Here is a 112,019-nt window from a genome sequence, read left to right as displayed (position 1 = left end):
TTTTAAAAAATCATCAGCTGCGCCGCAATGAAAGCAGAATGATATCCACTGAGGGGGACACGTTAACTATAGGAAAAAACAGTGATAGCGAAAAACTCTTCGTTGAACGAAGAGAAACAGAGGTATAACATTAAGGTGAGGCTTTTGGGGGTGTAAAGATGAAACATTTTATCATCCTTTTCCTTCTGCTGTTCGTTACAGCAGGATGCGAGGGAAGGGGATACGAAGACGTTGTAGCATTTGGTGACAGCAATACGCGTGGCTCTAATTGGGATTATCGCGATTATCCAAAAGCACAGCAGTGGGTCAATATATTAAAAACAGCTGAGCGCGGTAACCTTGATATACTCAATGCGGGAATCGGCGGACAGACGACAGAGGATGCCCGTCTCCGATTTCAGACAGATGTGCTGGATCAAAAACCGAAGTATTTGTTTATTATGTTCGGCACCAATGACGCTGCCATACTGACTGAGGGGAAACCGAGAGTGTCGAAGCAGCGTTTTAGAGAAAATCTGGTTTATTTTATTGAAGAAAGCAGAAAACACGGGATCAAGCCAATCTTAATGACGTGTATCCCAATTATAGAAGGTAATGGGAAGCATCATCTGTTTTACTATTCCAGATATCAAGCAGCTGCTTTTGAACCAAAAGGCGGAGCAAGGAAATGGCACAACTCATATAACGATATTACAAGAGATGTGTCGAAGCGCCTGGATGTCCCTCTTGTAGATAACTGGAAGCATTTTATAGAAGCAGACGGCGGAAAAGCAACTGATGAAGCGCTTATCCAATCTGGTTTAATAGATCCTTCTGGAAATCATATGACACCTAAAGGGGCAAGGATCGTATATGAAGGAATACAAGATGGGCAGATCCTGCAGCGTTGAGCCGGACAACCGCCTAGTCCGATTTATTTCTCCTACATAGGCTGTTATAAAACCTTATTAAGGAGGCGCTTCACATGTATTGGGCAGGCAGAGCATACGGATACGCTTTTATTGTTGTTTTAGTTGTTGTTCTCCTGGTTGTGGGCGGCATATACTGGTTAGCATAATAACCGGCCCTTTAAAACACCTCTTTTTAGGGGTGTTTTTTGCTGAAAATAGTAGTAAAGCGCGCAGCCAAAGTGATATAATATCAGTCATCTGAGTAAAAAAAGGAAATACGCCCGGAAAAAATAGACAAATTCTTATTAAGAAGATACGGAAATAATATGTCCGAGCGATCTTCTTTTTATTTCGTTTTCAATTAACTCGATAAAGTCACGGTTTAAATTCATTTCGGTGGCTTTGAAATAAGATTCTATTAGTAATTCATCAGACAGTTTTCTCATGCTAGGAACCCAATTAATGGGAGAGGCACCTCCTTAAAAGTTGGAATCATTCATGATTTTAACGCATACAATGATAAGTTGCGTTCATCTGAGGTTGAAGTTATCTTTAATCTACCATGAAATGCATATAAGAACAATCGTTCTGTTATCCACACCAAAAAGTGGATAACTTGTGAGTATCGTGTTTATAATTTGTCTAAAGAGTGATGTAATAAGAGTGGATAGTGTGTGTAAATTTATCCACACCTGGTGAAGAAACCCAATTTTTGTCGAAATTTTTTTGCTCAGTTTTTCTTTAGGCGCAAGTTCGATTTTTTTCGACAATCATTTTGAAAGTAAGAAAAAGGGAAGGGTGCGGGTTTTGTTAAAAAAGTTTTTTTTACCTGACGAGTTTGTAAAAAATATTTTTCATATTACACCTGAGAAATTAAAGGAACGAAATGTAAAAGGGATTATTACTGACCTGGATAATACGCTTGTTGAATGGGACAGGCCGAACGCGACGCCGCGATTGATCGAGTGGTTTGAAGAAATGAAGGAACACGGCATTAAAGTGACAATTGTCTCTAATAATAACGAAAGAAGAGTGAAACTTTTCTCAGAACCGCTTGGAATCCCATTCATCTATAAAGCAAGAAAACCGATGGGTAAAGCCTTTAATAGAGCGGTGCGTAATATGGAGCTAAAAAAAGAGGACTGCGTTGTCATTGGAGACCAGCTGCTGACCGATGTACTCGGGGGAAACCGAAACGGCTACCATACGATTTTGGTCGTGCCAGTCGCTTCCTCTGACGGATTCATTACGCGCTTTAACCGCCAGGTCGAACGCAGAATACTGAGTGCTCTCAAACGAAAAGGGCACATTCAGTGGGAGGAGTAAGAAATGGAAAAGGTTGTTTGTATCGGGTGCGGAGTTACGATCCAAACCGAGGACAAAACAGGTTTGGGGTACGCGCCGCCTGCATCGCTTACAAAAGAAAATGTGATTTGCCAGCGTTGCTTCAGACTGAAAAACTATAATGAAATACAAGATGTCTCCTTAACTGATGATGATTTTTTGAACATTCTTCACGGTATTGGCGAAACGGACTCTCTTGTCGTAAAAATTGTTGATATTTTTGATTTTAACGGCAGCTGGATTAATGGGCTGCAGCGCTTGGTGGGGGGAAACCCTATCTTATTAGTTGGCAATAAAGCGGATATTTTGCCTAAGTCACTGAAAAGAGAGCGTCTGATCCAATGGATGAAGCGTGAAGCGAAAGAGCTTGGCTTAAAACCGGTTGACGTATTTTTGGTCAGTGCGGGACGCGGCCAGGGAATAAGAGAAGTAATTGACGCGATTGAGCATTACCGCAACGGAAAAGACGTCTATGTTGTCGGATGTACAAATGTAGGAAAGTCAACCTTTATTAACCGGATTATTAAAGAAGTGTCAGGTGAAGAAGATATTATTACAACATCCCAATTTCCTGGCACAACCCTTGATGCGATTGAAATCCCGCTGGATGACGGTTCATCGCTTTATGATACACCGGGAATTATCAACAACCATCAAATGGCGCATTATGTCAATAAAAAGGATCTGAAAATATTATCTCCTAAAAAGGAGCTGAAGCCTCGCACATTCCAGCTTAATGATCAGCAAACACTGTATTTTGGCGGACTTGCAAGGTTTGATTATGTGTCTGGGGAAAGATCTCCTTTTATTTGCTATATGCCGAATGAGCTGATGATTCATAGAACAAAACTTGAAAATGCAGACGCGCTTTATGAAAAGCATGCAGGGGAATTGCTCACACCTCCGGGTAAAGATGAAATGGATGAGTTTCCGGAATTGGTCGCCCATACGTTTACGATAAAAGACAAAAAGACAGATATCGTTTTCTCTGGGTTAGGCTGGGTTACTGTCCATGACGCCGATAAAAAGGTAACTGCATACGCGCCAAAAGGCGTTCATGTATTTGTTCGGCGTTCATTAATTTAAGAAAAGGGGAGAGGAGTATGAAAAAGCTGTACGGGGTTATCGGAAATCCGATTGGCCATTCTATGTCACCTGATATTCATAACGCATCATTGAAAGACCTCGGGCTTGACGGACATTATCATGCCTTCAAGGTAGAAGAGAATGATCTGGAGGATGCGGTAAAAGGAATAAGAGCTCTAGGCGTACAAGGAATCAATGTGACTGTTCCGCACAAGGTTTCCATTATGGATTATCTGGATCATATTGATGAGAGTGCAAAAGTGATCGGTGCCGTAAACACGGTCAGAAGAGAGGGAGATAAGCTTGTCGGATACAATACCGATGGGGAAGGCTTCGTGAAGTCATTAATGAAGGTATTAGACAAGCCTATCTCTGAACTGTCATTCTTAATGATCGGCGCTGGCGGAGCGGCGAGAGCCATTTTTACAACAATTGTCCGAAATACCCCGAAAAAATTTGACATTTGCAACCGGACGTTAGAAAAAGCAAAGCGGCTTACAGAAGCTACTCCCTCGTTTCACAATAAAGAAGTATTAAGCATAAAAGAAGCAGAAGAATGTCTTGAGCAGTATGATGTTATCATCCATACAACGTCTGTGGGCATGTATCCGAACGTGGACGATGTGCCGCTTTCATTACAGCGTGCCGCGAGCAGTGCCGTCGTATGTGATATCGTGTATAATCCAATACAGACGGCCCTTTTAAAAGAAGCAAGCCAAAAAGGCTTGAAAACACTCGATGGTGTGGGCATGTTTGTTGAACAGGCAGCATTGTCTTTCCAATTGTGGACTGGACAAGAGCCTGATATTGAAAAAATGAGATCTATTGTAATAGGAAAATTAGGAGGAACAGAATGTTAACAGGTAAACAAAAACGTTTTTTGCGTTCAAAAGCGCATCATTTAACGCCGATTTTTCAAGTAGGTAAAGGCGGAGTAAACGACAACATGATTAAACAAATTGCTGAGGCGCTTGAAGCGAGAGAGCTTATTAAAGTCAGCGTGCTTCAGAATTGCGAAGAGGATAAAAACGATGTAGCGGAAGCTCTTGTAAAAGGAAGCCGCTCTCAATTGGTGCAGACAATCGGCAATACGATTGTGTTATATAAGGAATCAAAGGAAAATAAACAAATCGAGCTTCCTTAAAGGTGGTTGAAATGAAGAAAATCGGAATTTTCGGAGGCACGTTTGACCCTCCGCATAATGGTCACCTCTTAATGGCGAATGAGGTGCTGTACCAGGCGGGGCTTGATGAAATTTGGTTTATGCCTAATCAAATTCCGCCGCATAAACAGAACGAAGACTATACCGACAGCTTTCATCGCGTGGAAATGCTAAAGCTTGCAATTCAATCTAATCCGTCCTTTAAGCTGGAGCTTGTTGAAATGGAAAGAGAAGGGCCATCATATACCTTTGATACCGTTTCTTTACTGAAGCAGCGTTATCCAAATGATCAGCTGTTCTTTATTATCGGCGCTGATATGGTTGAATATTTGCCGAAATGGTATAAGCTGGACGAGCTGCTGAACCTCATTCAATTTATTGGAGTAAAGCGCCCCGGTTTTCATGTTGAAACCCCTTATCCGCTTCTCTTTGCAGACGTTCCGGAATTTGAGGTATCATCAACTATGATAAGGGAACGGTTTAAAAGCAAGAAGCCCACTGACTACTTAATCCCTGATAAAGTGAAGAAGTATGTAGAGGAGAATGGTTTATATGAATCGTGAGGAGGCACTTGCATGCGTGAAGCAGCAATTGACCGAACACCGATATATCCATACGGTTGGCGTGATGAACACGGCGATCGAACTTGCGGAGCGTTTTGGAGCCGATTCTAAAAAAGCGGAAACAGCGGCAATCTTTCATGATTACGCCAAATTCCGCCCGAAAGAAGAAATGAAACAAATTATTGCACGTGAAAAAATGCCTGCGCATTTATTGGATCATAATCCGGAGCTCTGGCACGCTCCGGTCGGCGCTTATTTGGTCCAAAGAGAGGCAGGGGTTCAAGATGAAGACATTCTTGACGCCATTAGGTATCATACCTCAGGCCGCCCCGGCATGACACTTTTAGAAAAAGTCATTTACGTTGCCGATTACATTGAGCCAAACCGGGCATTTCCCGGTGTCGATGAGGTGCGTAAGCTTGCTGAGACAGATTTGAATCAAGCGCTGATTCAGTCCATTAAAAATACAATGGTTTTTCTTATGAAAAAAAATCAACCGGTTTTTCCAGACACATTTTTAACGTATAACTGGCTTGTGTCTGGCAGCTGAACAGGAGGAATTTGTGAATGAACCATAAGTCCATTTTAAAGATCGCAGCTGCGGCTTGCGACGATAAACGGGCAGAGGATATTTTAGCACTGGATATGGAAGGTATTTCTCTGGTTGCTGATTATTTTCTGATCTGCCACGGAAATTCAGATAAACAGGTACAGGCGATTGCCCGTGAAATCAAAGATCAAGCTGATGAAAACGGCATTCAAGTCAAAAAGATGGAAGGCTTTGATGAAGCAAGATGGGTTCTCGTTGATCTAGGCGATGTGATTGTCCATGTCTTCCACAAGGACGAAAGAAGCTACTACAACCTTGAAAAGCTGTGGGGAGACGCTCCGCTCGCAGATCTTGACCTTGGAATGAATCAATGATTTATCAAGGCTTTGCAAGCGTGTATGACGAGTTAATGTCACACGCGCCTTACGATCAATGGACAAAATGGATTGAAGCATCTCTCCCGGAAAAAGTCCGTATTCTCGATCTGGCATGCGGCACGGGGGAAATCTCCATCCGGCTTGCCGAAAAAGGCTTCGAGGTTACAGGCATCGATCTCAGCGAAGAGATGCTTTCTTTCGCCCAGCAAAAGGTATCGAGTAGCCAGCCTATTTTATTTCTTCAGCAGGATATGAGAGAGATTACCGGCTTTGACGGTCAGTTTGACGCTGTTGTGATATGCTGTGACTCATTAAATTATTTAAAAACAAAAAATGATGTGATCGAAACCTTTAAAAGTGTATTTCGGGTATTAAAGCCTGAAGGCATTTTGTTGTTTGATGTTCATTCATCTTATAAAATTGCGGAAGTCTTTCCAGATAGCACATTTGCTGACCAGGACGAAGATATCAGCTATATTTGGCAGAGCTTTGCCGGAAGTGGCGAGCTTTCTGTCATTCATGATATGTCGTTTTTTGTGTGGAACGGAGAAGCGTATGATCGTTTTGATGAGACACACGAGCAAAGAACGTTCCCGGTGGAAGAGTACGAAGAAATGCTTAAGAACTGCGGCTTTCAGCTCCATCGCGTGACAGCTGATTTTACGGATACCGAGCCATCAGCACAATCAGAACGCCTATTTTTCAAGGCGCAGAAATCAAAAACCATCGTTTCCTAAAACGATGGTTTTTTAAAATGCTTTTTTATGCCTTTGCAGTACAGACGAACGTATGACATACTCGTCTACACATGAAACTGCTTTTTCACTGCGGAAATATCCTCCTCGTACTTCATATGAGTATTTTGAAATACCCGGTGAAACATATCCTGCACACCGCTTTCCAGCGCTTTAATGCCTTCTCCCGTTACACCGCCTTTAACGCAAACCTTTTCCTGTAATGCAGGCAGGGTATACAATTCGGTTTCTAACAGTTTTCCCATTCCGACAAGCATTTCCTTACACATCAAAATCGCGTCCTGTTTAGACACTGATGTTTCCGAAACAGCTGCATCTATAAACCGCTGAATCAGATAGCTCATAAAAGCGGGGCCGCAGCTTACGATGTCTGATGCAACCCTGGTGATGTCACTTTCAATTTGCAGCGGATGAGAGATATGCTGCATCAGCTCATTGATTTTCGTTTTTGCAGATTCGCCGCAGCTTGTGCCGAAAGTGACGAGAGAAACACCTGCCAGCGCTCTGTTCGTAATACTTGGGATCACTCGAGCCACTTGACACGGCACATATTGTTCGAGCTGTTCGGTTTGAACGGGGCTTGTAATTGAGATGAGAATATGATCTTTTCTTAAATAAGGTAACGCTCTTGCCAGTAAAGGATATATATCAAGCGGCTTAACACAAATAAAAATCATCTCGTTTTCAGAAACGAGCTTTTCGAGACTTTCGGTAACGTTTATGCTGTTGTAGCGGTTTTTTATGTGCAACGCTTTTTCAATTGTGCGGTTTGTGATTGTCATGTTTGAGGGATCGGCTGCTTTTGATTCAATAAATGATTCGATAAGGATCGTGCCCATATTTCCTGTGCCGATAAAGCCTATCTTCAATGGTTTCCCCTCCTTTGAGCTATTATCCTCTAAACCATATGTGTTATGAAAATAAAATATGACGAAAGCGGGGAACATGCACGATGAATTGGTTGAATCAGCATAAGAAAGCAATTATTTTAGCGGCTTCTGCGGCTGTTTTCACAGCGATTATGATCTTTCTGGCCACAGGGAAAAATAAAGAGCCGGTGAAGCAAGCTGTACCAACAGAGGCAGAAAATACAGTGGTAAAGCAGGAAGCAAACAACGACGAGTCAAATGAAACAATTGTGATAGACATCAAAGGTGCTGTTCAGCATCCTGGCGTTTATGAAATGCGAACAGGGGACAGAGTATCTCAGGCAATTGAGAAAGCGGGCGGGACCAGTGAACAAGCAGACGAAGCGCAAGTAAATTTGGCGGAGATTCTGCAGGACGGGACAGTGGTGTACATCCCGAAAAAGGGGGAGGAAACAGCAGTGCAGCAAGGTGGCGGAGGGTCTGTCCAAAGCGATGGAGGGAAGGGAGCGCTGGTGAATATCAATACAGCAACCTTAGAGGAGTTACAAGGCATCTCAGGGGTGGGGCCATCCAAAGCTGAAGCTATTATTGCATACCGGGAAGAAAACGGGCGTTTCCAAACAATTGAAGATATCACTAAGGTTTCAGGAATAGGTGAAAAGTCATTTGAGAAAATAAAGTCTTCCATTACAGTAAAGTGATTTGACGGTCATGCATTATGATAGGTAAACTAAAGGTCAGGCAACACAACATTTGGAGGGAACAACGTGGAACGAATTTCATGGAATCAATACTTTATGGCTCAAAGCCATTTATTGGCGCTGCGCAGCACATGTCCGAGATTATCTGTCGGCGCTACTATAGTCAGAGACAAACGCATGATAGCAGGAGGCTACAATGGGTCAATCGCGGGCGGCGTACATTGTGCAGATGAAGGATGCTTAATGATAGATGATCATTGCGCAAGAACCATTCACGCTGAAATGAATGCGATTCTTCAATGCTCTAAGTTTGGGGTGCCGACTGATGGAGCCGAGATTTATGTGACGCATTATCCGTGCATTCAATGCTGCAAATCTATTATTCAAGCGGGTATCAAAACGGTTTATTATGCTGAGGATTACAAAACACATCCGTATGCGCAGGAATTATTTGAACAGGCGGGTGTAACAGTTGAACAGGTTGAACTCGATGAAATGATCGTTGATCTGAAAAACAGGGAAAAGCTTTCATTTGTAGCGGGTCTTATAGGGAAATTGGCTGATGCCGGTTTAGCGGAGGAAGAATTGAAAAAGATACATGAACAGGCGAATACACTTTTCACGAGCTACGTGTGATGAATGCGTAATTCGCGCTTATTATTGCCTATGGCGGCAGCTTCGGCAACGGCTGGAATTACTGCCGCCGCTTATTTCCCCGCTATTTTTCTTTTCATCCTCTTTCTCCTCATCATTTTAATCAAAACGAGGCACGCTTTTCTAATTATTGTTTGTTTCTTCTCTTTTATATTGTTTTTTGTACTGTATGCAGTCACAGATTCTCAGAATGTCTCTTCCTATCGGCAGGGAACTTATCAATTCAAGGCAGTGATTGACACTATTCCCAAAATTGACGGCGACCGTATGTCTATGATGGTTGAGACACCTGATAAGGAAAAATGGGCTGCTGCGTATCGCATTCAGTCTGCTGGTGAAAAAGAACAGCTGTTATACATAGAACCAGGAGTGTCATGTGAGTTAACTGGTACATTGGAAGAACCGAATCACGCAACTGTGCCGGGTGCATTTGATTATAACGAGTATCTTTATCGGCAGCATATTCATTGGAACTACTCTGTCACGTCTATTCAAAACTGCAGCGAACCTGAAAATTTTAAGTACAAGGTGCTCAGCTTGAGAAAACATATCATATCATTCACAAACAGCCTTTTGCCTCCTGATTCGGCAGGGATTGTACAGGCACTTACAGTTGGTGACAGATTTTATGTGGAGGATGAAGTGCTTACCGCGTATCAAAAGCTTGGTGTTGTCCATCTCTTGGCAATATCAGGACTCCACGTGGGGATTTTGACAGCAGGTTTGTTTTATATCATGATTCGCCTTGGTATAACTAGAGAAAAGGCGTCAATTCTGTTGCTGTTATTTCTGCCGCTCTATGTGATGTTGACCGGCGCTGCTCCTTCAGTGCTACGCGCCGCTCTCATGTCGGGTGTTTACTTAGCTGGAAGCCTTGTCAAATGGCGTGTCCACTCTGCAACTGCAATTTGTCTTTCATACATCGTCCTTCTGCTCTTCAATCCTTATCATCTCTTTGAAGCCGGTTTTCAGCTATCGTTCGCCGTCAGTTTTTCTTTAATTCTATCCTCTTCTATTTTTCATCAGGTTAAAACCTCCTTGGGGCAGCTGACAATTGTATCACTCATCGCTCAGCTGGGCTCGCTTCCGATTCTCCTGTATCATTTTCATCAGTTTTCTATCATCAGCGTACCGATGAATATGTTGATGGTACCATTTTATACCTTCTGTATTTTGCCGGGAGCTGTAGCAGGTGTTCTTCTATTAAGTCTTTCCGCTTCGTTTGGGAGATTGTTTTTCCGCTGGTTTGATTTATTGATAAGCTGGACCAATAGGCTAATCACAAACATTGCAGATGTTGATGTGTTCACGATTATGATCGCACATCCTGCACCTGTTTTGCTTTTTTTATTCACGGTTGCGATCATCCTATTGCTTATGGCGATTGAAAAACGCTCCTTGTCGCAGTTGATGGTAACCGGAGGCATTTGCTGCACGGTGCTGTTTCTGCTCTTTATATATCCGTGTCTTAGTTCCGAAGGAGAAGTGGATATGATAGATATTGGACAGGGTGACAGCATGTTTGTAGGTGCTCCGCATCAGCGGGGTCGTGTCTTAATTGATACCGGCGGCACTTTGTCTTACTCGTCAGAGCCTTGGCGCGAAAAACAGCATTCGTTTTCACTGGGGGAAAAGGTGCTGATTCCGTTTTTAACTGCTAAGGGAATCAAACAGCTTGACGCTTTAATTCTGACGCACGCTGACCAAGATCATATCGGAGAGGCGGAGACTCTGCTGAAGCATCATAAAGTAAAGCGCCTCGTGATTCCGAAAGGGTTCGTTTCTGAACCTAAAGATGAGAAAGTGCTGCAGACAGCCAGAAAAGAGGGAGTGACAATTGAAGAGGTGAAGCGAGGCGATGTATTGCAAATAAAGGATTTGCAGTTCCATGTACTGTCACCTGAAACACCTGATCCGGCAAGCAAAAATAATTCCTCTCTCGTTCTGTGGATGGAGACGGGCGTTCTGAGCTGGATTTTGACGGGTGATCTGGAGAAAGAAGGGGAACAGGAGGTGATGGACGTGTTTCCAAATATTAAAGCAGATGTCTTAAAGGTGGGGCACCATGGGAGCAAAGGCTCTACCGGTGAAGAATTCATCCAACAGCTTCAGCCGAAAACGGCCATTATCTCAGCCGGGAAAAACAATCGGTACCATCATCCTCATCAAAAAGTTCTGCAACTATTACAGAGACATTCTATCCGCGTGCTGCGAACAGATCAAAACGGAACGATCCAATATAGATACAAAAACAGAGTTGGAACCTTTTCTGTCTATCCTCCATATGATACATCAGATATAACAGAGACGAACTAAAAAAGACTGCCGAGAAATCAGCAGCCCGGGCAGTCGCTGTTATGAACCAACCAGGTGAATAACCGTTGCCATGACAAACAAGAAGGCGAAAAATCCGAAGGACACAACAAAACCAACAGCTGAGTCTACAGCATCATTTCGTTTGCTTTGAACGTTTTTTTCAAAATCATTCAACTTTATCCCTCCTGACTGATTTAAGTATAATCGAATCGTTTTGAAAAATCTAGAAGCTTAGGTAACGTTTTCTGTTCTGGTGATTATCGCCTTTTTACAAGCTGTCCCGGGGGCTTGCGAACAGGCGTTTAATATAAATGGGGAAGCAGCAGTCAGGCTTCCTCTTTACTATTTTGCAAACTCAATTTAGGATAGAGGGGGATGATGAAAGAGAGGAAGTCGTACAACAATGGTATTTGATGTGTGGAAAAGCCTGAAAAAAGGAGAGGTCCATCCGGTTTATTGTTTATACGGAAAAGAGACATATCTGCTGCAAGAAACCGTCAGCAGGATCAGACAGACGGTCGTTGATCAGGAGACAAAGGATTTCAATCTATCCGTTTTTGATCTGGAAGAGGACCCGCTGGATCAAGCAATTGCAGATGCTGAAACGTTTCCGTTTATGGGGGAGCGGCGTCTTGTCATTGTGAAAAATCCATATTTTTTAACAGGTGAAAAGAAAAAAGAAAAAATTGAGCACAACGTCAGTGCGCTTGAATCATATATACAATCACCTACTCCTTACACAGTCTTTGTCCTGCTTGCTCCGTATGAAAAGCTTGATGAGCGGAAAAAGCTGACGAAAGCGTTAAAGAAGCACGCGTTTATGATGGAGGCGAAGGAATTAAACGCAAAGGAAACGACAGACTTTACTGTCAACCTTGCAAAAACAGAGCAGAAAACAATCGGCACGGAAGCGGCGGAGCATTTGGTTCTGCTTGTGAACGGGCATCTGTCATCGATTTTTCAGGAGATTCAAAAGCTCTGCACGTTTATTGGAGATCGTGAAGAAATTACGCTGGATGATGTGAAAATGCTTGTTGCTAGAAGCCTTGAACAAAATATTTTTGAGCTGATCAATAAAATCGTCAACCGAAAACGAACTGAGAGTCTGCAAATTTTTTATGATTTGCTTAAACAAAATGAAGAACCGATCAAAATTATGGCGCTTATTTCGAACCAGTTCCGGCTGATTCTTCAGACAAAATACTTCGCGGAACAGGGATACGGACAAAAACAAATAGCTTCTAATCTAAAAGTTCACCCATTTCGGGTAAAGCTGGCGATGGATCAAGCAAGGCTTTTTTCAGAGGAGGAGCTCCGTTCAATTATTGAACAGCTTGCTGTCATGGACTATGAGATGAAAACCGGGAAAAAGGACAAGCAGCTCCTGCTCGAACTGTTCCTTTTACAGCTGTTAAAAAGAAATGAAAAAAACGATCCCCATTATTGAGGATCGTTTTTATATTATGCAGAAAGTCCGTTCACTTTTTTCGCTAGTCTTGATTTGTATCGAGCTGCGGTATTTTTGTGTACAAGACCTGTTTTCACTGCTTTATCAATACGTTTAGCTGCTTCAGTAAGAGCAGTTTTCGCTTTGTCAGCTTCGTTGTTGGCAACAGAAGCTTCAACTTGTTTGATTGCAGTACGCATAGCAGATTTGATTGTCGCGTTATGAACGCGGCGTTCGTTGTTTGTTTTTGTACGTTTAATCGCTGATTTAATGTTTGGCATGTGTTTCACCTCCTAAGATACAACCTGTAGCACAGTGTCTTAAGGTTAAATCTTCTTCACAATAGAACAAATTGTATTCTATCAAACACACCTTTAGATTGCAATATAAATGTAAAGTATTTTTCATTGAAGGTTCTCTTTTTAGCATGATTCATTCAGCAAATGGCAACAATATAGGTACTTAATGTGAAGGAGGCCCCTGTATGAAAAAGAGTGAGCTGGATGTGAATCAGTATTTGATACGTACCGATTTGGCAGTGGAAACGAAGGAAGCAATGGCCAATCAGCAGGCTGTGCCGACAAAAGAAATTAAAGGCTTTATTGAAAAAGAGCGTGATCACGGCGGCATTAAAATCCGCACAGTTGATGTTACAAAGGAAGGCGCAGAGCTTTCGGGAAAAAAAGAAGGGCGCTATTTAACGCTTGAAGCACAGGGAATCAGGGAGAATGATTCGGAAATGCAGGAGAAGGTCTCTGCTGTCTTTGCGGAGGAATTCTCAGCTTTTCTTGAAAACCTTAATATCTCAAAAGATGCGAGCTGTTTGATCGTTGGGCTCGGCAACTGGAACGTGACACCTGATGCGCTTGGGCCGATGGCAGTAGAAAATCTGTTGGTAACAAGGCACTTGTTTAAGCTTCAGCCGGAAAACGTACAGGAGGGGTACAGGCCTGTCAGTGCTTTTGCACCGGGTGTAATGGGGATAACAGGAATCGAAACAAGTGACATTATTAAAGGTGTGATTGAGCAATCGAAGCCTGATTTTGTCATCGCCATTGATGCGTTGGCGGCGCGGGCGGTGGAAAGGGTCAACACAACCATTCAAATATCGGATACAGGCATTCACCCGGGATCTGGAGTGGGGAATAAACGAAAAGATTTAAGCAAAGACACGCTTGGTGTTCCGGTGATTGCTATCGGTGTTCCGACAGTAGTTGATGCCGTGACAATTGCCAGCGACACGGTGGACTACATATTAAAACATTTTGGCAGAGAAATGAAGGATAACAGGCCATCAAGATCGCTTGTTCCGGCAGGCATGACGTTTGGGAAAAAGAAAGTGCTCACTGAAGAAGATCTTCCCGATCAAAAGCAGCGCCAATCGTTCCTAGGTATTGTCGGAACCCTTCAAGAAGATGAAAAACGGCAGCTCATTCACGAGGTGCTTTCGCCTTTAGGGCACAACTTAATGGTTACACCGAAGGAAGTCGATTCATTTATCGACGATATGGCAAATGTTTTAGCGAACGGATTAAACACAGCGCTTCATGAAAAAGTGTCACAAGAAAACAAAGGCTCCTACAATCACTAAACAGTTCTACTTCCTCTAGCTTGTTCATAGAGTAATTACTAGACAAGCGCTGGAGGGATTCAATGAGAAATAAACGCAGAAACAGACAGATTGTTGTTGCGGTAAATGGAGGGAAAGCGGTAAAAGCCATCTTTCTATTTATGGTAAGCCTTATCGTGATTTTTGTTCTATCCGGTGTGCTGACGTCTCTCCGGCCGGAACTTAGGCCGTCGTCTGACTCTTTTTATGGGATTGCTGAAGAATTGCCGGGTGACGTATTTGCACATTTGCTGCGGATGGAAAACCATTATTTCGCTTCTGACCTCTCTCAAACAGACAGCTCATTTCATCTTTCTCGTCTTTCTTTAAAGCTGGCGACGAGCATTAACCTCGAAGATCCGCGGAGCTTTCTCGGTCGGGAGCTTCCAGGATTTGCACAATTTGATACCGAGATTTTGTTAGCTGGACAAGGAACGGATTATACGAATATGCCTGCGGAATCGCCGCCGCCGTCTAAGGTGATGGAGGAAGAAAGAGAAGCGAATTTGGCAGAGATTGAAAAACAGCAAACGCAATCAGATAATGCGCAAAAAGATCCGCCGAAACAAACAACAGGTGATAAAAAGGTCGTGTTTATCTATCACACGCACAATACGGAATCATATCTCCCTCTATTAAAAGGCGAGTCCGATCCTGACATGGCGCGCCATTCTAAAGCCAACGTCACGCTTGTAGGAGATATGTTCGGACAAGCGCTTGAATCCCAGGGAATCGGAGCCACAGTGAATAAAACCGATATACAGTCAAAATTAAATAAAAAAGGCTTAAACTATGCCAGGTCCTATGATGAATCAAGGCCGGTCGTGAAAGACGCCCTCGCTTCAAACAAAAATCTGCAATATATCATTGACATCCACAGAGACTCTCGGCGCAAAAAAGACACAACCGCAACGATTAAAGGGAAAAGCTATGCCAGGGTAGCCTTTGTCGTCGGGAAAAAAAGCAAAAACTTCGAAGAAAACTATAAAATTGCGAGTGAGCTTCATAAACTGATGGAGAAAAAATACCCCGGACTTAGCACAGGTGTCTTTTCCAAAGGCTCGCCAGGCGATAATGGTGTTTACAATCAGGATTTAACCGATAGAGCGCTTTTGCTCGAGTTTGGCGGAGTGGATAATAATCTCGAAGAGCTGCAGCGTGCGGCTAACGCGGCCGCGGACGTATTCAGCGAAATGTACTGGGATGCTGAAAAGGTCAACGCAGCGAGCGGGGAGACGAAAAAACAATAAGAAATAGGTGGTTGATTTGATTGCATACTTTGGAAAGTGCTTACTGCTTGTCACGATCATGTTTTTAGGCGTTCTGTTCGGCATGCAGCAGGCAAACAACGGGATGCTGAGTATGAAAGGCTATCATGACTCTTCACTGAAGGGGGCGTTTACGCTCACCGACGGAAAAGATAATGAAAAAGAAGCCTCAATCCTAGGAGAAACAGTCACGGCAAAAGATTTAGAAGAAAAACAAAAAGAGCTGGAAAAGGTGGAGACATTCAATATGTTTTCAAAAGCCGGAAAAGCGCTTTCGGACACCGTAACCAATACTGCCCAGTCAATGTATGAATGGATACGGGATATGAATCAATAAGTACGTGAAAGAGAAAAGCAGCCCAGATATGATAGGGAACTTTTCTCTTTCTTGTTTTACATTGAATCTTTACAATCCTATTGATATAATCTAAGCTAGTGTATTTTGCGTTTAATAGTAGGAGTGATAGATTGTGACAGATAAAGAAAAGCGTTTAGAGAGGCAATCGAGAATACGGAATTTCTCTATCATTGCCCATATTGACCACGGAAAATCGACCTTAGCGGATCGTATTTTAGAAAAAACGTCGGCAATCACTCAACGAGAAATGAAAGAACAATTGCTCGATTCTATGGATCTTGAACGTGAGCGGGGCATAACCATTAAATTAAACTCTGTTCAGCTTAAATATAAAGCAAAAGACGGAGAAGAATATATCTTTCATCTAATCGATACGCCGGGACACGTCGACTTCACGTATGAAGTATCCCGAAGCCTTGCTGCCTGCGAGGGAGCGATTCTTGTCGTGGATGCAGCCCAGGGGATTGAAGCGCAGACGCTCGCCAATGTCTACTTAGCGCTTGACAACGATCTTGAAATCCTTCCGGTCATCAATAAAATCGACCTTCCGAGCGCCGAGCCCGAACGTGTGCGCCAAGAGGTAGAAGACGTTATCGGCCTTGACGCATCAGAAGCCGTGCTTGCTTCAGCAAAAGCCGGTATCGGGATTGAGGAGATTTTAGAACAAATCGTAGAAAAGGTGCCAGCTCCGACCGGAGATCCGGAGGCGCCGCTCAAAGCGCTGATCTTCGACTCGCTTTATGACGCCTACCGCGGTGTCGTGGCTTATATCAGAGTCGTTGAAGGAACGGTAAAGCCGGGACAAAAAATCAAAATGATGGCAACCGGGAAAGAATTCGAAGTAACAGAGGTGGGCGTGTTCACGCCGAAAGCAACTCCGACAAATGAACTGACGGTCGGTGATGTAGGCTTCCTGACTGCCTCAATCAAAAATGTCGGTGACACACGTGTCGGTGATACAATAACGAGCGCTGCCAATCCTGCAGAAGAAGCGCTGCCGGGATACCGCAAGCTAAACCCGATGGTGTACTGTGGTTTGTATCCGATTGATACAGCGAAGTATAATGATTTAAGGGAAGCTCTTGAAAAGCTTGAGCTGAATGATTCCTCCCTTCAATATGAAGCGGAAACTTCGCAAGCGCTTGGATTCGGGTTCCGCTGCGGATTTTTAGGCATGCTTCACATGGAGATCATTCAGGAGCGAATTGAGCGTGAGTTCAACATCGACCTGATTACGACAGCGCCAAGCGTTATCTATGACGTGTATATGACAGACGGCGAAAAGGTCGTTGTCGATAACCCGTCCAACATGCCGGATCCTCAAAAGATCGAAAGGGTTGAGGAGCCATACGTAAAAGCGACGATGATGGTGCCGAATGACTATGTCGGCGCTGTAATGGAGCTTTGCCAAGGAAAACGCGGCAATTTCATTGACATGCAGTATTTAGACGCAAACCGTGTCAGCATCATTTATGATATGCCATTAGCGGAAATCGTATATGAGTTTTTTGACCAGCTGAAATCAAGCACTAAAGGCTATGCGTCCTTTGATTATGAACTGATCGGCTACAAACCGTCCAAGCTTGTGAAAATGGACATTATGCTGAATGGTGAAAAAATCGATGCCCTTTCCTTTATCGTGCATCGTGATTACGCATATGAACGCGGAAAAGTGATCGTTGAAAAACTGAAAGAACTCATTCCGCGCCAGCAGTTTGAAGTTCCGGTACAAGCCGCAATCGGCCAGAAAATCGTGGCCCGCTCCACCATAAAAGCAATGCGTAAAAACGTATTGGCTAAATGTTACGGAGGGGACATCTCGCGTAAACGGAAACTTCTTGAAAAACAAAAAGAAGGAAAACGCCGGATGAAGCAGGTCGGCTCAGTTGAAGTGCCGCAAGAAGCATTTATGGCAGTTCTGAAAATGGACGACAGTCCGAAAAAACAATAGAAGCCGCCGCAGTCTTGTACTGCGGCTTCTTTCTGTAAAGAAGGTGAATCCGTTGAAATCAGCTTATATCCATATCCCATTTTGTGAGCATATTTGCCACTACTGCGATTTCAATAAATATTTTATTCAAAGTCAGCCAGTCGACGAGTATTTAAACGCACTCGAACAGGAAATGATAAATACAATAGCAAAAACCGGGCAGCCTGATCTCAAAACAATCTTTATCGGAGGAGGCACGCCGACCTCCCTGTCTGAGGAACAGCTTAAAAAGCTGATGGACATGATCAACCGCGTGCTGAAGCCCTCAAGCGAATTATCGGAATTTGCGGTTGAAGCGAATCCGGACGACTTGTCCGCAGAGAAATTAAAAATATTAAAAGAAGCAGGCGTAAATCGCCTTAGCTTTGGTGTGCAAACGTTCGAAGACGATCTGTTAGAAAAAATCGGCCGAGTGCACAAGCAAAAAGATGTATTCACCTCTTTTGAAAGAGCGCGGGAAATCGGTTTTGAGAATATCAGTCTTGATCTCATGTTCGGGCTTCCGGGGCAAACCCTCAAGCATCTGGAACATTCCATAAACACTGCTTTATCATTGGACGCCGAGCATTATTCCGTTTACTCCCTTATTGTAGAACCGAAAACGGTATTTTATAATTTGATGCAAAAAGGGCGGCTTCATCTTCCGCCGCAGGAGCAGGAAGCTGAAATGTATGAAATGGTGATGAGCCAGATGGAAGCTCACGGCATTCATCAATATGAAATCAGCAACTTTGCTAAGGCAGGCATGGAATCTAAGCACAATCTAACGTATTGGAGCAACGAACAATATTTCGGTTTCGGAGCTGGCGCTCACGGATATATTGGCGGCACACGAACAGTGAACGTTGGACCTGTTAAGCATTACATTGACCTGATAGCTGAAAAGGGTTTTCCGTACAGAGATACACATGAAGTGACAACAGAAGAACAGATTGAGGAAGAAATGTTTTTAGGTTTGAGAAAAACAGCCGGTGTCAGCAAAAAACGATTCGCAGAAAAATACGGCCGCTCCCTGGATGGACTTTTCCCAAGCGTGTTAAAAGACCTCGCTGAAAAAGGGCTGATTCACAATTCGGAGTCTGCCGTTTATTTGACTCATCAAGGGAAATTATTAGGCAATGAAGTTTTTGGCGCTTTTTTGGGTGAGTTATAATTGACATTTTTCTTGTGGTTTGATACTTTTGTTATAGAATTAGCACTCGCTTATTGAGAGTGCTAACAGAGGTGATGATGATGTTAACAAATCGTCAGCTGCTGATCCTACAGGTTATAATCAACGATTTTATTAAATCGGCACAGCCGGTGGGATCAAGAACTCTTTCGAAAAAAGATGAAATCACATTTAGCTCTGCAACAATAAGAAACGAGATGGCTGACTTGGAGGAATTGGGCTTTATTGAAAAAACCCATTCATCCTCAGGACGTGTTCCGTCAGAAAAAGGGTATCGGTACTATGTTGACCATTTGCTGTCACCCGTCAAACTGACGAAAAGCGACCTGGACCAAATCCACTCGATCTTCAAAGAGAAAATTTTCGAGCTGGAGAAGACAGTTCAAAAATCAGCGCAAATTTTGTCCGATCTGACGAATTACACATCCATCGTACTCGGGCCGAAGCTGAGTGAGAATTACCTTAAACAGATTCAAATCATTCCGATTCAGCCTGATATGGCGGTAGCGATTCTCGTTACCAATACGGGGCATGTGGAAAACAAAACGATTAACTTTCCGACCAAAATGGATCTGTCTGATATTGAAAAACTGGTCAATATACTGAACGACCGATTAAGCGGCGTTCCAATGGATGAACTGAATGAGCGCATATTTAAGGAAGTTGTCATGTACCTAAGACAGCACATTAAGAACTATGACAATATACTCGACGCGCTTCGTTCAACCTTTCATTCCACAAATCACGTTGAAAAGTTGTTTTTTGGCGGGAAAATCAATATGCTGAACCAGCCTGAGTTCCATGATATCACCCGAGTTCGGTCGCTGCTTTCATTAATTGAGAAAGAACAGGATGTTTTAAAGCTGGTTCAATCCCCGCACACGGGAATTTCGATTAAAATCGGAAAAGAAAACGACTATGAAGAGATGGAAAATTGCAGTCTGATTACGGCTTCTTATTCCGTAGACCAGAAGCAGATCGGCTCAATTGCGATTATCGGCCCGACCCGCATGAATTATTCCAGGGTTGTCAGCCTGCTTCAGCATGTGACTTCGGACTTGTCAAAAGCATTAACAAGTCTGTATGATGAATAAGGGAATTTTGGCAAATTTTATCGAAGGGCAGCACCTGTCCTTCTCCTTACACTTTGAGGGAGGTGAACACAATGTCAGAAGAAAAACAAACCGTTGAACAAAACGAAACAGAAGAGCAAGAAATCATTGAAGAACAAGCTGCCGCTGATGAACAGCAGGAAGAAACAAATGAAAGCGAACTTCTTCAAAACCAAATTAACGAATTGCAAGGTTTGCTTGAGGAAAAAGAAAACAAACTTTTGCGTGTTCAAGCAGACTTTGAAAACTATAAACGACGCAGCCGTTTAGAGATGGAAGCGTCCCAAAAATACCGTTCTCAAAATATCGTGACTGATTTACTGCCGGCTCTTGACAGCTTTGAACGAGCGCTTCAGGTTGAAGCCGACAATGAACAGACGAAAAGTTTGCTCCAGGGAATGGAAATGGTCCACCGTCAGCTCGTAGAAGCCTTGAAAAAAGAAGGCGTCGAAGCCATCGAAGCTGTAGGGCAGGAATTTGATCCTAATCTGCACCAAGCTGTTATGCAGGCTGAAGACGAAAACTACGGCTCCAACATTGTTGTTGAGGAAATGCAAAAAGGCTATAAGCTGAAGGATCGCGTCATTCGCCCTTCCATGGTCAAAGTGAATCAATAATTACATAGCAGGAGGTTATTCAAGTGAGTAAAGTTATCGGAATCGACTTAGGAACAACAAACTCATGTGTGGCAGTGCTTGAAGGCGGCGAGCCTAAAGTTATTGCTAACGCTGAAGGAAACCGCACAACGCCATCAGTTGTTGCATTTAAAAACGGCGAACGTCAAGTAGGGGAAGTGGCTAAACGCCAATCTATTACAAACCCTAACACAATTATGTCTATCAAACGTCATATGGGTACTGATTATAAAGTTGAAATTGAAGGAAAGGATTACACTCCACAAGAAGTGTCTGCTATCATCCTTCAACACCTTAAATCATACGCTGAAAGCTATCTTGGCGAAACAGTATCAAAAGCAGTTATCACAGTTCCTGCATACTTTAACGATGCTGAGCGTCAAGCAACAAAAGACGCTGGTAAAATTGCAGGTCTTGAAGTAGAACGTATCATCAACGAGCCGACTGCAGCAGCGCTTGCATACGGACTTGATAAAACAGATGAAGATCAAACGATCCTAGTATACGACCTTGGCGGCGGTACATTCGACGTTTCCATCCTTGAGCTTGGCGACGGTGTATTCGAAGTTCGTTCAACTGCCGGCGACAACCGTCTGGGTGGGGACGATTTTGACCAAGTTATCATCGATCATCTTGTGTCTGAATTCAAAAAAGAAAACGGCATTGATTTGTCAAAAGACAAAATGGCGCTTCAGCGTTTGAAAGACGCAGCTGAAAAAGCGAAAAAAGATCTTTCCGGCGTATCTTCTACGCAAATTTCTTTACCGTTTATCACAGCTGGAGAAGCAGGACCGCTTCACCTTGAACTTACATTAACTCGCGCTAAATTCGAAGAGCTTTCTTCTCATTTAGTAGAGCGCACAATGGGTCCTGTCCGTCAAGCGCTTCAAGATGCAGGACTTTCTGCAAGCGAAATCGACAAAGTCATCCTTGTCGGCGGATCAACTCGTATCCCTGCCGTACAAGAAGCAATCAAAAAAGAAACTGGAAAAGAAGCGCATAAAGGCGTAAACCCGGATGAAGTTGTAGCGCTTGGTGCTGCGATTCAGGGCGGCGTTATCACAGGTGACGTAAAAGATGTTGTTCTTCTTGACGTTACACCGCTTTCTCTCGGTATCGAAACAATGGGCGGCGTGTTTACAAAACTGATCGACCGCAACACGACGATCCCAACAAGCAAATCTCAAGTGTTCTCAACTGCTGCTGATAACCAAACAGCTGTTGATATCCATGTTCTTCAAGGTGAGCGCCCAATGTCTGCCGACAACAAAACACTCGGCCGCTTCCAGCTTACTGATATCCCGCCAGCACCGCGCGGCGTGCCTCAAATCGAAGTTTCTTTCGATATTGACAAAAACGGTATCGTAAACGTAAGAGCAAAAGACTTAGGCACAGGAAAAGAACAAAACATTACAATTAAATCTTCTTCAGGTCTTTCTGATGAAGAGATCGAACGCATGGTAAAAGAAGCGGAAGAAAATGCTGACGCTGATGCGAAGAAAAAAGAAGAAATCGAAGTCCGCAACGAAGCAGATCAGCTTGTTTTCCAAACTGAGAAAACATTAAAAGATCTTGAAGGCAAAGTAGACGAAGAACAAGTGAAAAAAGCCAACGATGCCAAAGATGCTTTAAAAGCAGCGATTGAGAAAAACGAATTTGAAGAGATCAAAGCGAAAAAAGATGAGCTTCAAACAATCGTTCAAGAGCTTTCTATGAAGCTTTATGAAGAAGCTGCTAAAGCACAGCAAGCTCAAGGCGGAGCAAACGCTGAAGGCAAAGCGGATGACAACGTTGTCGACGCTGAATACGAAGAAGTAAACGACGACCAAAACAAAAAATAAGTTCTTTTTAGTGTCAGCCCCGCTTCCGGAGCTGACCGAAAAGAACACATTTCATAATCTGATTCAATGATTAGAAAGTCAAAGTCAGGCATCTCTTGGCTTTGACTTTTTTTCTTGCCCGGGATAAAAGGAATTGAAAAATCATAATTCAAAATGATACAATCTAATTTATGTGAGAAATTCGGGAGAGTGAAGCGAGATGAGTAAGCGTGATTACTATGAAGTGCTGGGAGTAAGTAAGAGCGCTTCAAAGGATGAAATTAAAAAAGCTTATCGGAAGCTGTCAAAAAAATATCATCCTGATATTAACAAAGAAGCCGGATCAGATGAAAAATTTAAAGAGGTAAAAGAAGCGTACGAAACGCTGTCAGATGACCAAAAACGTGCGCATTACGATCAATTTGGTCACACTGACCCTAACCAAGGCTTCGGCGGCGGAGGTTTTGGCGGCGGCGATTTCGGCGGTTTTGGTTTCGATGATATTTTCTCAAGTATTTTCGGCGGAGGCACAAGACGGAGAGATCCAAACGCTCCGCGCCAGGGTGCTGATTTACAGTATACGATGACCCTGTCGTTTGAGGATGCGGCTTTCGGTAAAGAAACAACTATCGAAATTCCCCGCGAGGAAACGTGCGAGACATGTAAAGGCTCAGGTGCGAAACCTGGCACAAATCCAGAAACATGCTCCCACTGCGGAGGCTCCGGCCAGTTAAACGTGGAGCAAAATACACCGTTTGGAAAAGTCGTTAACAGACGGGTCTGCCACCACTGTGAAGGAACAGGCAAAATCATTAAAAACAAATGTGCGGACTGCGGCGGCAAAGGAAAAATCAAAAAACGCAAGAAAATCAACGTGACAATTCCAGCCGGTGTAGATGACGGGCAGCAGCTTCGTCTCTCGGGACAGGGTGAACCAGGAATAAACGGCGGCCCTGCCGGGGATTTATTTGTCGTGTTCCATGTACGCGCACACGAGTTCTTCGAGCGTGACGGCGATGATATTTACTGTGAAATGCCGTTAACGTTTGCTCAGGCTGCTCTTGGAGATGAGGTAGAAGTGCCGACGCTGCATGGAAAAGTGAAATTGAAAATTCCGGCCGGTACACAAACAGGAACGAAATTCAGATTAAGAGGCAAAGGCGTTCAAAATGTCAGAGGCTATGGACAGGGTGACCAGCATATCGTCGTCCGCGTCGTTACGCCGACAAATCTGACAGATAAACAAAAAGACATTATCCGCGAATTTGCCGAAGTCAGCGGAAACCTGCCTGATGAACAGGAAATGAGTTTCTTTGACAAGGTAAAACGCGCGTTTAAAGGCGATTAATTATTGGATGAGGAGTTGGTAGTTTTGAAATGGTCCGAATTAAGCATTCACACAACACATGAAGCGGTCGAACCTATCTCAAATATATTGCATGAAGCTGGTGCAAGTGGGGTTGTGATAGAGGACCCGCTTGATTTAATTAAAGAACGTGAGAATGTGTACGGGGAAATCTACCAGCTCGACCCCAATGATTACCCAGATGAGGGTGTCATTGTCAAAGCATATCTGCCGGTTAACAGTTTTCTGGGCGAAACTGTAGACGGCATCAAAGAAACGATTAATAATCTCCTTCTTTACAATATTGATTTGGGCAGAAACCACATCACTATTTCTGAAGTAAATGAAGAAGAGTGGGCGACTGCCTGGAAAAAGTATTATCATCCTGTGAAAATTTCTGAAAAGTTTACAATTGTGCCGACGTGGGAGGAATATACGCCGGTCCATACTGATGAACTGATTATTGAAATGGACCCGGGAATGGCTTTCGGCACAGGGACACATCCGACAACCGTACTCTGCATTCAGGCGCTTGAACGCTTTGTGCAAAAGGGTGATAAGGTGATTGATGTCGGCACTGGTTCGGGAATTTTAAGTATTGCGGCTGCAATGCTTGAGGCTGAATCGGTTCATGCCTACGATCTTGATCCCGTGGCTGTAGAAAGTGCACGCCTCAATCTCAAGCTGAACAAAGTCAGCGATATTGCTCAAGTGAAGCAAAACAATTTGTTAGACGGGATTGAAGGGGAACATGATGTAATTGTGGCCAACATTTTGGCTGAAGTCATTCTTCGCTTTACTTCACAAGCGTACAGCCTGTTAAAAGAAGGCGGACACTTTATTACGTCAGGAATCATCGGTCATAAAAAACAAGAAGTAAAAGAAGCACTGGAACAAGCTGGCTTTACCATTGTAGAAATCCTTTCAATGGAAGATTGGGTCAGCATTATTGCGAAAAAATAACAGTTAGTAGGTGTCACAGCGTATGCAACGATATTTTATCGAGCTCACGAAGCAGCAAATAGAGGAAGCGCCGGCTTTTTCGATTACCGGCGAAGAAGTTCATCATATTGTGAACGTGATGAGAATGAATGAGGGAGATCAGATTATCTGCTGCTCTCAAGACGGCTTCGAGGCAAAATGTGAACTTCAATCTGTTTCCAAAGATAAAGTGTCCTGCCTTGTGATAGAATGGACGAATGAAAACAGAGAGCTTCCGATAAAGGTCTATATTGCGAGCGGCCTTCCGAAAGGAGATAAGCTTGAATGGGTTATCCAAAAGGGGACTGAGCTCGGAGCTCATGCCTTTATTCCTTTCCAAGCCGCGCGTTCTGTTGTCAAGCTGGATGACAAAAAGGCAAAGAAAAAGCGGGAAAGATGGACGAAAATTGCAAAGGAAGCGGCTGAGCAATCATACCGTAACGAAGTGCCGCGAGTGATGGATGTCCATTCTTTTCAGCAGCTTCTTCAAAGGATGCAGGATTTCGATAAATGTGTCGTTGCATACGAGGAGTCATCGAAGCAAGGGGAAATAAGCGCATTCAGCGCGATTGTAAGCAGCCTTCCGAAAGGATCATCTCTATTGATCGTATTTGGTCCCGAAGGCGGTTTAACAGAAGCGGAGGTTGAACGGCTCACAGAGCAAGACGGTGTGCCGTGCGGCCTTGGACCGAGAATTTTAAGGACAGAAACCGCTCCGCTATACGCGTTGAGCGCGATTTCTTATCAAACAGAGTTATTAAGAGGTGATCAGTAATGGCAACTGTTGCTTTCCATACGCTTGGCTGTAAAGTCAACCATTATGAAACAGAAGCAATCTGGCAGCTTTTCAAAGAAGCGGGCTATGAAAGAAGAGACTTTGAACAAACAGCTGATGTATATGTCATTAATACATGTACGGTTACAAATACGGGAGATAAAAAAAGCCGCCAAGTGATCAGACGCGCCATTCGTCAAAATCCTGACGGTGTCATCTGTGTCACAGGCTGCTACGCGCAAACCTCACCTGCTGAGATTATGGCGATCCCCGGTGTCGACATTGTAGTTGGAACACAGGACCGTGAAAAAATGCTTGGCTACATTGACCAATACCGAGAAGAACGCCAGCCGATTAATGGCGTCAGCAACATCATGAAAGCAAGAGTATATGAAGAGCTTGATGTGCCTGCTTTCACGGACCGCACAAGAGCGTCATTGAAAATACAGGAGGGTTGCAATAATTTCTGCACATTCTGTATCATTCCGTGGGCGCGCGGCCTGCTCCGCTCCCGCGACCCTGAAGAAGTCATTAAACAAGCGCAGCAGCTTGTTGATGCCGGATATAAGGAAATTGTTCTTACGGGTATTCATACAGGCGGCTACGGCGAAGATATGAAAGATTACAACTTCGCGAAGCTTTTGAGCGAATTAGACACCCGTGTGGAAGGCGTGAAACGGATCAGAATTTCTTCAATCGAAGCCAGCCAAATCACTGACGAAGTGATCGAGGTCTTAGACCGCTCAGATAAGATAGTGAATCATTTGCATATTCCGATCCAATCCGGATCAAACACAGTGCTTAAACGGATGAGACGCAAATATACAATGGAATTCTTTGCAGACCGTTTAAATAAATTGAAAAAAGCACTGCCAGGCTTAGCTGTTACTTCTGATGTCATCGTCGGATTCCCTGGAGAAACAGAAGAAGAATTTATGGAAACCTATAACTTTATTAAAGAACATAAATTCTCTGAACTGCATGTTTTCCCTTACAGTAAACGTACAGGAACACCAGCTGCGCGAATGGAAGACCAAGTGGATGAAAACGTGAAAAACGAACGTGTGCACCGCCTGATTGCTCTTTCTGACCAGCTTGCAAAAGAATACGCTTCTCAGTATGAAAATGAAGTGCTTGAGATTATTCCTGAGGAAGCCTATAAAGAAACAGAAGAAGAGAACATGTTTGTCGGTTACACAGACAACTATATGAAGGTTGTTTTCAAAGGCACGGAAGATATGATCGGCAAAATCGTAAAAGTCAAAATCCTAAAAGCAGGTTATCCTTACAACGAAGGACAGTTTGTCCGTGTGGTTGAGGATGAAATAACTGAACACATGCGTTTGTCTTCTTAACCTAAAAAATCGGTGCATTAAAATGTACCGGTTTTTTATTTAGCCGGGATAAGAAGGTGAATCAATCGGTAAAACAAGTTTGTAAGCGGAAGAAACAAAAGAGCTGTAACCACATTAAATAAAAGGCTGAAATGAGCAATCCTTTGGGCAGGATCAGGTGATAACTGTTCTACAAAGCCGGTCGCTGCGGTCAGAAAAGGCAATACTAGAGCGACCCCTAGCACGTTAAATACCACATGGGCATACGCTGTCTGTTTCGCCGCATATCCGCCGGATACAGCAGCCATGACAGCTGTAATGCATGTCCCGATATTTGATCCGAGTACGACGCTCATCGCCTGTGTCAGTCCGATAATCCCTTCATTCATAAAACTCATCAAAATGCCGATACAGACAGAACTGGAGTGAATGATGGCAGTTAACACCATCCCGATGAGCAAAGCGGACCAGTTTGAATCGTTAACATGGTATAGAACGTCGGCGCCCGTTTTCAGCTTTGTCAGCGGCCCGGCAAGATGGCTGAATCCGCTGATGCAATAGAAGATGATGCCCAGTCCAAGGAAGCTTGTTCCCAGCTGTTTCAAAGGATACCTGCCAGTCAGAAAAAACAATAAACCTCCTATTAAAAGAACCCAAATCAAAATATCCATTTTGATAGCAATAAATTCAGTTGTAAAGGTAGACCCAACGTTTGTTCCGAGAATCATCGGTATCGTCCGCTTAAAAGAAAGAACGCCCGCACTTACAAAGCCGATGACAATGACCATAAAGGCTGAGCTGCTCTGAAGTATCCCTGTAAATACAATGCTGATAAGAAACGCTTTTAACGGATGGTCTGTAAATAAAAGCAAACGTTCTTCAATTTTTGAGTACGCCATTGAAATTAAGCCCTTTCGAAGCATGTTCATGCCTGCGAGAAAGAATAATATAAGAGCAGTAAAGCTAATCAGAATTAACATCCTATTCACCAACCCCTTTCTTTCATTATATAGACAGGCAGTCGCACTCATGACGGAAAAGTGAACTCACTTAGTTGACCTGACTGATGGCTTATATTATAATGTCAAAGTACATGTTTATATGTGTAACTTAAAGGTAGTCGATTGGTGTATTCGGAGGGAGGGAAAGAGAATGTCAAAAACGGTCGTTAGAAAAAACGAATCGCTTGAAGATGCTCTTCGTCGCTTCAAACGCAGTGTATCAAAGACAGGTACTTTGCAAGAAGCAAGAAAGCGTGAATTTTATGAAAAACCTAGCGTAAAGCGCAAGAAAAAGTCTGAAGCTGCTAGAAAACGCAAATTCTAAAAGAGGGTGGATTTATGAGTCTTCTTGAGCGTCTCAACCAGGATATGAAGCTGTATATGAAAAACCGTGAGAAAGACAAACTGACTGTCGTTCGAATGGTTAAGGCTTCACTTCAAAATGAAGCAATTAAGCTTAAGAAAGACAGTTTGACCGAGGATGAGGAACTCACTGTCCTTTCTCGTGAACTTAAGCAACGTAAAGACTCCCTCCAGGAATTTTCAAACGCTAATCGTTTAGATTTAGTAGATAAAGTTCAAAAAGAGCTGGACATTTTAGAAGTTTATTTACCTGAGCAGCTGTCAGAAGAAGAGCTGCGTACAATCGTAAATGAAACCATCGCGGAGGTCGGTGCGAGCTCAAAAGCGGACATGGGCAAAGTGATGGGGGCAATTATGCCTAAAGTAAAAGGTAAAGCTGACGGAAGTTTAATTAATAAACTTGTGAGCAGTCAACTGTCTTAAATGGCAAAGAAAAGGACATCTTTCTAAGAGAGATGTCTTTTTTTATACATAAAAAAATGAAACCTTTGATACATTTGTTACGTATGAAGAGAAGGCACTTATTATAAAAGGAAGGAGGGATACACCGCCCTTGCTTCAAATCAAAGGATTCCGTGCTGCTCTTTTGGGTATATTTTTGCTTTCTTTATTAGGCGTACAGCTGAACGCAAAAGCAGAAAAACAAACTGTTTATGTGATCCCAGTTGAAAAAAATGTCGAACAGGGTCTCGCCTCGTATTTGTCCCGTTCGTTACAAGACGCAAAGGATGCACATGCAGACCATATTATTCTTGATATCAATACCCCGGGGGGATTGGTCAAATCTGCTATTGATATGGCCGATTTGATAACCGAAAGAGAGATCCCCGTAACTGCATATGTCAACAAACGCGCGTTGTCTGCTGGTGCATATATTGCACTTCAAGCAGATCACATTTATATGGCGCCTGGCGGAAAAATGGGAGCCGCCGCGATTGTTGATGGCCAAGGCAATGCCGCTGACCAAAAAGCTCAATCACTTTGGCTGGCAGAGATGGAAGATGCCGCAGTGAAAAATAACCGCGATCCAAAATATGCGCTCGCAATGGCTGACCCAGATATAGATGCCAAGGAAGTCGGCGCGCCTAAGGGAGATCTGCTGACACTTAACGCAGACAAGGCAATTGAGGTAGGCTATTCAGAAGGCACTGCTGACAATTTGTCCACGCTCGTAAAGAAGCTTGGGTTCGAAAAGGCGCAGATCAGCTATGCAAAGGAGAGCTTTGCGGAAAAGACGGCAAGATGGCTGACGAATCCGGTCATTGTCCCTATTCTGCTGACAATCGCTTTTTTAGGTCTGACGGTGGAGCTTTTTTCCCCGGGTGTCGGCCTCCCTGGAACGGCTGGACTCATTGCGTTATTGCTGTTCTTTTACGGGCATCTTGCAGCCGGCCTTGCCGGGTATGAGACGGTTCTCCTCTTTATAGCAGGGGTGATTCTCATTCTGCTTGAGATTTTTCTTCCCGGAGGAATCATTGGATTACTGGGCTTGGGAGCGATTATTGCGAGCCTGTTTTTAGCCGCGGGGAGCTTCACTGTCATGGCGGTTTCTCTCTTGATCGCCTCAGCTGTTTCGATTACAGCTTTTATTTTACTGACAAGGGTGTTGGGAAAGCGTATGAAATTCTTTAAGAAATTGATATTAAATGATTCTACAAACACGGAGAGCGGCTACGTTTCAAATCAAACGCGCACGGACTTAATGGGAAAAGTGGGTATAACCTTTACACCGCTGCGTCCTTCCGGTACCGTGATTATTGATGATGAACGCCTTGACGTTGTTTCGGAGGGATCGTTTACAGAAAAAGATAAAAAAGTAAAAGTGATTAAAGTAGAAGGCTCACGCATTGTCGTGAGAGAAATTTAAATAGAAACGAGGAGAAGTTATATGGATCCGTCAACACTTATGATTCTGGCAATTGTCGCAGTAGCGATCATTGTTTTGGCAGTATTTTTTACATTTGTGCCTGTAATGCTTTGGATTTCAGCTTTGGCAGCCGGAGTGAAAATCAGCATTTTCACTCTAGTTGGGATGAGGCTTCGCCGTGTCATTCCGAATCGGGTTGTTAACCCGCTGATTAAAGCCCATAAAGCGGGACTTAATGTTGGAACAAACCAGCTTGAAAGCCACTACCTGGCTGGAGGTAATGTTGACAGAGTCGTCAACGCGCTTATCGCCGCTCAGCGAGCTAACATTGAACTCACATTCGAGCGCTGTGCTGCCATTGATCTTGCAGGCCGGGACGTGTTGGAAGCTGTTCAAATGAGCGTTAATCCTAAGGTGATTGAAACACCGTTCATTGCCGGTGTCGCAATGGACGGGATTGAAGTGAAAGCGAAAGCGAGAATCACAGTAAGAGCGAATATCGAGCGCCTCGTCGGGGGAGCAGGAGAAGAAACCATTGTAGCTCGTGTAGGTGAGGGGATCGTTTCTACAATCGGTTCATCTGGCAATCATAAAAAAGTGCTTGAAAACCCTGACATGATTTCTCAGACAGTCCTTGGAAAAGGATTGGACTCAGGAACTGCGTTTGAAATTCTCTCAATTGATATTGCAGATGTAGATATCGGCAAAAACATCGGTGCAATTTTACAAACCGATCAGGCCGAGGCTGATAAAAACATCGCGCAGGCAAAAGCGGAAGAACGACGTGCGATGGCTGTCGCTCAAGAACAGGAAATGCGTGCCCGCGTAGAAGAAATGCGCGCGAAAGTGGTAGAAGCCGAGGCGGAAGTGCCGCTTGCGATGGCAGAAGCTTTGCGTGAAGGGAATATTGGCGTCATGGATTACATGAATATCAAGAACATCGATGCTGACACAGAAATGCGTGATTCATTCGGCAAGCTGACGAAAGACCCTTCGGATGAAGACCGCAAATCATAATCTCTCTAAGAAGGGAGAACGCTGATGGAAGATTTACTGACCAATCCGCTTATTATTGCAGCGATCATCGGAATCATTTCTGCGATTTTCGGCAAAAAGAGCAAAGAAGAAAAGCAAAACAGCCAAAAAAGTAAAAAACCTCAACACATGCAATCTGCTTCTCCTCAAAAAAAGCAGTCAAAAGAAGATGCCCCTGCACCTATCCCTAACCGTATGGAACAGGCAAGACGGGAAGCGGAAGAAAGACGCAGGGAAACAGCAAGAAACCTGAAAGGGCTGGAACGAGATCTTGCTGCTGCCAAACAAAAAACAGTATACACAAAACAAAAAATGCTTCAGGTGAATAAAGACACCGTCGTACAGGGGATCGTTCTAGGAGAGGTGTTCGGACCTCCACGGGCGAAAAAACCTCACCGTACGATGCGCCCGGCCCGTAAAAATTAAAGTGTTAGAACCTCCTTTCAAATCATACATATGAGATGAAAGGGGGTTCTTTTTGTATGGGGCAAAGAAAGAATCGTATGAAAGCTTGGCTGACAAGAGCATTGGAAATTCCCCCGGACGTTATGATGGATCTGCCGAGGATTACAATGGTTGGCAGACTTCATATCTACATAGAAAACCACAGAGGCCTTTTGCTTTTCAGTGAGAATGAAGTGCGGCTGATGCTGAAGCAGGGCCAGTGCATCATATCTGGTAAAAATTTTGTCATCAAGGCGATTCTTCCGGAAGAGATACTTTTGGAGGGTACGATTGATGTCGTTCGATATGTTGAGTCATAAAGCCGAGGGGGAAATGTTGTGAAAAATAAATGGCTGTCTTTTTTTTCGGGTAAGGTCCAGCTTGAATTGACGGGAAGAGGGATTGAGCGGCTCCTTAATGAATGCACAAGACAGGGGATTCCGGTCTTTCATGTCAAAAAAAAGAAAGAAGCCGTATCGTTATATATACAGCTTCAGGATGTACATGCCTTTCGGCGGGTGAGAAGTAAATTTAAATGTAAAGCCCGATTTATCAATCGGAAGGGTTTTCCCTTCCTGTTGCTGAAATCAAAGCTGAATATAGGGTTTACGATCGGTTTTGCGATTTTTTTCATCCTTTTGTTTTTGCTGTCCAATATGGTGTGGAAAATTGATGTGACAGGCGCTAAGCCTGAAACAGAACATCAAATGAGGCAGCATCTTAATGAAATCGGCGTCAAAAAGGGCCGTCTGCAGTTTTTAATGATGTCGCCCGAAAAAATACAGAAATCATTAACCAATGGAATAGACAATATCACTTGGGTCGGAGTTGATCTGAAGGGGACGACCATTCACATGAAAGTTGTGGAGAAAAATGAGCCCGAAAAAGAAAAGTATGTTAGCCCGCGCAATATTGTCGCCAAAAAGAAAGCAACCATTACGAGAATGTTTGTGCAAAAAGGACAGCCCATGGCCGCCATACACGATCATGTTGAAAAGGGGCAGCTGCTTGTTTCGGGACTGATCGGCAGCGAAGACCATCAGCAGGAAGTTGCCTCAAAAGCAGAAATTTACGGAGAAACCTGGTATAGATCAGAAGTGACAGTCCCGCTTGAAACATTATTTAACGTCTATACGGGCAAAGTAAGGACAAAGCACAAGCTTTCTTTTGGTTCTTTGGCAATCCCGATCTGGGGGATGACGTTTAAAAAAGAGGAATTGAAGCATCCAAAAACAGAACAAGAAAAACATTCGCTTCATTTTCTCGGATTTAAGCTCCCTGTATCCTATGTCAAAGAGCAAACGAGAGAAAGTGAAGAGGCTTTGCGAAAATATACAAAAAAAGAAGCAGTTCAAGAAGGCATTAAATTGGGTAAACAGGATGTAGAGGATAAAATAGGCGAAAACGGCGAGGTGAAAAGTGAAAAAGTTTTGCACCAGACTGTTGAGAATGGTAAAGTAAAGTTGATTATTCTCTACCAAGTTATAGAAGATATCGTTCAAACCACACCTATTGTCAGGGAGACTGAAGAATGACAGAACATTTACTTGCGATGAATCAAAAACTGAAAAACCCGGACGAGGCGCTTTCACTCTTCGGGAACCAAGATTCTTTTTTGAAATTGATGGAGAAAGATCTGAATGTAAATATCATTACGCGCGGCGAGACGATTTATGTTTCAGGCGATGATGAATCGTTTCAGATTGCAGACAGGCTGCTGGGATCGCTCCTCGCTTTAATTCGCAAGGGGATAGAGATCTCTGAACGTGATGTGATTTACGCCATCAAAATGGCAAAGAAGAATGAACTTGAATACTTTGAAAGCATGTATGAAGAAGAAATTACAAAAAACGCAAAAGGCAAATCAATCCGTGTAAAAACAATGGGACAGCGGGAATACGTGGCCGCTATGAAGCGGAATGACCTTGTATTCGGCATTGGTCCGGCGGGAACCGGGAAAACGTACCTGGCTGTCGTAAAAGCAGTCCATGCTTTAAAAAACGGACATATCAAAAAAATCATTTTAACAAGACCTGCCGTGGAAGCCGGTGAAAGCCTTGGTTTTCTCCCAGGTGACCTAAAAGAAAAAGTAGATCCTTATTTGCGCCCGCTGTATGACGCTCTCCATGATGTGCTTGGGGCAGATCATACAGAACGTCTGATGGAAAGAGGCATCATTGAAATTGCTCCGCTCGCATATATGAGGGGGCGGACGCTCGATGATGCTTATGTTATACTTGATGAAGCACAGAATACCACGCCTGCTCAAATGAAAATGTTTTTGACGAGACTGGGTTTTGGCTCTAAAATGATCATTACAGGTGACGTCAGCCAAATTGATCTGCCGAAAGGCGTCAAATCGGGACTTGCAGTAGCGAAGGAGATGCTGAAAGGAATAGACGGCATTTCTATGATTGAGCTAGACCAGACAGACGTGGTCAGACATCCGCTTGTTGCGAAAATTATTGAAGCATACGATAAGCAAAATTAATGCTGAATGACCCGATCGCGCGTTATCGGGTCATTTTTATGATTGCTTATGGGCTTGATGTTTCAAGAGGAGGTTCTTGTGTTGAAAAAGAAGGCTAAGACCAAAAGCAGCTCAAAAAAATGGAGCAGTTTTAAAAATGCCCGCTCCATGCATGTACTGCTGTATCTTCTGCTGGCTGCCATTATGTTTGCTTTGCTTTTTGTACATGTTAAGCCGGAAACACTTGATTTAGACCTGTTTTCAGTCAGCGACAAGACCATTTACGCTCCGGCAACCGTAGAAGATCAAAAAGCCACAGAGGAAAAAAAGCAAGCCGCTGAGGACGCGGTTGAAGATCAATATACATTAAAAAAAGAATATACAGACAATCGGATTGACCTTGTGTCATCAATATTCGACAGTATTAGTGAAGTGAAAAAATCATCGGAAGAAGGCAGTAAATCACCATCGGAAAAATCAATGGTCAAATCTGTAAAGGACAAATTGACATCAGATGTGAATGATTCTATATCGGAGGATTCCATCAAGACATTGCTGAAAGCAGACAGTGAAGACTTTTCTTTTGTCAGAGATACGGTCATTACCGCAGTAAATACGGTCATGAGCAGTGAAATCCCCTCGGATAAACTATCTGATGCAAAGGATAAGGTAGAAAAAGAGCTAAAAAGCAATTCTATTCCTTCTAAATACTTGGGAGCTGCGACAGAAATCGGGCGTTTTGCTATTATTCCGAATTACGTCTTCGATCCGAAAGCAACAGAGGCAAAACGGCAGGAAGCCTCAGATAATGTCCAGCAGGTTCAAATCAAACAGGGGCAAGTGCTCGTGGAAGAAAATGACCTCATTGATCGGGAAGTGTACAGAAAACTTGAGCTGACCGGGTTATTAAATAACTCAAATCTCTTTAAACCGATCAGCGGGCTATTGATTATGATCGGACTTTTCATTGCAACACTTGTATATTATTTTGAAAAACAGAAACAAAATCTGAAGTTTAAAAACCAATCCATTCTGTTATTCTCCATAATCACAACACTTTTGCTTGTGATCATGGAGGTTGTCAGTTTGTTTCAGAAGATGGAGTATAATAATATCGGCTATCTGGTCCCCATTGCGGCCGGCGCCATCTTAATCAAACTGCTGATGAATGAACGCATTGCCATTTTGGGAAGTATCATTCTTGCGATTTGCGGAAGTATGATGTTTAATCAGGGTGTGACAGGAACATTCAATTATGTCATAGGGATTTATTATTTGATCAGCGGCATTTCAGGTGTATTATTTTTAGGAAAACACAATGCAAGATCAAAGATTTTGCAGACCGGACTTTTCGTGGCGTTTATTAATATGGTTGTCGTTCTATCCTTATTATTGATCCAGAACACTGCGCTGTCGGGTCTTGAAATCGGCACGTTAATGCTCATGGGGGTTGTGTCGGGGTTTGCTTCATCTGTATTGATCATCGGCCTGATGCCGTTTTTTGAGACGGGCTTTGGCATTTTATCCACCATGAGGCTGCTCGAGCTGTCTAATCCTAACCATCCGCTATTGCGCAAAATACTGACAGAAACACCAGGTACATATCATCACAGTGTAATGGTTGCCAATTTATCAGAGGCAGCCTGTGAAGCGGTTGGGGCTAATGGTTTGCTTGCAAGAGTCGGCGCATATTATCACGATCTCGGAAAAACAAAGCGCCCGCAATATTTTATTGAAAACCAAATGAATATTGACAATCCGCATGACAAGCTGTCACCTCAGTTAAGTAAAAATATTATTATCTCGCATACGACAGACGGTGCGAATATGCTGAGAAGCTATAAATTTCCGAAAGAGCTTGTCGATATTGCTGAGCAGCATCATGGAACCTCGCTTTTAAAGTTTTTTTACTATAAAGCGAAGGAAAAAGGCGACCAGATTACAGAGGAAGAGTTCCGTTATCCGGGGCCGAAGCCGCAGTCAAAGGAAGCCGCAATTATATCAGTGGCCGACAGTGTTGAAGCGGCCGTCAGATCCATGCATAATCCAAATCCTGAACGAATTGAAAAGCTTGTCCGGGGTATTATATCCGATAAGCTTCAGGACGGACAGTTCAGTGAATGCGATTTGACATTTAAAGAGCTGGATACAATCGCAAAAACGCTCTGTGCAACATTAAAAGGAATTTTCCACTCCCGGATTGAATATCCGGAGGCTACTAAGAAGGTGAAATAGATGAGTTTACTGATTGATATCGTTGATGAAACGGGAAGCGTCTCAGAAGAGATGCTCAAAGAAGTAGAAAATCTGCTTCAATTTGCCGCTGAGCGTGAAGGCGTTCAGGATCAGGCTGAAGTTTCTGTCACGATTGTTTCCAATGATGACATACATCAGATTAACAAAGAATACCGGGGAAAGGATGCTCCGACAGATGTCATCTCATTTGCTCTTGAAGAAGAGGGGGAAGGCGAGATCGAAATCGTGGGCGCCGAAATGCCTCCGGTTTTAGGTGATATTATCATCAGTGCCGATCGCACAAGAGAGCAGGCAGAGGAGTATAATCATTCTTTTAAAAGAGAGCTCGGATTTCTAGCTGTACACGGATTTCTGCACCTTTTAGGATATGACCATATGACGAAAGAGGAAGAAGAGGAGATGTTTACTAAGCAAAAGGAATTGCTGGACGCTTATGGACTCAAAAGATCATAGAAATGAGCTGAAGCGATTCTTCAAAAGCTTCGTGCATGCAGGCCGGGGCATCTGGGAAACAGCGCGGACGGAGCGGAATTTCCAATTTCATGCCGCAGCCGCCTGTGCTGTTCTCATTTGCGGCTTCCTTGTAGAGCTCAGCATGATTGAGTGGATGATTATATTCCTTTTGATAGGCGGTATGTTTTCGCTTGAGCTTTTAAATACAGCCATTGAACATACGGTTGATTTAATAACTGACAAACATCACCCTCTTGCTAAAGCGGCCAAGGACGCTGCCGCCGGGGCTGTTTGCGTTTTTGCCGTGATTTCGTGTATCATTGGTTTACTTATTTTTTTGCCAAAGCTGTAATGGCTGAAAATTCTTACATTTATTTTACATTTTTAGAAATGGGCGTGAAAAAAAGCGCGCGATTATGTAAAATATAAAGTGATAGCGGTACCATTATAGGTAAGAGAGGAATGTACACATGAACAGACAAGAATTAATAACAGAAGCTTTAAAAGCGCGTGATATGGCATATGCGCCGTATTCCAAATTCCAAGTAGGAGCCGCTCTTCTTACCAAGGATGGAAAAGTGTACAGAGGCTGCAACATTGAGAACGCGGCATACAGCATGTGCAATTGCGCCGAGCGTACCGCTTTATTTAAAGCTGTTTCTGAAGGGGATACAGAGTTTCAGATGCTGGCCGTTGCGGCTGACACCCCTGGACCGGTATCTCCGTGCGGAGCCTGCCGCCAGGTGATTTCTGAGCTTTGCACAAAAGACGTTATTGTCGTACTGACTAATTTACAAGGACAAATAAAAGAAATGACTGTGGAAGAATTATTGCCAGGCGCATTTTCATCGGAGGATTTACATGACGAACGAAAGCTTTAAATCAGGATTTGTATCCATTATTGGAAGACCAAACGTAGGAAAATCTACATTTTTGAACAGAGTCATTGGACAAAAAATCGCGATCATGAGCGATAAGCCCCAAACGACGAGAAACAAGGTGCAAGGAGTACTGACGACAGGCACATCACAAACCATTTTTATTGACACACCAGGGATTCATAAACCTAAGCATAAGCTTGGGGACTTTATGATGAAAGTGGCGCAAAATACATTAAAAGAAGTCGATTTGATCTTGTTTATGATCAATGCTGAGGAAGGCTACGGGAAGGGCGACGAATTCATCATTGAGAAATTGCAGACGATGTCTACGCCTGTATTCTTAATCGTAAACAAAATCGATAAAATTCATCCCGACCAATTGCTTCTGCTAATTGACGAATACCGCAAACGTTATCCTTTTAAGGAAATTGTTCCGATTTCTGCTTTAGAAGGAAATAACATCGAAACCTTGCTCGCTCAGATTGAAGCGTATTTGCCGGAAGGGCCGCAATTCTATCCGAGTGACCAGGTAACTGACCACCCTGAGCGATTTATCATTTCTGAATTAATCAGGGAAAAGGTGCTGCATTTGACGAGAGAAGAAATCCCGCACAGCATTGCGGTGGCCATCGAATCCATCAAAGGGCAGGACAACGGTTCTGTGCACGTAGCGGCAACGATTGTGGTCGAGCGGGATTCCCAGAAAGGCATCGTGATCGGTAAAAAAGGAAGCCTTCTAAAAGAGGTTGGAAAAAGAGCGAGAGCGGATATTGAAGCACTGTTGGGCTCCCGTGTCTACCTTGAATTGTGGGTGAAAGTGCAGAAAGACTGGCGTAATAAAATGTCCCAGCTTCGCGATTTTGGCTTTAAAGAGGACGAATATTAATCTCTAGCTGTGTGTGTCATTATCTCACAGGAACAGGGATACATTAGCAAATTTTGTTTAACATGAAATGGAGGACATCTGGTCAAGATAAAGGTAAGAATTTGGAGTTTAGGTAAGCTAGTTTAACTACAGAAAGGTGGGTTTCTTGTGTTGAATTTTACCTGGAACGTATTTTCTCAAACAGGAAATGTTGATACGTATCTTCTTTTTAAAGAACTGGAAAAAGAGAACATGGAAAGACCCGAAGAACTAGAAGATGAGCTAGCCCGATTTGATTATCCAATTTTATAAACCTCTTGGCCGCTCCTGCTTGAGGAAGGTGCGGAAATGCTGACAAAATGTGAAGGAATCGTTCTTCGCACAAATGATTACGGAGAGACGAATAAAATCGTAACTTTACTGACAAGAGAACACGGAAAAATAGGTGTTATGGCACGAGGCGCCAAAAAACCGAACAGCCGTTTATCAGCAGTCAGCCAGCCCTTTTTGTATGGTTCTTTCTTAATGCAAAAAACATCGGGCCTCGGAACGCTTCAGCAGGGGGAAATGATCCTCAGCATGAGAGGCATCAGGGAAGACTTGTTTTTAACAGCATATGCTGCCTATATTGCTGAGTTAGTCGACAGAGGCACAGAAGAAAAAAAGCCAAATCCTTATTTATTTGAATTCATATTAGAGTCATTAAAACAGCTGAATGAAGGAACAGATCCGGATGTTATCACCTTCATTGTTCAAATGAAGATGCTCGGTGTCATGGGCCTGTATCCTGAGCTAAATCATTGTGTACATTGTAAAAGCCAAGACGGAACCTTTCATTTCTCTGTTCGTGATAATGGTTTTATATGCCACCGCTGTTTTGAAAAAGATCCTTACAGGATACCGATCAAACCGCAAACGGCAAGGCTGTTAAGACTCTTTTACTATTTTGATCTGTCGAGGCTCGGCAATGTGTCCTTAAAAGAGGAAACAAAAGCTGAATTAAAGCAAGTGATTGATTTATATTACGAAGAATATTCGGGATTGTATTTAAAATCAAAGCGCTTTTTAGATCAAATGGAAAGCATGAAACATCTTATGGGTGAAAACAAAAGTTGACTTTTGGTCCATCTTTTTATATGATCATTTATTATAAAATATGTTGCAGTGAGAGAAAGAAGTACTTGCGTTTACCTCATGAAAGCGACCTTAGGGCGGTGTAAGCTAAGGATGAGCACGCAACGAAAGGCATTCTTGAGCAATTTTAAAAAAGAGGCTGGGATTTTGTTCTCAGCAACTAGGGTGGAACCGCGGGAGAACTCTCGTCCCTATGTTTGCGGCTGGCAAGCATAGAGACGGGAGTTTTTTGGTTGCTGCCGCAGTCAACTGATGAAAGAAAAGTGGAGGTGCTTGAAATGAATATTCAAGACATGATTCTAACCTTGCAAAAGCATTGGTCCAGTCAGGGCTGTGTGCTTATGCAGGCTTACGATGTAGAAAAAGGAGCCGGCACGATGAGCCCGTATACATTTTTGCGCAGTATCGGTCCTGAGCCGTGGAAAGTGGCTTATGTAGAGCCTTCCAGACGTCCGGCAGACGGCCGCTACGGGGAGAACCCGAACAGACTGTATCAGCATCATCAGTTCCAGGTCATTATTAAACCGTCACCTGATAACATTCAAGAGCTGTATTTGGATTCCTTGCGTGCTCTTGGAATTGATCCGCTTGAGCACGATATTCGCTTTGTTGAAGACAACTGGGAGAATCCGTCTTTAGGCTGTGCGGGTCTAGGCTGGGAAGTTTGGCTTGACGGAATGGAAATAACTCAATTTACGTATTTCCAGCAGGTCGGGGGATTAGAGTGTAAACCCGTTTCTGTAGAGATTACGTATGGAATTGAGCGTCTCGCGTCTTATATCCAGGATAAAGAAAACGTGTTTGACTTGGAATGGACGTCAGGGTTTACAGTAAAAGATTTATTCATGATGGCTGAATATGAGCATTCTGTTTATACGTTTGAAACATCAGACGTCGATATGCTGTTCCAATTGTTCAGCACATATGAAAAAGAAGCGATCAAGCAAATGGACAACGGACTTGTTCATCCAGCATATGACTATGTGCTGAAATGCTCGCACACTTTCAACCTGCTTGATGCCAAAGGTGCGATCTCTGTTACCGAGCGGACGGGCTATATCGCAAGAGTGCGGAATTTAGCTAGAAAAGTAGCAAAAACCTACTATGAGGAACGAGAAAAACTAGGGTTCCCAATGCTTAAAGGGGAGGGTTCTTCTCATGAGTAAACAGGATTTACTTTTAGAGATCGGATTAGAGGAAATGCCGGCGCGCTTTTTGAATGAAAGCATGGTTCAGCTTGGCGACAAGCTGACAGGCTGGCTTAAAGAAAAAAATATTACTCACGGTGAAGTGAAACTCTTCAATACACCGAGACGTCTTGCTGTGTTCGTTAAGGATGTCGCAGAAAAGCAGGATGATATAAAAGAAGAAGCAAAAGGGCCTGCGAAAAAAATTGCCCTTGATGCGGACGGGAACTGGACAAAAGCGGCAATCGGCTTTTCAAAAGGCCAAGGCGCGAATGTGGAAGACCTGTACATCAAAGAAGTAAAAGGCATAGAGTATGTATTCGTGCAAAAATTCCAAGCCGGCCAAGAAACGAAGTCGCTTCTGCCAGAATTGAGCGGTTTAATTACAAGCTTGCATTTCCCGAAAAACATGCGCTGGGGAAATGAAGATTTGCGTTATATCCGACCGATCAAATGGATTGTCGCATTATTTGGACAGGATGTCATTCCATTTTCGATCACAAACGTTGAGTCTGGACGGACAACACAGGGACATCGTTTCCTCGGACATGAAGTGTCAATTGAATCACCTTCAGCTTATGAAGAGCAGCTCAAAGGACAGCATGTTATTGCTGATCCTAGCGTCCGAAAGCAAATGATTCAATCTCAGCTGGAAGCAATGGCTGCTGAAAACAATTGGAGCATTCCAGTTGACGAAGACCTTCTTGATGAAGTGAATCATTTAGTAGAATACCCGACAGCTCTTTACGGTTCATTTGAATCCGAGTTTCTGTCAATTCCTGAAGAAGTGCTTGTCACAACAATGAAAGAGCATCAGCGCTACTTCCCTGTCAAAGACAAAAACGGTGACCTGCTGCCTCACTTTATCACAGTCCGAAACGGCAACAGCCACGCGATTGAAAATGTGGCCCGAGGCAATGAAAAAGTGCTGCGCGCACGTTTATCTGATGCGTCATTCTTCTACAAGGAAGATCAGAAACTAAACATTGATGCAAATGTGAAGAAGCTTGAAAATATCGTTTTCCATGAAGAGCTTGGTTCTCTTGCTGATAAGGTTAGAAGAGTCACATCAATCGCAGAGAAACTTGCCGTTCGTCTTCAGGCTGATGAAGATACATTAAAACATGTGAAGCGGGCTGCTGAAATTTCTAAATTCGACCTTGTGACGCATATGATATATGAATTCCCTGAACTTCAAGGAATTATGGGCGAAAAGTATGCGAGAATGCTTGGCGAAGATGAAGCTGTGGCGGCGGCAGTTAATGAACATTATATGCCTAGATCAGCGGGCGGAGAAACGCCTTCTACTTTCACCGGAGCTGTTGTGGCAATGGCGGATAAGCTTGACACAATCGCTTCATTCTTCTCTATCGGCGTAATTCCGACCGGTTCCCAGGACCCTTACGGACTGCGCCGCCAAGCTAGCGGTATTGTTGCGATTCTTCTTGACCGCAACTGGGGAATTTCATTTGAAGAGCTGCTAACTTTCGTACAAACCGATAAAGAAATTGAACTGCTGGATTTCTTCACTCAGCGCTTGAAATATGTCTTGAATGCTGAACAAATCAGACATGATGTCATTGACGCCGTGCTGGAAAGCTCTGAGCTTGAGCCGTACTCTGCGCTGCATAAAGCACAAGTACTGGAGCAAAAGCTTGGTGCACCTGGCTTTAAGGAAACAGCCGAAGCGTTAGGCCGAGTGATCTCTATCAGCAAAAAAGGAGTCCGCGGAGACATTCAGCCTGATCTGTTTGAAAATGAATACGAAGCAAAACTGTTTGATGCCTACCAAACAGCGAAGCAAAATCTGCAGGAAAACTTCAGCAAAAAAGATTATGAGGCGGCGCTTGCTTCACTTGCAGCCTTAAAAGAACCGATCGATGCTTACTTCGATCATACAATGGTTATAGCGGATAATGAGTCATTAAAGGCAAATCGTTTAGCGCAAATGGTAAGCTTGGCGGATGAGATCAAGTCCTTTGCGAATATGAATGCCCTTATTGTAAAATAAAGAGAGAAAAGGCGGTTGCTGTGTGATCGGTAATCGTCTTTTCCCCATTTATAAGTTTTTTGTTTGATTACAAGATATTTACGTTATAATATGGATTATTATTTCTTTACATAGCTATGAAGTGAAAAGGTGGTGAGTACAATCGAACTAAATAAACGGCAAGAACATATTTTGCAGATTGTAAAAGAAAACGGGCCGATTACAGGGGAGCATATTGCAGAAAAGCTGAACCTAACCAGGGCGACATTGCGCCCGGATTTAGCCATACTCACCATGTCAGGATTCCTCGAGGCGCGCCCGAGAGTCGGTTATTTCTATACGGGAAAAACCGGCACACAGCTTTTGGCGGATAAACTCAAAAAGCTTCAGGTGAAAGACTTTCAATCTATCCCCGTAGTGATTCACGAAAACGTTTCTGTGTACGATGCGATTTGCACCATGTTTTTAGAAGATGTAGGTACTCTGTTTGTGGTGGACCGCGATGCTGTTTTAGTCGGGGTGCTTTCACGAAAAGACTTGCTCAGAGCGAGCATTGGCCAGCAGGAGCTTACATCGGTCCCTGTTCACATCATCATGACAAGGATGCCGAACATTACGGTGTGCAGACGCGAGGATTATGTGATGGACATTGCAAAGCACTTAATAGAAAAACAAATTGATGCACTGCCTGTCATCAAAGACACCGATAAAGGCTTTGAAGTGATCGGCAGAGTGACAAAAACAAATATGACCAAAATACTTGTCAGTTTATCTGAAAATGAAATCCTATAAGATTGCAAACTAACGGGGGGATAATATGAATAACCGCATCATCTATGTTGTATCGGATTCCGTCGGTGAAACGGCTGAATTGGTAGTAAAAGCAGCACTCAGCCAATTTAACGGATCGGCGGATGATACTCATGTAAGAAGAATTCCTTATGTTGAAGATATAGGCACTATCAATGAAGTGATTTCACTTGCAAAGGCAGACGGCGGCATTATCTGTTTTACACTCGTGGTGCCGGAAATCAGAGAATATTTGATAGCCGAAGCGGAAAAAGCAAATGTTTTATATTATGATATTATCGGCCCGTTGATTGATAAAATGGAAACAGCCTACGGTTTAACAGCGAAATACGAACCGGGGCGGGTGCGCCAGCTTGATGAAGATTATTTCAAAAAAGTGGAGGCCATCGAGTTTGCAGTTAAATACGATGATGGACGTGATCCAAGAGGGATTTTAAAAGCTGATATCGTTTTGATCGGCGTGTCAAGAACGTCTAAAACACCGCTGTCTCAATATCTCGCACACAAACGCCTGAAGGTTGCCAATGTTCCGATTGTACCGGAGGTTGATCCGCCGGAAGAACTCTTTAACGTTGATCCGAAAAAATGCATCGGTTTAAAGATTAGCCCTGATAAACTGAATCATATCAGAAAAGAACGTTTAAAATCACTCGGGCTTAATGATAAAGCGATTTATGCAAATATCAACAGAATCAAAGAGGAACTCGAGTATTTCGAAAAGATTGTGGATCGGATCGGCTGCCAGGTTGTTGATGTTTCAAATAAAGCGGTTGAGGAAACAGCAAATATTATCCATCATCTCAAAACAAAAAACATATAACTCAGGACGCTCTATCCTGGGTTTTTGGCTGTGCCAAAAGGGAATAATGAAAAACAATAGCATCTTTGTGAAGTTTGTATTATAATAAAAAATTGTGATAAAATGATTAATTTTAGGTTTAAGGATCGTGTGATACGAATAAACTATTATGGGTAAGATGTCAAGAATTTCTCCCGGAAATTTTTCGACAAATTCATATACATCCACAATAATAAAGGATGTGCGATTTTGCTTGCTTTTATGCAGGAGTTTAATGGAGGGATGGAGAATTACTCTTCTTAATGAACAAGAAAAGACGATTTTTGTCGATGCTGATGCTTGTCCGGTAAAAGATGAAATTTTACAAACAGCATCCGAGTATGAAGTTCAAGTTCTTTTTGTCGCTTCATTTGAACATTATCAGCTTTCCAGAAGCAATGAAGAAAAATGGAAGTATGTTGATCCTCATAAAGAAGCTGCTGATTTATATATCGCAAATCACGTGAAACCGGGAGATATTGTTGTGACGCAGGACATCGGATTAGCATCTCTGCTGTTGAACAGAAATGTCTCAGTTATGTCGGAAAGAGGTCGTCTTTACAAGGAAGACATGATTGATTTTGCCCTAGAGGGCCGTCATTTTTCCGGCAAACAAAGAAGAAAAGGCGTATATGCCAAAGGGCCTAAAAAATTGAATAAAGAAGATCGAGAACGATTTATTACACTGCTGCAAAAAATCCTGTCGAACGATGAAGGGATTTTGCACTAAAGCATCGAATAATGTACGACGGAGTGTTATAAGATGGGAAATCGGATACCAGATGAAATTGTGGATCAGGTGCAAAAGTCGGCAGATATCGTTGAAGTCATAGGTGATTATGTTCAATTAAAGAAGCAAGGCCGAAACTACTTTGGACTATGTCCTTTTCATGGAGAAAGCACACCTTCGTTTTCCGTATCGCCCGACAAACAGATTTTTCATTGCTTTGGCTGCGGAGCGGGCGGCAATGTTTTCTCTTTTTTAAGGCAGATGGAAGGCTATTCTTTTGCCGAGTCGGTTTCTCACCTTGCTGACAAATACCAAATTGATTTTCCAGATGATATAACAGTCCATTCCGGAGCCCGGCCAGAGTCTTCTGGAGAACAAAAAATGGCTGAGGCACATGAGCTCCTGAAGAAATTTTACCATCATTTGTTAATAAATACAAAAGAAGGTCAAGAGGCACTGGATTATCTGCTTTCTAGGGGCTTTACGAAAGAGCTGATTAATGAATTTCAGATTGGCTATGCTCTTGATTCTTGGGACTTTATCACGAAATTCCTTGTAAAGAGGGGATTTAGTGAGGCGCAAATGGAAAAAGCGGGTCTCCTGATCAGACGCGAAGACGGAAGCGGATATTTCGACCGCTTCAGAAACCGTGTCATGTTTCCGATCCATGATCATCACGGGGCTGTTGTTGCTTTCTCAGGCAGGGCTCTTGGCAGCCAGCAGCCTAAGTATATGAACAGTCCTGAAACCCCGCTCTTTCATAAAAGCAAACTGCTTTACAATTTTTATAAGGCCCGCCTTCATATCAGAAAGCAGGAAAGAGCAGTCTTATTTGAAGGGTTTGCTGATGTCATATCGGCCGTAAGCTCGGGTGTAAAGGAAAGCATAGCCACGATGGGAACGTCTCTTACAGATGATCATGTCAAGATCCTGAGAAGAAACGTCGAAGAAATCATTCTTTGCTATGACTCTGATAAAGCCGGTTATGAAGCCACCTTAAAAGCTTCGGAGCTTCTGCAAAAAAAAGGCTGCAAAGTCAGAGTTGCAATGATTCCTGACGGATTGGACCCTGATGATTACATCAAAAAATTCGGCGGGGAAAAATTTAAAAACGACATTATTGACGCAAGTGTCACCGTAATGGCGTTCAAAATGCAATATTTCCGAAAAGGAAAGAACCTGTCCGATGAAGGCGACCGCCTAGCTTACATTAAAGACGTACTGAAAGAAATCAGCACGCTTTCAGGGTCTCTAGAGCAGGAAGTCTATGTAAAGCAGCTTGCTTCAGAGTTTTCGCTTTCACAGGAGTCTTTAACTGAGCAGCTGTCTGTTTTCAGCAAGCAAAACAAACCTGCTGACAATAGCGGTGAAACTAAAACGCGGCGAGCGCATCTGACGACAAAAGCAAGGCAAAAACGTTTGCGTCCGGCGTATGAAAATGCAGAAAGGCTGTTACTCGCTCACATGCTTCGAGATCGGAGCGTCATCAAAAAAGTGATTGACCGGGTAGGGTTTCAATTTAATATTGATGAGCACCGGGCATTAGCCGCTTATCTTTATGCTTTTTATGAAGAGGGAGCCGAGCTGACGCCTCAGCATCTGATGGCCAGGGTGACGGATGATCATATAAGCCAGCTCTTGTCCGATATATTAATGCTTCAGGTTAATCAAGAGCTTAGCGAAGCCGAGTTATCAGATTATGTAAAAAAAGTGTTGAATCAAAGAAATTGGTCAATGATAAAAGAAAAAGAGGCGGAAAGAGCCGAAGCAGAAAGGCAAAAAGATTTTTTAAGAGCTGCTTCTTTGGCTCAAGAAATCGTTACATTGAACCGATCTTTAAAATAACTGGAGAACTGATGAGGAGCATTTATTGGCAATGATTCCTTGCGGAGGAGCAAATAGATCGCTTAACCTCATCATGAATTGTCATTTCATTATTCGCACATTGTTAAAGGCAGTTCACATAGAAAACGCCTGAATGGACCGAATAAGAATCATACCGCTTATAGAATTCGTTGCAAGCTTTGGAAGGAGGGATCCATAATGGCTGATAAACAAACCCACGAGACAGAATTAACATTCGACCAAGTAAAAGAGCAATTAACAGAGTCTGGTAAAAAACGTGGCGTTTTGACATATGAAGAAATTGCTGAGCGTATGTCCAGCTTTGAAATTGAATCAGACCAAATGGATGAGTATTATGAATTTTTAGGTGAACAAGGTGTTGAATTAATTAGTGAGAATGAAGAAACAGAAGATCCTAATATTCAGCAGCTTGCCAAAGCCGAAGAAGAATTTGACCTTAATGACCTAAGTGTACCGCCTGGCGTTAAAATCAATGACCCAGTTCGTATGTATTTAAAGGAAATCGGTCGGGTTAACCTTCTTTCTGCAAAAGAAGAAATCGCCTACGCTCAAAAGATTGAAGAAGGTGACGAAGAATCTAAACGCAGATTGGCTGAAGCGAACCTGCGGCTTGTTGTCAGTATCGCAAAACGGTATGTCGGACGCGGTATGCTGTTCCTTGATCTGATCCAGGAAGGAAACATGGGTCTGATGAAAGCCGTTGAAAAATTTGATTATCGCAAAGGTTATAAATTCAGTACGTATGCTACGTGGTGGATCAGACAGGCGATTACACGCGCCATTGCCGATCAGGCGAGAACGATCCGGATTCCCGTTCATATGGTTGAAACCATTAATAAATTAATCCGTGTGCAGCGTCAATTACTGCAAGACTTAGGCAGAGAACCAACACCTGAAGAAATTGCGGAAGATATGGATTTAACGCCTGAAAAAGTACGCGAAATCTTAAAGATTGCTCAAGAGCCGGTATCTCTGGAAACACCGATCGGTGAAGAGGATGACTCGCACCTTGGTGATTTCATTGAAGACCAAGAAGCAACTTCACCTTCTGACCACGCCGCATACGAGCTATTGAAAGAGCAGCTGGAAGATGTGCTTGATACGTTAACTGATCGTGAAGAAAATGTATTGCGTCTTCGATTCGGTCTTGATGACGGCCGTACAAGAACATTAGAAGAGGTCGGCAAAGTATTTGGAGTAACGAGAGAGCGTATTCGACAAATCGAAGCCAAAGCGTTGCGGAAACTAAGACATCCTAGCAGAAGTAAACGTTTGAAAGATTTCCTTGAATAAGATGGAACGGGTCTTGAAGATCCGTTCTTCTTTTTTTTAAAAAGATATATGGATAATATGCCTTTATTTTACTGAAAAATGATGTCATTTGCAAATGAACATTGTGGTGAAAAATTTCAAAATCTAATTCCATATTTTCTATTGTAAGCGTATACAATACATTATACAATAGAATAAAAAGGATATTAGAGATTTAGGCATGTTTCAATTCAATTTTGTATAAAGTGTGAATAAAAAACTTTTGTATAGCAATCCATTTACTTTTTGTAAAAATAAGTTAGAATTAGAAGTGTTTACATAGGGGGAAGGATCAAAAAGGGGGAAGGGAAATGAAATGGAACCCGCTTATTCCATTTTTGCTGATCGCTGTTTTAGGAATTGGTCTAACTTTCTTTTTATCAGTAAAAGGACTTGATGACTCTCGGGAGATTGCAAGCGGAGGAGAAAGCAAATCTGCTGAAAAGAAAGATGCAAACGCTTCACCAGAAGAAATTTACAAGGCAAACTGCATCGCATGCCACGGTGAAAATTATGAAGGTGTTTCGGGTCCGAGCTTAAAAGGTGTAGGGGATAAGAAAGATGTCGCTGAAATTAAAACAAAGATCGAAAAAGGCGGTAATGGAATGCCTTCCGGTCTTGTTCCTGCCGATAAGCTGGATGATATGGCAGAGTGGGTGTCAAAAATTAAATAAAAGAACTATTTTTCTCTTTATACATTCACAGGCCGCCGAGATGTTCTCGACAGCCTTTTATTTTTGACTGCCGCGTGCAGACCCGCATCAAAAGAAATAATTTCAAAATCATTTGCTTCAGCTTGGATTCCGGGCTGATTTTTTATATGATAGTAAAGGAAAAAATGATTGAGAAAAGTTGTGATGACAAGTGAACGAATTAAAATTATCTAAACGATTGCAAACAGTAGCGGAGTACATACCGAATGGAGCGGTGATGGCCGATATCGGCTCTGACCACGCCTACCTTCCTTGTTATGCGGTGCTGAATCATAAAGCCAGCGGGGCGATTGCCGGAGAAATAACAGACGGCCCATTTTTGTCTGCAAAGCGGCAGGTTGAAAAATCAGGCTTAAACTCGCACATTTCTGTAAGGCAGGGAGACGGACTGGAAGTGATTAAAAAAGGTGAAGCTGATGCCATTACGATTGCCGGAATGGGCGGGGCTTTGATCGCTCACATTTTAGAAGCGGGCAAAGACAAATTAACGGGGAAGGAACGGCTCATTTTACAGCCGAATATTCATGCTGTTCATATCAGGGAGTGGCTTTATAAAGAAAGATATGCGCTGATAGATGAGGTAATCCTTGAAGAGGACGGAAAGTGCTATGAGGTGCTGGTAGCAGAAGCGGGAGACAGGGATGCGGCTTATGACGGTATTTCTTTATCAGCCGGGATGCTCGTCGGCCCTTTCTTGGCAAAAGAAAAAAATGCTGTCTTTTTGAAAAAGTGGACACAAGAGCTTCAGCACACTCAAAGCATTTATGAACAGATCAGCCAAGCGGCGGATACAGAGCAAAACAAACAAAAATTAAAGGAGCTCGCCGATCGAATGGAGCTGTTAAAGGAGGTAATCGATCATGGCTAAAAGTGTAAATGGGCAGCAGATCATCCAGCTGTTTGAACAATTTTCCCCGAAAGCCTATGCGGTTGAAGGAGATAAAATCGGCCTGCAAATCGGCACCTTAAACAAACCAATTAAAAATGTGATGGTTACACTTGATGTGTTAGAGAGCGTTATCGATGAAGCGATTGAAAAAGAGGTTGACTTGATTATTGCACACCATCCTCCTATTTTCCGGCCGCTAAAGCATATTTCAACAGATCAGCCTGCCGGAAGGTTAATTGAAAAGTGTTTGAAGCATGATATTGCTGTTTATGCAGCTCATACAAATTTAGACGTTGCGGACGGCGGCGTGAATGATTTGCTTGCTGAAGCATTAGAGCTGAGTGAGACGGAAGTGCTGGCACCTACTTATACGGATCCTCTGAAAAAGCTGGCAGTTTACGTGCCGAAGGAATATGAAGAGCAGGTCAGAGCCGCGCTCGGAAATGCGGGGGCCGGCCATATCGGTGAATACAGCCATTGCGCGTTTTCATCTGAAGGAATCGGCAGCTTTAAGCCATTAGAGGGAGCTAAGCCTTTTATCGGTGAAGTGGGAGAGCTTGAGCTTGTTCATGAAGTAAGGCTTGAGACTGTATTTCCTAAAAGCGTCGAAAAGGCTGTTATCAATGCAATGATAAAAAGCCATCCATATGAAGAAGTCGCTTACGATATCTATCCTGTCGAACAGACTCCCGCCGAAAAAGGGCTCGGCCGTGTCGGAACCCTTAAAAATGAGATGACGCTCAAGGAATTCGCTTTATTTGTGAAAGACAAGCTTGACGCCAATGGTGTCAGAATGGTGGGGGATGCTGACAGCATGGTGAAAAAAGTAGCTGTTCTTGGCGGAGATGGAAACAAGTATATTCATCATGCAAAACGAAAGGGAGCCGATGTTTACGTCACAGGAGATTTATACTTCCATGTGGCCCATGATGCGATGATGCTTGGCCTAAATGTGGTTGATCCGGGCCATTACGCGGAAAAAATCATGAAAGAAGGCGTCACGAGAAAACTGACATCAATGTGTAACGATAAAAAGTTTGACGTGAATATCTTTGTTTCTGAAACAGATACAAATCCATTTACATTTCTATAAAAAAACTGAGGCTTTTACAGCCTCAGTTTTTTGCTTTTACTTTTGGAAGTATTTTTTTGAGCGGTATATTATGTTCAGTTGTCCAAGTTGATGGATCTTCGTGATCAAACTGCTCTAAAAAGCGAATGACTTCTTTTGTGATCGGCGTCGGTGTTGAAGCTCCCGCTGTAACTGCAACGGTATTAACGCCTTTCAGCCATTCGAGCTTCAATTCGCTTAAGTCGCCGATCCGGTATGCTTTTGTCCCGGCTATTTCCTCTGACACTTGAGCAAGCCTATTTGAATTGTTGCTTTTCGGGTCTCCGACAACGATTGTTAAGTCCGCTTTTTTTGCCTGCTCTGATACAGCTTCCTGCCGCACTTGAGTAGCGAGGCAAATCTCTTGGTGATATTCGACATGAGGATATTTTTCTTTGACAAGCTCCATAATGTCGTGAACATCCCATTGAGACATTGTTGTTTGATTCGTCACGATTAACTTCTCGGCTTGGATATCAAGGTTCTTTACATCTTCTTCTGTTTCAACTAAGTGAACGATCTCCGGCGCTACGCCAACGGCTCCCTCAGGCTCTGGATGCCCTTTTTTGCCGATATAGATCACGTGATATCCTTTTTCTTTCATCTCTAAGATTAGATTATGAGTTTTCGTCACATCCGGACATGTAGCATCAATTGCGACTAACCCTTTTTCTTCTGCGATTCTTCTGACTTCGGGAGAAACACCGTGCGCAGTGAAAATGACAGTTCCTTTGTCAACCTGCTTTAAGATGTCCAGACGGTTAGAGCCGTCCAATGTAAAAATCCCTTCCTCTTCAAACGCATCAGTGACGTGTTTATTATGAACAATCATCCCGAGTATATAGATGGGTCTTGGCAAGCTTTTATCTAGTGACGCATTTTTGGCAATGACCATAGCATCAACAACACCATAGCAATAGCCGCGCGGTGAAATTTTAATTACGTCCATTTTCGGTTGTCCTCCAATACTGAAGTGAGTAAAGGCAATATAAAAAGCCGTAATCAAACGGCTCTATTCTTGCATTCTTCTGATCTCATTATAGCCAATCTCACTTCAGATATCAAAGAATGTTAAATATATAATCTCGGTTTTGAACTGCCTGATGTTCTTTTCGGAGCAGGAGAGGCAGCTTCCTTTTTCTTCGGGGCAGATGTTTTTGATTCTTGTTCTTTATTGTCAATTGTTTTAGATTTCTTTGGGAGAGAAGAACTTTTTGGTTTTGATTTTTTGTTCCCATCTGAGGTTTTTGTTTCAGTCTCTTTCTCTTTTTCTGATGATTCTTCTGAAACGGATTGTTTTTCACTTTCCTCATTGGCCTCTGTTTCAGTATCATCACTTTTACTTAATTGGCTGTACAGCTTCATCATTGCTGGCAGATTGCGGACTAATGGGCCGTACTGCTGGATCATAGGGGTGACTTGCTGTGCCATGCCGAGTACTTTTTGCACATTTCCAAGCATACTGGATAATGATGCAGGATTGGCGATATTTTGAATGCCTTGCAGGCCAGCACCTCCGCTCGCTGCTGCACCTGCTCCTGGAATTCCAGGAACTCCGGCGCTGCCAGCGCCTCCTCCGCCGGGTAGGAACCTTGACAGCATTCCTTTTAAGCCTCCGCCTGCACCTGCACCATTTCTCGCTCCGGCATTTGCCTGAGGAAGAAATTGTCCGGCTTGCTGAAAACCTTGCTGCTGTGCTCCAAATGAAGGTCCTCGCATATTAGGCGGTCTTCTGCCCATCATTCGCTGATTTGGCATGGGGCGGGGCGGTCCGGGCTGTGGGTAATTTCTCATTGGCTGCTGCGGTGAAAACATACTTGTACCTCCTTTCAGCTCTCTCTGCTATTAGAATATGCATGGGCTGCGGTATTTGCTTTACATAACTGAATAAAACAAACGCCTTGCAAACGTGGTGTTTTTAAGCAAAATCGGGTATAATGTGATGATGGACACATAATGTGCCGCTTTAAGGAGCTGGGAAAAATGAAAGAAACGAAATTTGAACTTTATGAATTGAAACCATTTATTATAGATGCAGTACATCGCCTTGGTTTTTACGAACCGACTGATATCCAGAAAAGGCTGATTCCTGCAGTGTTAAAAAAAGAAAGCGTCATCGGCCAGTCTCAGACGGGTACTGGAAAGACTCACGCCTATTTACTGCCTTTATTAAACAAAATCGATCCTGCTAAGGATGTCGTTCAGGTAGTCATTACGGCTCCGACAAGAGAGCTTGCCAACCAGATTTATCAGGAAGCGCTTAAAATCACACAAGGTGAGGAAGGCAGTCAGATTCGCTCGAAATGTTTTATCGGAGGCACTGATAAACAAAAATCAATTGATAAATTGAAAATACAGCCGCATCTTGTTGTCGGTACACCCGGACGGATTGCTGACTTAATCAAAGAACAGGCGTTAAGTGTTCATAAAGCGGAATCTCTTGTTATTGATGAAGCGGATTTAATGCTGGACATGGGATTCCTTGCAGATGTAGATTACATCGGTTCCCGCATGCCTGAGGATCTGCAAATGCTTGTGTTCTCAGCGACCATACCGGAAAAGCTGAAACCATTCTTGAAGAAATACATGGAAAATCCGAAATACGCCCATGTGGAGCCAAAACAGGTGACTGCTGCGAAAATCGAGCATATCCTCATTCCTTCGAAACATCGTGACAAGGACAAGCTCCTTTTTGACATCATGTCGCATCTGAATCCATACCTGGGGATTGTGTTTGCCAACACGAAAAATACGGCTGACCATATTGCCCAGTATCTGACTGGCAAAGGCATGAAAATCGGCTTGCTGCACGGCGGATTAACACCACGTGAGCGGAAAAAAGTCATGAAGCAGATCAATGATTTGGAATTCACATATATCATTGCAACTGACCTTGCCGCAAGAGGTATTGATATTAAAGGTGTCAGCCATGTTATCAACTATGAGCTGCCGGATGATCTCGATTTCTATGTTCACCGTGTGGGCAGAACGGCTCGTGCCGGCTCATCAGGACAAGCGATGACCATTTATGAGCTTACTGATGAGGATGCATTAGTAAGACTTGAAAAAATGGGCATCGAATTTGAGTACTTAGAGCTTGAAAAGGGCGAATGGAAAAAAGGCGATGACCGTCAGCGCCGCAAAAAACGTAAAAAAACGCCGAATGAAGCGGATGAAATTGCTCATCGTCTCGTGAAAAAGCCGAAGAAGGTTAAGCCTGGGTATAAAAAGAAAATGAGCTATGAGATGGAGAAAATCAAGAAAAAACAGAGAAGAAACCAATCTAACAAAAGAAAGTAGGGGAACCTGTTGCTGAGAATAGGCTCACACGTCTCTATGAGCGGAAAACATATGCTTCTGGCTGCAAGCCAGGAAGCAGTCTCTTATGGGGCGAATACGTTTATGATCTATACAGGCGCACCGCAAAATACGCGCCGAAAGAAAATTGAAGACTTAAATATAGAAGCAGGCCGGGCACATATGCAAGAAAACGGCATTGACGAGATTATCGTACACGCGCCTTATATTATTAATATTGGCAACACGACAAATCCGTCCACTTTTGAGCTGGGTGTTGATTTTCTTCGTTCAGAAATTGAACGGACAGCGGCCATCGGAGCGAAGCAAATTGTCCTTCATCCTGGCGCTCACGTAGGAGCAGGAGCTGAAGCGGGCATCAAAAAAATTATTGAAGGCTTAAATGAAGTGATTGATCCGAATCAAAATGTCCAGATTGCATTAGAAACAATGGCTGGAAAAGGATCAGAATGCGGCAGAAGCTTTGAGGAGCTTGCGCAGATTATCGAAGGCGTTAAACACAATGAGCAGCTGTCAGTGTGCTTTGACACGTGCCATACACATGATGCCGGGTATAACATTGTCGAAGACTTTGACGGAGTGCTAAATGAGTTCGATAAAATCATTGGCATTGACCGTATTAAAGTGCTTCATATCAATGACAGCAAAAATGTCAAAGGTGCGAGAAAAGACCGCCATGAAAATATTGGCTTTGGTGAAATAGGTTTTGACGCATTGCAATATGTTGTTCACCATGAGCAGTTAAAAGACATTCCAAAAATTCTTGAAACACCATATGTCGGTGAAGATAAAAAGAACAAAAAACCGCCATACCGTTTTGAGATTGAAATGCTGAAAGAAAAACAATTTGATGATACATTGCTCGAAAAGATTTTACAGCAATAAAAAATGGGGGATAACACCCCCATTTTTTAGCTTGTAAATTGTTTGAATAGTTCATTAACTGTTTGAGCTGTTTCTTTCGATGTAATCGTCTCTACTTGTTTCAGCAGCCGCATTCGTTCACTCTCATTAAAGATGTTTACATTTTTCCCGTATAACAGGTTCGCTACTTCAACTGCCTGCGATCTTGTTAAGCTGATTCCGTATTGTTTTGAGTACTTCAGCAAATCATCAGCAGTAGCCTGATTAAGCCGCTGTAAAATAATTCTTTGAAATAAAATCATCGGTCATTCCACCTCCAGACTTAATGTATGGGCAAATCAGTAAAATGTGTCAGTGTTTAATGGTAAAATAGATTTATAATGTATTTAAAATAGTTATTGCAGGAAAGGAGATTTTATGACCCCAACAAAACAACATAAGAAAGAAACATTTACCCATTTTATTTTCAGGGTCTTTATGATTCTGGTAGGAGCTGCATCTGCGGCTGTAAGTATTGAATTATTTTTAATCCCCAATGATTTTATTGATGGCGGGATTATCGGTGTATCACTTATTTTAGACCACCTCTTTATGTCAAACCCCTTTCTGAATTTCGCTTTTTTCGTTGTCATATTAAATATTCCTTTTATGATCTTCGGATATAAATATATCGGTAAGACCTTTCTAGTCTCTACGTTTATAGGGATTGTCGGGCTTGCCGTTATTGAATCCTCACTTCACCATGTAGAAGCCATTACAACCCAGCCTATTTTGGCTACTGTGTTCGGAGGTCTTTTACTCGGCTTTGGCGTCGGGCTTGTTATTCGAAACGGAGGTTCAATGGATGGTACAGAAATTCTCGGTATTTTGCTGACCAAAAAACTCCCGTTTTCAGTAGGTGAGTTCGTTATGTTCATCAATGTGTTCATTTTCATTTGGGCAGTTTTTGTGTTCGGTCCTGAGCAAGCGATGTACTCATTCATGACTTATTATATTGCGATGAAAACGATTGATGCCGTGATCCAAGGGCTTGATGAAACAAAAGCTGTCATTATTGTGTCTGAGCAGTATGATGAGATTTCCGACGCGATTTTGCACCGTCTTGGTCGGGGCACAACGAAGCTGAAGGGGAAAGGCGGATATACGGACGAAGAAAAAGACGTAATTTACGCGGTTGTCACAAGGCTGGAAGTGACAAAGCTCAAATCGATCGTGTTTGAAGTTGATCAAAATGCATTCATAACAATTATGAATACTCATGAAACGAGAGGCGGAAAATTCAAAAACGCAATCCACTAGGCTTTCATTTACTTTTATTCATTTTATGGGTATAATTTTATCTGCAGTAAAGAAAATGGCTTGCTGGACAGACAGCTGCCATTTTCTTTTTCATACATGTAATACGTTCTTAAGCAAAGCGAAAAGGGGGACCCTTCATGAACGTACAAGAAGCGCTGAACCTACTAAAAGAAAACGGATATAAATATACAAACAAACGGGAGGATATGCTGCAGCTTTTTGCTGATTCAGACAGATATCTTACCGCTAAAAACGTACTGTCTGCACTGAATGATGATTATCCAGGCTTAAGCTTTGATACAATCTACAGAAATCTTTCTTTATATGAAGAACTTGGGATTTTGGAAACAACTGAGCTGTCCGGTGAAAAGCTCTTCCGATTTAAGTGTTCATTCACCCATCACCACCATCATTTTATTTGTCTTGCCTGCGGCAAAACAAAGGAAATTGAATCATGTCCGATGGACAAGCTTTGTGATGATTTGGATGGCTATCAGGTCAGCGGGCATAAATTTGAGATTTATGGCACATGCCCTGATTGTACAGCGGAAAACCAAGAAAACACTACTGCGTAAAATGCGTATATATGAAAAAGGGGCCCGGTTTGGGCTCCTTTTTCAGTTATTGACACGTATTAAGTGATGCTTATTGTTGTTCATCCATTGAACGGCTTCTAGCCAGTTGTTTACTCTGATGATGTTTGAATCAATCGGAAGCTGATTATAAGGGGAATTGAACAAAATCACCGGTATCCCGGCTTCTTTCGCAATCATCATGGCGTTCCCGTGATGATCCTCAAAAAACAGGTCGATGTTATGATTCTTGACCGCTTCAACTTTGTGATGACCGCCAACGAGTTCGATGTGGTCATAATGAATGTTTTGTCTGTCAAACCATTCATAGGTAATATCAGTTAAATGAGTCCGTCTCGCTGTAATATAAATAAGCTTGTGCTCCTCTTTGAGAAGATCAAGTGACTGTTTCGCATGCTGTGCAAGCAATGCTTCCTTATATATGATCGCTTCATTTTGATTCATCCAATCCCAAAATTCTTCCTGGGTAATGTTTAACAGCTTTGTTAAATCATAATCCGTCATATCGTTTAATGAAATGGAAAGATTAAACGAACGGTTCAAATAAGGGACGAATGTATCCTGAGCCGTGATTGTGCCGTCAATATCTATTCCTAAGCGTAACATGCCCACACTCCTTCAGTTTCATCCCTTCAAGTGTAACATAAACAATTGACATTAACAGAAAAGTTTAGCAAACATGAATCAGGCAAAATGGATCAAACTATAAAAGCTCCTTTAATAAAACAGAAGGGGGAATTGAAGGTGGCAAACGATTACGAAAAGCGTGATAACAACAGTTACTATGTTGATCATGGATCTGAAGGGACAAATATTAACCGCGACAATGACGGTTTTTTTGAGGAAACAGCTGCTGAAATCGCAGAGCCTTATCGTGCTGCTGACCGCAGCAATGACCAAGACAATGATCGCAGCGGCGGCAATGTCAATGAAGGACGGGGAATAGGATATATCGCTTTAGCCTTGTCCATCATTTCATTGTTTGTACTGCCTGTTTTATTGGGAGCTGCTGGTATTATTGTCGGCTATATCGCAAGAAGAAGAGGTGCTCAAGGCCTTGGCGCCTGGGCAATGGGTATCGGTGTCGTTTCATTAGTGCTTGGAATATTTATTATTCCATTTTTCTAACACAAAAAAGCTTGACGGGTTCCCGTCAAGCTTTTTGTGTTTCTTCTTTTAATTTTGCTTTTTCAGCTTCAAGTTTTGCGTAGTGTTCCTCAGCAAGAATGTCAATTTCTTTTTTGAGTTCTTCTACCATCGTTTCCTCTGGAACCTTACGGACAATTTTCCCTTTCCGGAACAGCAGTCCTTCACCGCGTGCGCCGGCGATTCCGATATCAGCTTCTCTCGCTTCACCAGGTCCGTTTACAGCGCAGCCGAGAACAGCAACTTTAATCGGTGCTTTTATCTTAGAAATATACTCTTCCACTTCATTGGCAATGCTGATTAGATCAATCTCAATACGGCCGCAAGTCGGGCAAGAGATGAGCGTGGCAGCATTGGAGGCTAAGCCGAAAGATTTCAGAAGCTCCCTTGCTACTTTTACCTCTTCTACAGGGTCTGCGCTTAGTGAAATGCGCATGGTGTTCCCGATGCCTTTGCTTAAAATGGCGCCGAGTCCTGCTGCGCTCTTTACTGTGCCGGCAAACAGTGTTCCTGACTCGGTGATCCCGAGGTGAAGCGGGTAGTCAAACGCTTTCGCCGCTTTTTCATAAGCCTCGATTGCAAGGTTCACGTCAGAGGCCTTCATGCTGACAATAATATCGTGAAAATCAAGATCCTCAAGAATTTTAATGTGATGAAGTGCGCTTTCTACCATTCCATCGGCAGTCGGATAACCGTATTTTTCTAAAATGCGTTTTTCCAATGAACCGGCGTTTACTCCGATTCTGATCGGAATGCCTTTGTCTTTGGCTGCTTTAACAACCGCTTCAACTTTTTCGCGCCGGCCGATGTTGCCGGGGTTGATTCGGATTTTATCTGCGCCGCCTTCAATGGCTTTCAACGCAAGTTTATAATCGAAATGTATGTCAACAACGAGAGGAATGGAAATGCGCTTTTTAATATCCGCAATGGCGTTTGCTGCCCGTTCATCAGGACATGCTACCCGAACGATTTGGCATCCGGCTTCAGCCAAACGGTTAATTTCCGCAACCGTTGCTTCTACATCATGTGTTTTTGTTGTTGTCATGCTTTGGATGACAACTTCATTGTTGCCGCCTATTGTTAAAGGTCCCACTTTGACGGGACGCGTTTTTGTACGATGTGTGATTTCACTCACTTGCAATCGCTCCTTAATTGTAGTTGCCGCTTCTAGATATAACAATTCTAGTATGGTTTATGTGAATTTATTTTACAAATTACATTGTAACAGTGTCTTCGCCGAACTGACAAGAAATTAACGTTAAATTAAGGGTAGACCGGGAATTTATACGCTGTTCCCGCTTGAATGGCATTGGCTTTCACATTTGGATTCAGTGCTTCAAAATCCTTTACAATGTCATCCGGAGAACCTGCTGATCCGACTATCGACATAACCGTATCACCCGGCTTTACCTTCACCGTTTTATAAGCCGGTTCTTGTACAGCCGTTTTTGCTGATGCTTCATAGACAGGGAGGTCCTGAATGGGTATGGTTCCAATTTTAAGGTCATAAAAAAGAATAAAAAGTATAAAAACAATGCTGCATACTAAGGTGAGACGCTTCATCGCTTTTCCTCCCGCATACGAAATTTTATACCATAGTATGCTTGTCCATTTCGATTCATGACAAAAGAAAAGAGACTGCGAATGCAGTCTCGGTTTATACAGCAGCTTTTTTGGACGGAATCTCTTTTAAAACGAGAAACAGGATGACAAAATTGACAAACCAGTTCAGCAAAAATTCACTTGGTACGGTTGCTTCTAATGCCCGCATGATTGTAAAGAATACAGTTGAAAGGGTGATGGAATAAGCAGAAAGCTTCCAGAGCTGATGATAGGATAAATGTTTTTTCTGCGAATTCTTAATGATTAACCCGATAAGCGCTAAAAACGATACTTCAATAAATTTTCCCGCTGCTGTTACGAGAAAAATAAGAGCTGAGAGAACAGTTACAATCATCGCTTTATTTTGGTTTAACCCTGCAATGACATCTTTTTTCTGTAACTCTGATGGCATCATTGAGTAAGACATTTCTTGGGCTTGTCCGTCAATGGCCAAAACAAATTTGTTCTGAAGGATGCCGATCGCGTTTTGCTTTGCTTCAATTTGTTCAGTGCCATAGGAGTCTGTCGGATCGAACACGATAACGAAACCATTTGCTTGAGATTCCGTGGCTTTTTTCTCATCCGTTTGAAGTTTGCCGTTTGAAATTGTGAAATCAGGGAAATCTTTGTTTAAAACAGTTTTAAAGCCGTTCATTGATTTTACGGTCCCTGTACTTACATAATAAGCGGTAGGGATTGCAAACAGGACAGAGAGCAAAAATACATAAAGAATCGCTTTTCCGATTCCTTGAAATCTTGTTTTTGCAATATCACGGGGAGAGTATGTACTTTTAATGAAAAGCTGAAACACATTCACTATCTTCACTTCCTAGCTAAACTAATATATGTTGCTTATTGTATCGTTGCATGCGTGTGAATACAAGGAAGACATGAAGAAGACAGAGTAAAATGGGAGGATGGAAGCTATGGATATGTTGTATTGGCTGTTGATTGCAGCGGTTTTTATCATTGCCTTTATCGGGCTGGTGTATCCTGTTATTCCGAGCGTAGTATTTATTGTTGCCGGATTTGTATTGTACGGATTTTTATTTTCATTCAGTCCGTATTCTTATATGTTCTGGCTTGTTGAGGCAGTTTTTGCCGCAGTATTATTCGCAGCAGATTACGTGTCGAATCTGCTTGGAGTAAAAAGGTTCGGAGGAAGCAAAGCTGCCATATGGGGAAGCACGATCGGTTTATTAATCGGGCCTTTTGTCATTCCGGTTGCAGGGATCATATTGGGGCCGTTTATCGGGGCTGTTTGCGCAGAACTTATCGTTCATCAGAAGGACTTAAAGTCAGCGTTTAAAATTGGCCTCGGCTCACTCATTGGTTTTTTAACAGGGGTTATTGCAAAGGGCATCACACAGCTTTTGATGATCGGATACTTTTTATGGACGGTCCTATAAGAAATGCTGGCGGCAGGTTTAATGGGGCAGATTATCGGTTAAAGTGAAATATGTCCGCTGAAATGAGCCAAATCGTGAGCTTTTTCATTGATTACAAAGCATTCTTTTGTTACATTGAATGAAGAAAGGCTCGCTGTGAAGCGGCATTTCAGTACATATATACTAAGGAGGAATTATCATGGCTTACGAACTTCCAGAATTACCTTATGCGTACGATGCTTTAGAACCGCATATCGACAAGGAAACTATGACTATTCACCATACGAAACACCACAACACATACGTGACAAATTTAAACAAAGCGGTTGAAGGAAACACTGCTCTTGCCAACAAATCAGTTGAAGAGCTTGTTGCAGATCTTGATTCTGTTCCTGAAAACATCCGCACTGCAGTCCGCAACAACGGCGGCGGACACGCGAACCACAAATTATTCTGGACACTTTTATCTCCAAACGGCGGAGGCGAACCGACTGGCGCGCTTGCTGAAGAGATTAACAGTGTATTTGGAAGCTTTGACAAATTCAAAGAGCAATTCGCAGCAGCAGCAGCTGGACGCTTCGGTTCTGGCTGGGCATGGCTTGTTGTGAACAACGGTAAACTTGAAATCACAAGCACGCCAAACCAAGATTCTCCGCTTTCAGAAGGCAAAACGCCTATCTTAGGTCTTGACGTTTGGGAGCATGCTTACTACCTTAACTATCAAAACCGCCGTCCTGATTACATTTCAGCTTTCTGGAATGTTGTAAACTGGGACGAAGTGGCTCGTCTATACAGCGAAGCAAAATAATGGCACAAACAAGGTCCTCATTATGGGACCTTGTTTTTTTATGTCTTCTTTTTACATATCTCGGTTTGAGTGAGACAGACTAAGGGATAGTAAAGGGGAGTCAGTAATGAGCAAACTAAAAAAAGTGATAGGCGATGTAGACGTAAACAAAGGGTTACTCTTTCTGCTGACCATTGGCGGGCTTTACTCGCTGGGAATTGCACTGTCCAATACATTTGTTAATGTGTATCTTTGGAAGCAGTCAGGGAAATTTATTGATTTGGCGATATATAATTTATCCATTGTGACAATGCAGCCGATAACCTTTTATTTGGCTGGACGGTTAGCCAAAAAAATAGACAGGGTATTCATTTTAAGGTTCGGCGTCATTTTTTTAGCTGCCTTTTATTTAAGTGTGCTTTTAGCCGGAGAAACGGCGGCCAGCCGCCTCGTGCTAATCGGCGCGGTGCTCGGAGTTGGCTATGGCTTTTATTGGCTAGCGTTTAACGTACTGACCTTTGAAATAACAGAGCCGGATACACGAGACTTTTTCAACGGGTTTATGGGCATTCTGTCTTCCTCTGCAGGAATGATCGGCCCGATTGTAGCCGGATTCGTGATCTCAAGGCTTGAAAATAATACGGGTTATACAGTGATTTTCAGTCTCTCCCTCAGTTTATTTGCCCTGGCTGTCGTGATGAGCTTTTTCTTAAAACGGAGAGAATCAAAGGGCCGTTTTATGCTGAGCAAAGTATTTGGAGAGCGCCATAGCAATATGAATTGGCGGAGAATCACGAATGCGCATTTTTTTCAGGGTTTGAGAGAAGGGATTTTTGTCTTTTTAATCAGTGTGTTTGTATTTATTGAGACAAACAGCGAACTTGCTCTCGGTACATTCGGTCTTGTCAATTCAGCTGTTTCCTTCTTTGCCTACTACTTTGCATCCAGGCTGATTAAGAAAAAGGCGAGAAAAAAATCGATTTTGCTGGGCGGACTTATTTTGTATGGCGCGCTGTTTTTGATTCTGTTCCATATGAGCTTTTCGACATTATTAACGTATGGCGTTTTTATTGCCATCGGCTATCCTCTGTTGCTTGTGCCATATGTATCACTTACATATGATGTGATAGGGCGCGCGAGGCATGCCAGAAAAGCAAGAATTGAATATATCGTGCTTAGAGAAATGTTCTTGAACGCCGGCCGAATTGTTTCCATTTTGTGCTTTCTCCTGATTGTGGCCCTTCTGAAAGAGGATGTGGGAATTCCTTTGTCACTTGCGATATTGGGTATAGGACATCCTTTGATTTATTACTTTGTCAAGGATATTCGTTTTAAGGAGAAAGAAGGGGAAAATGAAACCATGGAAGAAGACGGCCAAAAACGGGTAACAGAACCGACCCTGTTAAAAGGCGAGAGATAATTTTTTTGCCAAAAAGGGGTTATCTGTAGAAAAAAGTCGAAAAAACCTTTAAAATGAAAACTGGCACTCTTACTTGAGTGTCTTTTCTTTCTGTAAATAGAAAAGGTGATGTTATGAGGAGAAATAAACCAAAAAAGCAAAATCATAAAGAGAAAAAGAAGTCGCTTCCGATCCGGCTGAATATTTTATTTTTAGCTGCCTTTGTTATATTTACCTGGATTATTGTGGAACTGGGCATCAAGCAGATCGTGCAAGGCGATGATTACAAAAACCAAGCGAATAAGCAGGAACAAAGTGAAGTCAGCTCAGCGGTACCACGCGGGAAAATTTATGATCGAAACTTTAATGCCATTGTGACAAATAAGGCTTTAAATGCAATCACATACACGAGATCTAAATCGACCACGCAAGAACAGCGCTTAAAGATCGCAAAAAAGCTGTCTGACATGATCAAAGTCGATACAAAAAAAGTAACAGAACGGGATAAAAAAGATTATTGGATTTTGACTAGACCGAAAGAAGCGAAAAAGCTCATTAGCTCTAAAGAAAGACAGCAGGTTGAAGACAAAAAAATATCCGATGACGATTTATACCAGCTTCAGCTAAAACGGATTACTGATAAGCAGCTGAATGAATTGACGGATAAAGATATGGAGATCCTTGCTATCAAAAGACAGATGGATTCGGGCTATGCATTAACCCCTCAATATATCAAAAACGAAGATGTATCAGCGAAGGAAATGGCAGTGGTAAGTGAACATTTAGACGAACTGCCAGGTGTTGATGTCACGTCCGATTGGAAACGTGAATATCCTTATAAAAACCTTCTTCGCTCAGTGCTCGGAAGTGTTTCCAGCTCTAATGAAGGATTGCCGTCCAACTTGCTCGACCATTATCTGTCGCTTGGCTACAGCCGTAATGACAGGGTAGGAAAAAGCTATTTGGAATACCAATACGAAAGCCTTCTGCAGGGCCAAAAAGCCAAAGTCGAAAATATCACAGATTCAAACGGCAATGTCACGGGAACGAAAACCGTTTCTGAAGGTAAAGCCGGTAAAGATCTCGTGCTTACGATTGACATTGATTTGCAAAAAGAAGTGGAAAAAATCATTGAGAAGAACCTCAAATCTGCTAAAGCAAGACCAAGCACGCAATTGTTAGACCGGGCATTCGTTGTCATGATGGACCCAAGAAACGGTGAAGTGCTTTCAATGGCGGGCAAGCAGATTAAACAAGAAAATGGGAAATATAAAATTGATGATTACGCTTTAGGTACAATGACGTCATCTTACGCCATGGGTTCAGCAGTCAAAGGCGCAACAGTCTTGACAGGCCTTCAAACCGGAGCTATCAATCTGAATACTGTTTTTCAAGATGAACCTTTATATATTGGTCAGGATAAACGCGGTAAAAAGTCATGGACTAACTTAGGACCGGTCAATATTCAAAGAGCCTTAGAGCAGTCTTCTAACGTATTTATGTTTAAAACAGCGATCGCGCTCGGAAAAGGTGAATATAAACCGCACCAAGCTTTACCGATTGATACGACGGCCTTTGATACGTTCCGTAATTATTTCAGCCAATTTGGATTAGGTGTCAAAACTGGAATTGATCTTCCGAATGAAATGACAGGCTATAAAGGAACAGACAGATTGACGGGATTCTTGCTTGACTATGCAATCGGCCAATACGACACATATACACCGCTGGAACTGGCGCAATACGTATCAACGATTGCAAACGGCGGGTATCGCTTAAAACCTCAGCTTGTGAAAGAAGTCAGGGATCCTAATCCTGAAAAAGGAATCGGTGCTGTCGTACAATCCGTTCAGCCGGAAGTGCTGAATAAAATCGACATGAAGAGTGAATATATTAAAGAGGTTCAGGCCGGATTCAGACGGGTGATGACAAAAGGGACAGCTGCCAGCCAATTTGCTTCAGCGTCATATCAGCCTGCCGGTAAAACAGGAACAGCACAATCGTTCTATGATGGACCTGATAAATCAAAAACAGGAACATCGACTTATAATACGACACTTGTTGCCTATGCACCGGCTGATAATCCTGAGATTGCGATCTCTGTAGTAGTCCCTTGGGCTTATATTGATTACAGCGCTAAATATACCATTACAAACGAAATCGGCAGGGAAGTAATGGATAAATATTTTGAGCTGAAATCGAAGCAGGACAAAGAAGATACTCAGCAAAAGAATAAAGACAAAATTGAAGAAAATGCAGAAAACACAACGTCTTCTGATAACTAAAAAGAAACGCTCACATGATGTGGGCGTTTTTTTTATACAAAAAAACGCACTGATTTACAAAACCTTAACATTCGGTTCAAACCCTTTTTACATAGAACCTTTACTCTATACGTGTAGGACAAATTACACATTATACGCAGGGGGAATTCAGGAAATGAAAAAAAACAAATTGGTGCTTATGCTTCTGATGGCTGCTTTTATGATGATTGCAGCTGCATGCGGAAATGCAGGAGAAAGTAAAAAATCGAATAGCGATTCTGCAAAAGGAGAAGAAAAGGCATCAGGTTCTTTAACCATTTCTGGTTCATCGGCCATGCAGCCACTAGTACTTGCAGCCGCGGAAAAATTTATGGAAGAAAACCCTGATGCTGATATACAGGTACAAGCTGGCGGTTCTGGAACAGGGCTTTCTCAAGTCTCTGAAGGAGCTGTTCAGATCGGGAATTCAGACGTTTTTGCTGAAGAAAAAGAAGGTATCGATGCAAAAGCGCTTGTCGATCATCAAGTCGCTGTAGTTGGTATGGCAGCAGCTGTAAACCCTGATGCTGGTGTGAAGGATATTTCAAAAGATGAATTGAAAAAAATCTTCACTGGCAAAATCAAAAACTGGAAAGAGCTCGGCGGCAAAGACCAAAAGATTACACTTGTAAACCGTCCTGATTCTTCTGGCACACGTGCTACATTTGTGAAATATGCGCTTGACGGAGAAGAACCTGCAGAAGGCATTACTGAAGATTCCTCCAACACGGTGAAAAAAATCATTGCTGATACTCCGGGAGCGATTGGATATCTTGCATTCTCATATTTAACAGATGATAAAGTAACTGCTCTATCTATTGACGGTGTTAAACCTGAAGCGAAAAATGTAGCAACTGGCGAGTATCCGATCTGGGCTTATCAGCATTCTTATACAAAAGGTGAAGCGACAGGTTTAGCTAAAGAATTTCTTGATTATCTAAAGAGTGAAGACATTCAAAAAAGCATTGTTACTGACCAAGGCTACATTCCGGTTACTGATATGAAAGTGACACGCGATGCCAACGGGAAGCAAAGCTGATCTTAATAAAAAGAGGAGTGCGGGGACAACCGTTTCTCCTCTTAACACATTCATAGGAGTGTAAAACAATGATAAACAATAGAGAAAATATGTCTGTGAGCGAGCGTTTAATCAGCTCAAGGCAAAATCGGCAATTGGATGAAGTTCGGGGAAGAATGATTGTGACAGCATGTGCGCTGATTATGATTGCGGCATCTGTTGCGATCACCATTTTCCTCGGCGTGAAGGGGCTGCAATCTTTTCTTGTAAATGGTGTAAGCCCAATTGAATTCTTAACGAGCTTAAATTGGAATCCTACAGATACTGATCCGAAATACGGAGTGCTGCCATTTATTTTTGGCTCATTTGCAGTAACGATTCTTTCTGCTCTAATCGCTGCGCCGCTTGGCATTGCAGGTGCGATTTTTATGACAGAGATTGCCCCGAATTGGGGAAAGAAAGTGCTGCAGCCGGTGATTGAGCTTTTAGTCGGTATTCCATCTGTTGTTTATGGATTCATAGGTCTTACAGTATTGGTGCCGTTTATCGCCCAGTTCAAATCGAGCGGAACAGGGCACAGTTTATTGGCGGGAACGATTGTCCTTTCCGTCATGATTCTGCCGACGATCACATCGATTTCTGCTGATGCAATGGCTTCTCTTCCGAAGAGTTTACGAGAGGGTTCTTACGCGCTTGGTGCGACAAGATGGCAGACGATCAGAAAAGTACTTGTGCCTGCAGCTTTTCCAACATTGATGACAGCTGTTGTGTTAGGCATGGCTCGGGCGTTCGGTGAAGCTTTGGCTGTTCAGATGGTCATTGGAAATACAAGAGTATTGCCGGAAAGCCTGTTTGATACTGCGGGAACGCTGACAACGATCATCACGCTGAATATGGGCCACACCACATACGGAAGTGTTGAAAACAATACGCTGTGGTCAATGGGGCTTGTGCTTCTGGTGATGTCATTCCTGTTCATCCTGCTTATTCGCTACTTGTCATCTAGGAGGAAAGTGTAATGAACCGCAAAATAACAGATAAACTAGCGACCGGAATGTTTGGTTTGTGTGCAGCCATTATCGCTGCCATTTTAGTAGGTTTGTTTTCCTATATTATTATAAACGGTGTTTCTCAGCTCAGTTTTCAATTTATTACAACAAAATCGAGCGCCATTGCAGCTGGAGGAGGCATACGGGATCAGCTGTTTAACTCCTTTTATATTTTGTTTATTACAATGCTGATTACAATCCCGCTCGGTGTGGGCGGCGGGGTCTTCATGGCTGAATACGCGCCTAATAACAAAGTAACTGACTTCATCAGAACATGTATAGAGGTGCTTTCATCTCTTCCGTCTATTGTCATTGGAATGTTTGGATTATTGATGTTTGTCAACTTAACAGGCTGGGGATATACGATCATAGGCGGAGCGCTTGCGTTAACTGTTTTTAACCTTCCTGTCATGGTGCGTGTGACAGAAGACGCGATCCGTTCAGTCCCTAAAGATCTGAAGGAAGCCTCTCTCGCTTTAGGTGTATCACGCTGGCATACCGTAAAAACGGTTTTAATTCCAAGTGCGATTCCTTCTATTATCACAGGAGCAATTTTAGCGTCAGGAAGGGTGTTCGGGGAAGCGGCCGCATTATTATTTACGGCAGGCCTGACAACACCGCGTCTTAATTTTACGGAGTGGAACCCGTTTTCGGAAACATCACCGCTTAATATTTTCAGGCCCGCTGAAACACTTGCGGTCCACATTTGGAACGTCAATACACAAGGAATGATTCCGGATGCTGAAGCGATTGCCAACGGTGGTTCTGCCGTGCTGGTGATTTCTGTTCTTGTGTTTAATCTCGCGGCGAGATGGCTTGGCACGATGATCTACAAAAAGCTTACGGCAAATTAGAACGGAAAGAGGCGAAAAACATGTCTGAACAAATGGTAAAAGAAAAACCTGAGCGAGCTGTTATTGTTCCGAAGCAGAACCACGTGCTTGAGGTCAAAGATCTGTCTATTTTTTACGGAAATAAACAAGCCGTTCATCATGTAAACATGGATATTGAAAAAAATGCGGTGACTGCTTTAATTGGGCCGTCGGGATGCGGAAAATCTACTTTTTTGAGAAATATTAACCGAATGAACGATTTAATTCCATCTGCAAGAGCGGAAGGTGAAATCCTTTATGAAGGATTAAATATATTGGGCGGCAATATTAACGTTGTCAGCTTGAGAAGAGAAATCGGCATGGTTTTCCAAAAACCAAATCCATTTCCGAAATCGATCTATGCGAATATCACACATGCATTGAAATATGCCGGAGAGCGGAATAAAGCTGTTTTAGATGAAATTGTGGAAGAAAGTTTAACAAAAGCAGCGCTCTGGGATGAGGTGAAGGATCGTTTACATTCATCCGCACTCTCGTTATCCGGCGGCCAGCAGCAGCGTTTATGCATCGCGAGAACGCTTGCGATGAAGCCGGCTGTTCTTCTGCTTGATGAACCAGCTTCAGCACTTGATCCGATTTCAAATGCAAAAATAGAGGAATTAATTACAGGATTGAAAAGAGAATACTCAATTATTATTGTCACGCACAATATGCAGCAGGCTCTGCGGGTTTCTGACCGGACGGCATTCTTTTTAAACGGCGAGCTTGTAGAATACGGACAGACCGAACAGATTTTCACGAGTCCGAAAAAGCAAAAGACAGAGGATTATATTAACGGAAAATTCGGATAGGAGGGCGGCAATGAGTATTGCTACCGAAGCTGTAATGAAACAGGAAGTCTATCAAGTCAATGGAATGAACTTATGGTATGGGCAGCATCATGCTTTAAAAAATATCAATTTGAGCATTTATGAAAATGAGGTTACGGCGATTATCGGACCATCCGGATGCGGGAAATCGACCTTTATCAAGACATTGAATTTAATGATTCAAATGACGCCGAATGTAAAGCTTGCAGGTGAGCTGAACTATAATGGCAGCAACATTTTAAAGGATAAAGTGGACATCGTGGATTTGCGAAAAAATATCGGCATGGTATTCCAAAAAGGGAATCCGTTTCCGCAATCTATTTTTGATAATGTGGCTTACGGACCGAGAGTCCACGGCACCAAAAATAAGAAGAAGCTTCAGGAAATTGTGGAAAAGTCATTAAAAGACGTGGCGTTATGGGATGAGGTGAAGGATCGATTGCATACGTCCGCTCTTTCGCTGTCAGGGGGCCAGCAGCAGCGTCTTTGCATCGCCAGAGCACTTGCGACCAATCCTGATATTTTGCTGATGGATGAACCGACATCTGCACTAGATCCAATCTCAACGAGAAAAATTGAAGAACTCATTCTAGTGCTGAAAAATAAATACACAATTGTCATTGTCACGCATAACATGCAGCAGGCAGCAAGGGTTTCTGATCAAACCGCCTTTTTCTACATGGGCGAGCTTGTTGAATGCGACAATACGAATAAAATGTTCTCTAACCCGAAGGACCAAAGAACGCTCGATTACATTTCAGGAAAGTTTGGATGAAAAAACAGGCTGAGTCAGCCTGTTTTTTATCGTGTTAACGTTTTTACGATCTTTTTGAAACTCATGTCTGATTTTACTTTAAACTCGCCGGCACGAATTTCTTTGTGATAGCCGGCATCAATGACATAGTCATTAAAGTCTTGAGCCGAAGAGATAATGCCCTCTTTTTCAAGAATAGCAGATACATCCGCAGTGCTCATGCCATCTTTAATTTTGAGCTTGTACGTTTTGACTTTGTCTGTTTTCGTGTCTGAGCTGCTGTCATCGGTCAACGATTTCTCTTTTGAATCAAGAAGTTTTTGATATTCATCACGGTTCACAGAAACCATTTTTTTAGAATCAAGGTAATTGTTCACGTCTTGTTCAGTTACTGTTTTATTATCTTTTACAGCAGCGGCCTGGTCTTCGTCAGTCAGATAAAAAACAGCTGCAAGAACGGCTGTCGCTAAAATGATGCCGCCAGCAAATGCCTGAATGCCCCGTTTTGTCATACGAGCACCTTCTCATTATCTTTGATAATCGTATTCACGTCTTCCACTGATACATGCTCAGCTTTAGCAATCGCTTCAGCTGACATACCGTTATTATATTTAGAAAGTATTTGTTTAGCGATTTTTTGATTGATGTCGTTCTGCTTTGATTTGCGAATGACAAGGTTTGTTTCCAGTAATTCTTCCTCAAGCACTGTCATTTTCTTTTTGAGCTTGTAAATTTCCTGCATCGCAGAAAGCTGCAGTGTTTCGAGCTCCTGTTCTACATCTTTCATCGGGTCTCTTTGAGAATATGAGAATGCAATTAGCGCTATACTGACGATAAACAACGCAATAATAGCAATTTCCACGTTTCATCACCTTCTATTCTTTTTTTATCCTTCTTTTTTATACCATAAAACCAATAGTTTCTAAAGGAATTCGCGAAAAAAACGAGATTTTGTCGAGAAATCTTTCTTTGCTTCTTCTTTATGTAATGGTTTAATAGGAACACGAAGTGAACGATTGGAAAGGAGAATGTTAGGAGTCCATGGATAAACACCCATTTCCCTATAATATACGACATAAGCTTTCCTTTTTTAGGGACACATTCGACATAATCATTCAAAACGCTCACACCTTGACCGTAAGCTGGGAAATCTCGGAAGAAACAATGCGGCTGGCTGAAGCGGTCCTTTTCGAAAAAACGCAGGATATGATAAAAGAATTGCGCATTGTCATCAAAAGAAAAGACATTGAAGCTGTCAGGACAAAACGCACAACGTATGATAAAGGCGAATGGACGATTAGACAGGCGGCTGGTGATGCTGTATATCGGGCTGAATACAGAATTGTGAATTCAATGAATGTCTCTCTCAAGCTTGCCGATACAGACGACATCTATCTTGATGAAAATGGGATTCGTCATATAAACAGCTTTCAGATTGAGGAAGCGCATACCAGGTGGGAGGCGCAATTTTCTGCATACACCTGTTATGGGAGAGGGGAGAGAGAACGGTGAACATTCTCATGCTTTCACCCGAACATCCCGATGAGCCGAAAAGCGGGCTCGGTGTCTATTTAAACCGCCTCATTTCCTATTTAAATCCTCATATCAACATTACGGTTTGTACTCCGAGCGGGCAGCTGTTTTCGTATGCGAAGTTTGAAGATTACATAGCTGATGCTAACTTTACAATGGTTCGCCATGTGTTATCACACAATGAACGCTTTGATCTGATTCATGCCCATGATGACACAACAGCTCCTGCCGCCCAGTATTTGAAACAACGGCTTGGCCTTCCGCTTGCTGCGACAATCCACGGCCTGGAAAGCGAAAGGAAGAAGGTGTGCCGAGAAGCCCCACACCCATACAGGCTCATGACCGAACGGCTCCTTATAGAATCGGCTGATGCTTTGGTCGTATTAAGCACATTTATGAAGCGGTCTCTTAATAAGGCAGCACATAAAAAAATAACCGTTATCCCAAGCCATGCATCTATGGAGGAAGAGAAGGGGAAAATCCAAAGAAGCATAAATAGAAGATTCCTCTTTTCATATGGAAGGTTCGTTCCGGAAAAAGGATTTTCGCAGCTGTTAAAGGTATTTGCCATCTTGAAGCAGCGTCAACCTGACCTCTATCTAGTGCTGGCTGGGGAGGGGCCGTCTCTGTCCTCCTATGAGAAATTGGCTGCGGCATATAACCTGAAGGATCGTGTCATGTTTCTGCCGTTTCTAAATAGGAAAGACATCAGAACGTTACTGTCTCACTGTGAAATGGCTGTTTTCCCTAGTTCTTATGAACCGTTTGGGCTTGCCGCGCAAGAAAGCATGGAACAAGGTGTGCTGACTGTCGTTTCTCAGTCGGGTGGTTTTTGTGATTATGCCGTTCATGACAAAACGGCAGTCATCGCTAATTTTACGCTCGTACAGGAAGCGGCTGATCTGCTGGACAGCTTTTTAAAAGACCGGGAAAAAGCCCGCCGGATAAAAGAAGCTGGCAGACAACAAGTGTTCAAGCTCCACCACCCCCGACTCATTACGTCATCATATTTGCAGCTTTATGAGCGTATCTTCAATAATTCAGCAATTCATTGAAAAACAGCCTAGCATTCCGTCCATTATAGTGGTATTATATATAAGTCTGAATAAGTAAATGATTTTAGTTTGGAGGGAAAATAATGCGCGTTAATATTACTTTGGCTTGCACTGAATGTGGTGAGCGTAACTATATTTCTAAAAAGAACAAACGCAACAATCCAGACCGCGTTGAATTTAAAAAATATTGCCCACGTGATAAAAAATCTACGTTACACCGTGAAACAAAATAACAGCCTTGCTGTTTGAGGTGTAAGAAAAAAGCCAGAGCTTTGAAAAAGGTTCTGGCTTTTTTTCTATTCCGAGGGGGATGAGAGATGAAATCACAATTAAGAAAAAAGACGCTGGAGGCACTGTCTGCTTTATCAAATGAAGATATTCTTCAAAAAACGGAACGTATGTATAAGTACTTGTTTTCTCTGCCGGAGTGGCAAAATGCCGGCACCATTGCCGTCACTATTTCCAGAGGATTAGAGATACCGACGCGTCCTGTCATTGAGCAGGCTTGGGAAGAAGGAAAACAAGTTTGCATCCCAAAATGCCATCCGGACACGAAGAAAATGCAATTTCGGACATATCAGACCGATGATCAGCTCGAAACCGTGTACGCCGGACTGCTCGAGCCGGTAATTGAAAAAACAAAAGTAGTAAACCCATCACAAATTGACTTGATGATCGTTCCAGGTGTTTGTTTTGATGTTAACGGGTTTAGGGTCGGCTTTGGAGGCGGCTATTATGATCGCTATTTAAGTGAATATGAAGGGAAGACAGTCTCTTTGCTTTTGGAGTGCCAGTTGTTTGCGCACGTACCCCGCCTGCCGCATGACATCCCTGTACATAAGCTGATAACAGAGGATCGGATTATTTCTTGTTTTTCATAACTTTCCTGTCCCTTATTCGAGAATAAATAAGGTAGAATAACAAACCCTATTGGCAGGAGGGATATCATGAAAAAACTTTTGATATATGCCATTTTCGCGGTTTCTGCCGTCATGTTTTATCAAAATCGCTACCGTCTTATGAATACTGTACTCAGCCAGCCAGGAATCAGGCGGTCTTTTATCCATTTGTTTTTAAGAATTCCATTTATCCGCAATAAGTTTATACAGCAAGCTTTCTAAAATCCCGTGAAAAACGGGATTTTTTGCTTTCAGTAGGCGTTTCGGAGCGCCAGCTGTTATAATGAAAAAAAACTATTGGAGCGGTAAACATGTTTTTGCTGGAGTATACATATTGGAAAATTGCGGCGCACCTGGTGAATAGCGGGTATGGCGTCATACAAGCCGGTGAGTCAGATGAAATATGGCTGGAAGCGCCGGACAAGTCCTCTCATGATCTAGTTCGTCTTTATAAGCACGATCTTGATTTCCGTCAAGAAATGGTTAGAGACATCGAAGAGCAGGCCGAACGAGTAGAACGAGTCAGACATCAATTGGGCAGACGAAGGATGAAGCTGCTGAATGTGTTTTTTTCAACGGAAGCCCCTGTTGATGACTGGGAAGAGATTGCAAAAAAAACTTTTGAGAAGGGAACTGTGTCAGTTGAGCCGGCGATCGTTAGAGGAACGATGCTTCGAGATGATCTTCAAGCGGTTTTTCCATCATTTCGTACAGAAGATTGTTCAGAGGAACACGCTTCGTTTGAAAACGTGCAAATGGCGCGAGAACGCTTCCTTTCGCTAGTGCTGAAACAAGAAGAACAGAGAAAAACTGAAGCGGCGGTTTTTCAAAATGGAAAACCGATTTTTACATATTTATTTATTGCGCTTCAGATCCTGATGTTTTTCTTGCTCGAAATAAACGGGGGCAGCACAAATACGGAGACGCTGGTCGCTTTTGGAGCAAAAGAAAACAGCCTGATTGCACAAGGAGAATGGTGGCGGCTTCTGACACCGATCGTGCTTCACATCGGCATAGCGCATTTAGCTTTTAATACGCTGGCTTTATGGTCGGTTGGTACAGCGGTTGAGCGGATGTATGGATCGGGGAGATTTTTGCTGATTTATCTGGCTGCTGGCATTACGGGTTCGATTGCGAGTTTTGTGTTCAGCCCGTATCCTTCGGCAGGCGCATCAGGAGCCATATTCGGATGCTTAGGCGCATTACTGTATGTTGCTTTGTCTAATCGAAAAATGTTTTTAAGAACCATAGGAACCAATATTATTGTCATTATTATCATCAATCTGGGCTTTGGTTTTGCAGTTTCGAATATTGATAATTCAGGACATATCGGCGGCTTGATTGGCGGCTTTTTCGCTGCAGCGGCATTGGGGTTGCCCAAAGCCAGAGCCTTTGGAAAAAGATTGTTGTCAGCGGTTTTGCTGATTGCTTTGGCTGGCGGATTTTTATATTACGGATTGCATTCGCCTTCACACCAGGAGTCAGCGCTGATTCAGCAGGCAAGCGAGCTGTATCAGGAAGGAAAGTATGAAGAAGTAACAGAATTGCTGAACGGAGAAGCAGCGCAAAAAGATGCCTCTGCCGATCTTTTGAAAATTCTTGCTGTATCTGATATTAAAATCGGCGAATATGATCAGGCGGTTTTCCATTTGGAACGAGCAGTGAAAAAAGAACCTAAAGACCATGCCTCATATTACTATTTAGCCTTATTGTATGCGGAAAAAAATGAGCTTGCACAAGCAGAAAAGGCCATCAGGCTGGCTTTAAAATTGGAGCCGAAGGAGCAGCGCTACAAGGAGCTGCAGCAACAAATTGAAAACAATAAAGAATCATAAAGGTGGAATACGGAAAGGAGGCTGGCTTTTTTGTCAGCGTTTTCTTCTTGACTGACCGCTTCCTTATGAATACGCTTATGATAGTTAAGTTCAAGAAATGGTGAGGAAAATGAATACATTTTATGATGTGCAGCAGCTGTTAAAAACGTTTGGCCACATTGTTTATTTTGGAGACAGAGAGCTTGAAATTGAGTTTATGCTGGATGAATTAAAGGAATTATACATGAACCACATGATTGAAAAGGAGCAGTGGGCCAGAGCGGCAGCTGTCCTTCGAAAAGAATTGGAACAAACAAAAAACGGAAGAGATTTTTATAAAGGCTAAGGTGATAAAAATGGACGAGATATGGTTTGCGGGCATTGACCTGGGAGGAACGACGATTAAACTCGCTTTTATTAATCAATATGGCGAAATTCAGCATAAGTGGGAAGTTCCGACTGATAAAACCGGCGACACGATTACTGTCACAATTGCAAAAACAATCGACAGCAAGCTGGATGAGCTGCAAAAACCGAAGCACATCATCAAATACATCGGAATGGGTGCACCAGGCCCTGTAGATATGGCGGCAGGAGTGGTTTATGAAACAGTAAATCTAGGGTGGAAAAATTATGCTTTGAAAAACCATCTGGAGACAGAAACCGGCATCCCAGCTGTTATAGAAAATGACGCGAATATTGCTGCGCTCGGGGAAATGTGGAAGGGAGCGGGTGATGGCGCAAAAGACGTCATTCTCGTGACGCTTGGCACAGGAGTTGGCGGCGGCATCATTGCAAATGGTGAAATTGTACATGGTATAAATGGCGCCGGCGGAGAAATCGGCCATATTTGCAGCATCCCTGAAGGCGGAGCGCCCTGCAACTGCGGCAAAACGGGCTGTATCGAAACAATTGCGTCAGCAACCGGAATTGTAAGAATTGCAAAAGAAAAAATAGCAAATGCTAAAAAGACGACACGTTTAAAAGCAACCGAACAATTGTCAGCGCGGGATGTGTTTGAAGCGGCGGGTGAAAATGATGAAATTGCCCTTGAGGTGGTTGATTATGTAGCCAAGCATCTTGGTTTGGTGCTCGGAAATTTGGCAAGCTCGCTTAATCCATCCAAAATCGTTCTTGGCGGCGGCGTATCGAGAGCCGGAGAACTGCTGAGATCAAAAGTCGAGAAAACATTCCGCAAATGCGCGTTTCCGCGGGCAGCCCAAGCTGCTGATATTTCAATCGCAGCACTTGGAAATGATGCCGGCGTTATCGGAGGCGCTTGGATCGCTAAAAATGAATGGCTGAAACATCAAAATTGTTAAAATTGTGTAAATGAAATTGATTTTTTGTTGTGCTCAGGTTAAGATTTAATTTGATGTGTTAATGAGAATGTTGGGAATAGACTGATTTTTTTGAGCGTGCTGCATAGGAGGTTGAAATGCGAAAAACGTTTTTTTCGAAGATTTCATTTATGCTGATTGCCATTTTATTGATGTGGCTGAAAACGTATGCTGTTTACAAAACCAGTTTTCATATTAAAATCGACAATCTAACACAGGAATTTATTCTGTTTATCAACCCATTGAGTTTTTTGTTGCTTATTTTTGGCCTCAGCCTGTTTTTAAAAGGCAAAAACAGAAATCGCTACATTATCGCGATGAGCTGTCTTGTCACGTTTGTATTGCTGGCAAATATGGTTTTTTACCGTTTTTACAATGATTTCTTAACAATCCCTGTTCTTTTTCAAACGAGCAATATGGGTGATCTCGGAAGCAGCATCGGAACACTTCTTGAGCCGACAGACCTCCTATTAGCTGTAGATATTGCGGTTTTAATATGGCTTCACATCCGGCAAAAAGCTTTTCAATCGGACATTCCCTCAACGAAAAATGAACGGGCGGCTTATTTTTTGTTCGTTGCTTCTGTTTATTTCTTCAACCTGGGCTTGTCTGAGGCGGAAAGACCTCAGCTATTGACACGCTCATTTGACAGAGAAATGCTTGTTAAAAACATTAGCCTGTTTAATTTTCATATTTACGATGGCGTTCTTCAGTCAAAGCAATCCGCACAGAGAGCGTTGGCAGACAGCAACAGCCTGACGGAGATTGAAAACTACGTAACCGCTAATGCGAAGGATGCCAACAAACGCTTATTCGGCGCTGCAAAAGGAAGGAACGTCATTCTCGTATCCTTAGAGTCGACGCAAAGCTTCGTGATTAATGAAAAATTGAATGGAGAAGAAATCACGCCTTTTCTGAATGAGTTTATAAAACAGAGCTACAACTTTAATAATGTTTACCACCAAACAGGCCAGGGGAAAACCTCGGATTCTGAATTTATCGTGGACAATTCACTGTATCCGCTTGGACGAGGTGCCGTATTTTTTACGAATGCGGGCAATCAATATATGGCCGCTCCTGAAATTTTGAAAAACAGCGGATACTATTCAGCGGTGCTCCACGCTAATAATAAGAGCTTTTGGAATCGTGATTTAATGTACGACTCATTTGGATATGATTCGTTTTTTGATATTAACTCGTATGATGTAACTGACGAAAATTCAGTCGGCTGGGGACTTAAGGATAAAGAATTTTTTGAGCAGTCTTCAGAGCTGATGAAAAATCTGCCTCAGCCGTTTTACTCGAGGCTGATTACACTGACGAACCACTTCCCGTTTGATCTTGATGAAGAGGACCAATTGATTGATGAATATGATTCAAGCAGCCAGACGCTAAATAAATATTTTCCGACAGTGCGTTATCAGGATGAGGCGCTGAAACGGTTTATCGAAAAGCTGAAGGAAGACGGGTTATACGACAACTCTGTTATTGTATTATATGGTGACCATTATGGTATATCAGAAAACCATAATGAAGCGATGGGGCAGTTTTTAGGAAAAGAAATAACCCCATTTGAAGAGGTACAGCTCCAAAAAGTGCCGCTGGTCATTCATATTCCGGGTATTACTGATAAAAAGCCGCAAACCATTGAAACAGTAGGCGGGCAGATTGATATCAGGCCGACGCTGATGAATCTTTTAGGGATTGATACGAAAGATCAAATTCAATTCGGCAACGATCTGCTTTCAGACGAAAAACTGGACTTCACGGTGCTCCGGGACGGGAGCTTTATCACAGATCAGGTTGTTTATACAGACGGTGCGTGTTATGACAAAGAGACGGGAAAACCGTTAGAAGAGACAAAACAATGTGAAGCATTTGCTGATAAAGCAAAACAGGAGCTATCACTTTCTGATGAAATCATTTATGGGGATTTGTTGCGATTTTATGACCAGAAAAGGCTGGACAATTCGTCAAAGCGGAAAGAAAAACAAATGCTTGATCAGGCATCATAATCACAATGTCTCCCGCATCGAAGTGAGCGGGAGGCTTTCTTTTTTTTAATACGCTGTCATATAGTAACAAAAAAGGGGGATGATGATGGCGTTTATTACTGTGAAACCTGAGATCAAGAACAATTTGGCCAATGTGGCGAAAGAACTGAAGATAGACGAGGAATTGCTTAAAAGTGCAAATCGCTCCGCACAAAAACATCAATTGTATTGCCCTGGTTATGTGATAGAGGAGCATAGCGGCAAAGAGCTTCAAACCATTCAGGACATAAAGCGCTTTTTACAGCCTCGGCAGCTGAAACTTTCAGATAGCTGGATTGAGCAAGAGAAAATCTATGATGATTCAGCTGTTGAAAAGGAAATAAAGAAGATTATTGATGTTTTTCCGTTTGTCTCATGCCGGGAAATTGGCCGTTCTGTACTCGGCAGGCCTATCTGGGAGCTGAAGGCTGGTGGGGAGCATGCCGTAAAAAAGGTCCATATGAACGCGTCATTTCATGCGAATGAGTGGATTACAACGTCTGTCCTGCTAAAATGGTTTAAGGAATACTGTATGTCATTATGCTGCAATTCGCCTTTCTTTGGCTTTTCTCCCATAAAGCTGTTTAACAGCACATCCTTATCCCTCGTTCCTCTTGTCAATCCGGATGGCGTTGATCTTGTTTTAAACGGATCAGAAGTCATGGGAGCCAGAAGAGATGAACTCGAAAGGCTAAATGAACATCGTCCAAATTTTAATGAATGGAAGGCGAATATAAACGGGGTTGATTTAAATAAACAATTTCCATCATTATGGGAAATTGAAAAATACCGAAAACCGACAGCACCCAGCTACCGCGATTTTCCGGGAATCTCTCCGCTTACGGAGCCGGAATCTATTGCGATGTACCGGCTGATCACGGAGAATCCGCCTGACAGACTGCTGGCTCTTCATACTCAAGGAGAAGAAATTTATTGGGGCTATAAAGGCCTTGAGCCTGAGGAATCTGCTGCCGTCATAAAGGATTTTGAGGAGTTAAGCGGGAACATTTATAAGGGAGTAAGGGATATAGACAGCTATGCTGGATTTCGTGATTGGTTTATTCACCATTATTTTAAGGAAGGGTATACGGTGGAACTTGGAAAAGGCCAAAATCCTTTGCCGTTTCAGCAGTTTTCACACATATATAACGCCACAAGCGGTATCTTGTGGAGGGCGTTATTTTTTCATGAGTAACTGAAACTTTTTCTTTTTTCTGCCGAAGCAAATATGAGAAAATAAAGATGATCGGAGGGGAATGCTGATGAGATCAGTTTGTTTTATTCTGCTGGCGGTATTGCTGTTTAGTTTATCGGCATGCGAACCATCTCATCAGCAGCAAAAACAGGCATCGGCGGCAAAAGATGAGAAAAAAGACATCATACCGCTTTCCGCGGAAAAAGCGGATGGGGCGGAAGGCTGGCTGAATAACAGCACAATATTATATACTGCGTCTAATCCGACGAAAACAGAGCTTTTTGCGTACCGCATCTTTACAGGCAAAGCGAAAAAGCTCTATCAAACGGATGGTCAAATCGTTGATGTTCAAATCAATGCGAGGGAGCAGATGATTCTGCTGCAAATCACACATAGCCAAAAGACGGCAGTGGTTTTGCTTAATGCAGAAGGAGAGACGCTTTACGAAAAAGATTACGAAACGTATGAGCTTGAAGCTGCTTGGAATCAGTATGATCCTTATCAAATGATGGTGACGGAATTCAATGAAAACTGGGATTTCCATACATATCAGGTGAATGCTAAAAAAGACGAATCTTTCTTAAGCCCAGTACAGGTTCCGTTCATTCATTGGACATCCAAAAATACATTTGATTATGTAAAAGAGGGAAGAGACGATAAAACAGGGCCTTTATATACGTTCGATACAGCTTCTAAGACGGAACAGAAGCTTGAGGATAACGTTCTATTCTTCGATTCTTTCCATCAAATGAGTTTTACTGTCAAATCAGCTTCCGGAGGAAAAGGGACGTATCAGTTTAAAACGCCGCAATCAACATCACCTGTTACAGCGAAATGGCCGCTCCAAGCGAAATATACAAGTTTGGCTCCAATGGAGTATGACTATGATGAAGCAGGAGGCCTGTTTTATACATTCAAACAAAGCGGCGATGCATATAAGCTCGCAGCAGTCAATGTAGCATCGGGAGAGACAAAAGATCTTGTGTCTCTGCGGGAAATGGAGCCGATTCAAATATCTCCGAACGGGAAATATGCGTTATACGGCTTTCATTTTGAGCAAATTATTTTATTGAAATCACATGAAACGAAGCAACTCATCATTGATCAAAAGGAGATGGAATAACGATGGCTATCGCAGATGTAACCATTATCCCAATCGGTACGGAAACACCCAGTGTCAGTGCTTACGTAGCCGATGTGCAAAAGATATTAGAAGGATATCAAGCAGAAGGGAAAATCAAATATCAGCTGACACCGATGAATACGCTGATCGAGGGAGAACTCAGTGACCTTTTTGCAGTCATTCAGGCAATTCACGAAGCGCCATTTCAAAAAGGATTGCACAGAGTGGCAACGAATATCCGCATCGATGACAGGCGTGACAAAAAAACGACGCTTGAGAGCAAAATAGAAAGTGTCAATAAACATTTACAGCCATAAAAATAAACCTGTATCCGATCGGATACAGGTTTTAATGTGCGGTTGGATACCCGCTGTTTATTACGGTCATCACGGTAAACCATCCAAAGACAAATAAGGTGGCACCGGCTAATAAAAACCCGAGTATATTTTTATTTCTAACAGAACGCAAGACTCCCCATAAAGCGAAAAGAGCGACAAGGCCGAAAATCACGACAAGTAACATAACACAGCCCCCTTTACATTGAAAAACCTGCAATTCTTTCCAGTTTTATTCTACCTGTTTTTTATAGGTTTGTCGATAGCGTTTTCATTGCGATTGTTTGAATCTTTTTTAAAAAACCCTCATAATAAGAGCATAAAAAAGAAAGAGGTGATAATAGTGAAATGGAGACGAATGCCAGTAGGGCCGATTCAAGCGAACGCATATTTTCTCATCAGTGATGATCAATGCCTGATTTTTGATCCGGGCGGCGAGGGACATAAAATCAATCAATACATAAAAGAAAAAGGGCTGACGCCTTTAGCCATTTTGCTTACACATGCCCATTTTGACCATATTGGGGCGCTTGATGAAGTGAGAGAAAAATGGGATATCCCTGTTTACCTGCATCAAAATGAAAAAAATTGGCTTGCGGACGCTTCTTTAAACGGCTCCGGCATGCTGCGAGGGATAGAAGTCACAGCTAAGCCTGCAGATCATCTAATTGAAGGCGACGGTGAGTTGAATATCGGGCCGTTTCATTTGGAAACATTATTTACGCCGGGACATTCACCAGGCAGTGTGTCTTACTACGTGAAAGATGCAGACTTGGTCATCTCCGGAGATGTCTTGTTCCAAGGCGGTATAGGACGTACGGATTTAATAGGCGGCGATCAAGAGACGCTGCTGACGTCCATTCATGAAAAACTGCTTACGCTTCCGGAACACACGCTGGTGTTAAGCGGCCATGGACCTGAAACAGACGTACTGACTGAGCAGGACCAAAATCCGTTTTTAAATGGGTTTTCATTGTAAAAAAAGAGACAAACCGATAAGGTTTGTCTCTTTCTGCATTTAATGGCCTCCGCCGCCGGGCACCATAATAAAAATTGAGTAATATGTAAAGCCGGCGAAGAAAATTGTTAAATAAGCGCCAAAAATATAAATATACATGCGTTCGGTTAAGTTCAAATACGATAGAAACACAAATAAGATCGTCTGTCCAAAAAATAAAAGGGAAGCATCTTTCATATCACCTAAATAAAACATGACTGCAAAAATTCCCGTCCAAAATCCTAACACCCGGAACATGCGATTCATTTTTATCCCCTCCCGAGAGTCCCTCTGACTGTTATTATAATAGATCACACCTAGAAATGTAAACATTTTCATTATTAATATACAAATGGAATTTGTCCTTTTGATTGTGTTTTCTATTGTATGAATGTTTTTTAAAAAATAATCCGAAAAAAGTTCTGTAAATGGTTTAAATGAAAAATGATCCGGGTAGTTATTCTACAAAGAGATGGTTAACTGAGGAGGAAAAAACGAATGGAACAACAATTAACTTTTTACTCATATCCAAGCTGCACGTCATGCCGAAAAACAAAACATTGGCTTAAAGCACATCAAATTGAATTTAACGAACGGCACTTATTCAGAGAAACCCCGACAAGAGAAGAATTAAAGTACATTTTATCGTTAACGACAGAAGGAATTGATGAAATTTTGGCGACAAGAAGCCAGACTTTCAAAAATTTAAATTTAAACATTGAAGAAATGACGGTAAATGAGGTGCTGGAACTTTTAATCGAGAAGCCGAAGCTTTTGCGACGCCCGATTCTAGTAGACAACAAAAAGCTGGTGATTGGTTATAACCCGGGAGAACTGTTGAAGTTATCGAAGAAGAAAACGGTTCATCAATCTGCATGATGAAAAACCGAAGATCCGCTGATTTATAGGAATCAGCTTATCTTCGGTTTTTCACCTGTTCAGAAACTGGGCTAGCTGGATTCGAACCAACGATCACGGAGTCAAAGTCCATTGCCTTACCGCTTGGCTATAGCCCATTGAATGTAAACATAGTATGTGTAAAGGCAGACGCGTTATACATATATAGCGTACATTTTTCAAAAACAGGAGGTAACTCATTAAGATGATAGCTCTTGATCAGCACTTAACAGAGCACAAAGAAGATATCACGCAACAATGGCTGGAAGTTTGTACATCAAAAGGCAGCTGGCTGTATTCAGCGAAAGATCAGCAAAAACTAGAACAAAAGTTAAAAGACCAGCATGAATTATTGGTGACCATCGTAGCAAAATCCCTTAGAAAAGAAGACGTAGAGGATGAGCTCAACAGGTGGTCTCTTCAATGCGCCAGAGACCGTGCCGTTCATGAAGTGACGGTAACAGAAAGTGTCGGCCAGTTTAACACCTTCAGGCACATCATGTTTGAATGGATTCAGAAATTCAGCGAAGCTTCTTCTCAAGACATCAGCATTCAGGATTTTTATGAGTGGAGCCGGATCTTGAATCAAAACATTGATGAGATCATCGAAGTGTTTACGGAAGAATATCACCAGGTGACCATGATACAATTAAACGCGCAAAAAGAAATGATTAATGAATTGAGTGCGCCGATTATGCCGATTACTGATGGAATTGGGATTCTTCCGCTTGTCGGTGAAATTGATACGTACAGAGCGAGGACGATTTTGGAGTCTGTGCTGGAGCAGTGCTCAGCGTTAAAGCTCTCGTATTTATTTTTAGATATTTCGGGCGTTCCTATCGTTGATACCATGGTAGCCTATCAAATTTTTAAAGTGATTGACAGCACCAAATTGCTCGGCATTGAGACGATTATTTCAGGAATCAGGCCGGAAATTGCCCAAACTGTCGTGAAGCTGGGTCTGGATTTTTCGAATGTGAAAACCGAGCAAAGTCTTGCTAAAGCCCTGGCCAATAAAGGGTTTAAAATAAAAGAGTGTTGATGCCTTTGCCATGTTAATCTTGAAAGATAGCAGCTGAACAGCCTTTCACGGGCTATTCAGCTTTTTTAACTTCTATAAATAAAATGTGATGGCTGTTGATGTCTTTTACCTTAAAAGAGTAGCCATCATATTCTATGGTACTTTCAGGCTCAGCGTCTATGTTTTGTGTCAAAAACCAGCCGCCCAAGGTGTCTACTTCTGCGTCTGACAAATCGGTTCCAAGCAGGCTGTTAACATCGCTGATTAATAATTTTGCATTTAACAAGTAATGATCCTTTCCAAGTTCGCGGATATGAGGCACTTCATCCGCATCAAATTCATCACGGATTTCTCCTACAATTTCCTCGATAATATCTTCGACAGTGACCAAACCGGACGTCCCGCCATATTCATCTATGAGGATCGCCATATGAGTGCGTTCCTTTTGCATTTTCAGCAGTAGTTTATAAATAGGAATCGTCTCAATGACATGCATAACGGGCTGTACGAAAGGTTCAATTTGATGCTTCTTGATTGAAAAATCTTTCGTCAGCATGGAAAACAGCACTTCTTTCATATTAATCACGCCAATGACGTTATCTTTATCCTCTCTTATAACCGGGTACCGTGTATATTTTGTTTGCTTGACTGTTTCCTGAAGATTTGAAATGGAGTCTTCATCTAGTGACAAACTAACCATTTCATTTCGCGGCACCATAATTTCCTTTGCCATTCGTTTATCAAAGGTGAAGATATTATTCATGTACTTTAATTCACTTTTTCTAATCTCGCCGCTTTTATAGCTTTCAGCCAATAGGACACGAAGTTCTTCCTCTGTATATGCCAGCTCGTGCTCTGATGCCGGCTTCAGTCCAAACACTCCTGTAATCAATCGGGCAGAGTGGTTCAACAGCCAAATGAATGGAAACATGATCTTATAAAACCAAATAAGCGGTTTAGCGAACAACAAGGTAATGCTTTCTGCTTTTTGAATGGCGAAACTCTTTGGAGCCAGCTCCCCGATAACGACATTTAAATACGTAACCGCTAAAAATGCGATGACGAGTGAAAGCAGGTGGGTAAGCGATTCATTTAAGCCTGCTTTATGAAAAAGCGGTCGAAGCAGAGTTTGCACAGTCGGTTCCCCAAGCCATCCCAGTCCTAATGCTGCGACTGTGATGCCCAGCTGACAGGCTGATAAATATTCATCAAGGTGAGTGATGACATGCTTTGCCGCTTTAGCACCTTTCTTTCCTTTTGCGACAAGCTGATCAATTTTGGACCGCCGCACTTTCACGATTGAAAATTCTACGGCAACAAAAAATCCTGTTAACAAAATGAGAATAGCGACTGCTAGTAAATTGACAAATTCCAAAACAACTGCCTTCTCCAAGGAAGGCATGCACCTCCCTTTTCCGATGTCTTTCTACATTCCATACCACCTGAAAATGCTCATAAAACATGTGTTGAAGCGGCAGACTGGTTTAGTGACGCGGTTATTGGGCAATTAAAGAATAAAGAACAAAAGTTTGGAGGATCTTGACATGAAGGCACATACAGGAAAGGATTGGTTTTGGTACCAAATGGGGCCTCAAGAAAGAAGTAAGGCAAGAGATCTAATCCATTTTTCTCACTGGCCTCAGTGTGAAAAGTGGTTTGAAAATAACCATCACGTTAATTTTTTGCGAGTAGATACAACTGAAACGGAAAATGAAGCGGTATTTGGGTCGATTGTTTATGATCAGGGGCTTGGTGAAGAAAAAGATCATACTGTTTTTCACTTTTATATCACCAGACAATATTTTTTTACAATCAATTTTGATTTTTCGATTTTGAGAGAGATTAAAGGAAAAGAAGTTGTCCGGCAAATGGAAAGAGCGGACAATGCGATAGAGGGGTTTTTAATTCTTCTCGGCGAACTAATGAATGCGTATTTAATCGGTGTTGATGAATTTGAAGTAAAGCTGAGAAAGCTTAGATGGCAGATTAAAGACGACAATAGCAAAAGCATTTTAAACCGTGTCCATCTCCTGCGCCATGAACTGATGATTTGGAAAAATTTGATACTAAGCGCTAAAAAAATTGAAATGGCGTTGAAAGAAACCTTTTTACCTCAAAATGAAGAGAAAAAGGATTATCAGCGGACACAACTGAAGATTGACAGGGGATTTACATACATCAGCGAATTTGAAGGGGAGCTTAACAATCTGCTGCATTCAGAGGAAGTCATTACCTCACATAGGGGGAATGAAATTGTAAAAGCGCTGACCATTTTCACGACGCTTTTTACGCCGATTACAGCTCTGGGGGCCTTATGGGGGATGAACTTTTCAGTGATGCCGGAACTGAATTGGAAATACGGATATCTCTTTTCTCTCTTATTGATTGTCACATCTACAGTTCTGATCTATCTCTATTTGAGGAAAAAAGGCTGGACGGGAGATATGCTGCAGGAGCGGAAGAAGAAAAAGAAACCTCGAAAAAGGCGGACTCTATAGGATGTTTCATATTTTGTGCAGCGTGCCCCGCTTTTTCACCAGACATATCAGGGTGACCGGATACGATGTCAAGGCGCTTATGGCAGAGCATCAAATCCGCAGTTTATCGATTCTTGAAAATGACCAAATGACCGGTATTGTTGCATTAGGCGACCTTTCCGTTGAAAAAGATACTGGTCAAAAAGCGAAAACAGCATAATGAAAATGGAATCAAGCAGGCATGGTGACCATGTCTGCTTTTTTATTATTGGGAAAATTATAATGAAAGGGGCACATTCAGTTGAAAGTTTTTTTTTCTTGCCAGAAAGAATTGGTTTTTCAGCATATAACATCTCACAAAATCACGTTTTCCCTGTTTGATTACCTTTTCTTCTTTTTCTACAATATGCGTTGAAAGGAGAGGGAATCAAATTGGATTCAATAGAAAAGGTAAGCAAAAACTTGATTGAAGAGGCATATCTAACAAAGGCTTCTGATATTCACATCGTGCCGAGGGAGCGGGACGCTATCATTCATTTTCGGGTCGATCATGCCTTGCTGAAAAAAAGGGACATGAAAAAAGAAGAGTGCGTAAGGCTGATTTCACATTTTAAATTTCTTTCAGCAATGGATATAGGTGAAAGGCGAAAGCCGCAAAACGGTTCGCTTACGTTAAAGCTGAAAGAGGGAAATGTTCATTTAAGAATGTCAACGCTGCCCACAATTAATGAAGAAAGCCTCGTGATCAGAGTGATGCCCCAATACAATATCCCTTCGATTGATAAATTGTCGCTATTTCCGAAGACAGGAGCCACATTACTCTCGTTTTTAAAACATTCCCATGGCATGCTCATTTTTACCGGGCCAACTGGTTCAGGGAAGACTACCACACTATACTCTCTCGTTCAATATGCAAAAAAACACTTTAATCGAAATATTGTCACATTAGAGGACCCTGTTGAAACAAGGGACGAAGATGTTCTTCAGGTTCAGGTGAATGAAAAAGCCGGTGTAACTTATTCCACAGGTCTGAAAGCAATTTTGCGCCATGATCCCGATATGATTATTTTAGGTGAGATCAGAGACGCGGAAACAGCTGAAATTGCGGTGCGGGCAGCGATGACGGGACATTTGGTACTAACGAGCCTTCATACGAGAGACGCAAAGGGCGCCATTTACAGACTGCTTGAATTCGGTATCAATATGAATGAAATCGAACAGACTGTCATTGCAATAGCGGCTCAGCGCTTGGTTGATTTGGCTTGCCCGTTTTGTGAAAACGGATGTTCATCAGTGTATTGCCGACAGTCACGAAATACCAGGAGAGCTAGCGTTTATGAGCTTCTATACGGGAAAAATCTTCAGCAATGTATCCAGGAGGCAAAAGGAAATCATGCAAATTACCAATATCAAACGCTTCGTCAAATTATCAGAAAAGGAATTGCGCTCGGCTATTTAACGACAAACAACTATGACCGGTGGGTTTATCATGAAAAAGATTAGAAAAGTCTGGTCATTAAAGGATCAAGCCAGGTTATTAAAGCGGCTCGGTGAAATGACTGCGGGGGGATATACGCTTCTGGATGGATTACGCCTGATGGAACTTCAGATGAATAAGAGGCAGGCGGCTGACTTGACTGATACGGTCACTTGTTTGAGGGAAGGGGTTCCGTTTTATCAAGTACTAAAGAGTTTGTCATTTCATAAGGAAGCCGTAGGTATTTGTTATTTTGCTGAAACACATGGTGAACTGCCTGCTTCCATGATCCAGAGCGGAGAGCTGCTGGAACGAAAAATTGCACAGGCAGACCAGCTGAAAAGAGTGCTGCGCTATCCGCTTTTCCTCATCTTTACGGTCGCTGTCATGTTTTATATGTTACAGTCCATCATCATTCCTCAGTTTTCCGGTATCTATCAATCGATGAATATGGAAACCTCACGTTCAACCGATATGCTTTTTGCTTTTTTTCAGCATATTGATCTTGTGATCATTTTGCTTGTTCTTTTTACAGCAGGTATCGGGATTTATTATTGGCTTGTGTTTAAGAAAAAATCACCTGCCCGGCAAATGCTGATTTGTATCAGGATTCCTTTGGTTGGAAAGCTTGTCAAGCTGTTTAACAGCTACTTTTTTTCTTTGCAGCTAAGCAGCCTTTTAAAATCAGGCCTCTCAATTTATGACAGCCTTAATGCATTTAAACATCAAACGTTTCTCCCTTTCTACCGCTGCGAGGCTGAACAATTGATTGAACGGCTAAAAGCCGGTGAGTCAATTGAATCCGCTATTTGTGGAAGCCCTTTTTATGAAACTGATTTATCAAAAGTCATATCTCACGGCCAGCTGAGCGGCCGATTGGATCGGGAGCTTTTCACATACAGCCAATTCATATTACAGCGGCTGGAACACAAGGCGCAAAAATGGACAGGCATCCTTCAGCCAATGATTTATGGATTTGTTGCAGCGATGATCTTACTTGTGTATTTATCTATGCTTGTGCCTATGTATCAGATGATGAATCAAATGTGAAAGGAAGAGGCTGATGAATGAGAAAGGATTTACACTTGTTGAAATGTTAATCGTGCTCTTTATTATTTCGATTTTGCTTTTAATTACGATACCGAACGTCACGAAACATAATCAAACCATTCAAAAAAAGGGCTGTGAAGGCTTACAAAACATGGTTAAGGCACAAATGACTGCATTTGAGCTTGATCATGAAGGACAAACTCCGAGCCTTGCCGATTTACAGTCAGAGGGCTATGTGAAAAAGGATGCTGTCTGTCCAAATGGTAAGCGCATTATCATCACCGGCGGAGAAGTTAAGGTTGAACATTAAATTAAACGAGGAGGAGGGGTTTACCCTTTTAGAAAGTTTGCTTGTGTTAAGCCTTGCCTCTATCCTCCTGGTGGCCGTCTTCACTACACTTCCTCCTGCTTATGACAATACAGCTGTCCGACAGGCAGCAAGGCAGCTGAAAAATGATATTATGCTCACACAGCAGGTTGCTATTTCCCGTCAACAAAGAACAAAAATTTTCTTTCATAAAAAAGAATATCAATTAGTCATTGGTGATACGGTCATTGAACGTCCGTATGCAAGGGGACTTTCTATAGAACTGCTGACATTAAAAGACCGTTTGGAATTTAATGAGAAAGGGCACCCGAATGCAGGCGGAAAAATACGAGTAAATGGCCATGCCGTATATGATATAACAGTTTATCTAGGGAGCGGGAGAGTCAATGTGGAGAGAAAATAAAGGTTTTTCTACAATAGAAACAATGTCTGCGCTAAGCCTGTGGCTGTTTGTGCTGCTGACAGTCGTCCCCTTGTGGGACAAGCTGATAGCTGATGAAAAAATGGCGGAATCACGAGAAATTGGCTATCAGATGATGAATGAGAGCATTAGCAAATATGTCATGAGTGGTGAAGGAGACGCGTCAAAAACGATTACAAAGAACAATCATATCTATGCAATGAAGTGGGAGGAGGAGGGCGAATATCAAAACGTATGTATCAAAGCCGCAGCTTATAAAGAGAAATCATTTTGCCTCAGCATCCTGCAGACAGAATGGCTACACGCTTCTTAACGTATTATTTTCGCTCTCAGTCTTTTTGCTCATATCAGGATCGTTAGCTGCGATTTTCCATCTGTTTTTATCTCGACAGCAGGAACATGACGGTTTCACACAGCAAGAATGGATGATTTCGATAGAACAGATGATGAATGAATGCAAGGAATCACAGGCAGTTAAGACAGCCGAGCATGGGAGCGTGTTAATCTGCACCAATCTTTCCGGACAAGACATCCGTTTTGACATTTATCATTCAATGATAAGAAAAAGAGTGGATGGCAAAGGGCATGTTCCGATTTTAGATCATATTACTGCCATGAAAGCTGATATTGAAAATGGTGTTGTTTTGCTGAAAATTGAGAGTGAGGACCAAAAAGTGTATCAAACTGCTTTTCCAGTCTATTCGTATTTAGGAGGGGGGTGAATGTATCGTACAAGAGGGTTTATTTATCCAGCTGTTCTTTTTGTGTCAGCGCTTGTGCTGTTAATCGTGAACTTTGTTGCTGCTCAATATATTTCACGCTGCATGTTTGAAAAGGAAACAAAAGAGTTATACATAGGAGAGAATTTGCTTCAAAATGGTACGCTTCTTTCGATTCGGCACGTTCTAGAGAAACGGAAAGGCCAGGAGGGTACGCAGCAATTTCCATATGGACAGGTTTCTTATTACATTCATGATACATCGATAAAAGAGCAAAAAGAAATCAACTTAAGAGTGTCAACGGAGTCGGGAACAGAAAGAACTGCACAGATCGTGTTTGATCAAAAACAGAAAAAGCTGCTGAGATGGACAGAATAAAACAGTGTAAAGGGTATAAAAAAAGTCATGTGAGACAACACTCATAATAATTGAATGATGAGGTGATCACGTGAAAACGAATGATTATGTTAAATATATGACGCAGCAATTTGTCAAATATATAGATACTCCGAGAGATGAGCGAAAAGAACGAAAAGAGGTGCGGAAAGAAACAAAAACGCCTGTTTCCCAGCAGTGGTTCGGTATTTTACCCTATGGCTTCCGACTTTGGCTGAAACGGAAAAAATAACCGCAAATAAACGAATAAGGTCCTTCAAAAAATGGAGGACCTTATTGATATTCTTCTAATATGGCAATTTTATTGACCTTTTGGCTATAAGGATCAAATGAAATCGTCACAAAAACGCCGAATTCTTTTGACCCTTCCCTCAGAGTTAAATGGTATTGCTTCACTGCTTCATCTTTTCTTTTACGGTCCCATACTTTTTGTTTGAACAGTACCTGTGCAAGCGGGTACCTTTTTTTTGCTTCTTTTACAGCAATCTCTTCCCATTTGGACATGTGGCGGGCGGTTACAAGCGGTGTTTCTTCTGCGTGAGCGGCTGTGGTGCCAAAGACGAGAAGAGATAGACAAATCACACATTGTTTGATCATCATGCTGTCACCCTTTCTTTGTTTATTATTACCAAATAATAATGGGATATGCATTTAAATTCTCACATAACAATCCCAAAAATTTCAAAAAAATTGAAAAAATGAGCAATACTGAGCAAGACTTTGTAATATGATGAAAACATTCTTTTAAACGAACGAAATGAGCGATTTCGGTGTTTTTAAATCTATAAATCGTTGATTATACTCTATTTGTGAAGTTCTTTAAAGAGAACGATTGTCATATCAAGTTACAGTGTTTTACAGGAGGTAAGATATGTTTCGATTGTTTCACAATCAGCAAAAGGCGAAGACGAAACTGAAAGTTCTGCTTATCTTTCAGCTTTCAGTCATTTTCAGTCTGACTGCCGCACTATGCTTACAATTTTCCGATGATACAAGCGCTGCTTTTCATGATATTGAAACATTTGATGTCTCACTTCAAACGTGTAAAGACTTTCAGCATACAGATAAAAACTGCCATTATGATAAACGCTGGGATCAAAGTGATTTGCACATATCAGATCAAACGGATACGAAAGGCACTGTATGCTCACCTTTCGCCTTATTTGCTGTGCTCGAAAATACAGGTGAGAAACTTAAGAAATCAAAGTGGAAGTGGGAGCTTCATAAGCTTGAAAATGCCCGCAAACCGTTAAAGGATGGGAACGTGATCGAAAAAGGATTTGTCTCCAATCAAATCGGCGATTCACTTTATAAAATTGAGACCAAGAAAAAAATGAAACCCGGCATTTATGCATTTAAAGTATATAAACCGGCAGGCTACCCGGCAAACGGCAGTACATTTGAGTGGTCGGAGCCTATGACGCTTGCAAAATGCGATGAAAAACCGACTGTCCCTAAAAAAGAAACAAAGTCGGACGTCAAAAAGGAGAATGAAACAACACAAAAGGATATACAGGAAAAAACAATGAAAGAAGAAACATCTCAAGAAGCTGTAACCAAAGAAAATGAAACTCAATCAGACCAGAAGGAAAGCGGGGAAGAGGATGAAAAAAGCAATGAAGCTGATCAGTAATATTTTATACGTGATCATCTTTACTCTTATTATTGTGCTGACACTTGTCGTGATTTCAACACGTTCATCCGGGGGAGAGCCGGCTGTGTTTGGGTATACATTGAAATCAGTTCTGTCAGGTTCGATGGAGCCGGAGTTCAATACAGGTTCCTTAATATTGGTCAAAGAAATCGCTGATGTGAAAGAGCTTCAAAAAGGTGACGTTATTACATTTATGCAGGATGCAAATACGGCGGTCACCCACAGAATTGTTGACATAACAAAGCAAGGAGACCATTTGTTATTTAAAACAAAAGGTGATAATAATGCAGCAGCTGATTCAGCGCCTGTATCGGACGAAAATGTTCGCGCACAATACACAGGTTTTCAGCTTCCATATGCAGGCTATATGCTTCATTTTGCCAGCCAGCCGATTGGAACGGCTGTATTATTGATTGTTCCCGGCGTGATGCTGTTAGTGTACGCTTTTGTGACGATCAGCAGCGCCATTAGAGAAATTGAAAGAAAGACAAAAGCCTTGGAAACAGATACAAAGGACAGCACCATGTCTACTTAACTTCAGTTGTAAACCTGGCAACAGGTTTCGATATAAAATCATTCAATAAAAGGGGAGTTTACCATGGGTATGAAAAAGAAATTGAGTTTAGGAGTTGCTTCTGCAGCACTAGGATTAGCTTTAGTTGGAGGAGGAACATGGGCAGCATTTAACGACATTAAATCAAAGGATGCTACTTTTGCATCAGGTACGCTTGATTTATCTGCTAAAGAGAATTCAGCGAGTGTGAACTTATCAAATCTAAAGCCGGGAGATAAGTTGACAAAGGATTTCCAATTTGAAAATAACGGATCACTTGCGATCAAAGAAGTTTTAATGGCGCTTAATTATGGAGATTTTAAAGCAAACGGCGGCAGCAATACATCTCCAGAAGATTTCCTCAGCCAGTTTGAAGTGACATTGTTGACAGTTGGAAAAGAGGGCGGCAATGGTTACCCGAAAAACATTATTTTAGATGATGCGAACCTTAAAGACTTGTATTTGATGTCTGCTAAAAATGATGCAGCGGCTGCTGAAAAAATCAAAAAACAAATAGACCCTAAATTCTTACATGCAAGCGGTAAAGTCAATGTAGCAACAATTGACGGTAAAACCGCTCCTGAATATGATGGTGTTCCAAAAACACCAACTGACTTCGATCAGGTTCAAATGGAAATCCAATTCAAAGATGATAAAACAAAAGATGAAAACGGGCTTATGGTTCAAAATAAATATCAAGGCAACTCCATTAAGCTTCAATTCTCGTTCGAAGCTACACAGTGGAACGGCTTGACAATCAAAAAGGACCATACTGATAAAGACGGTTATGTGAAAGAAAATGAAAAAGCGCACAGCGAGGATAAAAATTAATAACAGCCATAAAAAGAGACGGCCCAGTATTCATATACTGGGCCGTCTCAATGGTTATTGACAAAAGAGGAGTTAGTGCCTCTGCTCAGGCACTACTCCTCTTTTTGGGATTTTCTCCATTTTTGATAATCTAAAAATTCACGAAATTGTTTTTTCGATACCCCGGATGTCATCGCATCGCGAACCAATTTCTCCCATTCACTATCTAATTGACCATCGTATTCGGTTTCATGTTTCTCATCGAGCAAAGTATGAACCGAGACGTCCAGAACAGCGGAGACTTTTTCGAGAAATTGAATGGAGGGGTTCGTTTGTAGATTTCGTTCTATTGAGCTTAAATAAGACTTCGCTACCCCAGCTTTTTCAGCTAGTTCCGATAGTGAGTAGCCTTTTTCTTTACGGTATTGTTTAATACGCTGGCCAATCAATGTCATCACCTTCCTTGTGATATTATAGCACATTCAGAAAGGATTTACGGTATGACTTCTGGCTGCCGGACCAGGATGAGCAGACTTTTTGTTTAAAAGTAAATATTTTCGTATTTCTTCCGGGCTGATATTTGCCTCTTTGGCTTCCACCATTAATTCAACCCATTCTTGATCCAATTCAAAGTGCTCTTGTTTTGCATTCTTCATGCAGTTTCTCCTCCTAAAATACTTGTTTATGTATTTCAGCCAGTCCGGCCATGACTTATTGTATGCTTCATTAGTCTCTGGAAGTCATTTGCCATTAAATCACCGGAATTTTTTTCCAATATACCTTTATTATAATCGTATTTTCTCAAAAAAAACGAGAATGATGTCGAATGGTAAAAAAGTTAGCTTGAAATATTATTTTGCAGATAAAACAATCCGCCATTTTCAATTTCAACTGATATCTTTGGTTGATACAAGGTTTTCAGCGCCTGTTTTTCTAGATGGTATTCTTCTGGTTTTTCTTCTATATGCTCGTAAAACTTATCAAGCAATGTCATATCATTCTTCCACCTGTTAACCGCCTGTTCCGCCCAGTCGGACGGCTCCTGCATAGCGGATTTGGAAATATAGTTTTCCATACGCTTAAGTCCGCTTTCTGGTTTGATCATAGGTGAAATGGTGAAGCAATAGTCACATATTTGAGACGTCAGTGAAAACTGGGTCAGCTTGCTTTGAAAATCTTCAATTATCGTTCCAGAGACTAGGTGAAGACCTAGTGACAATAACTTATCCTTTTTCATGTCGGACTGGTATGAAATCGTGACATTTATACCAAGCCAAGGCTGAAGTGGGACTTTGGCTCCGGCTGATTCAATTTTCTCATACATTCTGGTAAATCTCCCATTTTGTTTAACAGCTTTAAATATTTGAAAAAGACGCGGGGCCCCAAAATATATAAATTCACCATCTAGGTCTTTTGGTGCATTTTCTTTATCTGTAATAAAAGTGATTTTCATTGGATTCGGATCACCGCCTGTCTTCTCGCGCCAATGCCAGTAGAAAGGGCGGTTCATGATTTGTTTGTCCATTTCAACTGTAAGCTGCACTGTCATATAGCCTAAGCCTTGATCGACGATTTGGCAGCTGTTTGCTTGAAAAAAACGCAGCAGAAAATCGTGAACCTCTTGCTGTCTCACTAGTAAAACCTCCTTACAGGCTAAGATCCTCTTTTTTCAGCAGGCTGCTGTTTTTTATAAGACAAAAATGAGGTTAAGTTATCCATTTTTATTTTCATTTCTTCTTCTGTTGCTGAGTGATACAAAATGTCATGAAGGTGCTCTTCAAAATTGTTCACTTGAATTTTCGTTAAAATATCATCAAGTTCACCGACCACTTTTTCAAACAAATGAATTTTTTCATATAAAAGCTTTAGAATATGCTCTTCCACCGTATGTTTTGTCGCCATGTTATAAATATGCACGTCACGCTCCTGCCCGAGTCTGTGAATTCTTCCGATTCTTTGCTCAAGTCGCATCGGATTCCATGGCAGGTCATAGTTGATCATGTGATTGCAAAATTGCAGGTTAATCCCCTCACCGCCTGCTTCAGTTGCAATAAGGACTTGGATTTTTCCGCGGAAAAGATCCTTCATCCAGTCTTTTTTTCCACGTTTAAATCCGCCTCTAAACGGCACAGAACTGATGCCGTTTTGCTGAAGAAACCACTGCAAATAAATCTGGGTTGCACGGTATTCTGTAAAAATGATGACCTTATCGTCGATCTTTTTGATCAAGTCAACAACTTGAAGCGCTTTAGAGTTTTGTGTCACTTGATTGATGCGATCTATCAAAACTGAAATCGTATCCTCATCAATGGCAGGTGCTTGTTTCTCTTTTTGATCAAGCATCTTTTTCAGCGTCATATATACCGCTTCTCTGCTCGAACAGCATTCTCTTTGCAAGGTCATAATCGAGAACATGCTGGCTGGTTTATTGATACTGTCCTTCAAACGAGAAATTTCATCATAAAGCGCCTGCTCTGATGGAGAAAATTGAATCGGCACTGTTTCAACATGGCGCTGTTTCCAATTCAGCCCTGTATCATGCCGCCTGTTACGGATCATGACTTTATTCACAAGATCTTTTAAATGTTCATGCGCTTCTAAACTGGATTTCTTCTTGGCGAACTCCTCCTGAAAGTGATTCTGACTGCCTAAATGGCCGGGTTTTAATAAGGACACCAAATTGAAAATCTCTTCGATACGGTTCTGGATTGGCGTCGCGGTAAGAAGCAGGCAATATTTTTTTACGAGATTCCGGACAAATTCATAGTTCTTCGTTTTGCTATTTTTCAGTTTGTGTGCCTCATCAATAATGACAAGATCATATGGGATAGACAGAACGATTTCTCGATGGGGCGAGCGCTTCGCGGTGTCTATTGATGAGACGACAATATCGCATTGCTCCCACACATAGCTTTTCTTTTGTTCAACAGCCGGAATCAAAAATTTTTCCTGAAGCTCTTTGACCCACTGTGACACAAGGGAAGCGGGCACAAGGATCAAAATTTTTTTTGCTAACCCGCGAATCATATATTCTTTTAGAATCAGTCCAGCTTCAACCGTTTTTCCGAGACCAACCTCATCTGCTAAAATCGCTTTCCCGTTCATTTTTTCAACCACTTTTTGCGCCACTTCAAGCTGGTGGGGGAGCGGCGTAAAGGAAGGCAGATATAAAGGAGCCCGTAAGCCTTCAAACTCTGGAATTGCTAATGTTTTCTGGATTTCTGCAGAGAGCTTGTACAGTTCCCAGTTTGCCCAAGGGCCATCGTTTTTCAGTCTTTCAGCAAATTCTTCAGGCCATTTTGCATCGTAGATCATTTCTGTATTCATTGCTTTGAAACCGCCTTTCTTATTCTTCGATTCTTAAGATGAATAATATAAGAAAAATCTGCCCAAATTGCTGTTGCCCAGCATATAGTGATGATGGTAGGATATGAGTATGTATTTGATGTAAGATATTGCTATAGTATGTCCATAACAGCATGAAAATATGAGCGAATGACAGCAAGGGGAGAGACCTGACCGAAAACCTCGGGATACAGGCGCCGAAGGAGCAAACTGCGGAGTGAATCTCTCAGGCAAAAGAACTCTTGCTCGACGCAACTCTGGAGAGTGTTTGTGCGGATGCGCAAACCACCAAAGGGGACGTCTTTGCGTATGCAAAGTAAACTTTCAGGTGCCAGGACAGAGAACCTTCATTTTACATGAGGTGTTTCTCTGTCCTTTTTTGTATGTTTTTAGCTGCGCCGTTGATAAAGGGGAGGAATTAGATGCTGAACAGAACGCCGTTATTTGACCTGTATAAGGAATATGGAGGAAAAACGATTGATTTCGGAGGCTGGGAGCTTCCTGTTCAATTTTCTTCTATAAAAAAAGAACACGAGGCTGTCCGAACTGCAGCCGGTTTGTTTGATGTATCTCATATGGGAGAAGTCGAAGTGTCAGGGAACGACAGTCTGTCTTTTTTGCAAAAATTGATGACAAATGATGTTTCCGCGTTAACGCCAGGCCGTGCTCAATATACAGCGATGTGTTACCCGGATGGCGGAACCGTCGATGATTTGCTTATCTATCAAAAAGGAGAGAACCGCTATCTGCTTGTCATTAATGCTTCTAATATAGATAAAGACTTGGCTTGGATGAAAGAACATGCAGCAGGTGATGTGCAGATTGACAATCAGTCAGATCAAATCGCGCTCTTGGCTGTACAGGGACCGAAAGCAGAAGCGGTCGTAAAAAATCTGACAGATGCAGATGTGTCTGCATTAAAGCCGTTTGCGTTTATTGATGAAGCCGATATCAGCGGCCGCAAAGCACTTATTTCACGCACTGGCTATACGGGAGAAGACGGGTATGAAATTTACTGCCGCAGTGATGATGCTATGCATATTTGGAAAAAAATCATCGATGCAGGGGATGCATATGGACTGATTCCATGCGGTCTCGGTGCACGTGATACACTCCGGTTTGAAGCGAAGCTCCCGCTCTACGGTCAGGAGCTGACCCGGGATATTACACCGATTGAAGCAGGTATAGGCTTTGCTGTAAAGCACAAAAAGAAGTCTGACTTTTTTGGTAAGTCAGTATTGAGTGAACAAAAAGAAAACGGAGCGAAGCGCAAACTTGTCGGTCTCGAAATGATTGAAAAAGGGATACCGCGGCACGGATATGAGGTTTTTCAAAATGGCAGGTCTGTCGGAAAGGTGACAACCGGCACGCAGTCACCGACATTAGGGAAAAACGTCGGCCTTGCCTTAATTGATTCGGAAACGAGTGAGATCGGGACTGTTGTAGATGTAGAGATTCGCAAAAAATTAGTGAAAGCAAAGGTTGTCAAAACACCATTTTATAAACGCTAATATTTTTTCTTGGAGAGAGGAGACAACACATGAAGCACCGTTATTTGCCCGCAACAGAAAAGGATAAACAGGAGATGCTTGCTACTATCGGCGTAAGCAGCATCGATGATTTATTTGCTGATATACCGGAAAACGTCAAATATAAAAAAGAGTATCAAATCAAAAAAGCGAAATCAGAGACAGAATTAACAAGAGAACTGACAAAGCTGGCCTCTAAAAATCGTGATACCGTACAATACGCTTCTTTCTTAGGAGCGGGTGTATATGACCACTATCAGCCTGTCATTGTGGATCATGTCATTTCGCGCTCTGAGTTTTATACCGCATATACGCCTTATCAGCCAGAGATTTCACAAGGAGAGCTCCAGGCTATTTTTGAATTCCAAACGATGATCTGTGAACTGACAGGCATGGATATCGCCAACTCCTCGATGTATGACGGCGGAACAGCCTTGGCAGAAGCAGCAATGCTTGCTTCAGGCCACACGAAAAAGAAAAAAATTGTTGTGTCAAAAACCGTGCATCCTGAATCGCGAGAGGTGCTGAAAACTTACGCAAAAGGTCAGTATATTGATGTTGTTGAAGTACCCGCTGCGGATGGCGTTACGGATCTTGATGCATTGCGCCAAACCGTTTGCGAGAACACAGCCGCAGTGATCGTTCAGTACCCGAATTTTTTCGGCCGGATCGAGCCGCTAAAGGATATTGAACCTATCGCTCATCAAGGGAAATCCATGTTTATTGTTTCAGCCAACCCGCTGGCGCTAGGTCTTCTCACTCCGCCGGGCAAGTTTCAGTCTGATATCGTCGTCGGTGATGCGCAGCCTTTCGGCATTCCTTCAGCATACGGCGGCCCGCATTGCGGCTTTTTTGCCGTTACTAAAAAATTAATGAGAAAGGTGCCGGGCCGTCTGGTCGGACAAACGGAAGACGAAAACGGAAAAAGAGGCTTTGTGCTTACCCTGCAAGCCAGGGAGCAGCATATCCGCCGGGATAAAGCAACATCAAATATATGCTCCAACCAAGCTTTAAATGCGCTGGCAGCATCAGTAGCCATGACTGCTCTCGGAAAAAACGGCGTAAAAGATATAGCCCGCCAAAATCTCTTAAAAGCCAACTATGCAAAGCAAGAAGCAAAAAAAGCAGGCCTTACCGTTATGTTTGACGGGCCGATGTTTAATGAATTTGTCATCAAACTTGATGAGCCGGTGAGAGCTGTGAACAAGCGTTTGCTGGCAAAAGGCATGATTGGCGGATATGATCTTGGGTTGACGTATCCGGAGCTGGACTGCCATATGCTGATTGCTGTAACGGAGCTGAGAACAAAAGAAGAAATTGACGCACTCATTCAGGAATTGGGGGATCGCCATGAGTAATCAGGACCAGGCACTTATTTTTGAACTTTCAAGAGAAGGCCGAATCGGCTATAGTCTGCCGGAGCTCGATGTACCGGAAATCGAATTGGGGGACCTCTTGTCAGACACCTATATTCGTGACGAAGACGCAGCGCTGCCGGAGGTTTCAGAGCTGGACATCATGCGCCATTATACAGCGCTGTCCAAACGCAATCACGGGGTGGATTCCGGTTTTTATCCTCTCGGTTCTTGCACGATGAAATATAATCCGAAAATCAATGAAAAAATCGCGCGTATTCCTGGTTTTGCTGCGATTCATCCTCTTCAGGATGAAGACACGGTGCAAGGCGCATTAGAGCTTTTATATGATTTAAGCAAGCACCTTGAAGAAATAACGGGAATGGATGAGGTTACGCTTCAGCCTGCTGCCGGAGCGCACGGCGAATGGACAGGGCTGATGATGATCCGTGCCTATCATGAAGCTCGCGGGAATTTCAAGCGGACGAAGGTCATTGTCCCTGATTCCGCGCATGGGACGAATCCTGCATCAGCAACAGTAGCAGGCTTTGAAACCGTTACGGTGAAATCGAATGAAAAAGGGCTTGTTGATTTAGAAGATTTAAAAAGAGCAGTGAATGAAGAAACTGCAGCTCTTATGCTGACGAATCCGAACACGCTCGGCTTGTTTGAGGAGCAGATTACAGAGATGGCGGAAATTGTACACCAAGCGGGGGGGAAACTGTATTATGACGGCGCTAATTTAAATGCCGTTTTAAGCAAGGCGAGACCTGGAGATATGGGATTTGACGTGGTGCATCTCAACCTGCATAAAACATTCACAGGCCCTCATGGCGGCGGAGGCCCGGGCTCAGGCCCTGTCGGCGTAAAACAAGATCTGATTCCTTATTTGCCAAAGCCAGTTTTAGTCAAAAAAGAAGGGCGCTTTACGTTTGATTATGACCGCCCTCATGCGATCGGCCGTGTGAAGCCGTATTACGGCAACTTTGGCATTAATGTGAGAGCGTATACGTATATTCGCTCCATGGGGCCTGACGGATTAAAGGCTGTTACTGAGAACGCAGTGTTAAACGCCAATTATATGATGAGAAAACTCGCGCCTTATTACGATCTTCCGTTTGACCGCCATTGCAAGCATGAATTTGTATTATCAGGGAAGCGGCAGAAAAAGCTGGGAGTGCGTACGCTTGATATTGCAAAACGGCTGCTTGATTTCGGCTATCATCCGCCGACGATTTATTTCCCGCTTAATGTTGAAGAATGCATCATGATCGAGCCGACAGAGACCGAATCAAAGGAAACACTGGACGCGTTTATTGATGCTATGATTCAAATCGCAAAAGAAGCGGAGGAGAATCCGGAGCTTGTTCAGGAGGCCCCGCATACAACGATTGTAAAAAGAATGGATGAAACAAAAGCGGCGAGACACCCGGTGCTCAGATACGAGGCGGTAGAAAGATAAATAAAAACAGCTGTCTACCAGACAGCTGTTTGCTTTATTTCTTCGCTTTAATCTTTCCGCCCCATTTTTTAAAGCCGCCTTTTAGGTTGTAAATCTCAGTGCAGCCGTTTTTGCGCAGGGTTTGTGCCGCGCGTCCGCTGCGGACACTGTTTTGGCAGTACAGGTAAACAGGCTTGTCCGTACGGATCTCATTTTTTCTCTGTTTCAGCTGGGAAAGCGGGATGTTGCGGGCGCCTAAAATATGTCCGCCCTCAAACTCATTTGGCTCACGAACATCAATAAGCTGCGCTTTGCGGTAACCCGCGCGGAATTCTTCTTCGGTAAGTGTTTTCATAATTCGCTGCTGATAGACATATGAAGCAATCATATAGATGATAAACGCAGCAAAAATAATCAAAACGATCATATTAGACAATGTGATTCTACTCCTTTAGCATATAAAATCAAAACCCTGCTTCATAAAACAAGGTCATAGAGCCGTTTTCGACAAATACTATTATAGTAAAGCACAGCGTGATTGTCATCTATAATGGAACTAAAATATTTTTCATTTTCCCGACAGTTTGATAAACTGATTCTATTAAAACGGTAAGGAAGGTCTTAAAATGCAAAAAGAAACTTGGCGGTTTATAGACTCAGGCAATGCAAGTCCTGCATTCAATATGGCGCTTGATGAAGCGCTTTTATATTGGAACAGCGAAAAGAAAATCCCCCCGGTTATCCGTTTTTACGGCTGGAATCCGGCGACACTTTCTGTAGGGTATTTTCAAAATATTAAAAAGGAAATCAATTTTGAAGCAGTACATAAATATAATCTCGGATTCGTCAGACGCCCGACCGGCGGGAGAGGTGTGCTGCACGATCAGGAACTGACATACAGCGTAATTGTTTCGGAAGAGCACCCCGAGATGCCGGCGACTGTTACTGAGGCTTACCGGGTTATTTCAGAAGGCATACTTCAAGGCTTTAGAAATCTCGGTCTGGACGCTTACTTTGCCATCCCGAGAACTGAAAAAGAAAAAGAAAGCTTAAAAAATCCGCGGTCATCTGTTTGTTTTGACGCGCCTTCGTGGTATGAACTAGTGGTTGAGGGGCGCAAGGTGGCGGGAAGCGCGCAAACGAGACAAAAAGGCGTGATTCTTCAGCATGGCTCCATTCTTCTTGATTTAGATGAGGACAAGCTGTTCGATCTGTTCTTATATCCAAGTGAAAGAGTAAGAGAGCGGATGCAGCGCAATTTCAAAAATAAAGCGGTTGCCATTAATGAACTCACCGAAAAGCGGGTGACGATGGATGAGACTCGTAAAGCCTTTAAAGAAGGATTTGAAACAGGTCTTAACATTCATTTGGAGCCATATGAACTTTCTCAGGAAGAGCTTGATTTTGTTCATCACTTGGCTGAAACAAAGTACGCTTCAGATGAATGGAATTATAAGCGGTAAACAGGGCTTTTGACCCGCGGAGCATCCTTGTTTTTTCAAGTTCATTAGTGTAAACTTGTAATGGTTTATAAAGTTAAGGTGCTTTTTGGGAGGGTTTCGATGACAACACCAAGTATGGAAGATTATATTGAACAGATTTATATGCTGATTGAAGAAAAAGGATATGCACGAGTTTCCGATATCGCGGAAGCATTGGCAGTCCATCCCTCCTCTGTAACAAAAATGGTTCAAAAACTAGATAAAGACGAATATTTAATTTATGAAAAATATCGCGGTCTCGTGTTAACGTCTAAAGGGAAAAAAATAGGCAAACGGCTGGTATACAGACATGAATTGCTTGAGCAGTTTTTAAGAATCATTGGTGTTGATGAAGAGAAAATATATAACGATGTCGAAGGAATCGAACATCATTTAAGCTGGAACAGTATTGATCGCATCGGGGATCTTGTTCAATATTTTGAAGAAGATGATGCCCGTAAAAAAGATCTGAAATCAATCCAAAAGAAAACAGAACATCATAATCAGTAAAAAGGCGGTCTCGAAGGAGGCCGTCTTTTTTGATACGCTGACGCCACCCGTCATTAGTTGGTCTATTTCTGCGCGTGTTTTCTTAAAATGGTAATAAACGATCGGATGGAGGGGGAGGGAATGAGATGTATATTGACGGTGTGTTTTCCGGCGGAGGAGTAAAAGGCATTGCGCTTGCAGGCGCTTATGAAGCGCTTGAGGAAAAAGGCTTCCGCTTTAAAAGGGTTGCGGGTACAAGCGCGGGCGCCATTATTGCCGCTTTCATTGCGTCAGGTTACACCAGTAAGGAAATCCACGCTTTAATTGAAGAAGTGGACGGAGAGAAATTGCTGGATCAAAGGTACTCTTTTCTCCCCTTAAAAATGCTCCAGTGGGTGTCCATCTACTGGCGTCTTGGCTTATACAAAGGCGATACGATAGAAGAATGGATTGCTGATCTGTTAAGAGCGAAAGGAATAAGGGTTTTCGGCGATTTGCAGAAAGGGTCTCTGCGCCTTATTGCTTCTGATCTGACAAACGGCACCATGATTGTTTTGCCGGACGATTTGGCCCGTTACGGGTTAAATCCCGATATGTTCCCGGTTGCCAGAGCGGTCAGAATGAGCTGCAGCATTCCGTATTTTTTTGAACCGATAAAATTAAAAACGGACACAGGCACCGCCACGGTTGTCGACGGAGGTGTGTTAAGCAATTTCCCCATCTGGCTGTTTTCAAAGGAAAGAAAGCGCCCTGTGATCGGTGTGACGCTTGCGCCGCGTGAAAGAGAGCGTCCGAAAAAAAATATCCGCAACGCTTTTGAACTGTTCGGCGCCCTGTTTGAAACGATGAAGGATGCCCATGACGCAAGGCACATTGCATCACGCTATGAACAAAATATCATTTTTCTCCCGGTTGATGGCGTAATGGCAACTGATTTTCATTTAACACAACAAAAAAAACTAGCCCTGATTGAGCTAGGTAAAAGACGGACAGAGCTGTTTTTAAAGCAGTGGACCTATTAAAAAAGCGCTCTGTTTTTCTTTTTATTTTTTTTCCCTTCTATAACAGTCAGCTGAGTCTGGCTTTTTTTCTTGAGAATCATCGGCTTAGGCTTGCTGGCGCTCGGAACGCTTCGCAGGTGGCTGACACGTCCCTTATGTCCGGCGCGGTGTTTTGCTTTTTGTTCTTTCATCCGGCGCCGCGATTGTTTCGCCGCTTTTTTGAAGGCTGCTCCTTCACTGCCCGCATTTCGATTCATTACATATTTCACAATAAAATAAATAATGATACCTGCCACGATGACGGTTACCGCCATTTTTGCCATTTCTCCGGGATTGGTTACCAGCACATAGAGGAAACCGAACGCTCCCAGCGCAATTAATACAGCAATAATAGGTTGTACACGATGATTCATAACTGACCACCTCCGAAAGTAATAGCAGGGCAACGGATTTTAGATGACGTTGTGAGAAGGCTTCTGATTTTGCTCAGACAATGCTTCGAGTCTGAGAAGTTCGTTAAAGCTTTCGATGGCAACTTCAACCTGTTCATCCTTAGGTTCCTTTGTGGTTAACAGCTGAAGCCACAGTCCCGGGTACCCAAGTAATTTCAGACCGGGAATGTCACGCACTTTGTTGGTCAGCTGCAGAACTTCAAAGGATATACCAAGCACGACCGGTATCAGTGCGACACGATCTATAACACGCAGCCAAAGCGGATCTGTCGGAACGAGTAAATAAACAAACATGCCGACAATAATCGTAAATAAAATAAAGCTTGATCCGCAGCGGTAATGAAGCCGAGATTGGTTTTGGACGTTCTCCACAGTAATTGGCAAATTCTGTTCATAACAGTTTATGACTTTATGTTCGGCTCCATGATATTGAAACACTCTTTTAATAAGCGGTGTCATGGACAAAAAATAGATGTAACCGAGCAGCAAAATCAACTTAAACAGGCTTTCAACCGCGATTTGCGCCGTGTCCGAGGAAAAAATCGGCCTTGTCAGTTCAGCTAAGAAAACTGGAACCAATGTAAATACGAATTTACTGAACAAAAATGATAGGACGCCTATAACTGCGAGGCTGAGATACATAGACAGCCCGGAGGATTTTTTTTCTTCCTGCTCAAGTGTCTCGTCTTCAGATGGATCGAGCCCGTAACGTTCGCTTGAAAAATTCAAATGCTTTGTGCCGTTTGCACTCGCTTCGATAATGGCCGCGATCCCCCGTAAAAACGGGATCTTTTTCACGATGTTCAGTTTCGGGTTGTGTTTGCGTGGAAGCTTAAAAAAGTCAATGCTTCCATCCGTTCTTCTGATGGCTGTAACGTAATGATGCTTTCCGCCAAACATAACGCCTTCCACAACAGCCTGCCCGCCGTAAGCGGGCGGAACTTTATGTTTTGACATATTATCAACCTGCCTATTTCTTTAGGATTGCTAACCATTTCCTTTCACTCTATTGTACAGGAAACAGCGCTAAACCTCTAGATTGACAGGCTGAAAAAATTGCCATAGCCTTGCTTTTTCTACATGCATTATACCCGTTATTTTCAAATTTTACTCGCAGCTGTCAAAAAGTGTGAGCTTTTTTATTGACATTTCTTTTTTTGGGCACACTTTAACTGGAGGTGCCATGATGACAAGCGAAAAAGATACAGAACAAAATGAAGAATTGAATGAGAAGCAAAAGCCGCCTGTTTCAATGGCCGGCAGGGTGGCGGCAACAGGTTTTTGCGGAGGCGTACTTTGGAGTTTCGTTGCTTATATCGCATATTTGTTTCATTTTTCCGAAATTAGCCCGAATATGATATTGCAGCCGTTTGTGCTCGGAGAGTGGAAAAAACATGGGCTGGGAACGGTAATCAGCATCATTTTGATTGGAGTAATTTCAATTGGCGCAGCATTTCTTTATTTTCTTCTATTGAAACGTTTAAAAACAATGTGGCCGGGTATTTTATACGGCTTGGTGCTTTGGCTGCTCGTGTTTTTTGTTTTTAATCCGATTTTTCCAGATGTGCGCACGGTGACCGAACTGACATCAGATACAATTATTACGACCATTTGCATTTATTTGCTTTACGGGCTGTTTGTCGGGTATTCTATTTCATTTGAATACAATGAGCTGAATTCGGAAAAGCTTGCACGTGCGCTGGGAATGCATAGAGAATAGTGTATAATCCTTTTCCAGTATGATAAAATGTTCACGAGAAGTGAACATTTTTTACATGAGAAACCCTCGCGAAAAGGAGAGATTATGTGCCTCATTTTTTGATTTTGAACGGACCGAATGTTAACCGGCTTGGGAGTCGTGAGCCTGAAGTATTCGGCCGCCAGACACTGACCGATATTGAAACAGATCTTTTTCAGTTTGCTGAAGCCTTACATATCCAGCTCACTTTCTTCCAGTCTAATCACGAAGGTGATTTGATAGATGCGATACATGAGGCTGAGGAGCAATACAGCGGGATTGTTCTGAACCCCGGCGCCCTGAGTCATTACAGCTATGCGATCAGGGATGCTGTTTCAAGCATCAGTCTTCCTGTGGTAGAGGTGCATTTATCAAACTTATACGCCAGGGAAGAATTCAGGCATCAGTCGGTTATCGCTCCTGTTGCGAAAGGGCAGATTGTCGGTCTTGGAGCTGAAGGCTACAAGCTTGCTGTTCGCTACTTATTAAGCCAGCAAGGGGGAGAATCAAGATGAAGCTAGAGAAATTAAGAAACCTGTTTGGACAGCTGGGAATTGACGGCATGCTGATTACAAGCAACACGAATGTACGCTATATGACAGGGTTTACAGGTTCGGCGGGTTTGGCTGTTATATCGGGTGACAAAGCAGCGTTTATTACGGATTTTCGATATACTGAGCAGGCGAAGGTTCAGGTAAAGGGTTTTGAGATCATTGAACATGGCGGCAGCTTGATTCAGACCACTGCCGACACTGTTGAATCGTTTGGCATCAAGCGTCTCGGCTTTGAACAGAACAGCATGACATATGGCACTTACGCTTCATACAGCGCCGTTATCAGTGATGCCGAATTAGTGCCTGTGGCTGAATCCGTGGAAAAGTTGCGCTTGATTAAGTCTAGTGAAGAGATTAAGATATTAGAGGAAGCTGCGAAGATTGCAGATGATGCCTTCAGACATATCTTGACGTTTATGAAACCCGGCATTTCTGAAATCGCTGTTGCCAATGAGCTGGAGTTTTATATGAGAAGCCAGGGAGCAGACAGCTCTTCTTTTGATATGATTGTCGCCTCAGGCCTTCGTTCAAGCCTTCCGCACGGTGTGGCCAGTGACAAACTGATTGAAAGCGGAGACCTTGTTACGCTTGATTTTGGCGCTTATTATAAAGGATATTGTTCTGATATTACCCGGACGGTCGCTGTAGGTCAGCCCAGTGATCAATTGAAGGAGATCTATCAGGTTGTATTTGATGCTCAGGCGCTTGGCGTCGCACATATTAAGCCGGGAATGACAGGAAAAGAGGCTGACGCCCTCACAAGGGATCATATTGCTGCAAAAGGCTACGGTGACTATTTCGGCCATTCAACCGGGCACGGGCTCGGCATGGAAGTTCATGAATCGCCGGGATTATCCGTCAGATCTTCAGCTATCCTTGAACCGGGTATGGTGGTCACAGTGGAGCCGGGCATTTACATACCAGAAACAGGCGGTGTCCGCATTGAAGATGACATCGTGATTACAGAAAACGGCAACCGGACAATCACCCATTCCCCAAAAGAACTTATTATTTTGTGATTGGAATATAGGAGGACATTAAACATGATTTCAGTTAACGATTTCCGTACAGGATTAACAATTGAAGTAGATGGCGGCATTTGGCGCGTCGTTGACTTCCAGCACGTAAAACCTGGAAAAGGTGCGGCATTTGTCCGCTCTAAACTCCGCAACCTTCGCACTGGCGCGATTCAGGAAAAAACATTCCGCGCTGGTGAAAAAGTAGCGAAAGCGCAAATCGAAACCAAAACAATGCAATATCTATATGCAAACGGAGATCAGCACGTATTTATGGATACTTCTTCTTATGAGCAGCTTGAACTGAGCGCAACTCAAATCGAAGAAGAATTAAAATACCTGCTAGAAAACATGTCTGTGCATATCATGATGTACCAGGATGAAACACTTGGTATCGAACTTCCAAACACAGTTGAGCTGAAAGTTGTTGAAACTGAACCTGGTATTAAAGGTGATACAGCGTCAGGCGGTACAAAACCTGCGAAAACTGAAACCGGGCTTGTTGTAAACGTGCCGTTCTTTGTGAATGAAGGCGACACACTTGTTGTCAATACATCAGACGGTTCTTACGTTTCAAGAGCATAGAAAGAAAAAAAGAAGTCTGTTCCAAAATGGGGACAGGCTTTTTTTTGTGCCCAAAAACAGAATCTTTCTTTTATACGAAAATGACAAGACTACTTCAGCAAGCTAGAGCATATCATATAAAAAAATGGGAGGTTGGGAGAGTGCTATGAAATTTTTACTTGGAAATATCAATTCTACTGTTTTAACAATGGCGGGATTACGAGTTTTATCCTCTATGATTGAGCTGACGGCAGCAATTGTCATGCTTGTGACCAACGATGTCCGGAAGGCGGTTGTGGTTAACAGCATTCTCGCTATTGTCGGTCCGTTGATTTTTATCATTACGATGACTGTCGGAATCTACCAAATTGCCGGGCAGCTTTCGTATGCAAAGCTGATTCTGATTTTTACGGGTGTTGTTTTGATTTTGGCGGGTGTTCATAAATAAAGAGAGGCTTGTCATAAAGTCTGCCTCACATCATACATTTTAAAGAAGCCAATCGGTAGAAAGGAGGAGGCTCTGTTGAATGAAATCGCTGAGGTTCTCCCTGAATCCATGAAAAACGCCCTTTCTGAAATACCGGAACAACAATGGCTGGAAATCGAAGAAGTCAGAATTCGGATCAACCGCCCTGTTGAATTGATTCGAAGAGGACAACCTGTTTATTTGTCCTATGCGGGCACGGCCGAGGATGCCCATCTGATCCTGAGCCGGCTTAGCAACTATAGTATGTATACACTAGAAGAAGAGCTGAAGAAAGGGTATGTCACGATCAGAGGCGGCCACAGAGTCGGACTGGCGGGCAGAGTCATTACGGAAAACGGAGGTGTGAAAGGCCTCCGTGACATCGCATCTTTTAATATACGAATTGCCCGGCAAAAGCTGGGGATTGCGGAGCCGCTGCTTCCATACTTATATCAAAACAGCTGGCTGAATACGCTGATTATCGGACCGCCCCAAACCGGCAAAACAACACTTCTCCGGGACCTTGCGAGGCTCTCAAGCACCGGCAAAAAACCCATGCTGCCCGTAAAGACAGGAATCGTCGATGAACGGTCAGAAATTGCCGGATGTCTTCGCGGCATTCCGCAGCATCAATTTGGTCAGAGAATTGACGTGTTAGACGCCTGTCCAAAAGCTGAAGGGCTGATGATGATGATTCGATCCATGAGCCCTGAGGTGATGATTGTCGATGAAATCGGGCGTATGGAAGATACAGATGCACTTCTGGAGGCGCTGCATGCCGGTGTTTCAGTAATTGTATCGGCGCATGGCTGGAGCATATCCGATCTGATGAAGCGGCCTTCATTGAAGCGTTTGTGGGAAGAAAAAGCCTTTGACCGCTATTTGGAATTATCAAGAGCAAAAGGGCCGGGCACAGTGAGCCAAATTTATGACAAAGACGGAAATGTGCTGTCTAGGACGACGGGCGTGAAAACATGCTGAAGCTGCTGGGCGCTGTATTCATTGTGGTAGCGACAACATGGACAGGTTTTGAGATGGCGAAGATTTATACAGAACGGCCGCGGCAAATCCGCCAGCTGCGTGCGGCGCTTCAATCCCTCGAGGCTGAAATCATGTACGGCCATACACCGCTTCATACTGCTTCACAGCAGATTGCCAAACAGCTCGCACAGCCTGTTTCAGCTCTTTTTTCCGCATTCAGTAATCAGCTGGACAAGGGAAGTGATTCCGCGAAAACGGCGTGGGAGCAAAGCTTAAAGAAGGTATGGGACACCCTGTCTTTGAAAAAAAGCGAATACGAAGTGCTGAAGCAGTTTGGCGAGACGCTCGGGATTCATGATCGAATCTCTCAGCAAAAGCACATCAAGCTGGCGCTGACACATTTGGAAGCCTCTGAAGCGGATGCTGAGCAGGCGCAAGCGAAAAACGAAAAGATGATAAAAAGTTTGGGCTTTTTAGCGGGTTTGTTACTCATTCTTCTATTGATGTAAACGTGAGGGGAGCAAAAATAAAATGGGAGTAGACGTGAATGTCATATTTCAAATCGCCGGAGTGGGAATCGTGGTCGCATTTTTACACACGATATTGGATCAGATGGGCAAGAAAGAATACGCTCAGTGGGTGACGCTGTTAGGTTTTATCTATATTTTATTTATGGTCGCCACGATTGTAGATGACCTATTTAAAAAGATAAAAGCTGTGTTTTTATTCCAAGGATAGGGGGGCTTGCAGATTGACATTGTTCAAATTGTAGGTTTAGGGCTGATCGCCACCTTCCTTTCTTTAATTGTAAAAGAACAAAAGCCGACTTTTGCGTTTTTAATCGTCGTTTTTGCCGGATGTGCCATTTTTCTTTATTTAGTAGACCAAATCTACGACATTATTCGAATGATAGAAAAAATTGCGATTAATGC

The 112,019-nt window shown here is 42.6% G+C and carries 133 protein-coding genes, 1 tRNA gene, 1 riboswitch and 1 other annotated feature (1 of these 136 only partly in view); of the genes, 108 read left to right on the top strand and 26 right to left on the bottom strand.

Annotated elements, in window-relative coordinates:
- The first annotated feature begins 158 nt into the window (after positions 1-158).
- Positions 159-890, top strand: a complete 732-nt coding sequence (locus tag MKY50_RS13140; protein ID WP_003229964.1) for an SGNH/GDSL hydrolase family protein — start codon at positions 159-161, stop codon at positions 888-890.
- Positions 891-1,195: 305 nt separating this feature from the next.
- Here MKY50_RS13140 and MKY50_RS13135 read toward each other — a convergent pair whose 3' ends face one another.
- Positions 1,196-1,336 (bottom strand): sporulation histidine kinase inhibitor Sda, encoded by a 141-nt coding sequence (locus tag MKY50_RS13135; protein ID WP_003226124.1) that lies wholly within the window; start codon positions 1,334-1,336, stop codon positions 1,196-1,198.
- Positions 1,337-1,697: 361 nt separating this feature from the next.
- Between MKY50_RS13135 and MKY50_RS13130 the strand changes: the two genes are divergently transcribed.
- From MKY50_RS13130 to MKY50_RS13095, 8 genes are read left to right on the top strand one after another with little or no spacing between them, the layout of a single operon-like run.
- Entirely contained in the window at positions 1,698-2,216 is a 519-nt protein-coding gene (locus MKY50_RS13130) for a YqeG family HAD IIIA-type phosphatase (protein ID WP_003226126.1), read from the top strand.
- Between the two features lie 3 nt (positions 2,217-2,219).
- The gene (yqeH, locus tag MKY50_RS13125; RefSeq protein ID WP_003229966.1) at positions 2,220-3,320 is read left to right on the top strand and encodes a ribosome biogenesis GTPase YqeH; all 1,101 of its coding nucleotides are present in this window, start codon (positions 2,220-2,222) and stop codon (positions 3,318-3,320) included.
- Between the two features lie 17 nt (positions 3,321-3,337).
- Positions 3,338-4,180, top strand: coding sequence for a shikimate dehydrogenase (gene aroE / locus MKY50_RS13120; RefSeq protein WP_341116794.1), 843 nt, complete (start codon positions 3,338-3,340; stop codon positions 4,178-4,180).
- A complete protein-coding gene (gene yhbY / locus MKY50_RS13115; protein ID WP_003226133.1) occupies positions 4,174-4,464 on the top strand; it encodes a ribosome assembly RNA-binding protein YhbY in 291 nt (96 codons plus the stop codon). Before aroE ends, yhbY begins: the two co-directional genes overlap by 7 nt.
- Before the next feature lie 11 nt (positions 4,465-4,475).
- Positions 4,476-5,045, top strand: a complete 570-nt coding sequence (locus MKY50_RS13110; RefSeq protein WP_021480066.1) for a nicotinate-nucleotide adenylyltransferase — start codon at positions 4,476-4,478, stop codon at positions 5,043-5,045.
- Positions 5,035-5,595 carry a bis(5'-nucleosyl)-tetraphosphatase (symmetrical) YqeK gene (gene yqeK, locus MKY50_RS13105; RefSeq protein ID WP_014480316.1) on the top strand — a complete coding sequence of 187 codons (561 nt, stop codon included), beginning with the start codon at positions 5,035-5,037 and terminating at the stop codon, positions 5,593-5,595. The genes MKY50_RS13110 and yqeK overlap by 11 nt, the downstream gene beginning before the upstream one ends.
- Before the next feature lie 17 nt (positions 5,596-5,612).
- A complete protein-coding gene (gene rsfS, locus MKY50_RS13100) occupies positions 5,613-5,969 on the top strand; it encodes a ribosome silencing factor (RefSeq protein ID WP_041333759.1) in 357 nt (118 codons plus the stop codon).
- Entirely contained in the window at positions 5,966-6,709 is a 744-nt protein-coding gene (locus tag MKY50_RS13095) for a class I SAM-dependent DNA methyltransferase (RefSeq protein WP_341116793.1), read from the top strand. Before rsfS ends, MKY50_RS13095 begins: the two co-directional genes overlap by 4 nt.
- A gap of 65 nt (positions 6,710-6,774) precedes the next feature.
- On the opposite strand, the gene comER is transcribed toward MKY50_RS13095, so the two are convergent.
- Positions 6,775-7,596, bottom strand: a complete 822-nt coding sequence (comER, locus tag MKY50_RS13090; protein ID WP_014480313.1) for a late competence protein ComER — start codon at positions 7,594-7,596, stop codon at positions 6,775-6,777.
- An 83-nt stretch (positions 7,597-7,679) separates the two neighbouring features.
- Here comER and comEA point away from each other — a divergent pair, with 83 nt between their 5' ends.
- The 3 genes from comEA (at position 7,680) to MKY50_RS13075 (ending at position 11,267) form a co-directional block, all read left to right on the top strand.
- Positions 7,680-8,297 carry a competence protein ComEA gene (comEA, locus tag MKY50_RS13085; protein WP_341116792.1) on the top strand — a complete coding sequence of 206 codons (618 nt, stop codon included), beginning with the start codon at positions 7,680-7,682 and terminating at the stop codon, positions 8,295-8,297.
- A gap of 66 nt (positions 8,298-8,363) precedes the next feature.
- Positions 8,364-8,933 (top strand): ComE operon protein 2, encoded by a 570-nt coding sequence (locus MKY50_RS13080; RefSeq protein WP_003229978.1) that lies wholly within the window; start codon positions 8,364-8,366, stop codon positions 8,931-8,933.
- A gap of 3 nt (positions 8,934-8,936) precedes the next feature.
- Positions 8,937-11,267 (top strand): DNA internalization-related competence protein ComEC/Rec2, encoded by a 2,331-nt coding sequence (locus tag MKY50_RS13075; RefSeq protein WP_341116791.1) that lies wholly within the window; start codon positions 8,937-8,939, stop codon positions 11,265-11,267.
- A gap of 39 nt (positions 11,268-11,306) precedes the next feature.
- Here the strand turns inward: MKY50_RS13075 and MKY50_RS13070 are convergent, their stop codons facing one another.
- Complete coding sequence (locus MKY50_RS13070; RefSeq protein ID WP_003229983.1) at positions 11,307-11,441, bottom strand: YqzM family protein; 135 nt, start codon at positions 11,439-11,441, stop codon at positions 11,307-11,309.
- Positions 11,442-11,517: 76 nt separating this feature from the next.
- On the opposite strand from MKY50_RS13070, the gene MKY50_RS13065 reads away from it, so the two are divergent.
- Both MKY50_RS13065 and holA read left to right on the top strand, forming a co-directional pair.
- Positions 11,518-11,631: a hypothetical protein gene (locus tag MKY50_RS13065; RefSeq protein WP_122060479.1), complete on the top strand. Its 114-nt coding sequence runs from the start codon at positions 11,518-11,520 to the stop codon at positions 11,629-11,631.
- A 39-nt stretch (positions 11,632-11,670) separates the two neighbouring features.
- Positions 11,671-12,714 (top strand): DNA polymerase III subunit delta, encoded by a 1,044-nt coding sequence (gene holA, locus MKY50_RS13060; protein WP_341116790.1) that lies wholly within the window; start codon positions 11,671-11,673, stop codon positions 12,712-12,714.
- Positions 12,715-12,728: 14 nt separating this feature from the next.
- On the opposite strand, the gene rpsT is transcribed toward holA, so the two are convergent.
- Positions 12,729-12,995: a 30S ribosomal protein S20 gene (gene rpsT, locus MKY50_RS13055; RefSeq protein WP_003229989.1), complete on the bottom strand. Its 267-nt coding sequence runs from the start codon at positions 12,993-12,995 to the stop codon at positions 12,729-12,731.
- Positions 12,996-13,198: 203 nt separating this feature from the next.
- Here rpsT and gpr point away from each other — a divergent pair, with 203 nt between their 5' ends.
- From gpr to mtaB, 12 genes are all read left to right on the top strand, one after another.
- Positions 13,199-14,305, top strand: a complete 1,107-nt coding sequence (gpr, locus tag MKY50_RS13050) for a GPR endopeptidase (RefSeq protein WP_014480309.1) — start codon at positions 13,199-13,201, stop codon at positions 14,303-14,305.
- Between the two features lie 62 nt (positions 14,306-14,367).
- Entirely contained in the window at positions 14,368-15,573 is a 1,206-nt protein-coding gene (gene spoIIP / locus MKY50_RS13045; RefSeq protein ID WP_341116788.1) for a spore autolysin SpoIIP, read from the top strand.
- A 16-nt stretch (positions 15,574-15,589) separates the two neighbouring features.
- Positions 15,590-15,928 (top strand): YqxA family protein, encoded by a 339-nt coding sequence (locus MKY50_RS13040; RefSeq protein ID WP_341117312.1) that lies wholly within the window; start codon positions 15,590-15,592, stop codon positions 15,926-15,928.
- A 133-nt stretch (positions 15,929-16,061) separates the two neighbouring features.
- Positions 16,062-17,900 carry a translation elongation factor 4 gene (lepA, locus tag MKY50_RS13035; RefSeq protein WP_003229999.1) on the top strand — a complete coding sequence of 613 codons (1,839 nt, stop codon included), beginning with the start codon at positions 16,062-16,064 and terminating at the stop codon, positions 17,898-17,900.
- A gap of 52 nt (positions 17,901-17,952) precedes the next feature.
- Complete coding sequence (gene hemW / locus MKY50_RS13030) at positions 17,953-19,092, top strand: radical SAM family heme chaperone HemW (protein ID WP_029317890.1); 1,140 nt, start codon at positions 17,953-17,955, stop codon at positions 19,090-19,092.
- 80 nt (positions 19,093-19,172) lie between these two features.
- Complete coding sequence (gene hrcA, locus MKY50_RS13025; protein ID WP_003246126.1) at positions 19,173-20,204, top strand: heat-inducible transcriptional repressor HrcA; 1,032 nt, start codon at positions 19,173-19,175, stop codon at positions 20,202-20,204.
- 71 nt (positions 20,205-20,275) lie between these two features.
- Positions 20,276-20,839, top strand: coding sequence for a nucleotide exchange factor GrpE (gene grpE / locus MKY50_RS13020; RefSeq protein WP_003230005.1), 564 nt, complete (start codon positions 20,276-20,278; stop codon positions 20,837-20,839).
- Positions 20,840-20,862: 23 nt separating this feature from the next.
- Positions 20,863-22,698, top strand: a complete 1,836-nt coding sequence (gene dnaK, locus MKY50_RS13015) for a molecular chaperone DnaK (RefSeq protein WP_004398786.1) — start codon at positions 20,863-20,865, stop codon at positions 22,696-22,698.
- A gap of 199 nt (positions 22,699-22,897) precedes the next feature.
- On the top strand, positions 22,898-24,025 hold the full coding sequence (gene dnaJ, locus MKY50_RS13010; protein ID WP_003230010.1) for a molecular chaperone DnaJ: 1,128 nt from the start codon (positions 22,898-22,900) through the stop codon (positions 24,023-24,025).
- A gap of 24 nt (positions 24,026-24,049) precedes the next feature.
- On the top strand, positions 24,050-24,985 hold the full coding sequence (prmA, locus tag MKY50_RS13005; RefSeq protein WP_004398884.1) for a 50S ribosomal protein L11 methyltransferase: 936 nt from the start codon (positions 24,050-24,052) through the stop codon (positions 24,983-24,985).
- A 22-nt stretch (positions 24,986-25,007) separates the two neighbouring features.
- Complete coding sequence (locus tag MKY50_RS13000; protein ID WP_341116785.1) at positions 25,008-25,778, top strand: 16S rRNA (uracil(1498)-N(3))-methyltransferase; 771 nt, start codon at positions 25,008-25,010, stop codon at positions 25,776-25,778.
- Complete coding sequence (mtaB, locus tag MKY50_RS12995; RefSeq protein ID WP_014114458.1) at positions 25,778-27,133, top strand: tRNA (N(6)-L-threonylcarbamoyladenosine(37)-C(2))-methylthiotransferase MtaB; 1,356 nt, start codon at positions 25,778-25,780, stop codon at positions 27,131-27,133. The genes MKY50_RS13000 and mtaB overlap by 1 nt, the downstream gene beginning before the upstream one ends.
- A gap of 35 nt (positions 27,134-27,168) precedes the next feature.
- Here mtaB and MKY50_RS12990 read toward each other — a convergent pair whose 3' ends face one another.
- Complete coding sequence (locus MKY50_RS12990; RefSeq protein WP_029317893.1) at positions 27,169-28,092, bottom strand: Na/Pi symporter; 924 nt, start codon at positions 28,090-28,092, stop codon at positions 27,169-27,171.
- Positions 28,093-28,264: 172 nt separating this feature from the next.
- Here MKY50_RS12990 and rpsU point away from each other — a divergent pair, with 172 nt between their 5' ends.
- From rpsU to MKY50_RS12865, 25 genes are all read left to right on the top strand, one after another.
- The gene (gene rpsU, locus MKY50_RS12985) at positions 28,265-28,438 is read left to right on the top strand and encodes a 30S ribosomal protein S21 (protein ID WP_003152957.1); all 174 of its coding nucleotides are present in this window, start codon (positions 28,265-28,267) and stop codon (positions 28,436-28,438) included.
- A gap of 14 nt (positions 28,439-28,452) precedes the next feature.
- Positions 28,453-28,899, top strand: coding sequence for a GatB/YqeY domain-containing protein (locus MKY50_RS12980; protein WP_003230022.1), 447 nt, complete (start codon positions 28,453-28,455; stop codon positions 28,897-28,899).
- A gap of 130 nt (positions 28,900-29,029) precedes the next feature.
- On the top strand, positions 29,030-30,343 hold the full coding sequence (locus tag MKY50_RS12975; RefSeq protein WP_341116782.1) for an NfeD family protein: 1,314 nt from the start codon (positions 29,030-29,032) through the stop codon (positions 30,341-30,343).
- Positions 30,344-30,364: 21 nt separating this feature from the next.
- Positions 30,365-31,360, top strand: coding sequence for a flotillin-like protein FloA (floA, locus tag MKY50_RS12970; RefSeq protein WP_014477375.1), 996 nt, complete (start codon positions 30,365-30,367; stop codon positions 31,358-31,360).
- A 24-nt stretch (positions 31,361-31,384) separates the two neighbouring features.
- Positions 31,385-31,804, top strand: a complete 420-nt coding sequence (locus MKY50_RS12965; protein WP_032722132.1) for a hypothetical protein — start codon at positions 31,385-31,387, stop codon at positions 31,802-31,804.
- Between the two features lie 56 nt (positions 31,805-31,860).
- A complete protein-coding gene (gene yqfC / locus MKY50_RS12960; RefSeq protein WP_003226191.1) occupies positions 31,861-32,142 on the top strand; it encodes a sporulation protein YqfC in 282 nt (93 codons plus the stop codon).
- Positions 32,143-32,160: 18 nt separating this feature from the next.
- A complete protein-coding gene (yqfD, locus tag MKY50_RS12955; protein ID WP_339232213.1) occupies positions 32,161-33,357 on the top strand; it encodes a sporulation protein YqfD in 1,197 nt (398 codons plus the stop codon).
- Positions 33,354-34,313 (top strand): PhoH family protein, encoded by a 960-nt coding sequence (locus MKY50_RS12950; RefSeq protein WP_014477373.1) that lies wholly within the window; start codon positions 33,354-33,356, stop codon positions 34,311-34,313. Before yqfD ends, MKY50_RS12950 begins: the two co-directional genes overlap by 4 nt.
- Positions 34,314-34,391: 78 nt before the next feature.
- Positions 34,392-36,527 (top strand): cyclic-di-AMP phosphodiesterase PgpH, encoded by a 2,136-nt coding sequence (pgpH, locus tag MKY50_RS12945; protein ID WP_010886570.1) that lies wholly within the window; start codon positions 34,392-34,394, stop codon positions 36,525-36,527.
- On the top strand, positions 36,528-37,001 hold the full coding sequence (gene ybeY / locus MKY50_RS12940; protein WP_003230039.1) for an rRNA maturation RNase YbeY: 474 nt from the start codon (positions 36,528-36,530) through the stop codon (positions 36,999-37,001).
- Entirely contained in the window at positions 36,982-37,353 is a 372-nt protein-coding gene (locus MKY50_RS12935) for a diacylglycerol kinase family protein (RefSeq protein WP_015384119.1), read from the top strand. The genes ybeY and MKY50_RS12935 overlap by 20 nt, the downstream gene beginning before the upstream one ends.
- Positions 37,354-37,471: 118 nt before the next feature.
- The gene (locus tag MKY50_RS12930; RefSeq protein WP_003230049.1) at positions 37,472-37,882 is read left to right on the top strand and encodes a cytidine deaminase; all 411 of its coding nucleotides are present in this window, start codon (positions 37,472-37,474) and stop codon (positions 37,880-37,882) included.
- Complete coding sequence (gene era, locus MKY50_RS12925; protein ID WP_003230051.1) at positions 37,863-38,768, top strand: GTPase Era; 906 nt, start codon at positions 37,863-37,865, stop codon at positions 38,766-38,768. Before MKY50_RS12930 ends, era begins: the two co-directional genes overlap by 20 nt.
- A gap of 147 nt (positions 38,769-38,915) precedes the next feature.
- The gene (locus MKY50_RS12920) at positions 38,916-39,059 is read left to right on the top strand and encodes a YqzL family protein (protein WP_003230053.1); all 144 of its coding nucleotides are present in this window, start codon (positions 38,916-38,918) and stop codon (positions 39,057-39,059) included.
- 36 nt (positions 39,060-39,095) lie between these two features.
- Positions 39,096-39,863 carry a DNA repair protein RecO gene (recO, locus tag MKY50_RS12915; RefSeq protein ID WP_014477369.1) on the top strand — a complete coding sequence of 256 codons (768 nt, stop codon included), beginning with the start codon at positions 39,096-39,098 and terminating at the stop codon, positions 39,861-39,863.
- A gap of 39 nt (positions 39,864-39,902) precedes the next feature.
- Positions 39,903-40,077, top strand: a binding site (T-box leader).
- Between the two features lie 82 nt (positions 40,078-40,159).
- Positions 40,160-41,047: a glycine--tRNA ligase subunit alpha gene (gene glyQ, locus MKY50_RS12910; RefSeq protein WP_003226213.1), complete on the top strand. Its 888-nt coding sequence runs from the start codon at positions 40,160-40,162 to the stop codon at positions 41,045-41,047.
- The gene (glyS, locus tag MKY50_RS12905) at positions 41,040-43,079 is read left to right on the top strand and encodes a glycine--tRNA ligase subunit beta (RefSeq protein ID WP_043857834.1); all 2,040 of its coding nucleotides are present in this window, start codon (positions 41,040-41,042) and stop codon (positions 43,077-43,079) included. The genes glyQ and glyS overlap by 8 nt, the downstream gene beginning before the upstream one ends.
- Before the next feature lie 132 nt (positions 43,080-43,211).
- The gene (ccpN, locus tag MKY50_RS12900) at positions 43,212-43,850 is read left to right on the top strand and encodes a transcriptional regulator CcpN (RefSeq protein ID WP_003237058.1); all 639 of its coding nucleotides are present in this window, start codon (positions 43,212-43,214) and stop codon (positions 43,848-43,850) included.
- 25 nt (positions 43,851-43,875) lie between these two features.
- Entirely contained in the window at positions 43,876-44,688 is an 813-nt protein-coding gene (locus tag MKY50_RS12895; RefSeq protein WP_003230064.1) for a pyruvate, water dikinase regulatory protein, read from the top strand.
- A 253-nt stretch (positions 44,689-44,941) separates the two neighbouring features.
- Positions 44,942-45,436 carry a YaiI/YqxD family protein gene (locus tag MKY50_RS12890; RefSeq protein ID WP_341116779.1) on the top strand — a complete coding sequence of 165 codons (495 nt, stop codon included), beginning with the start codon at positions 44,942-44,944 and terminating at the stop codon, positions 45,434-45,436.
- Between the two features lie 33 nt (positions 45,437-45,469).
- Positions 45,470-47,281 (top strand): DNA primase, encoded by a 1,812-nt coding sequence (gene dnaG, locus MKY50_RS12885; protein WP_015714277.1) that lies wholly within the window; start codon positions 45,470-45,472, stop codon positions 47,279-47,281.
- A gap of 198 nt (positions 47,282-47,479) precedes the next feature.
- Positions 47,480-48,595: an RNA polymerase sigma factor RpoD gene (gene rpoD, locus MKY50_RS12880; RefSeq protein ID WP_003226225.1), complete on the top strand. Its 1,116-nt coding sequence runs from the start codon at positions 47,480-47,482 to the stop codon at positions 48,593-48,595.
- A gap of 329 nt (positions 48,596-48,924) precedes the next feature.
- Positions 48,925-49,287, top strand: coding sequence for a cytochrome c550 (cccA, locus tag MKY50_RS12875; RefSeq protein ID WP_003230068.1), 363 nt, complete (start codon positions 48,925-48,927; stop codon positions 49,285-49,287).
- Between the two features lie 256 nt (positions 49,288-49,543).
- Entirely contained in the window at positions 49,544-50,194 is a 651-nt protein-coding gene (gene trmK / locus MKY50_RS12870) for a tRNA (adenine(22)-N(1))-methyltransferase TrmK (RefSeq protein WP_003246178.1), read from the top strand.
- The gene (locus MKY50_RS12865; protein WP_341116778.1) at positions 50,187-51,308 is read left to right on the top strand and encodes a Nif3-like dinuclear metal center hexameric protein; all 1,122 of its coding nucleotides are present in this window, start codon (positions 50,187-50,189) and stop codon (positions 51,306-51,308) included. The genes trmK and MKY50_RS12865 overlap by 8 nt, the downstream gene beginning before the upstream one ends.
- Positions 51,309-51,330: 22 nt before the next feature.
- Here MKY50_RS12865 and MKY50_RS12860 read toward each other — a convergent pair whose 3' ends face one another.
- Both MKY50_RS12860 and MKY50_RS12855 read right to left on the bottom strand, forming a co-directional pair.
- Positions 51,331-52,275, bottom strand: coding sequence for a 4-hydroxy-3-methylbut-2-enyl diphosphate reductase (locus MKY50_RS12860; RefSeq protein ID WP_014477361.1), 945 nt, complete (start codon positions 52,273-52,275; stop codon positions 51,331-51,333).
- Between the two features lie 122 nt (positions 52,276-52,397).
- On the bottom strand, positions 52,398-53,141 hold the full coding sequence (locus MKY50_RS12855) for a YqfQ family protein (protein WP_122894882.1): 744 nt from the start codon (positions 53,139-53,141) through the stop codon (positions 52,398-52,400).
- 168 nt (positions 53,142-53,309) lie between these two features.
- Here MKY50_RS12855 and cshB point away from each other — a divergent pair, with 168 nt between their 5' ends.
- Positions 53,310-54,626: a DEAD-box ATP-dependent RNA helicase CshB gene (gene cshB, locus MKY50_RS12850; protein WP_032677120.1), complete on the top strand. Its 1,317-nt coding sequence runs from the start codon at positions 53,310-53,312 to the stop codon at positions 54,624-54,626.
- Between the two features lie 9 nt (positions 54,627-54,635).
- A complete protein-coding gene (locus tag MKY50_RS12845; RefSeq protein ID WP_116316535.1) occupies positions 54,636-55,529 on the top strand; it encodes a deoxyribonuclease IV in 894 nt (297 codons plus the stop codon).
- Between the two features lie 26 nt (positions 55,530-55,555).
- On the opposite strand, the gene MKY50_RS12840 is transcribed toward MKY50_RS12845, so the two are convergent.
- A complete protein-coding gene (locus tag MKY50_RS12840) occupies positions 55,556-55,810 on the bottom strand; it encodes a DUF2624 domain-containing protein (protein ID WP_003230076.1) in 255 nt (84 codons plus the stop codon).
- A gap of 115 nt (positions 55,811-55,925) precedes the next feature.
- On the opposite strand from MKY50_RS12840, the gene MKY50_RS12835 reads away from it, so the two are divergent.
- Positions 55,926-56,807, top strand: a complete 882-nt coding sequence (locus tag MKY50_RS12835) for a YitT family protein (RefSeq protein WP_003230077.1) — start codon at positions 55,926-55,928, stop codon at positions 56,805-56,807.
- Between the two features lie 137 nt (positions 56,808-56,944).
- A complete protein-coding gene (gene zur, locus MKY50_RS12830) occupies positions 56,945-57,382 on the top strand; it encodes a zinc uptake transcriptional repressor Zur (RefSeq protein WP_004398578.1) in 438 nt (145 codons plus the stop codon).
- Positions 57,383-57,424: 42 nt separating this feature from the next.
- Here zur and MKY50_RS12825 read toward each other — a convergent pair whose 3' ends face one another.
- Positions 57,425-58,006: a nucleotidase gene (locus tag MKY50_RS12825; RefSeq protein ID WP_003246215.1), complete on the bottom strand. Its 582-nt coding sequence runs from the start codon at positions 58,004-58,006 to the stop codon at positions 57,425-57,427.
- Positions 58,007-58,138: 132 nt separating this feature from the next.
- Here MKY50_RS12825 and MKY50_RS12820 point away from each other — a divergent pair, with 132 nt between their 5' ends.
- Positions 58,139-58,528, top strand: a complete 390-nt coding sequence (locus MKY50_RS12820) for a DUF308 domain-containing protein (RefSeq protein ID WP_074794481.1) — start codon at positions 58,139-58,141, stop codon at positions 58,526-58,528.
- A gap of 25 nt (positions 58,529-58,553) precedes the next feature.
- Here MKY50_RS12820 and ispG read toward each other — a convergent pair whose 3' ends face one another.
- From ispG to MKY50_RS12805, 3 genes are all read right to left on the bottom strand, one after another.
- Positions 58,554-59,687 carry a flavodoxin-dependent (E)-4-hydroxy-3-methylbut-2-enyl-diphosphate synthase gene (gene ispG / locus MKY50_RS12815; protein ID WP_010886567.1) on the bottom strand — a complete coding sequence of 378 codons (1,134 nt, stop codon included), beginning with the start codon at positions 59,685-59,687 and terminating at the stop codon, positions 58,554-58,556.
- A gap of 122 nt (positions 59,688-59,809) precedes the next feature.
- On the bottom strand, positions 59,810-60,109 hold the full coding sequence (locus MKY50_RS12810; RefSeq protein ID WP_003230087.1) for a LysM peptidoglycan-binding domain-containing protein: 300 nt from the start codon (positions 60,107-60,109) through the stop codon (positions 59,810-59,812).
- A gap of 94 nt (positions 60,110-60,203) precedes the next feature.
- Positions 60,204-60,965 carry a DUF1189 domain-containing protein gene (locus MKY50_RS12805; RefSeq protein ID WP_015384107.1) on the bottom strand — a complete coding sequence of 254 codons (762 nt, stop codon included), beginning with the start codon at positions 60,963-60,965 and terminating at the stop codon, positions 60,204-60,206.
- A 109-nt stretch (positions 60,966-61,074) separates the two neighbouring features.
- Between MKY50_RS12805 and MKY50_RS12800 the strand changes: the two genes are divergently transcribed.
- The 9 genes from MKY50_RS12800 to pstB (MKY50_RS12760) all read left to right on the top strand — a co-directional run bounded on the left by MKY50_RS12800 (position 61,075) and on the right by pstB (MKY50_RS12760) (position 70,569).
- Positions 61,075-61,557: a DUF456 domain-containing protein gene (locus tag MKY50_RS12800; RefSeq protein ID WP_212058907.1), complete on the top strand. Its 483-nt coding sequence runs from the start codon at positions 61,075-61,077 to the stop codon at positions 61,555-61,557.
- A gap of 178 nt (positions 61,558-61,735) precedes the next feature.
- Positions 61,736-62,344: a superoxide dismutase SodA gene (gene sodA, locus MKY50_RS12795; protein ID WP_004398583.1), complete on the top strand. Its 609-nt coding sequence runs from the start codon at positions 61,736-61,738 to the stop codon at positions 62,342-62,344.
- A 106-nt stretch (positions 62,345-62,450) separates the two neighbouring features.
- Complete coding sequence (locus MKY50_RS12790) at positions 62,451-63,743, top strand: MFS transporter (protein WP_003230095.1); 1,293 nt, start codon at positions 62,451-62,453, stop codon at positions 63,741-63,743.
- Between the two features lie 113 nt (positions 63,744-63,856).
- Positions 63,857-66,007, top strand: a complete 2,151-nt coding sequence (gene pbpA, locus MKY50_RS12785; RefSeq protein WP_341116777.1) for a penicillin-binding protein 2A — start codon at positions 63,857-63,859, stop codon at positions 66,005-66,007.
- A 154-nt stretch (positions 66,008-66,161) separates the two neighbouring features.
- The gene (locus MKY50_RS12780) at positions 66,162-67,064 is read left to right on the top strand and encodes a phosphate ABC transporter substrate-binding protein (RefSeq protein ID WP_014480275.1); all 903 of its coding nucleotides are present in this window, start codon (positions 66,162-66,164) and stop codon (positions 67,062-67,064) included.
- A 68-nt stretch (positions 67,065-67,132) separates the two neighbouring features.
- Entirely contained in the window at positions 67,133-68,062 is a 930-nt protein-coding gene (gene pstC / locus MKY50_RS12775; protein WP_015714268.1) for a phosphate ABC transporter permease subunit PstC, read from the top strand.
- On the top strand, positions 68,062-68,946 hold the full coding sequence (gene pstA / locus MKY50_RS12770; protein ID WP_003230103.1) for a phosphate ABC transporter permease PstA: 885 nt from the start codon (positions 68,062-68,064) through the stop codon (positions 68,944-68,946). Before pstC ends, pstA begins: the two co-directional genes overlap by 1 nt.
- A gap of 20 nt (positions 68,947-68,966) precedes the next feature.
- Positions 68,967-69,776 carry a phosphate ABC transporter ATP-binding protein PstB gene (gene pstB, locus MKY50_RS12765; RefSeq protein ID WP_015384102.1) on the top strand — a complete coding sequence of 270 codons (810 nt, stop codon included), beginning with the start codon at positions 68,967-68,969 and terminating at the stop codon, positions 69,774-69,776.
- A gap of 10 nt (positions 69,777-69,786) precedes the next feature.
- Positions 69,787-70,569, top strand: coding sequence for a phosphate ABC transporter ATP-binding protein PstB (gene pstB / locus MKY50_RS12760; RefSeq protein WP_341116775.1), 783 nt, complete (start codon positions 69,787-69,789; stop codon positions 70,567-70,569).
- 26 nt (positions 70,570-70,595) lie between these two features.
- Here pstB (MKY50_RS12760) and MKY50_RS12755 read toward each other — a convergent pair whose 3' ends face one another.
- A complete protein-coding gene (locus MKY50_RS12755; protein ID WP_014480272.1) occupies positions 70,596-71,060 on the bottom strand; it encodes an endolytic transglycosylase MltG in 465 nt (154 codons plus the stop codon).
- Positions 71,057-71,410, bottom strand: coding sequence for a hypothetical protein (locus tag MKY50_RS12750; RefSeq protein WP_003245993.1), 354 nt, complete (start codon positions 71,408-71,410; stop codon positions 71,057-71,059). The genes MKY50_RS12755 and MKY50_RS12750 overlap by 4 nt, the downstream gene beginning before the upstream one ends.
- A 179-nt stretch (positions 71,411-71,589) precedes the next feature.
- Between MKY50_RS12750 and MKY50_RS12745 the strand changes: the two genes are divergently transcribed.
- From MKY50_RS12745 to MKY50_RS12690, 12 genes are all read left to right on the top strand, one after another.
- Positions 71,590-72,060 (top strand): hypothetical protein, encoded by a 471-nt coding sequence (locus MKY50_RS12745; protein WP_042976511.1) that lies wholly within the window; start codon positions 71,590-71,592, stop codon positions 72,058-72,060.
- On the top strand, positions 72,057-73,136 hold the full coding sequence (locus MKY50_RS12740; protein ID WP_341116772.1) for a glycosyltransferase family 4 protein: 1,080 nt from the start codon (positions 72,057-72,059) through the stop codon (positions 73,134-73,136). The genes MKY50_RS12745 and MKY50_RS12740 overlap by 4 nt, the downstream gene beginning before the upstream one ends.
- A gap of 83 nt (positions 73,137-73,219) precedes the next feature.
- On the top strand, positions 73,220-73,369 hold the full coding sequence (gene rpmG / locus MKY50_RS12735) for a 50S ribosomal protein L33 (protein WP_003153056.1): 150 nt from the start codon (positions 73,220-73,222) through the stop codon (positions 73,367-73,369).
- 84 nt (positions 73,370-73,453) lie between these two features.
- Positions 73,454-74,017, top strand: a complete 564-nt coding sequence (locus MKY50_RS12730) for a 5-formyltetrahydrofolate cyclo-ligase (protein ID WP_043857824.1) — start codon at positions 73,454-73,456, stop codon at positions 74,015-74,017.
- A gap of 66 nt (positions 74,018-74,083) precedes the next feature.
- The gene (locus MKY50_RS12725) at positions 74,084-74,257 is read left to right on the top strand and encodes a hypothetical protein (RefSeq protein ID WP_003230126.1); all 174 of its coding nucleotides are present in this window, start codon (positions 74,084-74,086) and stop codon (positions 74,255-74,257) included.
- A gap of 89 nt (positions 74,258-74,346) precedes the next feature.
- Entirely contained in the window at positions 74,347-75,870 is a 1,524-nt protein-coding gene (gene yqgP / locus MKY50_RS12720) for a rhomboid protease YqgP (RefSeq protein ID WP_341116771.1), read from the top strand.
- Between the two features lie 109 nt (positions 75,871-75,979).
- Positions 75,980-76,195 (top strand): YqgQ family protein, encoded by a 216-nt coding sequence (locus MKY50_RS12715; protein ID WP_004399107.1) that lies wholly within the window; start codon positions 75,980-75,982, stop codon positions 76,193-76,195.
- Between the two features lie 10 nt (positions 76,196-76,205).
- The gene (gene glcK / locus MKY50_RS12710; RefSeq protein WP_003230132.1) at positions 76,206-77,171 is read left to right on the top strand and encodes a glucose kinase GlcK; all 966 of its coding nucleotides are present in this window, start codon (positions 76,206-76,208) and stop codon (positions 77,169-77,171) included.
- A gap of 116 nt (positions 77,172-77,287) precedes the next feature.
- Complete coding sequence (locus MKY50_RS12705; protein ID WP_341116770.1) at positions 77,288-79,204, top strand: LTA synthase family protein; 1,917 nt, start codon at positions 77,288-77,290, stop codon at positions 79,202-79,204.
- Positions 79,205-79,286: 82 nt separating this feature from the next.
- A complete protein-coding gene (locus MKY50_RS12700) occupies positions 79,287-80,417 on the top strand; it encodes a M14 family metallopeptidase (protein WP_015251708.1) in 1,131 nt (376 codons plus the stop codon).
- Between the two features lie 67 nt (positions 80,418-80,484).
- A complete protein-coding gene (locus MKY50_RS12695) occupies positions 80,485-81,540 on the top strand; it encodes a YqgU-like beta propeller domain-containing protein (RefSeq protein WP_443111389.1) in 1,056 nt (351 codons plus the stop codon).
- A gap of 2 nt (positions 81,541-81,542) precedes the next feature.
- On the top strand, positions 81,543-81,857 hold the full coding sequence (locus tag MKY50_RS12690; RefSeq protein WP_003230139.1) for an MTH1187 family thiamine-binding protein: 315 nt from the start codon (positions 81,543-81,545) through the stop codon (positions 81,855-81,857).
- A gap of 31 nt (positions 81,858-81,888) precedes the next feature.
- On the opposite strand, the gene MKY50_RS12685 is transcribed toward MKY50_RS12690, so the two are convergent.
- Complete coding sequence (locus MKY50_RS12685) at positions 81,889-82,062, bottom strand: DUF2759 domain-containing protein (RefSeq protein WP_003230141.1); 174 nt, start codon at positions 82,060-82,062, stop codon at positions 81,889-81,891.
- A gap of 156 nt (positions 82,063-82,218) precedes the next feature.
- Between MKY50_RS12685 and MKY50_RS12680 the strand changes: the two genes are divergently transcribed.
- The gene (locus MKY50_RS12680) at positions 82,219-82,854 is read left to right on the top strand and encodes an MBL fold metallo-hydrolase (protein WP_041850020.1); all 636 of its coding nucleotides are present in this window, start codon (positions 82,219-82,221) and stop codon (positions 82,852-82,854) included.
- Positions 82,855-82,893: 39 nt separating this feature from the next.
- Here MKY50_RS12680 and MKY50_RS12675 read toward each other — a convergent pair whose 3' ends face one another.
- On the bottom strand, positions 82,894-83,139 hold the full coding sequence (locus MKY50_RS12675) for a DUF2626 domain-containing protein (RefSeq protein ID WP_003226300.1): 246 nt from the start codon (positions 83,137-83,139) through the stop codon (positions 82,894-82,896).
- 231 nt (positions 83,140-83,370) lie between these two features.
- Here MKY50_RS12675 and mgsR point away from each other — a divergent pair, with 231 nt between their 5' ends.
- Positions 83,371-83,751: a transcriptional regulator MgsR gene (mgsR, locus tag MKY50_RS12670; protein WP_003230147.1), complete on the top strand. Its 381-nt coding sequence runs from the start codon at positions 83,371-83,373 to the stop codon at positions 83,749-83,751.
- A gap of 66 nt (positions 83,752-83,817) precedes the next feature.
- Here mgsR and MKY50_RS12665 read toward each other — a convergent pair.
- Positions 83,818-83,888, bottom strand: a tRNA-Gln gene (locus MKY50_RS12665).
- An 86-nt stretch (positions 83,889-83,974) separates the two neighbouring features.
- On the opposite strand from MKY50_RS12665, the gene rsbRD reads away from it, so the two are divergent.
- Entirely contained in the window at positions 83,975-84,811 is an 837-nt protein-coding gene (gene rsbRD, locus MKY50_RS12660) for an RsbT co-antagonist protein RsbRD (protein WP_015384093.1), read from the top strand.
- A gap of 52 nt (positions 84,812-84,863) precedes the next feature.
- Here the strand turns inward: rsbRD and MKY50_RS12655 are convergent, their stop codons facing one another.
- Positions 84,864-86,192, bottom strand: coding sequence for a hemolysin family protein (locus MKY50_RS12655; protein WP_024573395.1), 1,329 nt, complete (start codon positions 86,190-86,192; stop codon positions 84,864-84,866).
- Positions 86,193-86,334: 142 nt separating this feature from the next.
- Here MKY50_RS12655 and corA point away from each other — a divergent pair, with 142 nt between their 5' ends.
- From corA to MKY50_RS12605, 10 genes are all read left to right on the top strand, one after another.
- Complete coding sequence (gene corA, locus MKY50_RS12650; RefSeq protein ID WP_015483432.1) at positions 86,335-87,288, top strand: magnesium transporter CorA; 954 nt, start codon at positions 86,335-86,337, stop codon at positions 87,286-87,288.
- A 1-nt stretch (position 87,289) separates the two neighbouring features.
- Positions 87,290-87,487, top strand: coding sequence for a hypothetical protein (locus MKY50_RS12645; RefSeq protein WP_029726717.1), 198 nt, complete (start codon positions 87,290-87,292; stop codon positions 87,485-87,487).
- Between the two features lie 212 nt (positions 87,488-87,699).
- Positions 87,700-88,770 (top strand): competence protein ComGA, encoded by a 1,071-nt coding sequence (gene comGA / locus MKY50_RS12640; RefSeq protein ID WP_015714258.1) that lies wholly within the window; start codon positions 87,700-87,702, stop codon positions 88,768-88,770.
- Positions 88,757-89,794, top strand: coding sequence for a comG operon protein ComGB (gene comGB, locus MKY50_RS12635; protein ID WP_116316545.1), 1,038 nt, complete (start codon positions 88,757-88,759; stop codon positions 89,792-89,794). Before comGA ends, comGB begins: the two co-directional genes overlap by 14 nt.
- Before the next feature lie 13 nt (positions 89,795-89,807).
- A complete protein-coding gene (gene comGC, locus MKY50_RS12630; protein WP_003230162.1) occupies positions 89,808-90,104 on the top strand; it encodes a comG operon protein ComGC in 297 nt (98 codons plus the stop codon).
- A complete protein-coding gene (comGD, locus tag MKY50_RS12625) occupies positions 90,094-90,525 on the top strand; it encodes a comG operon protein ComGD (RefSeq protein WP_029726720.1) in 432 nt (143 codons plus the stop codon). The genes comGC and comGD overlap by 11 nt, the downstream gene beginning before the upstream one ends.
- Positions 90,509-90,856, top strand: coding sequence for a ComG operon protein 5 (comGE, locus tag MKY50_RS12620; protein ID WP_167408284.1), 348 nt, complete (start codon positions 90,509-90,511; stop codon positions 90,854-90,856). The genes comGD and comGE overlap by 17 nt, the downstream gene beginning before the upstream one ends.
- A gap of 25 nt (positions 90,857-90,881) precedes the next feature.
- On the top strand, positions 90,882-91,265 hold the full coding sequence (comGF, locus tag MKY50_RS12615) for a ComG operon protein ComGF (protein WP_032726158.1): 384 nt from the start codon (positions 90,882-90,884) through the stop codon (positions 91,263-91,265).
- A complete protein-coding gene (gene comGG / locus MKY50_RS12610) occupies positions 91,266-91,640 on the top strand; it encodes a ComG operon protein ComGG (protein WP_167408283.1) in 375 nt (124 codons plus the stop codon).
- A 70-nt stretch (positions 91,641-91,710) separates the two neighbouring features.
- Positions 91,711-91,890, top strand: coding sequence for a YqzE family protein (locus MKY50_RS12605; RefSeq protein WP_003230176.1), 180 nt, complete (start codon positions 91,711-91,713; stop codon positions 91,888-91,890).
- A gap of 41 nt (positions 91,891-91,931) precedes the next feature.
- Here the strand turns inward: MKY50_RS12605 and MKY50_RS12600 are convergent, their stop codons facing one another.
- A complete protein-coding gene (locus tag MKY50_RS12600; protein ID WP_003246051.1) occupies positions 91,932-92,258 on the bottom strand; it encodes a YqzG/YhdC family protein in 327 nt (108 codons plus the stop codon).
- 271 nt (positions 92,259-92,529) lie between these two features.
- Between MKY50_RS12600 and tapA the strand changes: the two genes are divergently transcribed.
- The 3 genes from tapA (at position 92,530) to tasA (ending at position 94,696) form a co-directional block, all read left to right on the top strand.
- Positions 92,530-93,291 (top strand): amyloid fiber anchoring/assembly protein TapA, encoded by a 762-nt coding sequence (tapA, locus tag MKY50_RS12595; RefSeq protein WP_181217179.1) that lies wholly within the window; start codon positions 92,530-92,532, stop codon positions 93,289-93,291.
- On the top strand, positions 93,275-93,847 hold the full coding sequence (sipW, locus tag MKY50_RS12590) for a signal peptidase I SipW (RefSeq protein ID WP_003230181.1): 573 nt from the start codon (positions 93,275-93,277) through the stop codon (positions 93,845-93,847). The genes tapA and sipW overlap by 17 nt, the downstream gene beginning before the upstream one ends.
- A 63-nt stretch (positions 93,848-93,910) precedes the next feature.
- Positions 93,911-94,696 (top strand): biofilm matrix protein TasA, encoded by a 786-nt coding sequence (gene tasA / locus MKY50_RS12585; RefSeq protein ID WP_014664586.1) that lies wholly within the window; start codon positions 93,911-93,913, stop codon positions 94,694-94,696.
- Positions 94,697-94,788: 92 nt separating this feature from the next.
- Here the strand turns inward: tasA and sinR are convergent, their stop codons facing one another.
- From sinR to MKY50_RS12565, 4 genes are all read right to left on the bottom strand, one after another.
- Positions 94,789-95,124 (bottom strand): transcriptional regulator SinR, encoded by a 336-nt coding sequence (sinR, locus tag MKY50_RS12580; RefSeq protein WP_003226345.1) that lies wholly within the window; start codon positions 95,122-95,124, stop codon positions 94,789-94,791.
- A 33-nt stretch (positions 95,125-95,157) separates the two neighbouring features.
- A complete protein-coding gene (sinI, locus tag MKY50_RS12575) occupies positions 95,158-95,331 on the bottom strand; it encodes an anti-repressor SinI (RefSeq protein ID WP_003230187.1) in 174 nt (57 codons plus the stop codon).
- Between the two features lie 182 nt (positions 95,332-95,513).
- Complete coding sequence (locus MKY50_RS12570) at positions 95,514-96,308, bottom strand: YqhG family protein (RefSeq protein ID WP_003230200.1); 795 nt, start codon at positions 96,306-96,308, stop codon at positions 95,514-95,516.
- Between the two features lie 20 nt (positions 96,309-96,328).
- Positions 96,329-98,002, bottom strand: coding sequence for a DEAD/DEAH box helicase (locus tag MKY50_RS12565; protein WP_043857813.1), 1,674 nt, complete (start codon positions 98,000-98,002; stop codon positions 96,329-96,331).
- Positions 98,003-98,170: 168 nt separating this feature from the next.
- Positions 98,171-98,272, top strand: a riboswitch (glycine riboswitch).
- 170 nt (positions 98,273-98,442) lie between these two features.
- Here MKY50_RS12565 and gcvT point away from each other — a divergent pair.
- Genes gcvT through gcvPB form a run of 3 tightly spaced genes read left to right on the top strand, consistent with a single transcriptional unit; the run spans position 98,443 to position 102,366 of the window.
- Positions 98,443-99,531, top strand: a complete 1,089-nt coding sequence (gcvT, locus tag MKY50_RS12560) for a glycine cleavage system aminomethyltransferase GcvT (protein WP_341116768.1) — start codon at positions 98,443-98,445, stop codon at positions 99,529-99,531.
- 29 nt (positions 99,532-99,560) lie between these two features.
- The gene (gene gcvPA / locus MKY50_RS12555; protein WP_029317920.1) at positions 99,561-100,907 is read left to right on the top strand and encodes an aminomethyl-transferring glycine dehydrogenase subunit GcvPA; all 1,347 of its coding nucleotides are present in this window, start codon (positions 99,561-99,563) and stop codon (positions 100,905-100,907) included.
- Positions 100,900-102,366 (top strand): aminomethyl-transferring glycine dehydrogenase subunit GcvPB, encoded by a 1,467-nt coding sequence (gene gcvPB, locus MKY50_RS12550; RefSeq protein ID WP_341116766.1) that lies wholly within the window; start codon positions 100,900-100,902, stop codon positions 102,364-102,366. The genes gcvPA and gcvPB overlap by 8 nt, the downstream gene beginning before the upstream one ends.
- A 34-nt stretch (positions 102,367-102,400) precedes the next feature.
- Here the strand turns inward: gcvPB and MKY50_RS12545 are convergent, their stop codons facing one another.
- Positions 102,401-102,781, bottom strand: a complete 381-nt coding sequence (locus MKY50_RS12545; protein WP_004398485.1) for a rhodanese-like domain-containing protein — start codon at positions 102,779-102,781, stop codon at positions 102,401-102,403.
- A 190-nt stretch (positions 102,782-102,971) separates the two neighbouring features.
- Here MKY50_RS12545 and lipM point away from each other — a divergent pair, with 190 nt between their 5' ends.
- The 3 genes from lipM (at position 102,972) to MKY50_RS12530 (ending at position 105,337) form a co-directional block, all read left to right on the top strand.
- Positions 102,972-103,808 carry an octanoyltransferase LipM gene (gene lipM / locus MKY50_RS12540; protein ID WP_341116764.1) on the top strand — a complete coding sequence of 279 codons (837 nt, stop codon included), beginning with the start codon at positions 102,972-102,974 and terminating at the stop codon, positions 103,806-103,808.
- Positions 103,809-103,907: 99 nt separating this feature from the next.
- Positions 103,908-104,336 (top strand): transcriptional regulator MntR, encoded by a 429-nt coding sequence (mntR, locus tag MKY50_RS12535; RefSeq protein ID WP_003236923.1) that lies wholly within the window; start codon positions 103,908-103,910, stop codon positions 104,334-104,336.
- Positions 104,337-104,461: 125 nt separating this feature from the next.
- Positions 104,462-105,337 carry a patatin-like phospholipase family protein gene (locus MKY50_RS12530; RefSeq protein WP_041850011.1) on the top strand — a complete coding sequence of 292 codons (876 nt, stop codon included), beginning with the start codon at positions 104,462-104,464 and terminating at the stop codon, positions 105,335-105,337.
- Here the strand turns inward: MKY50_RS12530 and MKY50_RS12525 are convergent.
- The gene (locus tag MKY50_RS12525) at positions 105,334-105,729 is read right to left on the bottom strand and encodes an SA1362 family protein (RefSeq protein ID WP_003226367.1); all 396 of its coding nucleotides are present in this window, start codon (positions 105,727-105,729) and stop codon (positions 105,334-105,336) included. The genes MKY50_RS12530 and MKY50_RS12525 overlap by 4 nt on opposite strands.
- A gap of 39 nt (positions 105,730-105,768) precedes the next feature.
- Entirely contained in the window at positions 105,769-106,725 is a 957-nt protein-coding gene (locus MKY50_RS12520) for a DUF1385 domain-containing protein (protein ID WP_015384077.1), read from the bottom strand.
- 226 nt (positions 106,726-106,951) lie between these two features.
- Here MKY50_RS12520 and MKY50_RS12515 point away from each other — a divergent pair, with 226 nt between their 5' ends.
- The 9 genes from MKY50_RS12515 to spoIIIAD form a co-directional block, all read left to right on the top strand.
- Positions 106,952-107,488 (top strand): YqhR family membrane protein, encoded by a 537-nt coding sequence (locus MKY50_RS12515; protein ID WP_003230222.1) that lies wholly within the window; start codon positions 106,952-106,954, stop codon positions 107,486-107,488.
- Between the two features lie 86 nt (positions 107,489-107,574).
- Entirely contained in the window at positions 107,575-108,021 is a 447-nt protein-coding gene (aroQ, locus tag MKY50_RS12510; RefSeq protein WP_003230223.1) for a type II 3-dehydroquinate dehydratase, read from the top strand.
- Positions 108,018-109,079, top strand: coding sequence for an aminopeptidase PapA (papA, locus tag MKY50_RS12505; RefSeq protein ID WP_003230224.1), 1,062 nt, complete (start codon positions 108,018-108,020; stop codon positions 109,077-109,079). Before aroQ ends, papA begins: the two co-directional genes overlap by 4 nt.
- A 24-nt stretch (positions 109,080-109,103) precedes the next feature.
- The gene (gene efp, locus MKY50_RS12500) at positions 109,104-109,661 is read left to right on the top strand and encodes an elongation factor P (RefSeq protein ID WP_003226377.1); all 558 of its coding nucleotides are present in this window, start codon (positions 109,104-109,106) and stop codon (positions 109,659-109,661) included.
- A 145-nt stretch (positions 109,662-109,806) separates the two neighbouring features.
- Entirely contained in the window at positions 109,807-110,088 is a 282-nt protein-coding gene (locus tag MKY50_RS12495; protein ID WP_004398639.1) for a YqhV family protein, read from the top strand.
- Positions 110,089-110,163: 75 nt separating this feature from the next.
- Positions 110,164-111,087: a stage III sporulation protein AA gene (gene spoIIIAA, locus MKY50_RS12490; protein ID WP_128474054.1), complete on the top strand. Its 924-nt coding sequence runs from the start codon at positions 110,164-110,166 to the stop codon at positions 111,085-111,087.
- A complete protein-coding gene (gene spoIIIAB, locus MKY50_RS12485) occupies positions 111,081-111,596 on the top strand; it encodes a stage III sporulation protein SpoIIIAB (protein ID WP_017696426.1) in 516 nt (171 codons plus the stop codon). The genes spoIIIAA and spoIIIAB overlap by 7 nt, the downstream gene beginning before the upstream one ends.
- A 22-nt stretch (positions 111,597-111,618) precedes the next feature.
- Positions 111,619-111,825, top strand: coding sequence for a stage III sporulation protein AC (spoIIIAC, locus tag MKY50_RS12480; RefSeq protein ID WP_003153142.1), 207 nt, complete (start codon positions 111,619-111,621; stop codon positions 111,823-111,825).
- A 6-nt stretch (positions 111,826-111,831) separates the two neighbouring features.
- Positions 111,832-112,019, top strand: partial view of a stage III sporulation protein AD gene (spoIIIAD, locus tag MKY50_RS12475; protein ID WP_003230228.1) — the 5' portion only. 214 nt of this gene lie beyond the right edge of the window; the window shows 188 of its 402 coding nt (coding positions 1-188); the start codon lies at positions 111,832-111,834; the stop codon falls past the right edge of the window.

This window comes from Bacillus sp. FSL R7-0685 (assembly GCF_038002425.1).
Taxonomy (GTDB): Bacteria; Bacillota; Bacilli; order Bacillales; family Bacillaceae; genus Bacillus; species Bacillus subtilis.
This window is presented reverse-complemented; position numbering and strand designations above follow the sequence as displayed.

Excerpts from the sequence above, each read along its gene's own strand:
- MKY50_RS13140 (WP_003229964.1), top strand. The coding sequence starts at position 159 with ATGAAACATTTTATCATCCTTTTCCTTCTGCTGTTCGTTACAGCAGGA.
- MKY50_RS13135 (WP_003226124.1), bottom strand. The coding sequence starts at position 1,336 with ATGAGAAAACTGTCTGATGAATTACTAATAGAATCTTATTTCAAAGCC.
- yqeH (WP_003229966.1), top strand. The coding sequence starts at position 2,220 with ATGGAAAAGGTTGTTTGTATCGGGTGCGGAGTTACGATCCAAACCGAG.
- aroE (WP_341116794.1), top strand. The coding sequence starts at position 3,338 with ATGAAAAAGCTGTACGGGGTTATCGGAAATCCGATTGGCCATTCTATG.
- yhbY (WP_003226133.1), top strand. The coding sequence starts at position 4,174 with ATGTTAACAGGTAAACAAAAACGTTTTTTGCGTTCAAAAGCGCATCAT.
- MKY50_RS13110 (WP_021480066.1), top strand. The coding sequence starts at position 4,476 with ATGAAGAAAATCGGAATTTTCGGAGGCACGTTTGACCCTCCGCATAAT.
- yqeK (WP_014480316.1), top strand. The coding sequence starts at position 5,035 with ATGAATCGTGAGGAGGCACTTGCATGCGTGAAGCAGCAATTGACCGAA.
- rsfS (WP_041333759.1), top strand. The coding sequence starts at position 5,613 with ATGAACCATAAGTCCATTTTAAAGATCGCAGCTGCGGCTTGCGACGAT.
- MKY50_RS13095 (WP_341116793.1), top strand. The coding sequence starts at position 5,966 with ATGATTTATCAAGGCTTTGCAAGCGTGTATGACGAGTTAATGTCACAC.
- comEA (WP_341116792.1), top strand. The coding sequence starts at position 7,680 with ATGAATTGGTTGAATCAGCATAAGAAAGCAATTATTTTAGCGGCTTCT.
- MKY50_RS13075 (WP_341116791.1), top strand. The coding sequence starts at position 8,937 with ATGCGTAATTCGCGCTTATTATTGCCTATGGCGGCAGCTTCGGCAACG.
- holA (WP_341116790.1), top strand. The coding sequence starts at position 11,671 with ATGGTATTTGATGTGTGGAAAAGCCTGAAAAAAGGAGAGGTCCATCCG.
- rpsT (WP_003229989.1), bottom strand. The coding sequence starts at position 12,995 with ATGCCAAACATTAAATCAGCGATTAAACGTACAAAAACAAACAACGAA.
- gpr (WP_014480309.1), top strand. The coding sequence starts at position 13,199 with ATGAAAAAGAGTGAGCTGGATGTGAATCAGTATTTGATACGTACCGAT.
- spoIIP (WP_341116788.1), top strand. The coding sequence starts at position 14,368 with ATGAGAAATAAACGCAGAAACAGACAGATTGTTGTTGCGGTAAATGGA.
- hrcA (WP_003246126.1), top strand. The coding sequence starts at position 19,173 with ATGTTAACAAATCGTCAGCTGCTGATCCTACAGGTTATAATCAACGAT.
- grpE (WP_003230005.1), top strand. The coding sequence starts at position 20,276 with ATGTCAGAAGAAAAACAAACCGTTGAACAAAACGAAACAGAAGAGCAA.
- dnaJ (WP_003230010.1), top strand. The coding sequence starts at position 22,898 with ATGAGTAAGCGTGATTACTATGAAGTGCTGGGAGTAAGTAAGAGCGCT.
- MKY50_RS13000 (WP_341116785.1), top strand. The coding sequence starts at position 25,008 with ATGCAACGATATTTTATCGAGCTCACGAAGCAGCAAATAGAGGAAGCG.
- mtaB (WP_014114458.1), top strand. The coding sequence starts at position 25,778 with ATGGCAACTGTTGCTTTCCATACGCTTGGCTGTAAAGTCAACCATTAT.
- MKY50_RS12990 (WP_029317893.1), bottom strand. The coding sequence starts at position 28,092 with ATGTTAATTCTGATTAGCTTTACTGCTCTTATATTATTCTTTCTCGCA.
- rpsU (WP_003152957.1), top strand. The coding sequence starts at position 28,265 with ATGTCAAAAACGGTCGTTAGAAAAAACGAATCGCTTGAAGATGCTCTT.
- MKY50_RS12980 (WP_003230022.1), top strand. The coding sequence starts at position 28,453 with ATGAGTCTTCTTGAGCGTCTCAACCAGGATATGAAGCTGTATATGAAA.
- floA (WP_014477375.1), top strand. The coding sequence starts at position 30,365 with ATGGATCCGTCAACACTTATGATTCTGGCAATTGTCGCAGTAGCGATC.
- MKY50_RS12965 (WP_032722132.1), top strand. The coding sequence starts at position 31,385 with ATGGAAGATTTACTGACCAATCCGCTTATTATTGCAGCGATCATCGGA.
- yqfC (WP_003226191.1), top strand. The coding sequence starts at position 31,861 with ATGGGGCAAAGAAAGAATCGTATGAAAGCTTGGCTGACAAGAGCATTG.
- MKY50_RS12950 (WP_014477373.1), top strand. The coding sequence starts at position 33,354 with ATGACAGAACATTTACTTGCGATGAATCAAAAACTGAAAAACCCGGAC.
- ybeY (WP_003230039.1), top strand. The coding sequence starts at position 36,528 with ATGAGTTTACTGATTGATATCGTTGATGAAACGGGAAGCGTCTCAGAA.
- MKY50_RS12935 (WP_015384119.1), top strand. The coding sequence starts at position 36,982 with ATGGACTCAAAAGATCATAGAAATGAGCTGAAGCGATTCTTCAAAAGC.
- MKY50_RS12930 (WP_003230049.1), top strand. The coding sequence starts at position 37,472 with ATGAACAGACAAGAATTAATAACAGAAGCTTTAAAAGCGCGTGATATG.
- era (WP_003230051.1), top strand. The coding sequence starts at position 37,863 with ATGACGAACGAAAGCTTTAAATCAGGATTTGTATCCATTATTGGAAGA.
- recO (WP_014477369.1), top strand. The coding sequence starts at position 39,096 with ATGCTGACAAAATGTGAAGGAATCGTTCTTCGCACAAATGATTACGGA.
- glyQ (WP_003226213.1), top strand. The coding sequence starts at position 40,160 with ATGAATATTCAAGACATGATTCTAACCTTGCAAAAGCATTGGTCCAGT.
- glyS (WP_043857834.1), top strand. The coding sequence starts at position 41,040 with ATGAGTAAACAGGATTTACTTTTAGAGATCGGATTAGAGGAAATGCCG.
- MKY50_RS12895 (WP_003230064.1), top strand. The coding sequence starts at position 43,876 with ATGAATAACCGCATCATCTATGTTGTATCGGATTCCGTCGGTGAAACG.
- MKY50_RS12890 (WP_341116779.1), top strand. The coding sequence starts at position 44,942 with ATGGAGGGATGGAGAATTACTCTTCTTAATGAACAAGAAAAGACGATT.
- dnaG (WP_015714277.1), top strand. The coding sequence starts at position 45,470 with ATGGGAAATCGGATACCAGATGAAATTGTGGATCAGGTGCAAAAGTCG.
- rpoD (WP_003226225.1), top strand. The coding sequence starts at position 47,480 with ATGGCTGATAAACAAACCCACGAGACAGAATTAACATTCGACCAAGTA.
- cccA (WP_003230068.1), top strand. The coding sequence starts at position 48,925 with ATGAAATGGAACCCGCTTATTCCATTTTTGCTGATCGCTGTTTTAGGA.
- trmK (WP_003246178.1), top strand. The coding sequence starts at position 49,544 with ATGGCCGATATCGGCTCTGACCACGCCTACCTTCCTTGTTATGCGGTG.
- MKY50_RS12865 (WP_341116778.1), top strand. The coding sequence starts at position 50,187 with ATGGCTAAAAGTGTAAATGGGCAGCAGATCATCCAGCTGTTTGAACAA.
- MKY50_RS12860 (WP_014477361.1), bottom strand. The coding sequence starts at position 52,275 with ATGGACGTAATTAAAATTTCACCGCGCGGCTATTGCTATGGTGTTGTT.
- MKY50_RS12855 (WP_122894882.1), bottom strand. The coding sequence starts at position 53,141 with ATGTTTTCACCGCAGCAGCCAATGAGAAATTACCCACAGCCCGGACCG.
- cshB (WP_032677120.1), top strand. The coding sequence starts at position 53,310 with ATGAAAGAAACGAAATTTGAACTTTATGAATTGAAACCATTTATTATA.
- MKY50_RS12840 (WP_003230076.1), bottom strand. The coding sequence starts at position 55,810 with ATGATTTTATTTCAAAGAATTATTTTACAGCGGCTTAATCAGGCTACT.
- MKY50_RS12835 (WP_003230077.1), top strand. The coding sequence starts at position 55,926 with ATGACCCCAACAAAACAACATAAGAAAGAAACATTTACCCATTTTATT.
- zur (WP_004398578.1), top strand. The coding sequence starts at position 56,945 with ATGAACGTACAAGAAGCGCTGAACCTACTAAAAGAAAACGGATATAAA.
- MKY50_RS12825 (WP_003246215.1), bottom strand. The coding sequence starts at position 58,006 with ATGTTACGCTTAGGAATAGATATTGACGGCACAATCACGGCTCAGGAT.
- MKY50_RS12810 (WP_003230087.1), bottom strand. The coding sequence starts at position 60,109 with ATGAAGCGTCTCACCTTAGTATGCAGCATTGTTTTTATACTTTTTATT.
- MKY50_RS12800 (WP_212058907.1), top strand. The coding sequence starts at position 61,075 with ATGGATATGTTGTATTGGCTGTTGATTGCAGCGGTTTTTATCATTGCC.
- sodA (WP_004398583.1), top strand. The coding sequence starts at position 61,736 with ATGGCTTACGAACTTCCAGAATTACCTTATGCGTACGATGCTTTAGAA.
- MKY50_RS12790 (WP_003230095.1), top strand. The coding sequence starts at position 62,451 with ATGAGCAAACTAAAAAAAGTGATAGGCGATGTAGACGTAAACAAAGGG.
- pbpA (WP_341116777.1), top strand. The coding sequence starts at position 63,857 with ATGAGGAGAAATAAACCAAAAAAGCAAAATCATAAAGAGAAAAAGAAG.
- MKY50_RS12780 (WP_014480275.1), top strand. The coding sequence starts at position 66,162 with ATGAAAAAAAACAAATTGGTGCTTATGCTTCTGATGGCTGCTTTTATG.
- pstC (WP_015714268.1), top strand. The coding sequence starts at position 67,133 with ATGATAAACAATAGAGAAAATATGTCTGTGAGCGAGCGTTTAATCAGC.
- pstA (WP_003230103.1), top strand. The coding sequence starts at position 68,062 with ATGAACCGCAAAATAACAGATAAACTAGCGACCGGAATGTTTGGTTTG.
- pstB (WP_015384102.1), top strand. The coding sequence starts at position 68,967 with ATGTCTGAACAAATGGTAAAAGAAAAACCTGAGCGAGCTGTTATTGTT.
- pstB (WP_341116775.1), top strand. The coding sequence starts at position 69,787 with ATGAGTATTGCTACCGAAGCTGTAATGAAACAGGAAGTCTATCAAGTC.
- MKY50_RS12755 (WP_014480272.1), bottom strand. The coding sequence starts at position 71,060 with ATGACAAAACGGGGCATTCAGGCATTTGCTGGCGGCATCATTTTAGCG.
- MKY50_RS12745 (WP_042976511.1), top strand. The coding sequence starts at position 71,590 with ATGGATAAACACCCATTTCCCTATAATATACGACATAAGCTTTCCTTT.
- rpmG (WP_003153056.1), top strand. The coding sequence starts at position 73,220 with ATGCGCGTTAATATTACTTTGGCTTGCACTGAATGTGGTGAGCGTAAC.
- MKY50_RS12730 (WP_043857824.1), top strand. The coding sequence starts at position 73,454 with ATGAAATCACAATTAAGAAAAAAGACGCTGGAGGCACTGTCTGCTTTA.
- MKY50_RS12725 (WP_003230126.1), top strand. The coding sequence starts at position 74,084 with ATGAAAAAACTTTTGATATATGCCATTTTCGCGGTTTCTGCCGTCATG.
- yqgP (WP_341116771.1), top strand. The coding sequence starts at position 74,347 with ATGTTTTTGCTGGAGTATACATATTGGAAAATTGCGGCGCACCTGGTG.
- MKY50_RS12715 (WP_004399107.1), top strand. The coding sequence starts at position 75,980 with ATGAATACATTTTATGATGTGCAGCAGCTGTTAAAAACGTTTGGCCAC.
- glcK (WP_003230132.1), top strand. The coding sequence starts at position 76,206 with ATGGACGAGATATGGTTTGCGGGCATTGACCTGGGAGGAACGACGATT.
- MKY50_RS12705 (WP_341116770.1), top strand. The coding sequence starts at position 77,288 with ATGCGAAAAACGTTTTTTTCGAAGATTTCATTTATGCTGATTGCCATT.
- MKY50_RS12700 (WP_015251708.1), top strand. The coding sequence starts at position 79,287 with ATGATGGCGTTTATTACTGTGAAACCTGAGATCAAGAACAATTTGGCC.
- MKY50_RS12695 (WP_443111389.1), top strand. The coding sequence starts at position 80,485 with ATGAGATCAGTTTGTTTTATTCTGCTGGCGGTATTGCTGTTTAGTTTA.
- MKY50_RS12690 (WP_003230139.1), top strand. The coding sequence starts at position 81,543 with ATGGCTATCGCAGATGTAACCATTATCCCAATCGGTACGGAAACACCC.
- MKY50_RS12685 (WP_003230141.1), bottom strand. The coding sequence starts at position 82,062 with ATGTTACTTGTCGTGATTTTCGGCCTTGTCGCTCTTTTCGCTTTATGG.
- MKY50_RS12675 (WP_003226300.1), bottom strand. The coding sequence starts at position 83,139 with ATGAATCGCATGTTCCGGGTGTTAGGATTTTGGACGGGAATTTTTGCA.
- mgsR (WP_003230147.1), top strand. The coding sequence starts at position 83,371 with ATGGAACAACAATTAACTTTTTACTCATATCCAAGCTGCACGTCATGC.
- rsbRD (WP_015384093.1), top strand. The coding sequence starts at position 83,975 with ATGATAGCTCTTGATCAGCACTTAACAGAGCACAAAGAAGATATCACG.
- MKY50_RS12655 (WP_024573395.1), bottom strand. The coding sequence starts at position 86,192 with ATGCCTTCCTTGGAGAAGGCAGTTGTTTTGGAATTTGTCAATTTACTA.
- corA (WP_015483432.1), top strand. The coding sequence starts at position 86,335 with ATGAAGGCACATACAGGAAAGGATTGGTTTTGGTACCAAATGGGGCCT.
- MKY50_RS12645 (WP_029726717.1), top strand. The coding sequence starts at position 87,290 with ATGTTTCATATTTTGTGCAGCGTGCCCCGCTTTTTCACCAGACATATC.
- comGB (WP_116316545.1), top strand. The coding sequence starts at position 88,757 with ATGAAAAAGATTAGAAAAGTCTGGTCATTAAAGGATCAAGCCAGGTTA.
- comGC (WP_003230162.1), top strand. The coding sequence starts at position 89,808 with ATGAATGAGAAAGGATTTACACTTGTTGAAATGTTAATCGTGCTCTTT.
- comGE (WP_167408284.1), top strand. The coding sequence starts at position 90,509 with ATGTGGAGAGAAAATAAAGGTTTTTCTACAATAGAAACAATGTCTGCG.
- comGG (WP_167408283.1), top strand. The coding sequence starts at position 91,266 with ATGTATCGTACAAGAGGGTTTATTTATCCAGCTGTTCTTTTTGTGTCA.
- MKY50_RS12600 (WP_003246051.1), bottom strand. The coding sequence starts at position 92,258 with ATGATGATCAAACAATGTGTGATTTGTCTATCTCTTCTCGTCTTTGGC.
- tapA (WP_181217179.1), top strand. The coding sequence starts at position 92,530 with ATGTTTCGATTGTTTCACAATCAGCAAAAGGCGAAGACGAAACTGAAA.
- sipW (WP_003230181.1), top strand. The coding sequence starts at position 93,275 with ATGAAGCTGATCAGTAATATTTTATACGTGATCATCTTTACTCTTATT.
- tasA (WP_014664586.1), top strand. The coding sequence starts at position 93,911 with ATGGGTATGAAAAAGAAATTGAGTTTAGGAGTTGCTTCTGCAGCACTA.
- sinI (WP_003230187.1), bottom strand. The coding sequence starts at position 95,331 with ATGAAGAATGCAAAACAAGAGCACTTTGAATTGGATCAAGAATGGGTT.
- MKY50_RS12565 (WP_043857813.1), bottom strand. The coding sequence starts at position 98,002 with ATGAATACAGAAATGATCTACGATGCAAAATGGCCTGAAGAATTTGCT.
- gcvT (WP_341116768.1), top strand. The coding sequence starts at position 98,443 with ATGCTGAACAGAACGCCGTTATTTGACCTGTATAAGGAATATGGAGGA.
- gcvPA (WP_029317920.1), top strand. The coding sequence starts at position 99,561 with ATGAAGCACCGTTATTTGCCCGCAACAGAAAAGGATAAACAGGAGATG.
- gcvPB (WP_341116766.1), top strand. The coding sequence starts at position 100,900 with ATGAGTAATCAGGACCAGGCACTTATTTTTGAACTTTCAAGAGAAGGC.
- lipM (WP_341116764.1), top strand. The coding sequence starts at position 102,972 with ATGCAAAAAGAAACTTGGCGGTTTATAGACTCAGGCAATGCAAGTCCT.
- mntR (WP_003236923.1), top strand. The coding sequence starts at position 103,908 with ATGACAACACCAAGTATGGAAGATTATATTGAACAGATTTATATGCTG.
- MKY50_RS12530 (WP_041850011.1), top strand. The coding sequence starts at position 104,462 with ATGTATATTGACGGTGTGTTTTCCGGCGGAGGAGTAAAAGGCATTGCG.
- MKY50_RS12525 (WP_003226367.1), bottom strand. The coding sequence starts at position 105,729 with ATGAATCATCGTGTACAACCTATTATTGCTGTATTAATTGCGCTGGGA.
- MKY50_RS12520 (WP_015384077.1), bottom strand. The coding sequence starts at position 106,725 with ATGTCAAAACATAAAGTTCCGCCCGCTTACGGCGGGCAGGCTGTTGTG.
- MKY50_RS12515 (WP_003230222.1), top strand. The coding sequence starts at position 106,952 with ATGATGACAAGCGAAAAAGATACAGAACAAAATGAAGAATTGAATGAG.
- papA (WP_003230224.1), top strand. The coding sequence starts at position 108,018 with ATGAAGCTAGAGAAATTAAGAAACCTGTTTGGACAGCTGGGAATTGAC.
- efp (WP_003226377.1), top strand. The coding sequence starts at position 109,104 with ATGATTTCAGTTAACGATTTCCGTACAGGATTAACAATTGAAGTAGAT.
- MKY50_RS12495 (WP_004398639.1), top strand. The coding sequence starts at position 109,807 with ATGAAATTTTTACTTGGAAATATCAATTCTACTGTTTTAACAATGGCG.
- spoIIIAB (WP_017696426.1), top strand. The coding sequence starts at position 111,081 with ATGCTGAAGCTGCTGGGCGCTGTATTCATTGTGGTAGCGACAACATGG.
- spoIIIAC (WP_003153142.1), top strand. The coding sequence starts at position 111,619 with ATGGGAGTAGACGTGAATGTCATATTTCAAATCGCCGGAGTGGGAATC.